This window comes from Comamonas sp. NyZ500 (genome assembly GCF_016772095.1).
Lineage (GTDB): Bacteria > Pseudomonadota > Gammaproteobacteria > Burkholderiales > Burkholderiaceae_C > Comamonas > Comamonas thiooxydans.
In genome coordinates this window covers 1-112706 of record NZ_JAEIJE010000007.1, presented here as the reverse complement: position 1 = coordinate 112706, position 112706 = coordinate 1, and the positions used below count along the sequence as shown (strand labels likewise).

Here is a 112706-nt window from a genome sequence, read left to right as displayed (position 1 = left end):
CTTGCGCTCTGCCGCATACAGGGTCTCCAGCGTCTTGGAGCCGCGTGGCTCGGTCTTGACGGCCTTGAGTTCGACCTTGAGTTCGGGCGGAAAGCGCTTGGCGTAATCGTCGTAGGCCGTCTGCGCCCAGTCGGGCACATGCAGACCTACAGCCACGATGGTCAGCTTCATTTAGGCCTTGGCGCGGGGGGCACGCTTGGCTGCGGGTTTGGCCGCAATCGGCTTGGCCGTACGGGGCGTGCTGGGCTTGACGACCACGGTCTTGACCGTCTTCGCGGCGGCGGACTTGGCAGCAGGCTTCTTGGCGGCAGGCTTGGCGGCGGGCTTCTTGGCCGCAGCCTTCTTGGCAGCAGGCTTTTTCTCGACCACAGTGTTTTCCGCCGCTGCCTTTTCCACGGCCAGCTTGGCAGCCAGTTTCTTGGCGGCCACTTCTGCGGGCTTGGGCTTGGCGGCACCGATCTTCATACGCACCGGAGTCTCGCCCCAGATTTCTTCCAGGCGGTAGTACTGGCGGATGGCCGGCTGCATGATGTGGCAGACAACCGAGCCGCAGTCCACGATGATCCATTCGCCGTTTTGCTCACCTTCCTGGCGGGGCACGGGAAAACCTGCTTCCTTGACGGCTTCGCGCACGCTGGAGGCAAGTGCCTTGGTCTGGCGGTTGGAAGTACCCGAAGCCACGATCACGCGCTCGAACAGCGGGGACAGTGCTTCGGTGTTGAACACCTGGATGTCGTGGGCCTTGACGTCTTCGAGGCCGTCAACAATGGCTCGCTGGAGTTTGGTGACGTCGCGCTTGGCTGCGGAATCCGATTTGGTGGAGGTGGTCATCAGGCGATGGAATCAGTAAATGATGGGATCAATATAGCGTGTGCTGCGCCACACCCGTATCAGGGTTGGGTTAGCGTCTGCGTTCAGGCCTCTAAGACCTGCGCTCTTCACGCATTGAAAAAGGTTGACGCGCCAGTCGATAGCGCGCATCCAGCTATGGAAATTATAGTTTTCTAAAAATTTCCCTGCTGACAGGGCTTTATGCCCGATCAGCAGGGGAATCCGGCCTGTTGGACAAAGGCCTGTGCCTCAGAGCCAGTCACGGCGAATCAGGAATTTCTCGAGCAGATCGCGCTCGGGTGTACCGGGCGCATCCTCACGCTGATAGCTCCAGTCCGCATGAGGCGGCATGGACAGCAGAATGGATTCGGTGCGGCCGCCGGACTGCAGGCCGAAATGCGTGCCGCGGTCCCAGACCAGGTTGAATTCCACATAGCGGCCACGGCGGTAGCGCTGGAAATCCACCTGCTGCTGCGTGTACTGCGCATTCCGGCGGCGTTCCACGATGGGCAGATAGGCCTTCAGAAAGGCATCGCCAACCGAGCGCAGCATGGCAAAGCTCTGCTGCTGGCCCAGTTCGCTGAAATCATCGAAGAAGATGCCGCCAATGCCGCGCTGCTCGTTGCGATGCTTGAGGAAGAAGTACTCGTCGCACCATTGCTTGAAACGCGGATAGAGCTGATCACCAAATGGCGCCAGCGCATCACGGCAGATCTGATGGAAATGCACGGCGTCTTCCTCGAAGCCGTAGACCGGCGTCAAATCCATGCCGCCGCCAAACCAGCAGGTCTTGGGCTGCCCCTCATGGCCGGCCGAAATCATGCGCACATTCATGTGCACCGTTGGCACCAGGGGGTTGCGCGGATGAAATACCAGCGACACGCCCATGGCCTCGAACGGCGCACCGGCCAGTTCGGGCCGATGCTGTGTGGCCGAGGGCGGCAGTTGCGGCCCGCGCACATGCGAGAAACCGCAGCCTGCGCGCTCGAACACGCGCCCGCCCTCCATGATCTTGGTGACACCGTTGCCTTGCAGCTTTTCGCCCGGCTCCTTGTGCCAGGCGTCGGCCAGGAAACGCGCACCACCCTCGCCTTCGATGGCTTCCAGCGCCTCGGTGATGCGGGTCTGCAGACCCATGAGGTACTCACGCACCTCGGCCACAGGCAGCTGATCAGCCACAGAAGATGAGGATGTCTGGCTCATCAGTCGGCCTTCTTGACGGCTCGGAAGCCGATGTCGCGACGATACTGGGCACCATCGAAATGGATGCCACGTGCCACGTCATACACCTTCTGCTGCGCCTGCTTGACACTGTCGGCCAACACGGTCACGCAGAGCACACGACCACCGCTGGTCACAGGCTGGCCGTCATCGCCCAGCTGGGTGCCGGCATGGAAGACCATGGCATCGTCGGCTGCGGCGGGCAGACCGGTGATGACATCGCCCTTGCGCGGGTCTTCGGGGTAGCCGGCAGCAGCCATGACCACGCCCAATGCGGTACGGCGGTCCCACTGCAGCTCCAGCTGGTCGAGCTTGCCTTCGCAGGCTGCCAGCATCACATCCACCAGATCGCTCTTGAGACGCATCATGATGGGCTGGGTTTCCGGATCGCCCATGCGGCAGTTGAACTCCAGCGTCTTGGGGTGGCCTGCCTTGTCGATCATCAGACCTGCATACAGGAAGCCGGTGTAGGGCACACCGTCTTTTTCCATGCCACGGATGGTGGGCAGAATGATTTCGCGCATGGCGCGGGCGTGCACATCGGCGGTCACCACGGGCGCTGGCGAATAAGCGCCCATGCCGCCGGTGTTGGGGCCCTGGTCGCCATCCTTGAGACGCTTGTGGTCCTGGCTGGTCGCCAGTGCCAGCACGTTCTTGCCGTCGCACAGCACGATGAAGCTGGCTTCCTCGCCGTCGAGGAATTCCTCGATCACGACGCGTGCACCGCCTTCGTTGTGCTGCACACCGTATTTGTTGTCCACCAGCATGAAGTCCACGGCGTCGTGGGCTTCCTGCAGCGACATGGCTACCACCACGCCCTTGCCTGCCGCCAGGCCGTCGGCCTTGATGACAATGGGCGCACCGAGGCGATCCACATAGGCATGGGCAGCAACCGGGTCGGTGAAGGTTTCATATTGCGCCGTGGGGATGCTGTGGCGCGCCATGAAGTCCTTGGAGAAAGCCTTGGACGACTCCAGCTGGGCTGCAGTCTTGGTCGGGCCGAAGACCTTGAGTCCGTGGGCACGGAACTCATCGACCACGCCAGCCGCCAGCGGAGCCTCGGGCCCCACGACGGTCACGGCAATCTTTTCGGCCTGGGCCCATTCGCGCAGAGCCTTCACATCGGTGATGTCGAGGTTCTCCAGCTTGCCGCCAGCCAGGGCAGTGCCACCGTTACCGGGAGCCACATAGACCTTGGTCGCCTTGGGCGATTCGGCCAACTTCCACGCCAGAGCGTGCTCACGGCCACCGCCGCCAATCACAAGAATTTTCATAGTTCTGCGTTGTGGTAGACGTCCTGAACGTCATCCAAGTCTTCAATCATGTCCAGCAGCTTCTGCATGCGAGCTGCATCATCGCCTTCGAGGGCGATTGTATTTTCGGGGCGCATGGTCACCTCGGCCATGTCGGCGGTAAAGCCGGCGGCCTGCAGTGCGTCACGCACGGCTTCAAAGTCGCCGGGGGCCGTCAGCACCTCGATGCCACCTTCGTCATCGGTGATCACATCGTCGGCACCGGCTTCCAGCGCGATCTCCATGACTTTTTCTTCGTCCGTGCCGGGGGCGAACATGATCTGACCCACATGCTTGAACTGGAAGGCCACCGAGCCTTCGGTGCCCATATTGCCACCGTACTTGCTGAATGCATGGCGAACATCGGCCACCGTACGTACGCGATTGTCCGTCATTGTGTCCACAATGATGGCCGCGCCGCCGATGCCATAGCCTTCGTAACGGATTTCCTCGTAGGTCACGCCGTCGAGGTTGCCCGTGGCCTTGTCGATATTGCGCTTGATATTGTCGGCCGGCATATTGGCGGCCTTGGCCTTGTCCACCGCCAGACGCAGACGCGGGTTGGCGCTCAGGTCGCCGCCGCCTTGGCGGGCTGCGACCATGATTTCACGAATGATGCGCGTCCAGATGCGGCCACGTTTTTCATCCTGGCGACCCTTGCGGTGCTGGATGTTGGCCCATTTGCTGTGTCCTGCCACAGGGAATCCTTTGATATTTGATTTAACCTAGCGGGAGCGATTTTACTTTTGACTGCATGCCCCCCCAGAGGAAACCCGAAATGGCTTCACCCCTTTTGATTGCCCAGCACTCTGCCACAGAATGTGTACTGCTGCCCGGACTGGCGAATCGGCATGGCCTGATCACCGGCGCAACAGGCACCGGCAAGACCGTCACGCTGCAAAAACTGGCCGAAAGCTTCTCACAGATCGGCGTGCCGGTTTTCATGGCCGACGTCAAAGGAGACCTGAGCGGTATCAGCCAGGCCGGCAAGATAGGCGACAAGCTGGCCGCCTCGCTCAAGGAGCGTGGCCTGGCCCTGCCCCAGCCCCTGGCCTGCCCCGCCACGCTGTGGGATGTGTTCGGCGAGCAGGGCCATCCCGTGCGCGCCACCATCTCGGACATGGGCCCTCTGCTCATAGGCCGCATGCTGAATCTGAACGAGACCCAGATGGGCGTGCTCAATCTGGTGTTCAAGATCGCCGACGACAACGGCATGCTGCTGCTGGACCTCAAGGATCTGCGCGCCATGCTGAACTTCGTGGGCGACAACGCCAAGCAGTTCACCACCCAGTACGGCAATATCAGCTCGGCCAGTGTGGGCGCCATACAGCGCGGACTGCTGGGCATTGAAAGCCAGGGCGGCGACAAGTTCTTTGGCGAGCCCATGCTCGACATCAACGATCTGATGCAGACCGACGCCAACGGCATGGGCGTGGTCAATGTGCTGGCGGCGGACAAGCTGATGAACGCGCCGCGCCTGTACTCGACTTTTTTGCTCTGGCTTCTGTCCGAGCTGTTCGAGCAGTTGCCGGAAATCGGCGACCCCGAGAAGCCCAAACTGGTGTTTTTCTTTGACGAGGCCCACCTGCTGTTCAACGATGCGCCCAAGGTGCTGATCGAGCGCATCGAGCTGGTCGTGCGCCTGGTGCGCTCCAAGGGCGTGGGCGTGTACTTCGTCACCCAGAACCCGCTGGACGTTCCCGACAGCGTGCTTGGGCAGCTGGGCAACCGCGTGCAACATGCCTTGCGCGCCTTCACCCCGCGCGACCAGAAGGCCGTGGCCTCGGCCGCCTCCACCATGCGCCCCAATCCCGGCCTCGATATTGCCGCCGCCATCACCGAGCTGGCCGTGGGCGAGGCCCTGGTCAGCTTCCTCGACGAAAAAGGCCGCCCCAGCGTGACCGAGCGCGTGTTCGTGATCCCGCCCGGCAGCCAGCTCGGTCCCATCACGGCCGAGCAGCGCAAGGCGCTGATCGATGGCTCCCTGGTCGCCGGCGTCTACGAGAAGGCCGTAGACCGCGAATCCGCCTTCGAGATATTGCGCGACCGCACTGCGAGCGCCACACCTGCCAAGCCCGGTGACGGCCCTGCCGCTGCCACAGCGGCAGGCTCGACCCAGCAAGCCAGCGCCACAGACTCCATGATGGACGGACTCAAGGAGCTGCTGTTCGGTCGCACCGGCCCGCGCGGCGGCCAGCATGACGGCCTGGTGCAGACCATGGCCAAGTCCACGGTGCGCACCGTGGGCAACAGCCTGGGCAAGGAAATCCTGCGCGGCGTGCTGGGCGGCATTCTGGGCAACAAGAAGCGCTGAGCCCGACGCTCTTCCTTCACTTCCAAGGCCTGCGTCAGCAGGCCTTTTTTGTGGCGGTCATCCAGAAAATGCTCAAGGTGGAGTTCATTATGTCGATACATAATAAATCCAGCTCCAGGTGCCTGCCGCCAGTCTCCTGGAACGGTGCTGTGCCTGCACAGCCGCTTCTTTCTCTACGCTAACCACGCTGCCCGGTCTTGCCGCAGACCACCAGTTCGCTCCGGCCAGGCAGTGCTTTTGCAATATTTTCAGCCAATGCAATTCAATCAATGGCGTGTCTCCACCAAGCTGTGGTGCACTTTGGGCGGGCTTCTGACCATGATGCTGGCCGTCTCGCTCTGGAACCAGCACTCGTCCACCCAGGCCCTGCAGGCCGGCATGCAGACTCTGGCCGACTATGACAATCGCATCAACCTCGCCCTGCAGTGGAAAGGTGCGACCGAGACCACGGGCGAGCGCGTGCTCACCAGCAATATGACCACCGACGAGGCGCTGACCCAGCGCATGGACGAGCGTGTCAGCGAAGGCGTGGCCGTCAATGGGGCACTGCAGGCACAGGTCATCAAACTGGCTCAAAGCGACGCCGACAAGGCCGCCCTGCAAAAGATCGCAGCCGTGCGTGCCGAGGTTCTGGCGCTGAACAAGCAGGCACGCGAGATCAAACTGACCGGTGATATCGACGCCATGCGCGACTTCATCCGCCAGCAATATCTGGGTGCCATTGGCCGCTACGCCGATTCGCTGCAGGACTTTGTGAAGCTGCAGGAGCAGCAGCGCGACGCCGCCAGCCTTCAGCTGCAGCAAGACCAGCAAAAAGCGATCTGGCTGTCCTGGGCGGTACAGGCTCTTGTGCTGACGGCCGCTCTGGGCCTGGCGCTTGCCCTCACCCGCTCCATCACCCAGCCTCTGAACGAAGCCGTGGAGCTGACCCAGGCCATTGCACAGGGCGACCTCACGGTCACCGCCGGCAACGACCGCCATGACGAGTTCGGCCGCCTGCTGAGCTCCGTCTCGACCATGGCAGCCCAACTGCGCAGCCTGGTGGCCGATGTACGCACCAGCGTGCACTCCATCAGCACCGCCTCGGCCGAAATCGCCACCGGCAACCACGACCTGTCCGCACGCACCGAGCAGACTGCCGCCAATCTCGAGGAAACCGCGGCCAGCATGGAGCAGCTGACCGCCACCGTCGCCCAGGCCTCGGACACCGCGCGCCAGGCCAACCATCTGGCAGGCAATGCCGCGCAGGTGGCCCAGCGTGGCGGCCATGTGGTGCAGTCCGTGGTCAGCAGCATGGGACGCATCAGCGACAGCGCGCACCGCATCTCCGACATCATCGGCGTGATCGACTCCATCGCCTTCCAGACCAATATCCTGGCCCTCAACGCGGCTGTCGAGGCTGCCCGTGCCGGCGAGCAAGGCCGGGGCTTTGCCGTGGTCGCCGGCGAGGTGCGCGCCCTGGCCCACCGCAGTGCCGAGGCCGCCAAGGAGATCAAGGCCCTCATCACTACTTCCGTGGACGCCGCCCAGGAAGGCGCCGACCAGGTCTCCCAGGCAGGCCGCGTGATGGAAGAGATCGTCAGCAGCGTCGGCAAGGTCTCGGACATGATTGGCGAGATCAGTGCCTCGGCCATGGAGCAGCATGACGGCATCAGCCAGGTCAACCAGGCCGTGACCAATCTGGATCAGATGACGCAGCAGAATGCCGCCCTGGTCGAGGAATCCACGGCTGCCGCTGTCTCTCTGAGCGACCAGGCCCAGCGCCTCACCGGCATGGTGGCCGTATTCAAGGTCCAGGCCGCGGACAGAGCGCCGGCCCTGACTGCCTGAACCTGGTTGAAGTTGCTGGAACACAGCATCCGTCTCTTCACCAGCTTCTCCGCCGTTCCCTCCATTGCACCCAGGAGGGAACGGCTGACACCGCAGGTTTGACCCAGACCGGTTTTTCTGTCTGCAGTCGCAAGTGTGACTGGCGCGGCCTACGCAGCAAGACACCATGCCGGCATGCCCCATACCTCTGACGACACCTTGCTGACCGCGGGTCTGAGCAGCTTTCGCCTGGACCTGGTCGACCATATTGCCCATCTGGTGCTCAACCGCCCCGATGCCTTCAACACCCTGAATCCCAGGTTCTGGCAGGAGCTGGACCTGGTGCTGGATACGCTGCAGCGCAGCGGCCAGTCGCGCGCGCTGGTGATCAGCAGCACAGGCAAGCATTTCTGCGCCGGCATGGCACTCGAGACCTTTGCCGACCCCGACTTTGCGCCCAATGACCGCACGCCAGAGGGCCGCGCCGCCATCATCGACACCCTGGCCCAGTTGCAGTCCACCTTCAACAAGATCGAAGCCCTGCGCATGCCCGTGATCTGCGCCATCCAGGGCGCCTGCGTGGGTGGCGGACTGGATCTGGTGGCCACCGCATGCATACGCTATGCCAGCGCCGAGTCCTTTTTCTGCGTGCAGGAGATCAATATCGGCATGACCGCCGACCTGGGCAGCCTGCAGCGCCTGCCCAAGCTGATGCCGCTGGGCATCGTCAAGGAGCTGGCCTACACCGGCCGCCGCATGACTGCGCAGGAGGCCGCCAGCCACGGTCTGGTCAACGCCGTCTACGACACGCCCGAAGCCACCGTCACGGCAGCTCTCGCCTGCGCGCGCGAAATTGCGGCCAAGCCGCCCGTGGCCATCTGGGGCAGCAAGCAGGTGATCAATTACGCGCGCGACCACAGCGTGAGCGACTCGCTGCAGCAAATGGGCTGGGTGCAGAGCGGCATCTGGAGCAACCGGCATGTCATGGAGGCCGTGAGTGCCATGCAGGCCAAGCGCGCCGGCGACTTCCCCCCGCTGGAGCCGCTGCAGGCGTTTGCACCGGCACTGCCTCAAGCGGGCGATCGCTCCTGATTGAATAGCTATCAGCACTTACCAATAAAGGCCTGCATGCCTTTCCCGCTCGTATTTCTCTATCTTCTCGATGGCCCGCTGGGCGCCATCGACAGGTAGCCGAGCCGCAACGCAGCAAATCGGCTTGAAGTGGGCGAGGCGCCGTTATCATGGATTCAGTACCACCCCAGCCTGTCTTGCCATGAGCACAAACACCGCCCCCCTGCCCACTTATGACGACGTCGTGGCCGCTGCCCAGCGCCTGCAGGGCGTAGCCCACCGCACACCGGTGCTGACCAGCCGCACCATGGACGAACAACTGGGCGCGCGCCTGTTCTTCAAGTGCGAAAACCTGCAGCGCATAGGTGCCTTCAAGTTTCGCGGCGCCTACAACGCTCTGGCCCAGTTCACGCCCGAGCAGCGCAAGGGCGGTGCCCTGGCCTTTTCCTCAGGCAACCATGCCCAGGCCATTGCCCAGGCAGCGCAGCTGCTGGACATGCCTGCCCTGATCGTCATGCCCGAGGATGCACCGGCCTCCAAGATGGCGGCCACGCGCGGCTATGGCGCCCAGGTCGTCACCTACAACCGCTTCACCGAAGACCGCGAATCCATCGCCCACAAACTGGCAACCGAGCGCGGCATGACGCTGATCCCGCCCTACAACCACCGCGACGTGATTGCCGGCCAGGGCACGGCCGTCAAGGAACTGCTGGAGGAAGTACCGGATCTGGACTATCTGTTTGTCTGCCTGGGCGGCGGCGGTCTGCTCTCCGGCAGTCTGCTGGCCGCCAACGCCCTGGCTCCGCAATGCAAGGTGATCGGCGTCGAGCCCGAAGCGGGCAACGATGTGCAGCAGTCGCTGCGCGCCGGCCATATCGTCAAGATAGCTACGCCGCGCACCATTGCCGACGGTGCCCAGACCCAGGCGCCGGGCGATCTGACCTTTGCCATCATCCAGCAGCGAGTGAACGAGGTTCTTACCGTCAACGACGAGCAATTGGTCCAGGCCATGCGCTTTTATGCCGAGCGCATGAAAATCGTGGTCGAGCCCACGGGATCGCTGTCTCTGGCAGCCGCCATCCACGGCGGTTTGCCGCTCAAGGGCAAGCGCGTGGGCATTGTGATCAGCGGCGGCAATGTGGATTTAGAGCGTTTTGCCAGCCTGCTGTCCGAGTGACAGCGAAAATAGCGTCCGTTGCGGCCCGGCCCGCATCCAACTGATCCCAATTTTGCAAGCACGAGCCCGCCACAAGCGGGCCTGCCTGCCTTCACCACAAAGACCAAGAACATGAGCACTCTGCATTTGATCGACCACCCCCTGGTCCAGCACAAACTGACACTGATGCGCCGCAAGGAAGCATCGACCAACAGCTTTCGCCGCATGCTGGGCGAGCTGTCCACGCTGATGGCCTATGAACTGACGCGCGACTTCCCGCTGCAGGATGTCGAGATCGAAACCCCCATGGAAAAGACCATGGGCAAGGTCATTGACGGCAAGAAGCTGGCGCTGGTTTCCATTCTGCGTGCCGGCAACGGCTTCCTGGACGGCATGCTCAACGTGGTGCCCGGCGCGCGCATCGGTCACATCGGCCTGTTCCGCGACCCCGAGACCCTCCAGCCCGTCGAGTACTACTACAAGATGCCCGAAAACATGGGCGAGCGCGACGTGATCGTGGTCGACCCCATGCTGGCCACCGGCAACTCGGCCGTGGCGGCCGTGCAGCAACTCAAGGACAAGAGCGCGCCCAAGTCCATCAAGTTCATGTGCCTGCTGGCTGCCCCCGAAGGCGTGAAGACCATGCAGGCCGCCCACCCCGATGTGGACATCTACACCGCCGCCGTGGACCGCGAGCTGGACAGCCATGGCTACATCCTGCCCGGCCTGGGTGATGCGGGCGACCGTATCTTCGGCACCAAGTAAGCACGGCTGCTTGCCAACAAAAAGCCCCAGGCGCAAGGTCCTGGGGCTTTTTTCATGCTCAAAACAGTCTGTAGCTCTTATCCATCAAGCGCTGGCAGCTATCAATTTCAGATTCAGCTCAGACCTGATTCAGCGCCATATTGTTGAGCTTGTCCAGCCGTGCAGGCCAGCTGTCCTGCCGGGCCGACTGCAGCAAGATACGCGTCCAGGCAATCCAGGCATCCCACTGCACGCGCTTGTCCCAGGCATTGCCCCAGGTGCAAAAGCACTGCAGCGCGCTCTCGGCGGCTCTAGCAGCATCGGCGCTGCGGCCCGCGCTCAGATAGAGCTGGGCCAGCACCATCTGCGGCTCGCCCACCCAGGGGTTGAGGGTCACAGCCTGCTCCAGCGTGGCGGTGGCAGCGTCCAGATCGACCAGCGGCTGATCGAGCTGAATCACCGACCAGTACAGCGCCACGGCCGCAGCCTCGTTGCCTGCGCTCAACAGCTGGCTGCAGTTCGCAAACACGGGCGGCAGCGGCAGCTGGGTCTTGAGCGCAGGATGCTGCAGCGCCTGGCCCAGGCCGCTGATCTGGCTGAGCATTCGGCTGCTGGGGCGCATGGGGCCGGGCCACAGCGACGCCGCCCAGTGCACGGCCTGCTGACGACTGTGGTCCACGGAAGGGAAGCGCGAGTAGATGTCTTCCTGCCAGCTGAACCACTGCTCCATGCTGTCGGCCATGCTGACAATCGCGAACACAGCCACTTCATAGGCGGTGAGTCTGATGGTCTCGCGCGGCTCGGGGCCGTTGCGCTCGATCTGCAGGCTGCCGTCGGCTCCCAGCTCGCCAGCCAGCAGCTTTTGCACGAACTGGGTACGGCTCATGGTGCAAAACAGATAGACCAGATGCTCGGCCTGTTCCCCGACCAGGCGCTTGAGCTGATCGCGCTCGTTGCCGGCATCGAACTTGACCAGATCGACAAAGGCGTTGCCGTAGACACTGTGCAGCAGACCCAGCTGGCGCACCTCCCTGGGTTGCTGCCATAGCGCCAGAGAGCGCGCCACGCCTGCCAGATGGTGGCGAAAAGTGCCGGCCTTGTGCCAATCCTGGCCCACGCCACGCTCCAGCACCACAGGCAGCAGCGGCGCCAGATCGGCGTCACGGCTCAGCCATTCCTCGTCCAGCAAGGTCTTGGCGCGCTCGAACAGCGCCGCATCCAGTTGATTCCAGGGCTGATTCATGCGCTCACCATGCAGTTGTGTAAGCACCCTTGAAGGTCTTTTCCACAAAGGCCTTGACCTCGGGTGACTGGTAGGCCTTCACAAAGGCCTGCAAACCTTTGCTGTTTTCATGACCGGCGCGCGTGACGATGAGCACGGTCACATAAGGCGTGTTCACATCTTCCAGCGCCAGCGAGTCGCCCTGGGGGGACAGGCCGGCAGCCACGGCATAGCTGCTGTTGACAGCCGCGGCATCCAGATCATCGAGGGCGCGGGCCAGTTGGGCGGCTTCGAGCTCGACAAACCTGAGCTTTCTGGGGTTGGCCGTGATGTCCAGCACCGAAGCGCGCGCACCAGCATCGGCCTTGAGCGTGATCAAGCCCTGCTTGGCCAGCACCATCAGAGCACGCGAGCCATTGGTGGGATCGTTGGGAATACCCACCCGCGCGCCGCTCTTGAGATCGGCCAGCTTTCTGAGCTTCCTGGAGTACACGCCCATTTGCTGGTTCACGGCCTTGGCCACGGGCACCAGCTTGTAGCCACGGTCCTTGTTCTGGGCATCGAGGAAGGGTTGATGCTGGTAGATGTTGGCATCGAGATCGCCGGTGGACAGCGCCGCATTGGGCTGGATGAAGTCGCCAAATTCCACCAGCCTGACCTTCAGGCCCTGCCTGGCTGCAACCTGCTTGGCCACTTCTGCAATCTGGGCGTGGGGCCCGGCCGTCACACCAACGGTCACGGCCAGATCCTGGGCCTGGGCCAGCAATGCGGCAGGTACCAGGGCGGCAACCGCCAGGGCTTTTACGAGAGAACGCTTGTGCAGCATGGGCACCTTTCAAGACAAATCCGGGAAATTCAGGTCCGCCGAGCATGTGCACACTCAGGGACAGCAGCTTGAAACTTAACGCATAAAGCCAGCCACAGCAGCCCGGCTGGGGCCCGCCCCCATCACAAAGCGGGATGGCTGGCAGCGCGGCTCGGAAAATATCAATAAAACAGCCAAATCTCTTACTCATAAAGCGATGAAAGCTATCAAAACAGGAGTACCTCAAGCACATCGCATGCTTGACATTGAACTGCACTTCAAGCTTAAGTTGGGAGCCACAGGAGACGCCCCATGCCTCGTCGCATTCTTCACGTCGTCAGCAACGTCGCCCATTACGATGACCCTGCCGAGCCCACCGGACTGTGGCTGTCGGAGCTCAGCCATGCCTGGGAAGTCTTTGCCCGGCGGGGCTATGCGCAGCAACTGCTCAGCCCGCTGGGTGGCCACTCGCCGCTGGAGCCGCGCTCGCTGAGATGGCCGAACCGGGATGCCACGGCCAAGTCATGGCTGCTGGATGCAGCGCGCATGGCCCTGCTCTCCAACACGGCTGCGCCTGATGCCGTGGATGCGCGAGACTTTGATGCCATTTATTTCACTGGCGGCCATGCCGTGATGTGGGACTTTCCATCCTCTCTGGGACTGCAGCGCATCACGCGCGACATCCATGAGCGCGGTGGCGTCGTTGCCTCGGTCTGCCACGGTTATTGCGGCCTGCTCGATACCCGTCTGTCCGATGGCTCGCTGCTGGTCGCCGGACGCAGGCTGACAGGCTTTTCCTGGCTGGAAGAAAGGCTGGCCGGCGTGGCCGGCCAAGTGCCATACAACGCCGAAGCGTTGATGCGCCAACGCGGTGCCCGGTATGAGAAAGCCTGGCTGCCCTTTGTCTCCAAGGTCGTGACGGACGGCAGGCTGGTGACGGGGCAGAACCCGCAGTCGGCCCGGGCCACTGCCCTGCAGGTGGCTCAGTTGCTGGACTGAGCGGGCTGGCCCGCCGCTTCCCCATCCCCCTCCCGCCCCAGCAAGCGCATCTGCGACAGCACACGCCGAGCGTTGCCGGCGCAGTCCATGTCTTCAGGTCTGGCCTCGATCTGGGCGATCAGCTCGCCCAGTTCGGCTCGATTTTGCGTCAGCTGTGCCAGCATCAGGTCGATGCTCTGCAGCTTGCGATGCAGTGTGGCCAGCAACTCGTCATGCTGCCACTGCTCGAGATCGCCCGGCAGCAACTGGCGCAGCTCCTGCAGGCTGAAGCCGGCCCGCTGCGCCGTGGCAATCAGCCTGAGCGCCAGTACCGCCTCCTCGGGATAGCTGCGATAGCCGTTGACCTGGCGCTGGGCAGCGCTCAGCAAACCGATGCGTTCGTAAAAGCGAATGCGCGATGCGGCAAGACCTGTGCGCCTGGCGAGTTCTCCGATCTTCATGTCCGCCATTCTCGCGCAATCCGCGCTTGACCTTGAACCAAGCTTCAAGCTTACGCTTGCGTCATTCCCGGTTATCAAGGCTGGTGAAGCTATTCATCAAGGAGCAGGAATGCAGACCATATTGGGCGCCAACGGGCAGATCGCCACCGAGCTGGCGCGCGAACTCAAGCGCAACTACAGCGATAAGCTCAAGCTGGTGAGCCGCAACCCGCGCAAGGTACATGACACCGACCTGCTCGAAGCCGCCGACCTGCTCGATGCCGAGCAGACTGCCAGGGCCGTTCAGGGCAGCAGCGTGGTGTATTTCACCGCAGGTCTGCCTCCCGATACACAACTCTGGGAGCAGCAGTTTCCGACCATGCTGCACAACGCTCTGGCGGCCAGCCGCGCTGCAGGCGCTCCATTTGTCTACTTCGACAACACCTATATGTACCCGCAGAACGCGCAACTGCAGACCGAGCAGACGGCGTTTTCCCCTGTGGGGCGCAAAGGCCGGGTGCGCGCCGCCATGGCCGAGATGGTGCTGTCCGAGATGGCGCGCGGTGAGATTCCCGTGCTGATTGCCCGCGCCCCCGAGTTCTACGGCCCGGCCCTGACGCAGAGCATTACCAACACCTTGGTGATTGACAGGCTCAAGGCCGGCAAGACCCCGCTGGCCCCAGTGCGAGACGACCGTCTGCGCACCCTGATCTGGACGCCCGATGCCAGCCGCTCGCTGGCCTTGCTGGGCAACACGCCCGATGCTTACGGCCAGACCTGGCATCTGCCATGCGACGATGAGCGTCCCAGCTACAAACTGCTGATCGACTGGGCCAGCCAGAGCTTTGGTCGCCCTCTCCGGTCTTCCCGCCATCACCGGCTGCCCCGCTGGGCACTGAACATAGCCGGCCTGATCTCCAAACCCGTGGCCGAGCTGCAAGAGCTGCTGCCCCGCTATGCCCACGACAATCTGTTTGACTCCAGCAAGTTCAAGCAGGCATTTCCAACGTTTGCCGTCACCAGCTACCGGCAGGGGCTGGCGCTGATTGCCGATGAATTTCAGCAAAATCAGCAGCAATCCCTTACCTAGCTTGCGCATGCAGCTATCAAATAAGCATTAATAGCTAAAAGACTACCAGCTCAGCGCCTGGGCCAGCTGCTCGGCCCGGGTTTGCTCGCGCGGACTCGCCACCGAGGCGCGCAGGATGGCGCGGCTTGCGCCCTGGTCAACCATCCAGAAGACGACGCGCTTGACGGGAGCCGCGCCCGGCCGGCTCTCCTGCGGGCTCACTTCAAACGTCCATTCGCGGCCTTCAGGCCGGCGGTCCCTGGAACGCGTCTGCGCAGTAAAGCTGCGCTTCTTCAAGCTCCCCGCCTTCAGGCGGAACTGCTTTTCCAGCGCGATGCGCAGCAGCTTTTCCTGTGCTTCGTCGGACTCGGGGATCTTCAGCCCCGTGGTCAGGCCCAGTTGCTGCCCGGTCATCAGATCGCGGTACATCATGCGCTGCGAGTCCCGTGGCTCCTGCAGATGAAAGCCCGCCGCGCGCATGGGCAGCACCATGCCGGTGCGCCGATTTTCCAGATCGGCCAACTGCGGGTCACTGGCCTGCACCCAGATGTTCTGCAGCCCGCCAGCATTGCGCAGGTACTGGCGCATCAGTCGCGCGGCATCGCCGTCGCGACCCTGCTGCGCTGCCAGCTCGGCCCCATATTGCTGGGCCAGGTCCACCAGCTCGGACTCCAGCCTGAACAGGCTGACATAGGGCCAGGCCTGCAGTGCCTGATCCAGATAGCGGCCAGCCTCGGCTTGCTGACCGGCCTTGAAGGCCGAGATGCCCGCCACCGTATTCAGGCGTGCCAGCTCGGCGGGAAACTGGGCATCGGCCAAGGCCGCGCGGGCCAGTTGACCGGCCCTGGGCCAGTCGTCATCGACCCGCCAGGCACGGCTCACCTCGCGCTCCTGGCGCGGCAGCTCAGGCGGCAGCTCGGGCGCTTTGTGCCATTGCATGGCCTGCCACAGCAGGGGCAATTGCTGCAGCGCGCTATCACGCTCGCTGTCCATTTGCTCGGCATGCAGGTTCAGATTCCAGTTGCCGCGCACCAGACCCCAGTCCAGGTGCAGGATGTCGGGCCTCCCCTCTTCTCTTTTCTCGCGGCTGGCCTGCTGGCTTTGCACAGCGTCGCCGAACGGCAGGGCCGGCAACCTGAGCCCAGGCTCGGGCGTCTGCTCGCCGGCAAAAATGGTGCGCTTCTGCTGCAACAATTTCTCCCTGCCTGCAGCATCCATGTCTTTCAGACCATCGTCATAACCGAGCCGCATGCGGACCCGCAGGCGCCTGCCATCGGGCTTCAGATAGACGTACTCCAGGCTCGCGACATCCTTGCGATCCCGGGCCGGCTCCAGCTGGACCAGTACCCAGCGCCCCTGCACCAGCGGCACGCTGAGCTGCGCGGCCTGGTAGTGCAGCTGCTGGTCTGCCGTATTCCACTGCCACAGCGGCGCAAAAGCCTTGGACTCCTGCTTGAGCGCCTGCAGATAGCGAGTCAGTGCGCCCTGATCGCCAGCCATCATGGCGGCCGTCAGACCGCGCTGTATCAGCGCCTGCATCTGACCGCTGACCGGGTCGTAGCCCTCGGCCGCGGCCAGAGCCATCATCCGGTCGGTCTGCAACACGGCCTGCGCATACTGTTCCTGCTGATAAAGCAAGGCGTAGAGCAAACCGGAGGCATCGAGCTGCTCGTAAGGATTGCCGCGCGGCAGCGTCATGTCCAGCAGCTTGCGCGCCTGGGCAACGGCATCGTCCCAACGCTTGCCCTGTGCGGCCTCGACCACGGCACGGCGCTGCCTGAAAAAAGGCGAATCCTGTTCGGCAGGCGAATCCGCCTGTCGCGCAACCCCCGTCTGCCTTTCAGGCTCGGCCGCCTGCGGCGCAGGGCCCGCCAGCAACAAGGCCACCGCCATCGCGGTCAGGGAAACAGGCGCGGGAATGCGAGGTAAGAAAACCATGAAGTCGATCCACAAGACAGTTCAGCAGGCTTGCAGTATAGAAAGCGGCTGCCGGGCCGCTGGCCCGGGACGACTCGGGGCAAAAAAAAGAGCGGCCCCGGGCCGCTCGTTTTGCCATGCTGCGATGACTTCAGTCCACCAGACCTGCGTAGACATGCTGCACGTCGTCGTCGTTTTCCAGACCGGCCAGGAATTCCTGCACTTCTTCCTGCTGCTCGGCAGACAGGCTGCTCATGCTGATGGGGTTCTTGGCCTTGTAGCCCAGCTTGACCGACAGCACCTTGATGCCTTGCGCGGGCAGAGCCTTGCTCACGGCGTCCAGATCGGCAATATCGGTAATGAACAGGGTGGTGCCTTCTTCTTCACCAGCTTCGAAGTCCTGCGCGCCGGCTTCGATGGCGGCCATTTCAACGTCGGCACCGTTTTCAGGCTCGCCTTCGATCATGCCCACATGGTCAAAATCCCAGGCCACGGCGCTCATCTGGCCCTTGCGGAAGCAGACACGCATATTGGGAGCCGTGCGATTGGGATTGTCGGTCAGACATTCCACCATCACGGGCACGCGATGAGGGGCATAGCCTTCAAACAGCACGCTGGAATAGTTCACGGCGTCGGCACCAACACCGGCGCCCTTCTTGATGGCGCGATCCAGCGTGTCCTTGGGCATGGAAGCCTTGCGGGCCGCTTCCACCGCCATGCGCAGGCGCGAATTGGCTGCAGGATCACCGCCGCCCAGACGGGCAGCAACCATGATTTCCTTGACCAGCTTGCCAAACAGCTTACCCTTGGCATCGGCGACCAGCGCCTTGCCCTTTGCTTTCCATTGCGCGCCCATGGCTGCGTTCCTTGTTGAATATGGTCCAAGCCTGCGTTGTGCACACACAAGCCGCCCGCCAAAACTGCGGCGAGCAAAAGCCGGATTTATACACCCGCGCGCAATCTTTTGTCGGCAAACTGCATCAAGCCCAGGTCATAAACACAGGCAAACAGCGCGCAGTCGCCCAGCACCGAAGAGGAGAAAACATGTACCGCATCACCGTTCAAGCCCTGAGCTGCAGCGTGCTGGCCCTGCTCGGCTCGCAAGCCCTGGCGGCCGCCGAGCTGGGCACGCAAACCGTGGCAACGGGGCTGGAGCACCCCTGGGCACTGGCCTTTTTGCCGGACGGACGCTACCTGGTCACGGAGCGCCCTGGCCGCATGCGCATTGTGGAGGCCGGGGGCAGGCTCAACACCCCTCTCAAAGGCCTTCCCGCCATCGCCGCAGCCGGGCAAGGCGGCCTGCTGGACGTGGTGCTGGACAGCGACTTTGCCAGCAACCGCCAGCTCTATTTCTGCTTCTCGGAACCGGGTCAGGGACCAGACCGAGGCAAGAACAGCACGGCCATGGCCAAAGCGCGGCTTTCAGCCGACGCCAGCGCCCTGGAAAACGTGCAGATTCTATTCAGCCAGCGCCCCAAGATCGACTCGGCCCTGCACTTCGGCTGCCGCATCGTGGAGCGCAAGGTGAACGGCAAGCCCGACGGCTCGCTGTTTCTGAGCCTGGGCGAGCGCTACAAGGCCATGCAGGAGGCCCAGAGCCTGCAGACCCATCTGGGCAAGATCGTGCGCATCAACAAGGATGGCAGCGTGCCTCGCGACAACCCCTTTGCGGGCAGGCCCGATGCGCTGGCCGAGATCTGGAGCTATGGCCACCGCAACAGCCAGGGCGCCGCACTGGGGCCGGATGACGAACTCTGGATGACAGAGCATGGCCCGCAGGGCGGCGATGAACTCAACCGCATCGAGCCGGGCAAGAATTACGGCTGGCCCGTCATCACCTATGGCGAAAATTATGGCGGCGGCAAGATCGGTGCCGGCATCACCGAAAAGACGGGCATGGAACAACCCCGGCATTACTGGGTACCGTCGATTGCCACCTCGGGGCTCGCCTATCTGAGCAGCGAGCGCTATGGCATGGCCTGGAAAGGCTCCTTCATCACGGGTGCGCTCAAGGCCATGCAGCTGCAGCGCCTGCAGATTGCCGATGGCAGGGTCACCGCCACTGAAGTGCTGCTGCCACGCCTGGGCCAGCGCGTACGCGATGTGCGCCAAGGACCGGACGGCCTGCTGTACCTGCTCACCGATTCATCCAATGGGCAATTGATGCGCGTGCTGGCAACGCCTTGAGCTCGGATCAGCGCAGCACGCCGCGGCTTTTGAGCCAGTAGAGATAGCCCACTATGCAGAGCCAGAAGATGGCCTCTCCCAGCCACAAGCCCAGCGACAGCATATCGACCTGGCTGCCAAGCCTGCTGACATACCAGAACATGCCAGCCTGGCTGACCACGCCGAGCGCCACGTAAAGAGCGCCCAGCAGCAAAGCCGCGCGATTGCGCGTCCACAGCAGCCACACCAGCGTGAAGCACATGGCCGAGTTCAGCGCCAGCATGGCCTGCAACACCAGCGCCCACTGAATCCTGGCGCCAGTACGCCAGCCGTCGGAAAAGTCGGCCTCCAGCAACATCCATCCGCTCATCAGGCCAAGAAAACCGAACAGACACATCAACAGGGCTAACCCCTTGCCATAGGGCTGCGCCCAGAGAACTTGCTTTGCTGTCATCCGTCCACTGTCCCTGTCTGATTCAAAACATCTGAGGGCCCGCCATGCTCACCCGGGCAACCAAGGAGCCACAGTGTGCCATTGCAGCCCCGGTTTCGCGCCACAATCGGCAGCAGTACAGAACAGGCGCTTATATGCTCAATGCCTTGTGGCTCGGTTTTTTTCTCGTGGCAGCGGCTGCTGCGCTCGCGCAGTGGCTGCTGGGCGGTCAGGCAGATGTGTTCTCATCCATGGTGCAGGCTCTGTTTGCCATGGCCAGGCTGTCGGTCGAAGTAATGGTGCTGCTGTTTGGCACGCTCACGCTGTGGCTGGGCTTTCTGCGCATCGCAGAAAAGGCGGGCGTGGTCGAATGGCTGGCAAAAATGCTGGGCCCGCTGTTTGCCAAGCTCATGCCCGAGGTGCCGCGCGGTCACCCAGCACTGGGCCTGATCACATTGAACTTTGCTGCCAACGGGCTGGGGCTGGACAACGCTGCCACGCCCATGGGCCTCAAGGCCATGCGTGCTCTGCAGGAGCTGAACCCGCAGCCCGACACCGCGACCAATGCGCAGATTCTGTTTCTCGTGCTCAATGCCTCGTCGCTGACGCTGCTGCCGGTCACCATCTTCATGTACCGCATGCAACAGGGTGCGGCCGATCCGACGCTGGTCTTCCTGCCGATTCTGCTGGCCACTTCCGCCTCTACGCTGGTGGGCCTGTTCAGCGTCGCACTCATGCAGCGGCTGCCCCTGTTCAGTCCCGTGGTGCTGGCCTACCTGCTGCCCGTGGGGCTGGCGCTGGCAGCCTTTATGGCCTTTCTGGCCACGCTCAGCGCGGCGGCGCTGGCCCAGCTTTCCTCGCTCATGGGCAACCTCACTCTGTTTGCGCTGATCGTGCTGTTCGTGGGCCTGGGCGCGCTGCGCAAGGTGGCCGTGTACGACAGCTTTATCGAGGGGGCCAAGGAGGGCTTCGATGTGGCCAGGAACCTGCTGCCCTATCTGGTCGCCATGCTTTGCGCCGTGGGCGTGTTTCGCGCCTCGGGGGCACTGGAATATGCGCTGTCGGCCATCCGCTGGACGGTGGACGTCCTGGGCGTGGACGCCCGCTTTGTCGATGCCCTGCCCACAGCGCTGGTCAAACCCTTTTCGGGTAGTGCGGCCCGCGCCATGCTGATTGAGACCATGCAAAGCCAGGGCGTGGACAGTTTTGCGGCTCTGGCCGCAGCCACGATTCAGGGCAGCACCGAAACCACGTTCTACGTGCTGGCCGTGTACTTTGGTGCCGTGGGCATTCAGCGCGCGCGCCATGCCGTGCCCTGCGCGCTGGTGGCCGAGCTGGCCGGCGTGGTGGCGGCCATCGTGGTTTGCTATCGCTTTTTTGGTTGATGTCCGGGAAACCGCATGACAGCTTCAGACCCCCTCTTAGAGCGCTCCTGGCGGCGAGCCTGGCAGGCGCTTCACGCCACGCCGCCCCAAGGCCTGCAACAGGCCATTCTGGCCTCCTACGCCGAGCCGCAGCGCCACTATCACACGCTGCAGCATCTGAGCGAATGCCTGGCGCATTTCGAAACCGTGGCGTACCAGGCCCGGCACCCTGGCGAAGTGGAGATCGCGCTCTGGTTCCATGACGCCGTCTACGACGTCAAGGGCAAGGACAATGAACTGCGCAGCGCACGCTGGGCTGTCCAGGTCCTGGACGACAACGGCGTGGGCGAGGCCACCTGCCGGCGCGTGCACGCCCTCATCATGGCCACCTGTCATGAATCCACGCCCGAAGACGATGAGGCCCGGTTGCTCGTGGACATCGACCTGGCCATCCTCGGCGCCGCCCCCAGCCGGTTTGCCGAGTACGACACCCAGGTGCGGGCCGAATACGCCTGGGTGCCGCGCCCCATCTATGCGCTCAAGCGAAGGCAGGTGCTCAAGGGCTTTCTTCAGCGCAAGACCATCTACGCCACCTCGCACTTCCACGCCCTGCTGGAGCAGCAGGCCCGCAGCAATCTGCAGCGGGCCGTGGCCTAGACGGGCGGGCGTCGTCATTCGCGCCATGGCCTGACGCTATTGCGTGCGGCCCACCACGAGGCGCACCGCCACATAGTCCTCCAGCGGCTTGTCGCTGGGAGCGGCCCAGGCAGCGCGCGTCGCCTCCGATGCCGGCAGATTGATGGCCACTCCCGTCGGTGGCACGGGCTTCATGAACCACTTGTCGTAGAGCGCGGCCACTTCGCCGCTGGATGCCATCTCGCGGATCTGGGCGTCGAACAGCTTCTTGAATTCAGGCGACTTCCTGTCCAGCATGATGGCAATGGGCTCCACGCTGAAGGACTCGCCCACGATGGCGTACTGCCCCGGATCACGCAGCCGCGACAGCCCCGACGCCAGGATCTGGCCGTCCGCCACGCAGGCATCCGCGCGCCCCGTCTCCAGCAGGACGAAGCATTCGGCATTGTCCTTGGCCATCAGCACATTGAAGTCCACGCCCTTTTCCTTGCTAAAGCGCCTGAGCAGGGTCACGGCCGTGGCGCCCGTGGTCGCGGCCACCTTGCGCCCCTTGAGCTGCGCCACCTCGGTGATGCCCGAGCTCTTGCGCACTGCCGTGCGCACCTCCTCCATGTAGACCGTGGGCGCGAACGCCACCTCCTTCTGGCGCGCAGCATTGTTGGTGGTAGTGCCGCATTCCACATCCACCGTGCCGTTGACGACCAGGGGCACGCGGTTTTGCGCCGTCACCATCTGGTAGCGGATCTCCAGTCGCGGCAGCTTCAACTGCTGCTGCATGCGTGCCAGCGCCTTCTCGCACAGCTCCACATGGAAGCCCGCGTACTTGCCGTTGCCCAGGGTGTAGGACATGGTGCCCGAGGCCTCGCGCACGCCCATGGTCACCACACCCGTATCCCTGATCCTGTCCAGCGTCTCGGCCTGCGCTGCGCCGGCCAGGCAGGCTGCCGCACCCATGACGATATGGCTCAATGTGACTTTCATCGTTCAATCCTTTTTGTTCTTGCCTGGAGAAAAACACCGTTTTGCGGGCGCTGCGGGAACAGGCCCGGACGCATCTCGCCGCCTACTTGGCGAACAGCTGGCTCATGTCCTTGAAAGCCTTGAACTCCAGCGCATTGCCGCAGGGGTCGAGCAGGAACATGGTGGCCTGCTCGCCCACCTGGCCCTTGAAGCGGATATAGGGCTCGATGACGAATTCGGTGCCAAAGGACTTGAGGCGCTCGGCCAGGGCTTCCCATTGCGGCCATCCGAGCACGATGCCGAAGTGCGGCACCGGGACGTCATGGCCATCGACCGGATTGGTGTGGGCGCTGTCCTGGGAGACAGTCTTGGGATGCTCGTGAATCACCAGCTGGTGGCCGTAGAAGTCGAAGTCCACCCACTGCGTGCTGGAGCGCCCTTCGGGCAGGCCGAACACTTCGCCATAGAAACGGCGCGCCGCGGACAGGTCATACACGGGAATGGCCAAGTGAAAGGGAGACAGGCTCATGGGGAAACTCCGGAAATCGTTATGGGGTCGGGGGAAAAGCCTGCAGGCAAGGCCTGGCTGCGTCGGACCTCGATGTCCGGCGTCGCTACGGGCCGGCGCATGCCTGAGACTGCAGCTATCGTAAAAATCCTTGATAAAAAACAAAATCAATATATTTTTCTCAAATTCACAAATAAAATTTATGAATGTTGAAAGAGCTGAACACCTTCATCGCCGTGGCCCGCGAAGGCACCTTCGCCGCGGCGGGCGACCGGATCGGTTTGACGCAGGCCGCCGTCAGCGCGCAAATGCAGCGCCTGGAAAGTGAATTGGGGTTCGCCTTGTTCGACCGCATCGGCCGCACGGCCCGCCTGAACAAGATGGGGCAGCAGGTGCTGCTGCAGGCGCAGGAGCTGCTGCGGCTGTACGCCAACCTGGGTTCTTCGGGACAGGGTCAGCCCGCCAGCATTTCCGTGCAGCTGGGCTCCATCGCATCGCTGCAGCGCTCCCTGCTGCCCGATGCGCTGGCCAGACTCCACCGGCAGTTCCCCCAATGCCGAACACGCATCATTCCCGGCGTGTCGCTGCAACTCATGAATCTGGTGGATGCGGGCGAGCTGGACATGGCCGCGCTGATACGCCCGCCCTTTGCGCTGCAAAGCGATCTGCGCTGGACGGCGCTGGCGCACGAGCCTTTCCGGCTGCTGGTGCCGCGCGCCACCCGGGGCGACGACTGGGCCGAGCTGCTGGCCAGCCAGCCCTTCATACGTTACGACCGGGCCTCGTTCGGCGGCCGTCAGGTGGACCGTTTCCTCCGCAGCATGCACTTCACGCTGAAGGAGGTGTGCGAAGCCGACGAGCTGGAGGCCATCGTCAGGCTGGTGTCCAACGGCGTGGGCGTGGCCCTGGTTCCCCAGACCGCGGCGCAGCGCCGCTGGCCTGCGGCCGTGCGTGCCATCGACCTGGGGGCGCACACCTTCCACCGCGACGTGGGCCTGGTGCATCGCGCCGAGCGGCACCTGAGCGAGCCGGCGCGGGTGCTCATCGCCCTGCTCGCCGAGCTTGCCAGGCGCAGCCTGCCGCAGGAGCGCTGATGCGCGGCTACGCTCAGCTTTCGGGAACCAGATTGCTGCCGTAGTCGTAGAGATCGCCCAGAATCTCCTCGCCGCGCTCGTCCACGGATTCCGACAGCGCATCGATCATGGTGAACATCTGCTCCGCCGTGCGCGCCCCACCCTGTCCTTCGATCAGGCAGGCGGCGCGGTGCTGCTCCCAGCGCTGCAGCTCCCCGGCATCGAGCGTCTGAGGGAAATTGCGCGCACGGTAGCGCCAGGCCAGCTCTGTCAGGCGTGCATCGTCAAAGCCGGTCTTGTCCAGCGCCAGCTCCTGGGGCGAGAGGCGCTTGATGCGCTCCAGACGGCGACGGTCCTCATTGCCCACAAAGCCGCCATACAGATCCTGGTCGGCATCCAGCGGCTCGCCAGCCTCGCGCGTGAAGACGGCCTTCCACTGCGCGCTCATATCGGGCAGGTCGCGGGCAATCGCCGCATGCTGCATCGCCAGCTCCATGTCCACGCCCCATTTTTCGGCCATCGCGGGACTCAGGGTCTTGAGGCTTCCCACCACCATGGGCGACTTGTTGACGTGGATGCTCTTGATGGGCAGGCGGGTCACGCCCTCGGGCAGCTCGGCCTGACGCGTGAACAGGCGCAGGCGCAGCTCTTCGATGCTGATGCCCGAAAGCTCGGCCGGGTCGGCCGCCAGATCCCAGCAAATGACTTCGTTCTTGTTGGTGGGATGGGTGGCCAGCGGCCACATCACGCCCAGACAGCCACGCGCGGGGCTGATCATGCCGGTCACATGCAGAAACGGGCGCGCGTGCTCCTGCGTGGCGGGCAGGCCCATCTCGCGCAGAGCGCCGTCCTTTTTATGCAGTCCAAAGGCAAAGTCAAACAGGCGCGGCTGCTTTTCGCGAATCAGTCGGGCCAGAGCAATCGTGGCGCGCACATCACTCAGCGCATCGTGGGCCTGCTCGTGCAGCAGTCCATTGGCGCGGGCCAGGTCTTCCAACCTGAAGCTGGGCGTACCGTCTTCCTTGGTCGGCCACTGAATGCCTTCGGGACGCAGCGCATAGACCATGCGCACCACGTCGAGCAAATCCCAGCGGCCGCAGCCGTTCTGCCATTCGCGCGCATAAGGGTCGATGAGATTGCGCCAGAACATGAAGCGCGTGATCTCGTCGTCGAAACGAATGGTGTTGTAGCCCACGCCCACCGTGCCGGCCTGCGCCAGCTCGGCCTCGATCAGCGCTGCAAACTCATGCTCGGCAACCCCTTCCTCCAGCGCCCGCTGGGGCGTGATCCCCGTGATCAGACAGGATTGCGGGTCTGGCAGATAGTCATTGGCCGGCTGGCAGTACCACATCACGGGCTCGCCGATTTCGTTGAGCTGGTCATCCGTGCGTATGCCCGCAAACTGCGCGGGACGGTCGTAGCGCGGCTGGGCGCCAAAGGTTTCGTAGTCGTGCCAGAAGAAGGTATGAGCCATGGGCTCGAAGTATGCCTGCGAACCGGCACAGCTTGCGGCTCAGTCCATCAACTTAAAGCCCTTTTTGGCCTTTAACGCTTATGGATAAAACGCAAGCAGCTATCAATATGATTGTTTGAGCTATTCCCAATTCAAACCCAATTTATGCAGAAATTTGCGCAGCCGGCCTGCATCGTTGACCAGGTTTTTTTTGCTGGCGCACCTGGTCAAACAACTTGCGGCCTGCATCGGACAGCGTGGTCGATGCGCGGCAGACGGTGATGACGGGCTGCAGCTGCAAGCGGTCAAACAGAAAGTGATGACGGCCAACCTGATACCACCGCACGCCAGGTGCCTGCCAGGCCATGCGCAAGCCATGAACTGCCACCACAACGATGTGCAGAAGGAGCGTCGCCTTTGGCGAGGATGTATTCATCACCCGCAAGGGTGCAGTGAGCGCCAGGCGCGGCGATACGGGCGTCATCCCCGGCAGCATGGGCGCGTGCATCTACATCGTGCACGGCCTGGACACCCCCGAGAGCTTTGAAGGCTGCAGCCACGGCGCGGGCCGCGTGAGGCGCCGCACCAAGGCCAAGAAGCTGCACTCGGTGGCCGATCGGATCAAGGCCAAGAAAGGTATGATCGACGGGATCCCGATGACCTACAAGGACATCGATGCCGTCATGGCCGCCCAGAAGGACCTGGTGGAAGTGCACCATACCCTCAGCGTCAAGGGTTGAATGAGGCGGGAACATGGACTCACGCCTCATTGCCAGAAAGTAGGTCCATCGTGCAAGCCATTGAACAGAAAGCCATTCCGGGTGCGCACCTGCTATTGGAAGTCATGCGCGCCGCCGCACTCCAACAAAGGCACGATATGACGGTGCTGCTTGCCGGAGAGTCGGGCAAGCCAGGCTGGGGCTTCACCTCGCCCAATAGCAACCAAGACTTGCTCATTTAGCAGGTTGTGCGATAGCGAGCAGAGGATGCAGGCTCTGAAAACGAGTAGGCACAAGAGTTAAGCTCAGCGCCCGAGAAGTGCATATGCTCAAGCTTGGAGCAAGGTGCAAGCAGCGATTCGGTTTTGTTGGAGAGTTGAATGAATGGTTCCGCAATAGCGGCACTACTACCGGTGATTGCGTTGATCGGTACGGGGTTTGGCTTGGCGCGTGTCGGGCTGGTGCGGCAGGCAGCAGTCAAGGACATGTCCAACCTTGTGTTCCTATTGCTTCTGCCTGCACTGCTGTTTCGCACCATGGCTCAGGTCCATGTCGGCGAACTGGATTACCGTCCGATTGGCGTGTATTTCCTATCAGCCATCATCGTGTTCGTGACAACGATGCTGGTCTACGGCTTCAACACGCTGGCTGCAGCGCGCGGATTGGCCAGCATGTTCAGCAATGCAGCCATGATAGGCGTACCGCTCGTGGGCCTGGCCTTTGGCGAGCAGGGACTGGTGACGCTGTTCACCCTGATCTCGGTGCATGCCCTGGTATTGCTGACGGCCGCGACCATGGTGTTCGAGCTGGCATCCTCCCGTGAACAACATGCGGACGACACCCACAACAAACGGTCCATGGGGCGCACTGTCTGGCAGGCAGTGCGCAATAGCATCATCCACCCTGTGCCTTTGCCGATTCTGGCTGGCCTGTTGTGGTCATTGACCGGCTGGCCTCTGCCTGACGTGCTTGATACCTCACTCAAGATGCTGGGCTCGGCCATGGGCCCCATGGCGTTGCTGCTCGTCGGCATCACGCTGGCCTACACCAGGATCGGAGCTTACTGGCGACCCGCGATGCGCATCACGCTGGTCAAATCGCTGGTGCACCCACTTGTGTTTCTCGTCTGCGCCTGGACACTTCAGCTGCGCGGCCCGGCCATGGGCGTGATGCTGATCTGCTCGGCCTTGCCTGTGGGTGCCAACGCACTGCTCTTCACCCAGCGCTACCGGGTTGCCGAGGATGAGGTGGTGGCCAGCATTGCCCTTTCCACACTACTGGCCCTGGTGACCATGCCGCTGCTGCTGATGCTGCTGCACGTCTTGCATGGGACATAGTCATCAAGGTAGTCCTCGGCGCATATCCACCCTGACTCGATCGGAGCTCGGTCTTGCTCTGCCGGCGCATGGCACTCCGGCATTGGCTGAAACATGGCAGTGATCCGGTCAGGAGCCGGCCAGCGAAAGTTGGAGCAGATCTCGACCTGCCCTGAAGAAAAGCTTGGCTTTGGCGTCCGGGCGGCTACGCCAAAGTGCAGGACGGGATGACGCAAATCTGTAGACAGGAAACAGCGCTCATACGGTTCGGCAAGGAGGAAGAAGGCAAGGACTCGGGCTCTGTCGCTCAGAAACCGCAATCACTCATAAAAAGGTGCCTCTGGAACTTGCAAAAAGTTACAATTTGAGTGCATGGACACAAACTGACACGAGCTCTCAAACCGAAGGCATTGGCTGCTAAAGGAGGCGCGCGAAATGGATCGTTTGAAAATTTCCACCCGGCTGACTTTCTCGTTCATGACATTGATGGTGCTGATACTAGTGCTGGGAGGGGTTGCACTTTGGGGGTCGTCGACTCAGCGCTCAGCCCTCACCGACATCACCCAGAAACAAATCCCGATCATTCGCACTCTGAACACCATCACGGATGGCGCCAATGAACAGGCGATTCAGTTCCGCAACCTCGCGATCTTTTCCACGGAGACGCTCCAGACCTCGGCACGTGCCATGATTCAGAAGACCCGCACGGAGCTGGCTGCAGAAATGGACTCCCTGGGCAAGCACACTCACTCGGGCCTGGGCCAATCGCTGCTGGAGGAACTGAAGCTGCGCCGTCTGGCCTTCCTCAAATCCGGTGATGAATATCTTGGACTGATCGATCAGGGCCAAAGAGATGAAGCGCTGAGGTTGCTGGAAACCCAGCTGCGCCCCAACCAGCTCGAATATCAGCGGGTCATCCGCAGCATGCTGGATCACCAGACCCAAAGCTCCGACGTGGCCAGCCAGAAGGCAGAAACTGCTGCCGACAACCTGTTCCAGGAAGTGTTGGCGACAAGTGCAATCGCCATTCTTCTAGCGGTGACCCTTGCCATCACGATCACTCGCTCCATCACCCGCCCCCTGTCCCAGGCCATGGCAGCAGCCGACCGAGTGGCCAGAGGTGATCTCAGCGGCCAGATCACGGTGAAGTCTCAGGATGAAACCGGTCAACTGCTGAGTGCGTTGCAACGCATGCAACACAGCCTCGTGAGCACGGTGTCGGCGGTGCGCGGCAATGCTCAGGGAGTTGCTTCGGGCAGCGCTCAGATCGCCATGGGCAATAACGACCTATCCAGCCGCACAGAAGAGCAAGCAAGTGCTCTTGAGCAAACTGCTGCGTCCATGGAGCAGTTGAGTGCTACGGTCAAACAGAATGCCGACAACGCACGCCAGGCCAATCAGATGGCAGTGAATGCATCCTCTGTGGCTACACAGGGCGGTGAAGTGGTCGCAGAGGTAGTGGAGACCATGAAGAGCATCAATGAAAGCAGCCACAAGATTTCCGACATCATCGCTGTCATTGATGGCATCGCTTTCCAGACCAATATTCTGGCTTTGAATGCCGCCGTCGAAGCTGCCCGCGCCGGCGAGCAAGGACGAGGCTTTGCAGTGGTGGCAAGCGAAGTCCGGGCTCTGGCTGGACGCTCGGCTGAGGCCGCCAAGGAGATCAAGCAGCTCATTACCACCAGTGTCCAGCGTGTGGAGCAGGGTTCCTTGCTCGTGGACAAAGCTGGCGAGACCATGACCGGTGTGGTCACAGCCATTCGGCGCGTCACCGATATCATGGGTGAAATCAGCGCTGCCAGCCATGAGCAAAGCTCGGGCATGGCCCAGATTGGGGAAGCCGTCACCCAAATGGATCAAACCACGCAGCAGAACGCAGCCTTGGTCGAGGAAATGGCCGCCGCAGCCAGCAGCTTGCACAACCAAGCACAGTCGCTGGTCGAAGCGGTGGCAGTCTTCACGTTGTCAGAGCACGAGCAACATGCCTCTGCCGCAATGCAGGCAGCGTCGGTCAACCCGACAAAAACGGCCACAGTGGCAAAGGTATCGGAGTCGCCTCCAAAGCCCCTCATGGCCACCAAATCCCCTGTGCTGCGTCGCCCGGTTGCTATCGCTGGAACACAGCAGGCCACGAATAAGAATGGCGATGACTGGGAAACTTTTTGAAGGGGCTTCCGAGCGGATCCGTGAGCAAAGGCGGTGAGGCGTCAAGCCTGCCGCTTTTTGAACCTATCGGTGTCGTTGCATAACTCAGTACTTGGCGCAGATATGCGTAGACGATGAGCAACTCCACACACCAGGACCTGCTGCCAGTGGCTCCTTGGGAACATTACAACGGCCAGCCCTACGGGATGCCCGCCAGTCATCACCTCTGACAGCAACTCTGTTTTTATTCGAGACGATGATAGATCGGGATTCTGGGGGAACCGCCTCCCCGCACTAGAGCAGACATCCAAGTACTCGCATATCCCGCCGGCTGCGGCGGTACTTCGCAGTTCACAGATTGCCATCATGGCCGTTGGCTCGGGGTCCCGCTGGTCGCTCCACGCAAGGTGCAAGTTACGCGTTTCACGGAACGTGCACAGACGTTTTACAGTTCCACCCGAGCTTCGCGCCGTACGGCCTGTGGCGGCATGCCGAAGCCACGCAGGAAGGCTTCGCGCATATGGCGCCGGTCACGAAAACCTGTCTCCCGAGCAATCACCTCCAGCGGATGCCGACTGCCCTCAATCATCAGCCGCGCGGCTTCTAGCCGAAGGCCCTCCACGGCTTTGGCAGGGGACTGGCCCGTCTCGGCCGTGAACACCCGGCTGAACTGGCGCGGACTCAAGCTGGCAGCCTCGGCCAGCTCTTCCACACTCAGTGCTTGAGAAAGATTGCGCCGTGCATGCTCCAACGCCTGCTGGATACGGTCTGACTTGGGTGCCAGCTTGAGCATCTCCGAATGCTGTGACTGTCCTCCCGAGCGGCGCTGGTGCATGACCAAGCGATGTGCAACCGACCGTGCAACCTTCGCGCCCAGATCTTTTTCCACCAGCGCTAACGCCAGGTCGATCTCCGCTGTCATACCGGCAGAGGTCCAGATCGGTCCGTCGGCGATGTATATGCGGTCGGCCTCAATCTGCGCCTGTGGGTGGCGCTGCTGCAAGGCCTCGGCCCAATACCAGTGCGTGGTGGCGCGGCGCCCGTCAAGCAGGCCCGCGTCGCCCAGCAGAAAAGCGCCCGTGCACAGACCGGCCACGCGCCGCGCGGATACCGCCACCTTGCTCAGCAGCCGGATCAGTTCCGGTGCCGTAGCGACGTCCCTTGGAGTGAGGTTGCCCGCAACCAGCCAGGTGTCTGCCCTGCTGTGTGCGGTGAGGGGCTTTGCCTGCAATGCAAGTCCTGCCGAAGCTCGGGCCGTACCACTCATCGCATAGGTCTCCACCTCATAAAAGGGCTTCTCCACCATCAGGTTGGCGAGTTCGAACACAGCCTGGGTGGCCAGCGCCATGACTTGGAAGCCTTCCGGCAGCATGTAACCGATGCGGTGCATAAGAAACGTCCTTTCCAATGTCCTTTTTCATGACTATATACGTCATTTACGACAAACCCCGCACATCGCACCATTCAGGCCATGGACAACATCCATCAACCTCAAGGAGTTTCACCATGGCACAAACCCATCTCGGTACCGCCCTCATTACCGGGGCATCCAGCGGCATCGGTGCGCTATATGCAGAAAAGCTCGCTCAGCGTGGCTATGACCTGATCCTGGTCGCCCGCAACCGCGAACAGCTGAACGCGCTGGCGAGCAGCATCAGCACTCGCACCGGCCGTGCGGTAGAAGTCCTGCCAACCGACCTGAACGACCGCAATGAACTGGCACGCGTGGAAGAGCAATTGCGCACGGACGCCAGCATCACCTTGCTGGTCAACAACGCGGGCATGGGCACACATACCCCCTTGCTGCACAGCGACGTTGAAAAGATGACCCGCATGGTCGACCTGAATGCCACGGTGCCCATGCGGCTGGCCTATGCGGCGGCTCCTGGCTTCGTGGCTCGTGGACGCGGAGCGATCATCAACATTGCGTCCATCGTCGCCATCTCCCCTGAGACCCTGAATGGCGTCTACGGTGCCAGCAAGGCTTTTGTGCTGGCGTTCAGTCAGTCTCTTCAGCATGAGTTGACCGACAAAGGTGTTCGGGTGCAGGCAGTGTTGCCTGGTGCTACGGCCACGGACTTCTGGGCCATCGGTGGATTGCCGGTAGAGAACCTGGATGCAAGCATCGTGATGAGCGCCGAAGACCTCGTCGATGCAGCACTGCTGGGGTTTGAGCGAGGAGAAAAGGTCTCCATCCCCTCGCTGCATGCTGGCGAGAAGTGGGATGCCTATGAGGCCGCACGCCGAGCTATGGCAGGCCAGCTGTCCAGCAACATCGTCGCCCAGCGCTACGCCGCCGCGCACTGACCATCGCAAGGAGCCCAAGTCATGAAAGCCGTTATTGCAGCTTATGCACGCTCGCCATTCCAATTCGCCCGCAAAGGCCGCCTCGCCGAGGTCCGGCCGGACACGCTGGCCGCCCAGGTTGTGCAGGCTTTGCTGAAGCGCTCCGACCTGGATCCTGCACTATTGGAGGATGTGATCCTCGGCTGTGCCTACCCCGAGGCCGCACAAGGCAACAATCTGGCGCGCATCGTCGGCCTGCTGGCCGGCCTGCCCGAAACCGTGGGCGGCATGACCGTGAACCGCTTTTGCGGCTCGTCGATGCAGGCCGTGCATATTGCCGCAGCGCAGATCGAGGCCGGTATGGGCGACGCCTTCCTCTGTGTGGGCGTGGAGTCCATGACGATGGTTCCGCAGGGCGGCTTCAACTTCTCCCCGAACCCCTTGTTGCAGGCAAATACCGACGCCTATATTTCAATGGGCGAAACGGCGGAAAACGTAGCGCAGAGATGGAAGGTAAACCGCGCCGACCAGGAGTTGCTGGCGCTGCAATCCCATCTGAAAGCCGCCGCTGCCCGCGACCAGGGTCTGCTGGTCGACGAAATCGTGCCCATTCTTTTACCGGACGGAGAGCTGCTGGATGCCGACGGCTGCATACGCCCTGCCACCACACTGGAGGCCCTGGCCGGGCTCAAGCCCGCCTTCAGGCCTGATGGCGCGGTCACGGCGGGCACATCGTCGCCGTTGACCGATGGCGCTGCGGCCGTGCTGGTCACCCGAGACGATTTTGCCGAACGCCATGGTCTGCAGGCACTGGCGCGCATCCGCAGCTTCGCGACCGTGGGAGTGGACCCAGCGATCATGGGAATAGGCCCGATCCCTGCCACGCGCAAGGCGCTGGCCCGTGCCGGTCTCACTGTGGCCGATCTGGACGTGGTTGAGATCAACGAGGCTTTTTCGTCACAGGCGCTGGCCTGCATCCGAGACCTCGGCCTGGATATGGCGACCGTGAATATTGACGGCGGCGGACTGGCCATCGGTCATCCACTTGGCGCCACTGGTGCGCGCATCACGGGCAAGGCAGCTGCCTTGCTTTCACGACGGCAGGGACGATATGCCCTGGCCACCCAATGCATCGGCGGTGGGCAAGGTATTGCTACGGTGCTGGAGAGACTGTGAGCTCGTATCGACAGAGACCAGGACTTCAACTCCACTCAAGGAAACCATGATGCTCCGTAGCACCGAAACCCTGGACAGTCTGCTTGAACGCCAGCGCGGCACACTGCCCGATACCTTTGGCGCGCGGCCGCTGGCACTTGCCGAAGGCCGCATGACCATGGAGCTGACTATTGCGCCGTGGATGATGGCTCCCAATGGCTTTCTACATGCCGCCACGCAGGTGATGCTGGCCGACACCTGCGCCGGCTATGCGACCCTGGCGCATCTACCGGAGGGCGCGAAAGGATTCACGACACTGGAGCTGAAATCCAACTTCCTTGGTACTGCGAAGCAAGGAATCTTGCACGTGGAGGCCGTGGCCGAACATCTGGGGAGGACAACGCAGGTGTGGTCGGCCACCTTGTTCGATGACAAGGGGCGTAGGCTATCGCTATTCCGCTGTTCGCAGATCGTGCTCTGGTGACTAGGTCCTTGCCGCGTTTGAGTCGGCAGCCTAAAACATCCGACAGAAATCGATGGCTCCCAGGGTGAAAACGGAAGTGCGAAAGTCAACTGAGCCGACGCGCAAGACGCGCTCCCCGAACTCGCAGAAACCAGAATACCTGCACCGTACATTCCGGCAGCTATGCGCTCAACGCGAGCTCCGCCATGAGTTTCACGCTGGGGCTGCGGCTCTATGGCGGCACACAAAATCTCTTGGCACTCCCCGCCGCTTCATGAAGCGCAGCCATGCGCCGCTGCTGTGCCACGATTTCCACCAGACCGGTGGCGCCGAACTCGAGACCGTGATCGGCGACACCAGAGGCATGCCACCATCCTTTACTTCAACGAGGCGCGGGGGGAGTGAGCTAGCTTGCCTCGATCAGGCCCATCAGGACCTGACCCACATCGGCCTCTACCTTGAAAGCCAGCAATGCATCGGCCCTTGTCACGCCTTGATTGATGGCCACGATGGACTTGCCCTGCTCATGTGCAGCCAGCGCAAAACGGTAACCCGAATAGACCATCAATGAAGAGCCTGCGATCAGCACGGCGTCGGCCCTGGCCACTGCCGCCATGCAGGTCTGCACGCGTTCACGCGGCACGGTCTCGCCAAAGAACACCACATCGGGCTTGATCAGGCCTGTTCCGCAATGTGGGCAGGCCGGCACGACAAAGCGGCTGAAGTCCTGGTTTTCCAGATCGGCGTCGCCATCGGGCGCCGGTGCTGCATACCGTTCAACCCAGGCCGGGTTCAGCGCCAGCAGCCGCTGCTGCAGATCGGCACGAGCAGAGCGCTTGTCGCAGTCCATGCAGCGCACGGTGTCGATGCGCCCGTGCAGGTCCACGATGTTCAGGCTGCCGGCCGCATCATGCAGGCCATCGACATTCTGGGTGATCAGCAACTCCAGCCGGCCTTGCTGCTCCAGTCGCGCCAGTGCCTGATGGGCGGAACCGGGCCGCGCCTGACCCATTACGCGCCAGCCCAGCATGGAACGCGCCCAGTAGCGCTGACGCACCAGCACATCGCCCATGAAGGCCTGATAGGTCACGGGCTGGGGGCGCTTCCACTGTCCGTTGCGGTCCCGGTAGTCAGGGATGCCGACTTCGGTGCTGCAGCCGGCACCACCAATGACTACCACACGCGGGTGCGCATGCAGCCAGTCTTGCAGGCGCCACAGCGCCAGAGCATCCACACAATGGTTCAAGGTTTCACTCATTACAGCAGCGGCGATGTCAATCGGGCCACGGAACCGACCAGCCGTCGCCGCAGACCTTTTTCGCTGCGATATTGCACCATTCGAGCCTGGCCCAGGTCAGCCTCGAACTGCGCAGCGATGGCCTGATTCAGCTCTGGCCCGTAGCCAATCACACAGACCTCGTAGTTGAGGAAAAAGCTGCGATAGTCAAAATTGGCCGTGCCGATCATCGCCATATTGTCATCGACCACCAAGGTCTTGGAGTGCAGCATGCTGGCCGCATATTCATAGATATGCACTCCACAGCGAATCAGCTCGTCAAAATAGGAGCGCGCAGCGGCCGTCACCAACAGCGAATCAGACTTCTTCGGCACCAGAATGCGGACCTCCACACCGCGCAGTGCAGCATTGGTGAGAGCCGTCAGCGCGCCTTCGGTCGGCACAAAGTAAGGCGTGGTCAGCAAGATGCGTTGCTGTGCCGCGTTGATGGCCGCCAGATAGGAGCGATAGATGGCGTCCAGCTGGTCGTCAGGCCCCGAGGTCACGACCTGCATGGGGATGGGGCCGTCTTCGCAATCTGGCAGCAGATCATCAAGATCGTTGGGCAGCCGGTGCGGATCGTCGCTGCGGGTGTAGGCCCAGTCCTCGAGAAACACTGTCTGCAGCCAGTTGACGACGGAGCCTTCGACCCGGATATGCACGTCATGATAAGCATCGTCACAAATGCGCTCGTTCTCTTCATCGGTGACGTTCACACCGCCCGTAAAGCCCACTTTTCCATCGCAGACCAGAATCTTGCGGTGGGTACGGAAGTTGACCACGGGTCGCAGCCGCCGCCCTATCTTGGCATCGTGAAAGCGCAGTACTTCAGCCCCGGCCTGCTGCAGCGGCTCCAGAAACTTTCGCCCCAGCTTCTTGGAGCCCAGAGCATCCACCAGCAAACGCACCTGCACGCCTGCACGTGCTTTCTCGATCAGCAGATCACGCAAGGCCGTGCCGGTCTGATCGGGCTCGTAGATGTAGTACTCCAGATGCACGTGGTGGCGTGCTGCGCTCACGGCCTCGGCAATCGCATCAAAGGTCGCCGCGCCCCCCACCAGCAACTGCATGGAAGTGGCCGTGCTGACCGGGAAATCGCTGGTCATGCCAACCAGCCGTGCCACCTGACGCAGGCGCTCCTGCTGGGCCGGAATGCGTTCCCTGAGTTTTTGCATGCTGTTGCGCACACGCGAACGCTTGCGCGAGCGCAGCCGCTTGATACGCTGGCGCTTCATGCGTTGCGGACCGAAGTAGTAATAGACCAGCAGACCCACCACAGGTAACGCAGCCATGGACAACAGCCAGCTCAGTGTGGCAATCGGCTGACTGCGCTGCAGCAGAATCCAGATGCCTACCACGACGACATACAGCGACCAGCCCACGGACAGCCAGAGCTTGACGCTCTCGTGGCTCAGCTGCATTGCTATCCAGTCCAATTGCACACTCCTGTTGTTCGATGAACCATCGCCACCATGCCCTCGCAGTATGGCAGCGGCATGGCAGACTGCGGCGACCCGCCTGCCCGGGGGAAACACCCTCCAGCAGGCGCCATGCTTTTGTACCGCGCTACAAAGAGTATATTGATACGCATGATTTCCGAACTCATCACGACTCTGGCCCAGGCCCGCAAGGCCGCCCGCATCACCCAGGCCGATCTGGCCGAACGTGCCGGCCTGTCACGCATGGCCGTACAACGCACTGAAACCGGCGATGTAGACCCGCGCTTTTCCACTCTGCAGGAAATGGCCCGTGTGCTGAATATGGAGCTGATCGCCGTGCCGGCCGAGCTGCACGCCCAGGTGCTGGCACTGATTCAGCCCCAGACCGGCCAGACGGCTGTAGCCGACCGCATCGCCAGTCCTGTGACCGACCAGGATTCGCTATGAGGTCTTACGTATTGTTAACTTGAGAACCCTGTTTGCTCGGCCACAATGGCCCGAGGTTTTTTTGCGCGACATTCAGAGATTTGAGAGATGGCGATTCACAACTGGGATTACGCACCGGAGGCACTGGAGGTACAGGTCAGTGAATTGTTGCTGGCCACGGCAGATCGAAGTGACGAACTGGTCGATGAAAACGTGCGCCTGGTCCTGCAGGAGCTGCGCCAGCACCTCAATATGGAGGTGATTTTTGTCTCCGAGATCCGCAACGGCCAGCGCATGTTCCAGCATGTCGATACCGCCCCCGGCAAGGAATTGATTGCCACTGGCGGCGGCGGTCCCCTGGAAGAGTCGTTTTGCCAGTGCGTGCTCGACGGCATTCTGCCCGGCCTGGTCCAGGATGCGACCAGCCACCCTGCCTTTGCCAAGCTGCCTGCAACTCCTTTTCGCGTGGGCGCCCATCTGAGCACGCCCATCGTGCTGGCCAGCGGCAAGGTCTACGGCACGCTGTGCTGCTTCAGCCAGGCGGCCGATGAAAGCCTGACGGCCAAGGACCTGCAAAAACTCGAATGCGTGGCCAGGATCACGGCCAGGCGAATCGATATCAAGCAGGCCCAGTAGCTCCAGCCAGCCGAAGAAAAGCGCACGCCTTCCGGCCCGGCTTCTCCCGGAAAGCTCTAAAAACCAGCTCTCCGGGAAAAAGCTGCGTCAGTTCACTGCCACGCAGACCTGGCGCTGCTCGCCCAGCCCATCGGCACCCAGCCGCACCACATCGCCGGGCTTGAGAAAGACGGGCTGCGGCTTTTGTCCCAGGCCCACGCCCGCAGGCGTTCCGGTAAGAATCACATCGCCGGCCTCCAGCGTCATGAACTGGCTGATATACGAAATGAGCGTGGGCAGGCTGAAAATGAAGTTGGCCGTACTGCCGTTCTGCATGCGCTTGCCGTTGACTTCCAGCCACAGGCCCACGCGATGCGGATCGGTAATTTCGTCGGCCGTCACCAGCCAGGGGCCCAGCGGCGCAAAGGTGTCATGGCTCTTGCCCTTGGTCCAGGTGCCGCCACGCTCCAATTGCCAGCCGCGCTCGGACACATCGTTGGCCAACAGATAGCCGGCCACATGGGACAGAGCCTGCGCCTCGGTCACGCGCCGCGCGCGGCTGCCGATGACAACGCCCAGCTCCACCTCCCAGTCGACCTTGTCCGCGCCCTGCGGAATCTGCACCGCATCGCCCGGACCGCAGATCGCCGTCACGGCCTTCATGAACAGCACGGGTTCGGCCGGCGCTGGCAGTCCGGCCTCGGCCGCGTGGTCAGCATAGTTGAGGCCCGCACAGACCAGCTTGCCCACCTGTGCCACGGGGCAACCCAGACGTGGCGTTCCGTCAACCCTGGGCAAACGGCTCCAGTCCGTATGCCGTATGCGCTCCAGCGCATCGGGACCTAGCTGGCCCGGGCCCCAATCGGGCACCAGGGCCGATGCATCACGCAGCACGCCGTCGGCGTCCAGCACGCCCGGGCGCTCCGCACCCGCGCTGCCATAGCGAAGCAGTTTCACGATGGTTGTCTCCTTATGAATCGGTCAGTGTCGCCCTCTAAGGCCTTCATCATGCAATATCGAACAGGTGGCCCCAGCCTTTGACGGCGGAAGGATCACGCCCGGCCGCGCGCAGCATGCCCCAGACCGTGGTACTCACGGTATCGAGCAGCGGCACGCCCCAACGGCGCTCCACCTCTTCGGCCAGGTGCGCAGCGCGCAAATTGGTGCAGTAAGTCACGACGGCGTCAGGTTTGCCTTCTTCGATCACGTTGCCGATGAGTTGCAGCAGTTGCTCGGGCTCCACCAGCGCAAAGCTGTGGTTGACCGAGATGTCCAGATGGCGCTCTGCCGTGGTCTCGACGCCTGCGGCGCGGTAGTTGTTGACGATGCATTGCTGCACGTCCGCCGTGTACGGGCTGACGATGGCCAGCTTCTTCACGGAGAGCTTTTCCATCAGCTCATTGAGTGCCAGGATGGCCGTCGTGGCCTTGATGCCGGTGCGCTCGGTAATACGCTCGCACAGCCGCATGTCGGTCTCAAAGCCGCGCCATCCTGCGGCCGTGCCGCTCCAGCCGATCACGTCCACCTTGGCATCGGCCAGCAGCTCGGCGGCGGCCAGGATCTTGCTGTCGTCAAACTGGTTCAGTGCCCCCTCGGCCAGCGAAATCTCAGTCACCGTGAAGCGCGAAAAATGGGCCGAGCAGTTGCCAGCACTGGCAGCCAGCGCGCTGGTCAGAGGCTCCAGCGCGGTGTTGGAAGAAGGCGTGAGCACGCCCAGGCATGTCGTAGTTGCAGTCATCTTGCTTGTCTCCGTTGTATGGCCAACCGGCAAACCGGTTGGCCGGCATTGTTCACCTCACCCAAACAAACGTCAACAGTATTGTTGACAATAAATCAAAATCCAATCGCTCAAAGTTATTTGTCAAGAAAATCTTCACTTCGTCACCGCCTTTCGCCTCAGAGCATATTTCAGAGAAAAATTCCCAAATAGGTGTTTACGATATTGTTGACAATATTGTCGACATTTAGATTTCAACCTCACATCGAACAATCAACCAACCGATGGAGCGAGACCCGAGATGCAAAACCCCACCACACTTGCCGCGCCACAGGCGGCGGCAGCGCCGACCAAGGTGCGCTGGAAGATCTTCCTGATGATGCTTTTCCTGATCGCGGTCAATTACATTGACCGCGCATCGCTGTCCGTGGCCATGCCCATGATCGCCAAGGAGTTCGATCTCAGCCCTGCCGTTCAGGGCCTGCTGATGAGTTCCTTCTTCTGGACCTATGCCTTCATGCAGATTCCCGGCGGCATGCTGGCCGACCGTTTCGGCCCACGCGTGGTCATCGTCTGCTCCACCCTGGGTTGGGGCTTCTTCCAGGCCATCGCCGCAGCTTGCACCGGCTGGGTGTCGCTGCTGATCACCCGTCTGGGTCTGGGCGCTTCCGAGGCCCCCATCTACCCCGCAGGCGGCAAGCTCAACGGCATCTGGATGACCCAGAACGAACGCGGCCGCGGCGCCACACTGCTGGACGGTGGCGCACCTCTGGGTGCCGCCCTGGGTGCGCTGATCATCGCCGGCCTGCTGACCCACTTCGACTCCTGGCGCGTGTCCTTCGTCGTCGCGGGCGTTGGCACCATGATCGCGGGTGTCTTTGCCTGGTGGTATATCCGCAACCATCCCCGTGAGCACGCCGGCGTCAATGAAGCCGAAGCTGCCTTCATCGAGGAAGCACATGCCGCCGACCTCGCCGCCGAGCCCGCCCATGCCAGCGGCAAGGTGATGGACTTCTTCAAGTACCGCTCGGTATGGGGCATGTTCTTCGGCTGGATGTGCTTCAACGCGCTGTTCTACGGCCTGCTGACCTGGATGCCCACCTACCTGTCCAAGGTGCATGGCATGGACATCAAGCAGATGGGCGGCGCCGTGTTCATCATGTTCTTCTCCGGCTTCGTCGGTGAGATGGTCGGCGGCTGGATTGCCGACAAGTGGAAGGCTGCGGGCGCTTCGCAAGCCAAGGTGCTGCGCACGCTGTTCGGTATCGCCTCAATCATCGCCACCGTCGCCATCTACAACGTGGCCCGCTTCAAGGACCCCGTGACCATCGTGATCCTGCTGTCGGTAACGCTGTTCTTCCTGCGCTGGTGCGGTCTGTTCTGGTGCGTTCCTTCCATTCTGGGCACTCGCAAGCGCGTCGGCTTCCTGGGTGGCGTCATGAACCTGGGCGGCAACTTCGCCGGCATCGGCGTACCCATTCTGGTGGGCGTGATCGTGCAGGCCACCGGCTCCTACGACATGGCCATGATGCTCTTCGCTGCTGCGGGCGCAGGCCTCTTCGTCTGCTCGTCGATCGTGATCGACTACAGCAAGAAGATCCCGGTCTAAGTACCGCCCCGCCTCGCCTGGACACTTTGATGGAGAACCCCATGCCCTTGCCCACACGCCAAGCCGTGGCCCTGACCTGCGCCACGGCCATCGCCTCTACCCTGAGCGCATATGCCGCCACGCCAGCCAGCCGCAACTCCGTCGCCGTCCAGGCGAGTCCCGATTTCCCTGCTGCCGCCCCCGAGTCCGTAGGCGTGGATTCGCGCCCTCTGGTGCAGTTGTCCGAGATGATCCGCAAGGAAAACCTCGACGTGCGCAGCTTTCTCGTCGTCAAGGACGGCAAGCTGATCTATGAGCGCTACAGCCAGGGCCTGACGCGCAACCACAACTACGAGCTGTACTCCATCACCAAGAATGTGACGGCCCTGGCCGCCGGCGTTCTGGTGGACGAGGGCCGCAGCAAGCTCGACGAGAAAGTGGCGCCCATCCTGGCCAAGGCCCGCCCCGACCTCCAGGACGCCTTCTCCGACAAGCAATCCATCGAACTGCGGCATGTGCTGTCCATGTCCACGGGCCTGGTCTATAACTTCAAGCCCACCGACGACCCCATCTACTACGGCGCCCCCGACCGTCTCAAGCTGGCGGCCGAAACCACGCCCAAGGTAGCGCCCGGCACGAGCTTCGACTACACCGACGTCAACCCCATCCTGGCCAGCGCCACGCTGGGGGCCGACGCCGGTATGCCACTGCAGGACTTTGCGAAGGAGAGACTCTTCAAGCCCATGGGCATGAGCCATTACACCTGGGAGCGGGCTGACGACAAAGGCCTGGTCTCCTCCGGCTGGGGGCTGCGCCTGCGCGCCGTGGACATGGCCAAGCTAGGCCAGTTGGTGCTGACCGGCGGCCGCTGGGACGGCAAGCAGATCGTCTCCCAGGCCTGGGTCCGGACCATGACCGCGCCCGCCTCGGCGCCATGGTATGGCTATTGCTGGTGGATCAACGACATCGTCGCCACCGAGCCCGAAACCCACGCCATGGGCTTCAAGGGCCAGTTCATTGTGGTATTGCCCGAGCGCAATGCCGTGGTGGTCATGACCAGCATGCTGCCCATCGAAGGCGGCCTGCGCGAATCCCGGAACGTGCTGGCCATCCGCCGCATGGTCAATGACTACGTGCTGCCCGCGCTGAGCAACCAGGCCCATGCCAAACCCACGCCCGCCCGCCACAAGGCGTTGGCGCGCGAACTCGAACTCGCATCACAACACCAGGGCAAGTCCGGAGCACCGGCAGACCCTACCGACACCCCGAAACTCTGATATTCAGCATGAAATCCAGCGAATTTGATCTCGTAGTGCGCAATGCGCGCGTTGCCACCGCCAGCGACATCTTTGAATCCGATATAGCCATTCGCGACGGCAAGATAGTCCAGCTGGGCGCCAACCTGCCCGCCGGCGCCCGCGAATATGACGCTGCCGGCCGCGTGGTCACGCCCGGCGGCATCGACGCCCACTGCCACCTGGACCAGCCCATGGAACCGCCGGTGCGCATGGCCGACAACTTCGACAGCGGCACGCGCGCCGCAGCCTGCGGCGGCACCACCACCGTGATTCCGTTCGCGGCCCAGGCCAAGGGCCAGTCGCTGCGCGCGGCCGTGGAGGACTACCACCGTCGCGCCGACGGCAGAGCCCACGTGGACTACGGTTTCCACATGATCGTCAGCGACCCCACCCCCGAAGTTCTGGAGAAGGAACTGCCCCAGTTGATCCGCGAAGGCTATACCTCCTTCAAGATCTACATGACCTATGACGATCTGAAGCTCAACGACGGCCAGATCCTCGACGTGCTGGACGTGGCGCGCAAGTACGACGCCACCGCCATGATCCATGCCGAGAACGCCGACTGCATCCAGTGGCTGACCAAGCGCCTGGAAGCCAGCGGCCGCTCCGCTCCGCGCTACCACGCGGTCTCTCGTCCCATGCTGGTGGAGCGCGAAGCCACCCACCGCGCCATCGCGCTCTCGGAGCTTGCCGATGTGCCCATTCTCATCGTCCATGTCTCGGGCCGCGAGGCCGTCGAGCAGATCCGCTGGGCCCGCTCCCACGGCATGAACATCATGGCCGAGACCTGCCCGCAATACCTGTTCCTCAGCGCCGAGGATCTGGGCATAGATGACAGTTACCAGGGCGCCAAGTGCGTGTGCAGCCCACCGCCGCGCGATCAGGCCAACCAGGAAGTGATCTGGAACGGGCTGAACGACGGCCTGTTCACCGTGTTCTCATCGGACCATGCGCCGTTCAACTACGATTCACCCGAAGGCAAGAAGCCCAATGGCGAGGAGGTGTCCTTTGGTCACATTCCCAACGGTATTCCTGGCATCGAGACCCGCCTGTCGCTGCTCTACACGCATGGTGTGCTGACGGGCCGCATGACACTCAACCGCTTCGTGGAGCTGACCTCCACCAACCCGGCCAAGGTCTACGGCCTGCATCCGCGCAAGGGCAGCATTGCCATCGGCGCCGATGCCGACCTCGTGGTCTGGCAGGAAGGCGAACGCGCCATCAGCAACCGCGATCTGCACCACAACGTGGACTACACGCCCTATGAAGGCCAGCAGCTCAAGGCCTGGCCCTGCCTCACCCTGTCTGCGGGACAGGTAGTCTGGGACGGCGAGCAATTCCACGCCCGCGCCGGCAGCGGCCGCTTCCTGCAGCGCGGCGCGCCCACACTGCTGCCCAAGCGCCACCAGGCCCGCTTCTGAAACTTCAGCACGAACACACCATGAAACTGCTCATCATCAACCCCAATATCTCCGAGAGCGTCACCGCGCTCATCGAGAAAGAGGCCAGGCTGGCCGCCGCGCCAGACACGGAAATCACCATGCTGACCGCTCCCATGGGGGTGGCCTATATCGAGACGCGCTTCGAGGCCATGATTGCCGCCTACGCCGTGGCCGAGCTGGCCGCCGAACATGCGCACCAACATGACGCCGTCATCCTGGCGGCCTTTGGCGATCCGGGCCTCGAAGGCCTGCGCGAGGCTCTGGACATTCCCGTGCTGGGCATGACCGAGTCCGCACTCATGAGCGCCTGCATGCTGGGCAAACGCTTCTCGATCATTGCCATCTCCAGGCGCATTACCGCCTGGTACCGAGATATGGTCGAGCGCAACGGACTCATAGACCGACTGGCCAGCATTCGCTGCCTGGACGAGCCTCTGCGAGATATCGGAAGTGTGCAGGATGACCATGCAGCACGCCTGCAGGCCTTGTGCGAAGCAGCGGTCAGCGAAGATGGCGCCGATGTACTGATCATTGCCGGCGCCCCGCTGGCGGGCCTGGCACGCTCCATCAAGCAGAGTTTGCCGGTGCCAGCCGTCGATGGCGTCTCCAGCGCCGTCAATCATGCGCAGAGCCTGGTCTCGCTGGCTCCCGCTGCGGCACGCGCAGGCAGTTTTGCCAAACCACCGCGCAAGGACTTCAAGAACCTCCCCCCGGGGCTCACCCAGCTATTGAGCCAGCTGCCCTGAACAGGCTGCGGGATAACCTCAATCGGGATGTTCGAATCCGACATGCCGCGTGACACTAGAATTCACCGGCATGTCGACAAAACACACTACAAAAGTGAACAATCGAAGCAACACATCTCGATCTGAAATTACCGTGGATGAAATGGCAGCCCGCATTGCCACAGCCATCCATGAGCACCGCCTGCTGCCGGGAACCAAGCTCGGCGAAGACAGGCTGGCCAATATCTTCAACACCAGCCGGGCTCGCGTGCGCGAGGTCCTTGCCCGCATGGCCCGCGACCAGATGGTGGAGCTATTCCCGCAGCGCGGAGCCTTTGTTGCCAAGCCCAGCATCGAGCAGGCGCTGGACGTCTTCGAAGCGCGCCGGCTGATAGAGCCAGGCATTGTGCGGCGCCTCGTTCTGAACATGGACAACAGCAAGATCCGTCGCCTGCAGACCCATCTGAAGCAGGAGCGCGATGCTCGCGCCAACTCCGACAAGCGAGCCACGGTTCGCCTGTCCGGCGAATTTCATGTACTGCTTGCCGAACTGGCCGGCAACTCCGCGCTGCTGCGCAGCATGCGTGAACTGTCCACGCTGACCTGCCTGACGATCTCGCTGTATGAATCGGCGGTCAACACCTGCTGTCTGGTGGACGAGCACGAGGCCGTGGTCGATGCCATTGTCGCGGGCAATGGCGAGCTGGCAGAACAGCTGATGCTCAGCCATCTGGATCACATACAGGGCAGCCTGCGCCTGGAGGCCGATGCCGACGACGCAGATCTGGAACAGATACTGGGCGACCTCTGATCACAGCCGGCGTCGCGATCCGGCAACGGGAGCCATCAAAGTGATCGATACGCCCTTCTCTACTGAAGATGGCTGGCAGCTATCCGGGCAGGGGCGTCCGCATTAGCATCCACGGCTGATCGCCATCACTTTCTCCAGAGGCCCAGAGGCCCTTTCAATGAGCTCACCCGCCCCTTCGTCACTGCCGCAAGCCGAGCGGCCACGCCCGCGCCATCTGAGCGAACTTTTCTGGTCGCTGACCTTTCTGGCCTTGCAGGGCTTTGGCGGTGTGCTGGCCGTGGTGCAGCGCGAACTGGTCGAAAAACGCCAATGGCTGAGCAATGAGGAGTTCATGGAGGATTGGGCCGTGGCACAGATCATGCCCGGCCCCAATGTGGTGAATCTTTCCATCATGCTGGGCGAACGCTACTTCGGCTGGCGCGGCGCCATCGTGGGGTTGTGCGGAATGCTGACGTTTCCTATGCTGGTGGTCATCAGCCTCACCCTGATCTATACCCAGTTTGCGGCCAACCCGGCCGTGGCCGGAGCCCTGCGCGGCATGGGCGCCGTGGCGGCAGGGCTGGTGGCGGGCATGGGCCTGAAGCTGGCTGGCACGCTGCGCAAGCACCCGCTGGGCAAGTGGTATTGCGCAGGGCTGGCCATCGCCGCCTTTGTGCTGGTGGCCGTGCTGCGCCTGCCGCTGTTCTGGGCCTTGCTGCTGGTGGGCGCAACAGGCTGCGTGCTGACCTACCGGAGGCTGGCATGAGCACGCTGACGATCGAGCTGCAGACCGTGGACTGGCTGCATCTGTTTGCCTATTTCCTGACGCTGTCGCTGATGGCCGTGGGTGGAGCCATCACCGCTGCGCCCGATATGCACCGCTATCTGGTCGACGGCAATCGCTGGCTGTCGGAAACCCAGTTCACCAGTTCCATCGCCATTGCCCAGGCCGCCCCCGGCCCCAATGTGTTGTTCATCGCCCTGCTGGGCTGGAACGTGGGTCTGAATGCAGGAGGCGGCACCGGCCCGGCGGCCTGGGGACTAGGAGCACTCGGAGTTGCCGTATGCATGGTGGGCATTTTGCTGCCCAGCTCGCTGCTGACCTGGCAGGCCTCGCGCTGGGGTCAGCGCAACCGGGACAAACGCGGCGTGCGCGCCTTCAAGCAAGGCATGGCTCCGCTGGTGATTGGTCTGCTGCTGGCGACAGGCTGGCTGCTGGGCAGCGCCAGCGGCAACCCTGGCAGGGACTGGAAGCTATGGCTGCTGAGCCTTGCATGCACATTGCTGGTATGGCGCACACGCATTCATCTGCTGTGGCTGCTGGCTGCCGGCGCGGCGCTGGGTGCGCTGGGCTGGGTGTAAACGCAGTACCGCCCCCCGGGGTCGGAAGATCGGCGTCAACTGCCAAAGCAGTCTCCTCACCGAGACAGCCGCTAGCAATCCCCTCCTGGCCTACTCGGGACTTGCCAGCAGCAAGGGCAGCACCTGTGCCGATGGCATGGCGATCATCTGGTCGGCCACCGAGTCCAGCTCGCTGGCATGGGGGTTGATGATGACCACGCGCGCCCGGTTGCGCCGTGCGATCTTGGCCAGACCTGCTGCCGGGTAGACTGCGCCCGACGTGCCGATCACCAGCATCAGCTGACATTGCTCTGCCGCCTGCTCTGCCCTGGCCCAGGTCTGGCTCGGCAGAGACTCGCCAAACCACACGACGGCAGGCCGCAGCAAATTGCCGCAGGCGGCGCAATGAGGCGGCTCGCCCGGGACAGCCTGCTCCATGTCGCAGGACGCACAACGGCGATTCAGCCAGCGATTCCTGCTCAGCTCCCCATGCAGGCTCAGCACACCTTCACTGCCCGCCTGCTGGTGCAGACCATCCACATTCTGCGTGATGAGTGTCATTCGACCCGGATGCTGTCGCGCCCAACGCGCCAGCGCCAGGTGCCCCTCATTGGGAGTCACCTTGGCAACCAGCGCACGTCGGTGCTCGTACCAGCGCCAGACATGAGCCGGATCGCGGCGATACCCCAACTCGCTGGCCATTTCCTCGGGCTTGAACTGGGACCAATACCCGTTTGCATCCTCTCTGAAAGTGGGCACTCCCGACTCGGCGCTGACACCGGCCCCGGTCAGCACGGCCAGTCGCTGCGCCTCCCCCAGCCAGCGACGCACGCAGGCAATCGCACCCAAGGACGTCGAAGAATTGTCAATAAGTGCTTGAACCAAGGCTATAACCTCATAAATCGAGTTGCAACGTGGAATACTTGAATTTCTCTGCGGAGCTTCTTCTTTGCCTGATATTGCACCACACCAGCATATGAACGAATCGGGCCAATTGTTCGCACTTCAGCAAGCCATGACGCCTGCAGCATTGGCATGGGGTCTTGTTGATGTCCAGACATTGGAACTGCGCTTTGCCAATCCTGCATTGCAGCGCCTTCTGCAGCCCAGTCACCAGGCACCCGGCATTCCCGCGCGCGAGATTCTGGAAACAGCCAGGCTGGCTATCAGGCAGTGCGTGGAGACAGGCCTGGAAGCGACTGCAAACTTGCCCGATCACCCCGGACTCTGGCATTTTTCGCCGATTCAGGGCAATGGCGCGGCAGAAGCGGTGCAATGCTATGTATTGCCGACCGAAACCTCGTTTCGTGAACCCGATGACGAGCTCGGGCTAGGGCATGTCAACCGCTTTGAGGACTTTCTGGACCACCTGCCCTACCAGGTCTGGATTGCAACACCCCATGGAGAGGTGACCTGGCTCAACCGGGCCCTGCATGAATACGCCTACCGGGAAGTACGCCCCCTGAGCCTGCGCGAAGGCATATGGATTGATATCGTGCATCCCGACGATCTGGCGACCGTCAACACCGGGCTGTCGCGCGCCCTGATCACCGAAAAGCCGACGGGATACCGGCTGCGCATCAAGCGCCATGACGGACAGTTCCACTGGTTTTTCTCGTCGCTGTCTCCCGTCAAGAATGCGCAGGGCAGAATTCTCTACTGGGTCGGCGCCAACCTGGGCATAGACAGCGTCCGGCAATCCGAGAATCAGTTGCGCGACCAGATCACCACGCTGAGCCACCAGCTGAGACTCAAGCAGCAGGCGCTGGATCAGGCCGAAACCTACCTCGCCCAAGCCCAGAAAATGGGCATGGTGAACCAGTTGTCTGCCGGTGTCGCGCATGACATGAAGAACCTGCTTTTCATCACCGGCCTGCATGCCGGCATGCTGGAGAAGCAGCTGGGTGAGCCCGAGCAGCTCGAACATGTGGATGTGATACTCAACACCATTCAGAAAGCAGGCAGCCTGGCATCGCATCTGACGGGATTCAGCAGTCGCAAATCCATGCAGCTGGCTGCCGCCGACCCCCGCGCACTGGTGCAGGATCTGGAGCCTCTGCTGAGCAAGGCCGTCGGCCAGAACGCTGAACTGCAGCTGCATATGGCGTCCAGCATCTGGCCCATCAGCGTGGACAAGCTGTATTTCGAGAACTCGCTGATCAATCTCTGCATCAATGCTCGTGATGCCACCGAAGAGCAGGGCCAGATCACGCTGACAGCGGAGAACGTGCTGCTCAAGCGTGCCAGCCATGCGGGCGACTACGTGATGATCAGCGTAGCCGACAACGGCATGGGCATGAGTGAGGAGATCAAGGCCCGCATCTTCGACATGTTCTTCACCACCAAGCCCGAAGGCAAGGGCGCGGGCCTGGGCCTGCCCATGGTCAAGAACTTCATGGACCATGTCCAGGGCCTGATCGAAGTGGAAAGCACTCCAGGCCTGGGAACCATCGTGAGCCTGTACTTTCCGCGCGCACAACCGGTCGTGCCGCAGAGCCCGCAAGCCTCGGCCCCAGTGGGCCGGCAGGAAACGATTTTGCTCATCGAGCCCGATCTGGCCACGCGCAATGCCATGGCCCAGGTACTCTACGGACTTGGTTATCAGGTCGTGACCGCATATTTACCCGAAGTCGCGCTGCGCTATATCAACAGCGGCATGAAGGTGGATCTCATCATTGCCGCCGATGAGTTTTCCGGTGCCTTGAGCATCGCAAAAATGCAGGAAAAGCTGGCCCGGGAGCATGTTCTCATTCCGCTCATCCTCATGACCAGCAGCGAAGAGGCCGAAGTGCCGCATGCCCAGGAATGCCGCTACGTGGTGCTGAGCAAGCCCATGGAGATTGGCGAGCTGGCACGCACCGTGCAGCGCATGCTGCATCCGGACTTCACGACGCCAGCCGATCTGCCGGCCGTCTGAGAACGATTCAGCCGCCCGCAAAAAAGGCGCCACTGCTCTCGCAGTCGCGCCTTGTTTTCGCTTTCAGCGGCCGGGCCAGCCGGCTCAGGCCTTGATCGCAACGGCTGCGGCCAGGCGCTGGCGCAAAGCCTCATAAAGACACACACCGCTGGCCACGGACACATTCAGACTCTCCACCGCGCCCTGCATGGGAATACTGACCAGCGCATCGCAGGTCTTGCGGGTCAGCTGGCGCATGCCATCGCCCTCGGCCCCCAGCACCAGTGCCGTCGGTCCGGTCAGATCCATCTGGTAGAGATGTTTGTCGGCATCGCCGCTGGTACCGATGATCCAGATGCCGCGCTCCTTGAGTTCCTTGAGCGTGCGCGCCAGATTGGTGACCATGAAGTAAGGCACGGTCTCGGCCGCGCCGCTGGCCACCTTGGCCACGGTGGCGTTGATGCCGGCCGCGTGGTCCTTGGGAGCGATCACGGCATGCACACCGGCGCCGTCGGCTACACGCAGGCAGGCCCCCAGGTTGTGCGGATCGGTCACACCATCGAGCACCAACAGCAGCGGGGCCTTCACCCCCTCCTCCTCCAGATCGTCGAGCAGCTCGTCGAGCGTGCGCGTGTCCTTGACTTCTTCCACGCGTGCAGCCACGCCCTGATGGCCGTGAGAGCCGGCGAGCTTGGCAAGGCGCAGGGCATCGGCCTCGATCAGACGCACCCCGGCTTCCTTGGCGCGTTCCAGAAACTGGCGCATGCGCGCATCGCGGCGCGAAGCCTCGAAATAGACTTCGATGATGGATTGGGGGGCGGTCTTCAGACGCACGCCTACGGCGTGAAAGCCGAAAAGAACTTTGGGGGACGACATGGGGCCACATTATCCCGGCGTTTACGGCAGACCTGAGACTCGCAGGGCCATGTCTGGGCTGAGAGCTGAGGTTTTCCATTGCCGCTACACTGCGCCCCCAACGGGCAAGGCACCGGTTCATCAAGCAGCACCAGCATGGTTTTTTCCGAGTGCGAGTCTTCACATGAAGCTCCACTGCCACCCAGAACGACTGGCAACAGGCTTGTGCCTGCTGCCCCTGCATTCATACATATAGCCTCTTCATGTCCGGCATGAGGAGGCTTACGTGTTTGTATCTCCCTCCCATCCCATAACGAATACCCAGCATGCTCAACGCCTTGCTCGATTGGTTCAACCGCAGCAGCCTGGTGCTGCAGATTCTGATTGCCCTGATTCTGGGCGGCCTGGTGGCCTGGCTATGGCCGGCCGCCGCCCAGTCGGTCTCCCTGTTGGGCAGCTTGTTCATTGCCGCGCTCAAGGCTGTCGCTCCGGTTCTGGTGCTGCTGCTGGTCATGGCGGCCGTCAGCAGCCACCGCCCCGGCCAGGAAACGCAAATCAAGCCCGTGCTCTGGCTGTACGTCATCGGCACGCTGGCGGCGGCCTGCGTGGCCGTTGCAGCCAGCGCGCTCTTTCCCTCGGTGATTCACTTTCGTGAAGCGCCCAAAGTCCAGAGCGTGCCCGGCGAGATCAGCCAGGTGCTGAGCACCGTCGTCCAAAGCCTGTTCGACAACCCCGTCAATGCATTGCTGAACGCCAACTACATCGGCATTCTGGCCTGGGCTATCGCGCTGGGCTTGGCACTACGCCACGCCACGCCCACCACCCGCACCATGGTGGAGGACTTTGGCCATGCCATCACCCGCGTGATTCAAGGCGTGATTCGCCTGGCCCCCTTCGGCATCTTCGGCCTGGTGGTCGCCACCTTCTCCTCCGGCGGGCTGGAAGCACTCAAGGACTACGCTCATCTGCTGGCCGTGCTGGTCGGCTGCATGGTGTTTGTGGCATTGGTGATCAACCCAGTCATTGTCTGGACACAGACTCGCCGCAACCCCTACCCGCTGGTGCTGACCTGCCTGCGCGAAAGCGCAGTGACCGCCTTCTTCACGCGCAGCTCGGGAGCCAACATTCCCGTCAATCTGGCCTTGGCCCAGAAGCTCAGGCTCGACGAGAACACCTACAGCATCTCCATCCCGCTGGGCGCCACCATCAATATGGCCGGCGCTGCCGTCACCATCAGCGTGCTGACACTGGCCGCTGCCCATACGCTCAATATCTCGGTGGACATTCCCACGGCCATACTGCTGTGCGTGGTCTCTGCGGTCTGTGCCTGCGGTGCCTCGGGCGTACCCGGTGGCTCGCTGCTGCTGATTCCGCTGGCCTGCAGCCTGTTCAACATTCCCAACGATGTGGCCATGCAGGTGGTGGGTGTCGGCTATGTGATCGGCGTGATTCAGGATTCGACCGAGACAGCCCTCAATTCCTCGACCGACGTGCTGTTTACCGCGGCAGCCTGCCGCGCCGCAGAGCGCAGGGCCGGGCTGGAAGTCGCGCGCATCTGAGGCTTGAACTCAGAATCTACTGATTTGATAGCTGCAAGCGCTTATTTGATAAGCGCCAGATCCCCAAAAAGGCCTGTGATCACACAGGCCTTTTGGTTTTTCAGACAGAGCGCCCGGCTTCTATGGTGATGCTTCGATCACATTGCGCCGCAATCTCGCGGTCATGCGTCACCAGAATCAGAGTCGTGCCGCGCTCGCGGTTGAGCGCAAACATCAGCTCCATGATGGTCTGGCCCGTGGCGAAGTCCAGGCTGCCGGTGGGCTCGTCGGCCAGCAGCACGGCCGGCTCAACCACAAAAGCACGCGCCAGGGCCACGCGCTGCTGCTCGCCGCCCGACATCAGCCTGGGATAGTGATTGAGACGCTGGCCCAGGCCCACGCGCTCCAGCATCTGCGAAGCTCGCGCTCTCGCATCGCGCTGACCTGCCAGCTCCAGCGGCAGCATGACGTTTTCCAGCGCCGTGAGATTGCCCAGCAACTGAAAGCTCTGGAAGACAAAGCCCATCTTCTGTGCCCGCACCGCCGCCCTGTCGTCCTCGCTGAGTGCAAACAGATCCTGGCCCAGCAAGCGGACCGTGCCGCGACTGGGGGTATCGAGGCCGGCCAGAATCGACAGCAAAGTGCTTTTACCCGAGCCGGAGGCCCCCACAATGGCAACGGTTTCGCCGGCCGTGAAACTCAGATTGATATCCCGCAAAATATCCAGCACGCCTGTGGAATCGCTCACCGATTTGGACAGTTGCTCAACGGCAATCAAAGGAATGGCAAGAGTTGTGGACATGAATCAATTGGATAGCAAAAACGTCAAGAGTCGCAACCAGCACTTTGCACTGCAGCGCCGTCACTGTATCGCTGTTGCTCTGTCGCTCGCCATTTCAGGGGCTTGCGGTGCGGCAGTGGCCTCATCGCCCGCCAGGAACAAGGAGCCGGCCAAGGCCGCTCCCGGCGCGAAACCCGGCCCGGTGCTGGTGCTTGGCGATTCTCTGAGCGCCGAATACGGCCTGACGCGCGGCAAGGGCTGGGTGCAGTTGCTGCAGCAGCGCATGAATGACGAAAAGAATCCGCGCAAGGTGGTCAATGCCAGCATCAGCGGCGAGACCACGGCCGGCGGCAGAGCGCGCCTGGCGTCGCTGCTCAGGCAGCATGAGCCGGGCATCCTGATTCTGGAGCTGGGCGGCAACGACGCATTGCGCGGCCTGGCGCTGCAGAGCACTCAGCAGAATCTGGAAGTCATGATCAAGGCCGCCAGGGAGGCCGGGGCCCAGGTGCTGCTGGTGGGCATGCAGGTACCGCCCAACTATGGAGCGACATATACCGAGCAATTTGCCGAGATGTTCAGGAGCATTGCCGACGCGCAAAAACTGCCGCTGGTGCCGTTTCTGCTGTCGGGCATCGGCGATGCTGCGAACGCCGAGCAGTGGTTTCAGAGCGACCGCATTCACCCCAATGCCCAGGCCCAGCCCCAGATGCTGGCCAATGTCTGGCCCAAGCTCAGGCCATTGCTGAAATAAGTGACGGCCGCGCGGCCTCAGTCGCCGCTGCCTCCGCCATCACCGCCAGAGTCGCCGCCGTCCGGACTGCAGGCACTCTCGTTGCTGCCCGAGCCGCAAAAATAGCTGTCGTTGAAGACGTCGCGGCCGTCCTCGCGGCTGCTCGCCGAAGTCCAGGTCAGCTGCGAATCGGTGCTGTGGCCCGAAGCGCCTGGCTGGGGCGTGAAGACTTTTTTCAACCAGTTCCAGAACTCCATGACATCCCCCCTCATTGCACCTTAAGCAGGGTTCTCCTTGCTTTCGGCGCGGACGCTGGCTTTATAGGCATGCCAGCTGGTGCAACCCAGCAGCGGCCCGATGACGATCAGACCTGCACTGTAGAAGAGCAGCGAGACCGCGATCAACACGGTGATGATCAGCCCCCACAGCAGCATCACACCCGTATTGGCCCCTACCACGCGCATGCTGGTGATGCAGGCCGTCAAGGCATCGGTATCCAGATCGAGAATGGCGGGCAGTGAAACCACCATGCTGGCAAACACCAAGGCAGCAAATATCCCGCCAACCGCGGCGTAGCCCAGCAGGAACTCCCAGTTCTCGGGCCGCAGCAGGGTCTGCAGCAGGGTTGCCGTACTGGGCATGCCGGTATCGAACGAAATGGCGAACACCACCATGGCGGCGCGCCCCCAGAGCATCTCCAGCACCATCAGCACCATGACCAGCATGCCCATGCTGGCCAGATGCTTGTCCCAGCAGGTCAACGACTCCGACAGCAGCACGGGCTTGCCCTGCTCCAGTTGCTTGCTGACGTAGTACAGGCCCATGGCCAGGAAGGGGCCTACCAGCAGACAGCCGCTGGCCATGGACATCAGATATTCGGGGCTGGAGCGAAACACCCAGGCCATCAGACGCGCCATGCCCCAGAAACACAGGCCGTAGAACAGCGCAATCATTGGAGCGCGCCGCACATCGCTAAGGCCCAGCAGCAGCCATTGCCAAGGCTCGCTCCAGCGCAGTTGCAGAATCTGCAGATTGCCGGACTCGGCCTTGACCTCGGAAACAGGGGAAGCTTGCATGCGAGACCCTCCTTGTCGCCCGTACCGCGCCTCGGTGGCGGCAGCTGACAGGAACAAGTTACCCGCTCAACCTCGAATCTGCATTGCGGAAAGCCCGCATGCCGGCCTCCGCGTTTTCACTATGAAAACAAGAGCTTATAGCGCCCAGCCTTTATTGACTTCAGTCAATAAAAACATTGAAATCGCTTCTCAACAAGCGCTGCCAGCTCCTATTTAAATAGCTTCAACCAAAGGCCCTGAGCAGGGCCTGGGCCAGGTCGGCCTGCAGATCGCTAGTATCCTCAAGGCCGATGGCAAAGCGCACCACGGTGCCCGCCTTGATATGGGGTGTGGCACGGCTGCGCATCTCGGGCAGCTCATAGGGCACGACCAGACTCACAGGCCCACCCCAGCTGTAGCCCAGCTTGAACAGGCGCAGGCTGTCGCAGAAGCGATCGACGGCCGCCTGGTCGAAGCGCTCGTCGATGACCACGCTGAACAGACCGGCGGCCACGCCATCCCGGCCCAGCCCTTGTCCGCACAGCTGCTTCCAGCAAGCATGGCCCGGGGCATCAGGCATGGCGGGGTGCAGCACCTGCGCCACGGCACTCTGGGCAGCCAGCCACTGCGCCAGCTGGCGTGCCGAGCGATCCTGCGCGTGATAGCGCAGGCCGATGCTGGGCAGGCTGCGCAGCACGGCTTCGGCGTCGTTGCCGCTCACGCCCAGACCCAGGCGCATGTGCGCGAGCTTGATGCGCATATGCAGGGGCTGGTTGCGCGTGATGATGCTGCCCATCAGCACATCACCGCCGCCGCTGGGGTATTTGGTCAGGGCATGGACCGTGACATCGACGCCCAGGCTGCCATCGCCCAGCAGGTCGAAGGGACGGAAAGCCAGACCCGCGCCCCAGGTGTTGTCCAGCACCATGGTCACGCCCCTGGCCCGGCACAGGCGCACCTGCTCGACGAGATTCGGGAACTCCATGGTTACCGAGCCCGGAGCTTCCAGCCAGACCAGCTTGGTGGCCGGCGTGATCTTGGCTGCCAGGTCTTCGACGCACATGGGGTCGTAGTACTGATGGCGAATGCCGAAATGAGCCAGCTCGCCCTCGGTCAGCGTCTTGTTGGGACCGTATACGTTGTCGGGCACCAGCACCTCGTCGCCCGTCCTGAGCAGCGCCAGCGACACCGTGGCAATCGCGGCCAGGCCGCTGGGTACCAGCAGGCATTGCAGACCACCTTCCAGCGATGCCAGACGTTCTTCCAGGGCATAGGTCGTTGGCGTGCCATGCAGACCGTAGGTGTAGCTGCTCTTGTCCAGCCAGCGGCGCTCGCGCATGGCCTGCACATTCTCGAAGTACACGGTCGAGGCCTTGTGCACGGCAAGCTGAGGGCCTTCGAAGTCCGCCGGTGGCTTGTAGGGATGATGGATCAGATGGGTGGATAGCTTGTGGTCGGCTTGGGTCATGCCCTGATCTTAGTGCCATGCAGCCACAAAAAAGCCAGAGGGCTTGCGCGCTCTGGCTTCATGCGAGGTGGCGACCTAGGGGGATCAGCCAGCCTTCACGGTCAGATTGTTGTTGACCGAGGTCACGCCCTTGGCAGCCTTGGCGATCTCGCCGGCCTGGGTCTTGACGGCTTCGCTGGGCACGGTGCCAGTCAGGGTCACTGCGCCGCCCTTGGTGTCCACATTGATCTGCAGAGCGCTGATTTCCGGGGCCTTGATCAAATCGGTCTTGACGGCAGCGGTAATGCCGGCGTCATCGAGGGCAGCACCCGCCTTGGCAGCGCCTTCTTCCATCTTGTTGCCAGCCTTTTCCATGGCGGCACCGGTAGCTTCACCAGCCTTGGCCAATGCATCGGCAGCTGCATCGCCGGCCTTGGCCGTACCTTCTTCAATCTTGCTGCCAGCATTTTCCGCAGCCTTCTCGGTCTGGGAAATGGCGGAATCGAGCTTCTGGCCAGCGGTCTTGTTGTCGTCGGACTTGCCGCAGGCAGCCAAGCCAAAGGCCAAGGCGGTAATGGCCAGAACTTGAGCGGAACGCTTGAACATAGTGGTCATATCGATTTCTCCCTTAATGCTTGCAAAAACATGACGGTCAACTGTAACGAACCACCATTTTGGCTCGGATACGAACTTTTCCCGCATCCCTGTAGGACAAATTTGTCCGAATTTGTGACATTTGATTAATAAGTGTTTTCTTCTGTGATTTACAGAAACTCTATGCAAGCCATGCGCTAATCCGCAACCTCTTGCATGCGCGGATGGCGCACAAATGCCAAGCCCAGCAGGGTAGCCAACAGCATGACAAAGCAGGCAAACAGGCTCACGGCCAGCTTGATGCTCCAGTGGTCGGCAATCCAGCCCACTGCCATCATGGGCAGCATGGAGCCAAGCAAACCGATGGTCTGATAGGTAGACAACATGCCTGCCCGGTTGTCGGGTCTGGCAAGACGGCCCACCATGGTCATGCCGGCCAGCATGCACATGCCATGCCCCAGTGCCGTCAAACACACGCCCAAGATGAACAGCAGCGTCGAGCGCATCTGCAGATTCAGCAACAGCATGCCGTTGCTGAGCACCAGCAGCGCCATGCCGGCAAAACCGCAGCGGTGCAGCGGCAGGCTGGCAGCCACCAGTTGAATGCCTGCAGAGACAAGCAAAATCACCGCAATGGCCGTACCGCTGACCACCGGGCCGCTCCAGGGAATCATCTGCTGTAGAAACAGCGGCGCCATGCAGGCATACAGCCCGAATACGCCAAACGCCACGAACGGGTAGCCACAGGTCAGTGCAAAGGCCAGGGAATCCTCGTGCACAGGCCAGGTCAGCCGCGGCAGACAGTCCCGCCAGTGCAGGCGACCCGGGGCCTGCCCCAGTTGGCCCGCACCCCGCTGCACCGACTCCGGCAACTTGAGCGTGACAACGCCCGCCACACCGATGCAGCCCAGCACCAGCGGCACCAGATAGGCCGTCGTCAAGGGCTGAGGCAGCCACTGCCCCGCCACGCCACCGATCAAGGGCCCCAGACCAAAGCCCAGCACATTGAGAAAGCTGGCCACCATGGCCACGCGCTGCGGCTGCAGACCGGTGCTTGCGCTGGAAGCCAGCAGTGTCAGCCCCGTGGTGGCGCTGATGGTGATGAGGCTTGATGACACCCCCACCATGAAGCGCCCGACGATCAGGCTGGGCAGATTCCAGGCCAGCATGGAGATCAGGGTGCCTGCCAGCGTCAGGCACAGGAAACACAGCATCACGCGCTGAAAGCCGATGCGGTCGGGCAGACGCCCCAGAAACAGCAGGGCGCACAGGCCACCGCACATATAGAGCACATAGATCAGCGAGATATCGCTGGGCCGCAACTGCCAGGCTTGCTGATAGAGCGCATACAAGGGACTGATCAGCGCCGCCCCCAGCACACCCACCACCAGGCCGAAGCCCACCCACCAGACCGAGGCCTGTGCCGTTATGGCGCCGGCCTGCCATGTATTGCTTTGCGACATTTGCTGCCTCTTGATCGGGCCGGGCCTGCGACAGGGACAGAGCGGACAGTCGTTGGTCCTGCCGCGCCGCCCGAGCGGGCCAGCCACTTGCTTGTGATGAGAACATTGTCTGCAAAGCCGCATCGGCACGCATAGGCCAAACAAAGGATACATGTCCCAAACTATTTGCTATCAAGCACAGGAAGCTCTGCTTTTTGACGATCAAAACCAGTACGTCAACGGTTCAAACACCCGTCGCTATACTTTGCGCCCTAATGACAGCAGGATTTCCCGGCATGTGCCTGAATGCTTTTTTGCGCCCCTTGGTCTGTTTGAGTCTGCTTGGCCTTGCCGCCTGCGGCAGCAATCCCCCCAGCCCCGCTGCGACTCCTGAGGCCCCCTCGACCACCGCATCAGCCCCTCCGATCAAGATCGGCCTGGCGCTGGGCGGCGGTGCGGCCAAGGGCTTTGCCCATATCGGCGTCATCAAGATGCTCGAGGCCAATGGCTTCACGCCCTCGTTCGTGGCAGGCACCAGCGCCGGCAGCGTGGTGGGTGCGCTCTATGCAAGCGGCATGAACGCATTTGAGCTGCAGGAAAAAGCCGTGGCGCTGGACGAAGCCAAGATCCGCGACCTGCAGCTGTCTGCGGGCGGCTTGGTGCTGGGCCAGAAGCTTGAGGACTATGTGAATGAACAAGTCCGCCGCAAACCGCTGGAGCAGATGGCCAAGCCTTTTGTTGCGGTTTCCACGCGCCTGGAAGACGGTGAACGCACCGTGTTCGCACGTGGCAATGTAGGCCAGGCCGTGCGTGCCTCCAGCAGCGTGCCGGGCGTGTTCCAGCCCGTCACCATCGGCAGGCACCACTATGTGGACGGCGGCATTGTCAGCCCCGTGCCGGTGGATGCCGTGCGCAATCTGGGGGCCGACATCGTGATCGCCGTGGACATCTCCAACAAGGCCAGCGGCAAGACCCCTGCCAATATGCTGGGAGCGCTCAATCAGTCGATTGCCATCATGGGTCAGAAGCTGGGCCAGGCCGAGTTGGCGCGTGCCGACATCATCATTCGTCCCAAAGTGCTGGACATCGGCCCGGCCGACTTCGCACAGCGCAGCCACGCGATTGTGGAAGGCGAGAAGGCCGCCACTGCACTGATGCCGCAGATTCGCGAACGCATCGCCCAGCTGCGCGCCGAACGCACCAAAGCCACTCAAATAGCGCAGCAGAAAGCCGCCGAAGCCAGCTATCAGGACTGCCTGAAACAGCGCTCCAGCCTTCAAAAGCTGTCCGGTATGGTGGGTATGAGCGGCAACTGCGAAAAGCCCTGAGCTGAACCTGCTCCATGAAAAAGGCCCGCTGATGCGGGCCTTTTTATTGCGCTGCGAGGCTCAGAACGCCTCCTCCTCCATCCCTGCACAGGTCATGTCGCGCGCCTTGACCACCTGTAGCCAGGCGCCGATGCGCGGCAGCTCGTAATGGAAGAAGTAGCGCTGCGCCGCCATGCTGCCGCGATGAGCAGCAATCGCCAGATCCTTGTCCATGGCCAGTACGGCCAGCGCCACATCCAGCCAGATCCAGGCCAGCACCAGGTGACCGAAAGCCTGCATATAGGGCACGGCATTGGCCAGTGCCTCCTGCGGGTTGCCCGTGGCCCAGGCTGCCTTGGTGGTTGATCCAACATCGGCCAGCGCACGCGCCAGTTGATTGGCATAGCTGCCCAGCTTCTCATGCTGCATGGCCCGCTGAATGGTGGCATTGATGCGTGCAGCCAGCAGTTGCAGGCCCTTGCCGCCATCCATGACGACCTTGCGGCCCAGCAGATCCATGGCCTGTATGCCGTGCGTGCCCTCGTGAATCATGTTCAGGCGGTTGTCGCGCCAGTACTGCTCGACCGCGAAATCGCGCGTATAGCCATAGCCGCCATGGATCTGGATGGCCAGCGAATTGGCCTCCAGGCAGAACTCGCTGGGCCAGCTCTTGGCCACCGGCGTCAGCACCTCCAGCAGCAGCCTGGCTTCTGCCGCCTGCTGTGCTTCGCCCGTGTACTGCTCGTCCACCAATCTGGCGCACAGCAGGTTCAAGGCCAGCGCACCTTCGCAATAGGCCTTCTGCGCCAGCAGCATGCGCTTGACGTCGGCATGTTCGATGATGCGCGACTGCGGCCGGCTCGCATCCTTGCCGCCCTCGCCTATGGGCCTGCCCTGTGGACGGCTTTGCGCATATTCGAGACTGGCGTGATAGCCGGCCATGCCCAGCATGGAGGCCGCCATGCCGATGGAAATGCGCGCCTCGTTCATCATGTGGAACATGCATTTGAGGCCCTCGCCGGGCTTGCCGACCAGATAGCCGATCGCACCCGCGCCGCGGCCGTCCAGACCGCCACCATGCTGACCGCGCACAGGGTATTTGCCTTCGCCGAAATTGAGCAGGGTATTGGTCGTTCCGCGCCAGCCCAGCTTGTGGTTGAGGCCTGCCAGGGCCACATCGTTGCGCTCGCCGGTCAGCCGGCCCTCGGCATCGACCAGCTTCTTGGGCACGATGAACAGCGAAATGCCCTTCACGCCGGGAATGGTCTTGCCATCGGCGCCCGGAATCTTGGCCAGCACCAGATGCACGATGTTCTCGGTCATTTCGTGGTCGCCCGAGCTGATCCACATCTTGTTGCCCTTGAGGCGATAGCGCGGCCCCAGCGCGTCACTCTCATGCTCGATGCCATCGGGTTCCGCGCGCGTGGCGATGTCCGACAGCGACGAGCCCGCCTGCGGCTCGGACAAGGCCATGGTGCCGGCCCAGCGGCCGTTGAACTCATTGGCGGCAAAGACTTTTTTCTGCCGCTCGCTGCCATGGGCCATGATGGCATTGGCATTGCCCGAGGTCAGCATGTTCGAGCCAATGCTGATCGAGGCCGCCGCGAAGAAGCAGTTGGCCGCCGCCTCCACGGTATAGGGCAGCTGCATGCCGCCCATCTCGTAGTCCTGGGCGGCGCTGAGCATGCCCGATTCGGCATAGGCCTCGCGGGCTTCGTAGGTGCATTGAGGCAGGATGACCTTCTCGCCATCGAACTGCGGCTCCTGCAAGTCCACCGTGCGGTTGAAGGGTGCGTATTTCTCGCGCGCAATGCGCTCGCAGGTATCCATCACCGCATCGAAAGTATCACGCGAATGATCGGCAAAGCGGGGGCGGCTGGTCAGGCCTTCGGCCTGCAGCCAGTCGTAGAGCAGAAAGTCAATGGTGGAACGCAGGCGCATAGATTACCTATCAAAGCAGGCTTCATCGCTTATGGACAAAGCGCTTGAAGCTATCAATTTCATATATACAGAGGAGAAAAAAGCCGCCTCCAGCCCCTACCCCAAGGTGACCAGAAGGCGGCTTGGCCCAAGCCCTGCTTACAGCACTTCAAACACGCCCGCTGCGCCCATGCCGCCGCCGATGCACATGGTCACGCAGACGCGCTTGGCACCGCGGCGCTTGCCTTCGATCAGTGCATGGCCCGTCAGGCGCTGGCCCGAGACGCCATAGGGGTGACCCACGGCAATCGCGCCGCCGTTGACATTGAGGCGGTCGGCCGGAATGCCCAGCTTGTCGCGGCAGTAGATGACCTGCACGGCAAAGGCTTCATTGAGCTCCCAGAGGTCGATGTCATTGATCGACAGACCCAGCTTCTTGAGCACCTTGGGAATGGCATAGATGGGGCCGATGCCCATTTCGTCGGGCTCGCAGCCGGCCACGGCAAAGCCCAGGAAGCGACCCAGGGGCTGCAGACCCTTGCGCGATGCATAGGCTTCGCTGACTATGGCGCAGGCTCCGGCGCCGTCGGAGAACTGGCTGGCATTGCCGGCTGTGACTACGCCGCCGGGCAGCGCGCTGCGCAGGCCGCTGATGCCTTCCTTGGTCGTTCCCTCGCGAATACCCTCATCCTTGCTGACGGTCACCTCCTTGGTGATCAGTCCGCGCACCTTGTCGGCCACGCCCATGACGGTCTTCATGGGGGCAATCTCGGCTTCGAACAGGCCGGCCGCCTGTGCCGCAGCGGCTTTCTGCTGGCTGGAGGCGCCGTACTCATCCTGGGCATCGCGGCTGATGTTGTAGCGCTTGGCCACCTGCTCGGCAGTCTGCAGCATATTCCAGTAGATCTCGGGCTTCATGGCCGTCAGTTCGGGATCGAAGGCCATATGCGGATTCAGGTGGGGCTGCACACAGGAGATGCTCTCCAGGCCGCCCGCCACCAGCACATCGTTCTCGCCCGCGATGATGCGCTGGGAGGCCAGCGCGATCGCCTGCAGTCCCGAGGAACAGAAGCGGTTGATGGTCAGCCCCGATGTCGTGACCGGCAGGCCTGCACGGATGGCAATCAGACGGGCGACGTTGCCGCCTGTCGTGCCTTCGGGCAGGGACATGCCCATGATCACATCCTCGACCTCGGCGCCCTCAATGCCTGCGCGCTCCACTGCGGCCTTGACCGCGTGGGCGCCCATGGTGGGGCCGTAAGTCATGTTGAAAGCGCCCTTCCAGCTCTTGGCCAGCGGAGTGCGCGCGGTAGAAACAATCACTGCGGATGTCATGTTCTGTCCTTTGATTCTGGGTGTTTCGTGGCAAATCGTCCGCGCCTAGCTGAACTGCTTGCCTTCGGCGGCCAGCTTGGCCAGCAACGGCGCGGGCTGCCAGAACTTGGCATCGTCATTCGGGTTCTGGGCAAAGCGGCCCATAGCCTGAACCACGTTGAACAGGCCGACCTCGCCCGCATAGTGCATGGGGCCGCCGCGCCACAGCGGAAAGCCATAACCGGTCAGATACACCATGTCGATATCGCCGGACTTGCTGGCAATACCGTCTTCCAGAATCTGAGCGCCTTCGTTGACCAGCGCATAGACCAGGCGCTGCACGATTTCCTCGTCGGAGATCTTGCGCGGCGTGATACCCAGGCTCTTGCGATGCTCGTCGATCATCTTGGCCACCACCTCCGAAGGGATGGCGTCGCGCTTGCCGGGCACATAGTCATACCAGCCCGCACCGGTCTTCTGGCCGAAGCGACCCAGCTCGCACAGACGGTCCGCACTGGCGCTGTACTTCATATCGGGCTTCTCGACATAGCGACGCTTGCGGATGGCCCAGCCAATATCGTTACCCGCCAGGTCGCCCATGCGGAACGGGCCCATGGCAAAGCCGAACTTCTCGATGGCCTTGTCCACCTGCTGTGGCGATGCACCTTCGTCCAACAGGAAGCCAGCCTGGCGCGAGTACTGCTCGATCATGCGATTGCCGATGAAGCCGTCGCAGACGCCGGAGACCACGGCCGTCTTCTTGATCTTCTTGCCTACCTTCATCACCGTGGCCAGCACATCCTTGGCCGTGGCCTTGCCGCGCACCACTTCCAGCAGCTTCATCACATTGGCGGGACTGAAGAAATGCATGCCCACCACATCCTGCGGACGCTTGGTGAAGGCGGCGATCTTGTCCACATCGAGCGTGGAAGTGTTGGATGCCAGAACCGCGCCGGGCTTGGCCACTTCATCGAGCTGCTTGAAGACCTGCTCCTTCACGCCCAGCTCCTCGAACACGGCCTCGATGATGAGGTCGGCATTCTTCAGATCGCCATAGTTGAGCGTGGTGCTGAGCAACGCCATGCGCTGCTCGTACTTCTGCTCGGAGAGCTTGCCCTTTTTGACCTGGGCCTCGTAGTTCTTGCGGATGGTCGCCACGCCGCGATCCAGGGCTTCCTGCTTGGTCTCCAGAATCGTGACGGGAATGCCCGCATTGAGGAAGTTCATGGAAATGCCGCCGCCCATGGTGCCGGCACCGATCACACCCACTGTCCGAATTTCGCGCACAGGCGTATCGCCGGGCACGTCGGGGATCTTGGAGGCGGCACGCTCGGCCATGAACAGATGACGCAGCGAACGCGACTCGGGCGTCATCATCAGCTGCATGAAGGCCTCGCGCTCGGCCACCATGCCGTCGTCGAATTTCTTGGTCGTGGCATTCTTGACGGCTTCCAGGCAGCGCAGGGGCGCAGGGAAGTTCTTGGACATGCCCTGCACCATGGTGGCGGCGAACTCGAAATAGGCCTCGCCCTGGGGATGCTTGCAGGACAGGTCGCGCACACGCGGCAGCGGGCGGACATCGGCGACTTCCAGCGCCAAGGCCTTGGCCTCGGCCAGCAGCGTCTCGGCCGAAGCAGACATCTTGCTGAACAGCTTCTGGCCGGGCAGCATGGCCAGCATTTCGCTCATCACGGTCTCGCCGCTGACAATCATATTGAGTGCGGCTTCCACACCCAGTACGCGAGGCAGGCGCTGGGTGCCGCCGGCGCCTGGCAGCAGGCCCAGCTTGACCTCGGGCAGCGCCACGGCCGTGCCGGGGGCGGCAATGCGGTAATGGCATCCCAGCGCCAGCTCCAGCCCGCCCCCCATGCAGACGCTGTGAATCGCGGCGATCACAGGCTTGGTCGACAGGTCCAGTTGCTGGATGACCGAAATCAGATGCGGCTCGCGGTAGGCATCTTCCTTGCCGAACTCTGTGATATCGGCTCCGCCCGAGAAGGCCTTGCCGGCGCCGGTAATGACGATGGCCTTGACGGCGTCATCCGCCAGAGCCTGGCGCAAACCCTCAACCACACCTCGTCTGGTGGCCAGACCCAGGCCGTTGACCGGCGGGTTGTTCAAGGTAATGACGGCGATGGCTCCGTCCACTTTGTATTCAGCAGTCATGCTGTTGTCCCCTGTTCAATAAATAGAAAAGAACGGTCGTGCGTTTTTTATTTTCCGAATTTTGCTGCGTTGCGCAACTGATGCTTGTCCTGAGCGAGACAGCTCACAGAATGAGCACACCTCATATCAGAGACATCAAGCAAGGGCCTGGGCGGCCCCACCGCCCCGCAGCCAGGATGTTGTCCCTCTCCCGCAAAGCGGCAAAGCCGCTCAAGGGGTGTGTCAGCTCAAACCTCCAGCCACTCCTTGCGAACCTTTTCGTTCGCTCTGAGGGTTTCGGGAGTTCCGTCAAAAACAATATGCCCATGGCCCATGACCAGCGCCCGGTCCGAGATATTCATGGCGATGGTCAGCTTTTGCTCGATCAGCAGCACGGACACGCCACGATCCTTGATCTTCTTGAGGTACTCTCCCACCAGTTCCACGATCTTGGGCGCCAGCCCTTCCGTGGGTTCGTCGATGATGATGAGATCCGGGTCACCCATCAGCGTGCGGCAGAGCGTGAGCATCTGCTGCTCGCCGCCCGACATCACGCCGGCCTCGGTGTGCTGACGTTCCTTGAGGCGGGGAAACATGGCATACATATCGTCAAAGCCCCAGCGACTGCCTTTGCCCTTGCCTTTCTGCCCCAGCATCAGGTTCTGATGCACGGTCAGATTGGGGAATACGTCACGACTTTCGGGCACATAGCCGATACCCAGATGGGCCACCTCGTAGGCTTTCTTGCCATGCAGGTTCTTGCCTTTCCAGTCCAGTGCCCCCTCCCAGTGCACCAGTCCCATGATGGCCTTGGCTGTGGTGGAGCGGCCCGAGCCGTTACGCCCCAGCAAGGCAACGATCTCGCCGGCATGAACCTCGAAGTCCACGCCATGCAGCACATGGCTTTTGCCGTAATAGGCGTGCAAATCATTGATCTTTAGCATGGGGACTCCTTCAGTGCGCAGAGGCCTGTTGATCGGCGACGGAGGAGCCCAGGTAGGCCTCCTGCACCCGCGCATTGGCACGCACGGCTTCGGGAGTGTCATAGGCGATGACCTCGCCATAGACCACCACGGCAATCTTGTCCGCCAGCCCGAAGACCACGCCCATGTCGTGCTCCACGGTCAGCAGCGTCTTGCCTTCGGTGACTTTCTTGATCAACTGAATGAAATGCGCGGTTTCGCTATTGCTCATGCCTGCCGTGGGTTCGTCGAGCAGGATGACGCTGGCACCGCCGCCGATGGTGATGCCGATCTCCAGAGCACGCTGCTCGGCATAGGTCAGGTTCACCGCGAGCGTGTCGCGCTTGCGATGCAGGCCGATCATCTCCATCAGCTCGTTGGCACGTTCGTTGGCATCGTGCAGATTGGAGAGAAAACGCCAGAAGCTGTAGCGGTAGCCCAGGCTCCAGAGCACGCTGCAGCGCAGGTTTTCAAACACCGAAAGCTTGGGAAAGATATTCGTGATCTGAAAGCTGCGCGACAACCCCATGCGATTGATCTCGAAAGGCTTTTTGCCGTCAATGCGCTGGCCGTGCAGCAGCACCTCGCCACTGCTGGGCTCGAAGCGGCCGCTGATCAGATTGAACAACGTGCTCTTGCCCGCACCATTGGGGCCGATGATGGCGACGCGCTCGCCCGCATTGACCGCCAGATTGGCGCCGCGAATGATTTCTGTCTTGCCGAAGCTTTTGCGCAGATCGCGCAGCTCCAGCGCATGAGCAGACTGCTGCACAGCTTGCGCAGCTGGTTGATGGATGGCGATGCTGGACATGGTTCAACCCTCCCCTTTCTTGATGCTTTCTTCGATCGCTTCCTGTATGCGGCCCCAGCGACGGGCCGTCAGTCGGCGCACGCCCTCCAGCAGGCCCAGGCCCACCACGAACACCACAATTGCCACTGTCCAGGTGGCAGCCGCACTAGTGTCCAGTTCGGTTCCCATGAACGGCACCTTGGGGCCCAGAGCCGCATTGAGCTGCATGTGATAGATCATCTCGATCAGCGAGGCGGCACCGATCACCGTCACGATGCCCGCAGCCAGAATGCCCAGATAGGGCATCAGCAGGCGCTTGAAATGGCCGAACTTGGCCACACGCAGATTCATCATGATCAGGCTGGCCACACCGCCGGGGGCATACATGACCATGAGCAGGAACACCAGGCCCAGATACAGCAGCCAGGCCTTGGTCAGCTCGGACAGCAGCACCGATGCCAGCACTAGCAGTACGGCACCGATGATGGGACCGAAGAAGAAGGTGGCACCGCCCAGAAAGGTGAACAGCAGATAGCCTCCCGAGCGCACCACGCTGACGCTGTCCATGGCCGTGATGATCTCGAAATTGATGGCCGTCAACCCGCCACCAATGCCGGCAAAAAAGCCTGCAATGATGAAAGCGAAGTAGCGCACGCGTTGGGTGTTGTAGCCCACGAACTCGACACGCTCGGGGTTGTCGCGCACGGCGTTCAGCATGCGACCCAGCGGCGTGCCGGTGAAGGCAAACATGGCAGCCGTGCAGACAAAGCAATACACGGCAATCAGGTAGTACACCTGCAGGCCCGAGCCGAAATCCAGCCCGAAGAACTTGCTGTAGACCCGGTCCGTGGTGATGCCGCCCTCGCCGCCGAAGAACTCGGGAAACATCAGCGCCATGGATGCCACCAGCTCACCTAGACCCATGGTGATCATGGCAAAGGTGGTGCCGGATTTCTTGGTCGTCACATAGCCGAAAAGCGCAGCGAAGAACATGCCCGCCAGGCCACCCACCACGGGAATCAGCACCAGCGGAATTGCCATCTCGCCTGCAGCAGCCTTGTTCATGGCATGAATGGCCAGAAACGACCCCAGGCCGGTATAGACCGCATGACCGAAACTCAGCATGCCGCCCTGCCCCAGCAGGATGTTGTAGGACAGGCAGATGATGATCAGATAGCCGATCTGGCTGAGCATGGTCAGCGCCAGCGAGCTGGTGAAGATCAGCGGTGCCACGATCAATGCCAGCGCAAACAGGCCCCATATCAGAATTCGCCCTATGTTCAAGGGCTTGAAGCGGTAATGTCCCTGGGACCGAGCTTTGTCGGCAGCAGAAGAATTCATGGATGTTTTTGCAATCGAAGACATGGCTCAATCCCCTCTGGTACCCAGCAAGCCCTTGGGGCGGAAGATCAGAATCAGCACCAGGAACAGGTAAGGCAGGATGGGCGCGACCTGCGACAGCGTCAGTCGCAGCACGGGCCAGCCGAAGGTGGACTCATTGACCTGATGGCCCATGGAGGTGAACAGGCCGGCCAGAGACCAGTCCAGCGCCACGGCAAAGGTCTGCACCACACCGATCAGCAGCGAGGCCACGAAAGCCCCGGCCAGCGAGCCCATGCCGCCGACCACCACCACCACGAAAATGATGGAACCCACGGAGGCCGCCATGGCTGGCTCGGTCACATAGGTGTTGCCGCCGATCACGCCGGCCAGGCCGGCCAGCGCGCAGCCACCGCCAAACACCAGCATGAAGACACGCGGCACGTTGTGGCCCAGCGCCTCCACCATTTCGGGGTTCTTGAGCGCGGCCTGAATCACAAGGCCAATGCGTGTGCGCGTCAGCAGCAGCCAGACGGCCACCAGCATCAGCAGCGCCACCAGCATCACAAAGGAGCGCGACTTGGGGAACTGTGTGCCATACAGGGTAAACAGCGGCCCCTGCAGCGCCGACGGCAGCGCATAAGGCACGGTGCCCCGCCCCCATACCAGCTGCACCACCTCGAGAATCAGATAGGACAGACCAAAAGTCACCAGCAACTCGGGCACATGGCCATATTTGTGCACGCGGCGCAGGCTGTAGCGCTCGAACAGCGCCCCCAGCACGCCCACCAGCACGGGGCAGAGAAAGAGCGCGGGCCAGAACCCGATGATGCCGCTGAGCGTGTATGCGAAGTACGCCCCCAGCATGTAGAAACTGGTGTGAGCGAAATTAAGCACGCCCATCATGCTGAAGATCAGCGTCAGGCCTGAGCTGAGCATGAAGAGCAGCAGCCCGTAGCTCACACCGTTGAGCATCGATATGGTGAAAAATTCAGGCGTCATCGACTTGCCTTGTTCTCATGAGCAAAAAGACTGCTGCAGCACTGCACCTGTTATGCGTTCTTGTGGGTACGGATGCTGCAGCACGAGGGAGAGTGAGCCTGACTCAGGACGGACGCTTCATCTGGCAACTGGTGGGCGTGCTGGCCACATAGGGCTCGTAGTACTTCACGGGAGCGAAGGTGTAGCCTGTGTTTTCCGCGTCATAAGGGAACTTGCCGCCAGCCTTCTGCCACTTGGAGATATACAGGCCTTGCTGCAACTGGTGGTCGCTCTTGCGCATCTCGACATCGCCGTTGAAGCTTTTCAGCTTCATACCCTCGAGTGCCGCCGCAACCTTGACCGGGTCGGTGGAGCCTGTCTTGACAAAAGCTGCATCCAGCAAGGCGAACACATGGTAGATGGAGCTTTGCGTCAGGTCATCGTTGAACTTCTTCTTGAAGCTTTCCATGCTGGCCTGAATCGGCGCACCCATGTTGTAGTGCCCGTAAGTCACGGTATAGACCTTACCCTCGGACGCTGCGCCCATGGCAGTAGGCCCCCCAGGACCGAAGGCATAGTAGGTATAGAACTTGACGTTGTTCATCCCCGCATCATTGGCGGCCTTGAGCAGCAGCGACAGATCCGCTCCCCAGTTGCCGGTGATCACCGTATCGGCCCCCGACTGCTTGATCTTGGCCACATAGGGTGCAAAGTCGCGCACCTGAGCCAGAGGAGAGAAGTCATCACCCACGATCTGCACATCGGGGCGCTTTTTCTTGAGCAGGTCCTTGGCGTATTTGGACACCTGCTGACCATGGCCGTAGTTCTGGTTGATCAGATAGACCTTCTTGACCTCGGCATCGTCCTTCATGAATGTGGTCAATGCCTCCATCTTCATGGAGGTATCGGCATCGAGACGGAAATGCCAGTAGCTGCATTTGCTGTTGGTGAGGTCGGGATCCACCGCAGCGTAGTTCAGATAGAGCAGCTCCTTGCCCTTGTTGCGATTGTTGTGCTTTTCCAGCGCATCCATGATGGCCAGCGCCGGCCCCGAGCCATTGCCCTGCGTCACATAGCGCACGCCCTGATCCATGGCCGAGCGCAGCGCAGCCGTGGTCTCCTGCGGGCTGAGCTTGTTGTCCAGCGCCACGACCTCGAACTTCACGCCCGAGGCATTTTTCTTGTTGAACTCTTCCGCCAGCAGCTGAAAAGTCTTGAGCTGATTCGTTCCCACGGCAGCCATCAGACCCGACAAGGGATCAATCCAGGCGACCTTGACGGTTTCACCCTTCTGAGCCCATGCACCACCTGCACTCACAGCCATAGCCGAGAGGGCCACCGCACGTATAACCCATTTCATACTTGTCTCCTTTCATTGTTTTTGCTAGCGACTGCCGCCAATCTACCGGTCGGTAGACTTTTTCCCGCTGGGGAAAGCCTTAGTAACTATCACGCATGCGACTTCCAAGGCCGATTCGCGGCAGTTGGCGACACTTGTGCGACAGCTGCTCGCACTTGCAGGCGAATGAAACCCGGGAATAAAAAAGGACGCCACCAGGGCGCCCCGAATATCGATCCCGCCTCCCCCGCTCAGGAGGGGCGTTTCATCTGGCAACTGGTGGGGGTGCTGGCCACATAGGGCTCGAAGTACTTCACGGGAGCAAAGGTATATCCCGTGTTCTCCGAGTCCATGGGGTATTTGCCGCCGGCCTTCTCCCATCGCGCGATGTACAGGCCCTGCTGCAGCTGGTGATCGGTCTTGCGCATCTCGACCTCGCCGTTGTAGTTCTGGAACTTCATGCCCTCCATGGTCGCGGCGACCTTGACCGGATCGGTGGTCTTGGCTTTTGCAAAAGCCTGGTCGAGCATGTTCAGGCCCGTGTACACGGTACCGGTGTACATATCCTCGTTGACCTTGGCCTTGAAGCCCTTGACGATCTTGTCCATGGTGCCGGGCATGTTCAGGTGGCCGTAGCCCACCATATAGACCTTGCCCGCCGCCGCCGCCCCCATGGCCGTGGGCGCGCCCGTGGCAATGCCGTAATAGGTGTAGAACTTGACGTTGTTCAGACCTGCATCGTTGGCGGCCTTGATGAGCAGCGCCAGGTCCGAGCCCCAGTTGCCGGTGATCACCGTATCGGCGCCCGACTGCTTGATCTTGGCCACATAGGGCGCGAAGTCTCGCACCTGGGCCAGAGGAGAGAAGTCATCACCCACGATTTCCACATCGGGGCGCTTGCGCTTGAGCATCTCCTTGGCAAACTTGGACACCTGCTGGCCATGCGAGTAGTTCTGGTTGATCAGATAGACCTTCTTGACCTCAGGCACGTCCTTCATATATGTGGTCAAGGCCTCCATCTTCATGGAGGTATCGGCATCGAGGCGGAAATGCCAGTAGCTGCACTTGCTGTTGGTCAGGTCCGGGTCCACCGCCGCATAGTTGAGGAACACGACCTCCTTGCCCTTGTTGCGCGCATTGTGCTTTTCCAGCGCATCCATGATGGCCAGCGCCGGGCCCGAGCCATTGCCCTGGAACACATAGCGCACGCCCTGATCCATGGCCGAGCGCAGCGCGGCCGTGGTCTCCTGCGGGCTGAGCTTGTTGTCGATGCCGATGATTTCGAACTTCACCCCCGAAGCACTGCTCTTGTTGATTTCCTCGGCCACGTACTGCAGGCTTTTGAGCTGATTGGATCCCAGCGCTGCCATCAGGCCCGAGAGCGGGTCAATCCAGGCGACCTTGACGGTCTCGCCCTTCTGCGCCATCGCACTCCCCGCGCACGCCAGGATCACCGATGCTGTCAAAGCCTTGATTGCAAACTTCATAGAGCGTCTCCGTTGGTGGTTATGAGCGACGCCCAGACTAAAGGGCAAGCCAGCGCCTGCGGCCTGGGGGTTGCCCTAGCGCATATCACTTTGGCGACTGCAGGGTTTACCTCAGGCCGAAGCTCCCAAAACAATAGCTGCTGGCGCCCGCCTATAAAAGTGCAGAGACTTATCTGATTCAGCGACCTAGAGCGGCAACTGGCTTTCCGTCAGCGGCAGGCCGCTGGAGCTGGTCAGCACCTGCGGCTCCGGCAGTTCCCTGTCCTCCAGATGCGGTCCTATATCGCGCATCAACTCGTCGAAACTCAGCCTGCCGGCCTTGACCTTGGCCAGCAGTTCGACCACTCCGGGCAATTGATCAAAGCGTGCTCCTGCAATCAGCGCCAGACACAGATAGTTGAGCAGGTCGCGCGTACCAGCAAGCCCATGGCGGCGCGCAAACTCCAGTTGCTGACGCGCAAACCAATGCATTGCCAGCGGCGGCAATCTGTCGCGCAGATGGACCTGGTTCAGATTCAGGTAATAGATCAGCAGATCGGGCACATTGCCCTTTACCAACGCATCGACCTGAGCGGTGCCGAGCTGAAGCGGCAGGGGCGCCGCAGGCCCGGCAAAATCAGCCACCGCATATTCATGCAACCGGCCCGATCGGCTCCAGCACCACCAGCGTGCAACCGGACCCAGCAAGGCCTGGCACTGGGCGGGGCGCAGCACGGGTTCGATGCCGGTTTGCGTGTCCGGATCGCTTTGCCCAAGCAAGGCCGCCAGCACGGCAGGGTCCCAGAAGGCAAGATAGCTGCCGTCGCCGCCAGGCAATCTTGGGTCCATGGCCAGGCGCAGATGGGCCAGCAGCACCGGCATCTCGCACTCGCTTGCCAGCAAGCTGGCACAAGGGCTGGCCTGCACCACATCGAGCACGGCATCGAGAAAATTCTGCTGTGGCGTTTTCAAGGCCTGAGCAGTGCTGCCAAGGTGTACCAACCAGGGACTGAGCTGGCCCTCCTTGCTCGCGCGCGTGAAAGCAAACAAGGCCTCGGCACCGCTTTGCGGCACCTGTGCCAACAAGTCCTGGTTCTGCGCCGCATCCAGCAACAGATACAGCTGCAAGGGCTTGCCTGTTGCCTTGCCGGTCGAATTGAGCTGCGACCAGCGCAAAGGCCAGCTCTTGCGTGCAGGCCTTGTTTGCGGCCACAGCGGCCCGGCGCTCACGGCAACTCCTTGTTCACAAAGGCCGAGCGCTGCTGTGCCCGGCGTGCCAGACATTCCAGACACACATTGCGCGGCGCAGCCGGGGCGACCGTCTCTGGCCCGCAGGCTGCTGCAGGCAGACTCCATGCACCCAGCCCGCCCAGCAAGGCGGCTCCGAGAAGCTGGCGTCGCGGCAAATCGTGGGCACGACCACCATCCGATATCAAGGGTGGCGAGCAGTCGCAAAAACCGGGAGCTGAAGGCATGGATGTCAACCAATGGCGCCAGAAAAGGCACAGGCAAAAAAGCCATCATCTCACGATGATGGCTTTGCTCCGGCCAGGCCGGGGAACGTTCAGACCGCCGTGGGCAGTTGGTAGTCCTTGAGTTCCTCGCGCAGACGGGTCTTGAGCATCTTGCCTGTGGCACCGATTGGAATCGCGTCCACAAACACCACATCATCGGGAATCTGCCACTTGGCCGTCTTGCCCTCATAGAACTTCAGCAACTCCTCGCGCGTGATTTCCGCGCCGGGCTTCTTGACCACGGCCACGATGGGGCGCTCGTCCCACTTGGGATGCGGCATGCCTATGCAGGCCGCCATGGCCACGGCCGGGTTGGCCATGGCGATGTTTTCAATATCGATGGAGCTGATCCATTCGCCGCCGGACTTGATCACATCCTTGCTGCGGTCGGTGATCTGCATATAGCCGTCGGGGTCTATCGTCGCCACATCCCCCGTCGGGAACCAACCGTGGCCGTCAGCCCCGCGCACCAGGGGGTTGCCGCTGCCTTTGTAATAGCTGTCGATGATCCAGGGGCCGCGCACCAGCAGGTCGCCATAGCTCTTGCCATCCCAGGGCTGTTCGTCACCGGCGTCGTTGACGATCTTCATCTCCACACCATAGATCGCGCGCCCCTGCTTCTGCCGGATCTTCATCTGCTCTTCCTTGGGCAGTTCCAGATGCTTGTTCTTGAGCGTGCACAGCGTGCCCAGCGGGCTCATCTCCGTCATGCCCCATGCATGCAGCACCTCCACGCCGTAGTCGTCCTGGAAGGCGGTAATCATGGCGGGCGGGCAGGCGGAGCCGCCGATCACCGTGCGATTGAGCTTGGAAAAACGCAGGCCGCCCGGCTTCATATAGCCGAGCAGCATCTGCCAGACGGTGGGCACGCCAGCAGCAAAGGTCACGCCTTCCGATTCGATCAGCTCGTAGACCGACTTCCCGTCGAGCGCCGGGCCCGGAAAGACCATCTTGCAGCCCGTGAGCGCCGCCGAATATGGCAAGCCCCAGGCATTGACGTGGAACATGGGGACCACGGGCAGCACCGAATCACGGGCCGACAGGCACATCACATCGGGCAGCGCTGCGGCATAGGCGTGCAGCGTGCTGGAGCGGTGGCTATAGAGCACGGCCTTGGGGTTGCCCGTGGTCCCGCTGGTATAGCACATGCTGGATGCGGTGTTCTCGTCGAACTGCGGCCAGCGGTATTGATCGGACTGGCCCGCAATCCAGCTCTCGTAGCTGACGAGGCCTGGAATGCCGCTGTCTGCCGGCAGCCGGTCTGTATCGCAGAGCACCACCCATTGCTGCACCTGCGGGCATTTGGCATGCACGGCCTGGATGATGGGCAAAAAGGTCAGGTCAAAGCACAGCACCTTGTCTTCGGCGTGATTGACGATCCATGCGACCTGCTCGGGATGCAGGCGCGGGTTGATGGTGTGCAACACCCGGCCCGAGCCGCTGACGCCAAAATACATCTCCATGTGGCGATAGCCATTCCAGGCCAGGCTGGCCACGCGCTCGCCCGGCACCAGGCCCATGGCATCGAGCTTGTTGGCAAGCTGACGCGAGCGCGCCGCCAGATCCTTGTAGGTGTAGCGGTGGATATCGCCTTCCACACGGCGGGAGACTATCTCTCCATCGGCATGGTTGCGCGCGGCAAACTCGATCAGGGAAGAAATCAACAGCGGCTGGCTTTGCATCAGACCCAACATTGGCAGTCTCCTGGATATCGTTGTGATGATCGGGAAGCATCCTAGCGCGGGCTTCCAGGCCGTCATCTGAGGACTGTCACCAATGCGTAACCTTGGCGACCTTTGTCTGCATCCTCCCTCTGAACGATGTGCGCGCACTCAGGGAAAAACCTAGGCTGCTCTCCAACGGAAACCGGCTCAACAACCCTGCAAACCCTGTCCTTGATGCTGCTCAAGCACAATGATTGCATGAGCGAATCCCCTGCCCCGCAATGGCGCAAGCCCGGCCGCTTCGAAGCTCTGGGCCCGGCTTTTTTCACCTATCTCCAACCCACGCCCGTGCCAGAGCCGCACTGGATTGCCGCCAGCGTCAGCACGGCCCGCTGGATGGGTCTGAACACCGAGTGGCTGCACAGCGCCGAAGCGCTGCAAATCCTCAGCGGCAATGTCGTCTCCGGCCATGGCAAAGGCGGCAGCAAGCCGCTGGCCACTGTCTATAGCGGTCACCAGTTCGGCGTCTGGGCCGGCCAGCTTGGCGATGGCCGTGCCATCCTGTTGGGTGAGACTGAGCAGGGCTTTGAAGTCCAGCTCAAGGGCGCTGGCCGCACCCCCTATTCACGCATGGGCGACGGCCGGGCCGTTCTGCGCTCGTCGATTCGCGAATTTCTCTGCAGCGAAGCCATGGCAGCCCTGGGCATTCCCACCACGCGAGCGCTGGCGCTGACGGGCTCGCCCCTGCCCGTGGCGCGCGAGACCATGGAAACTGCCGCCGTCGTGACCCGTGTGGCCGAAAGCTTCATCCGCTTCGGCCATTTCGAGCATTTCGCCGCGCGCGACATGCAGACCGAACTTAAAGCCCTGGCCGATCTGGTCATAGACCAGCATTACCCGGAATGCCGCACGGCCGTTGCACTGAACGGCAATCCCTATGCCAATTTTCTGCAGGCCGTGAGCGAGCGCACTGCCCGACTGATGGCCCAGTGGCAAGGCGTGGGCTTTTGCCATGGTGTGATGAATACCGACAATATGAGCATTCTGGGCCTGACCATCGACTACGGCCCCTTCCAGTTTCTCGATGCCTTCGACCCAGGCCATATCTGCAACCACAGCGACAGCCAGGGCCGCTATGCCTTTAACCGCCAGCCCCAGGTGGCCTACTGGAATCTCTACTGCCTGGGCCAGGCCTTGCTGCCGCTGATCGGCGACGAAGAGCTGACGATTGCTGCGCTGGAGTCCTACAAGACCGTCTTCCCCGCCGCCTATGCGCGCCAGATGCTGGCCAAGCTGGGCCTGCCCGAAAACGAGGCCGGCACGCCTGCCACCGAAGGCCGCTTTGCGCAGTTGGTCAACCCGCTGCTGCAGATCCTGGCCGACAGCAAGGTGGACTACACCATCTTTTTCAGCCGCCTGACCGATGCTGTTGCACAAAGGCAGGAAACGAAAATCGACTTTGAGCCACTGCGTGACATCATTCTTGACCGGGCCAGCTTTGATGCCTGGTCGCTCACTTATTCAGAGCAGCTGGCGCAAGTGGAAAAAGCACAGACCGTCGATTTGATGCAAAAATCCAATCCGCGCTTTGTGCTGCGCAACCATCTGGGCGAGACCGTGATTCGCGCCGCCCAGGCCGGTGACTTCGCCCCGGTGCAGCAGATGCTGGCCGTGTTGCAGACGCCTTATGACTCGCACCCGGACCACGCCGACTGGGCCGGCTTCCCGCCCGACTGGGCTTCCTCGATTGAAATCAGCTGTTCATCATGAGCTTTCCTGTCCAGAAATCCGACCAAGAATGGCAAACCCTGTTGCAGGACAAGGGCGCCGAAGCTGCGGCCTTCCAGGTCACACGCCACGCAGCCACCGAGCGACCTTTCACCGGCAAATACGAGCAGTTCTGGGCCGATGGCAGCTACCACTGCATCTGCTGCGGCAACAAGCTGTTCGACTCCCATACCAAGTTTGACGCCGGCTGCGGCTGGCCCAGCTTTGACCAGGCCCTGCCCGGTGCCATCACCAATATCGTGGACCGCAGCCATGGCATGGTGCGCACCGAGACGGTATGCAGCAACTGCGGGGCCCATCTGGGCCATGTCTTTCCCGACGGCCCCACCGACACCGGCCTGCGCTACTGCATGAACTCGGCCTCGCTGGATTTCCAGAACGAGCCCCCAAAATAAGAGCTGGCAAGGCTTGAGCAGCAAGGGCTACGCTTCCAATCAGGCTTTCTGCGCTGGCGTTGCGTATCAGCTTTGATAGCTGATTCCGTCCGGCGCACAAGGCTTTGCCTACGGTATGACCTGGGCTTTGGTGCATGATGCGGCTTTGCTCGCAGCGCCGGGAACCTTGTCGGTGCTACGCAGTCTGAATTTCAGAACGACTACCATTTCGCGCATGAAGCTGCTGATTGATTTCTTCCCCATCATCCTGTTTTTCGTGGCCTTCAAGGTCTGGGGCATCTACACCGCCACGGCCGTGGCCATTGCCGCCACCGTGGCGCAGATCGCCTATCTGCGCTTCAAGACCGGCAAGATCGAACCCATGCAATGGATGAGCCTCGGCGTCATCGTGCTGTTTGGCGGCGCCACTTTGCTGGCCCATGACGACAACTTCATCAAATGGAAGCCCACGGTGCTTTACTGGCTCATGGGCGGCGCGCTGCTGATCGGTCAGTTGGTGTTCAAAAAGAACCTGCTGCGCTCCGTCATGGGCGCGCAGCTGCAACTGCCCGACGCCATCTGGCTCAAGCTCAACTGGGCCTGGACCGCTTTCTTCGCCGCCATGGGCGGACTCAACATCTGGGTAGCCTATAACTTCGACACCGATACCTGGGTCAACTTCAAGCTGTTTGGCGGCATGGGACTGATGGTGGTGTTTGTGATTGCACAAGCCATCTACATGAGCCGCTACCTGCCCCAGGACGGCGTGCCCAACGCAGCCAAGGACAAGCAGCCATGAGCGTGACCATCAGTGCCCAGGCCATGGACGCCGCCCTGCGCCAGCGTCTGGCCCCGACCCGACTCGAAGTCATCGACGAGAGCTATCAGCATGCCGGTCATGCCGGCGCCAACGACAGCGGTGTGGGCACGCATTTTCGCGTGCGCATCGCCGGCCCTGCCTTTGATGGAAAAACCCGCGTGGCACGCCACCGCCTTGTGTATGATGCACTGCAAGACTTCATTGACCAGGGTGTTCATGCCATCGCCATTGAAGTACTTTGAGAACGCACTGTTCTGACCACAGGCTCCTTGACGGGAGCCTGTTGCGTATGGACTGAACTTCACTCACTTTTCTCAATCACAACTCGAATGAGCATGAAACAAAAGCAACTGGCCCGCATCGTGGCCGCCGCTGTTCTGGGCGCAGCCGCCCTGTCCGCCTCGGCCCAGAATGTGGCCATCGTCAATGGCAAGGCCGTTCCCATGGCCCGCGTCAATGCCTTGAAGACCCAGATCGAAGCCAGCGGCCAGCCCGTTGTGCCCGAGATGGAAAAGATGATCAAGGATGAAGTCATCGCGCGTGAAATTTTCATGCAGGAAGCCAACCGCCGCGGCCTGGCCGGCTCCGAAGCCTACAAGCAGCAGATGGAAATGGCACGCCAGACCGTGCTGATCCGCGCGCTGTTTGACGACTTCCGCAAGAAAAACCCCGTGACCGATGCCGAAGCCAAGGCCGAGTACGACAAATTCGTCGCTGCCAATGGCGGCAAGGAATACAAGGCCAGCCACATCCTGGTGGAGTCCGAAGACCGCGCCAAGGCCATCATTGCCGAGGTGAAGGCCGGCAAGAAGTTTGAAGACATCGCCAAAAAGGAATCCAAGGATCCCGGATCGGGTGCCCGTGGCGGTGATCTGGACTGGGCCAACCCCAACAATTACGTACCCGAGTTCACCGAAGCCCTGATCAAGCTCAAGAAGGGCGAGATGACCGACGCGCCCGTCAAGAGCCAGTTCGGCTGGCACATCATCCGCATGGATGACGAGCGCCAGGCCGAAATGCCCAAGTTCGAAGATGTCAAACCCCAGATCACGCAACAGCTGCAGCAGCAAAAAGAGCAGCAGTTCCAAGATCAGCTGCGCAAAAGCGCAAAAATCCAGTAACATGATCTAACGTCAGTACCCAAAAGTACTGGCCAGACCATCACCCAAGCCCGCGTCAAGCGGGCTTTTTTTGTCTCACTGCGGCGGATATGCTATATATTTAGAAGCATCCTGCCCAGATTTGGCGTCATCTGGCTGCGTTTCCCCATGCTTTCGCGGGCGGCAATCCAGCGGCTTGCCTGCGATGCCTGAGGCTTTGTCCGCCTCCTCTTTTGCAGCTTGCGTGTTGCCATGCACCTCGGCCGTCAAGGGGCATAGCGGCAATTGCGCGCTTGACCTGGAGATCTGCGGCGCCATGGCCTCCGCCGTGGCAGCAGGTTCTGTGGTCTCATCGCTGCGGGATGGCGCTTTGGCAGCCGGCTTTGCGGAGCGCGCCGCCGCACCCGGGGCCGGAGCAGCCTCTGGCCGCAGCACAGGGACTGATGCAGCTATAGATGCTTCCATATCCATAGCTTCTGGTGTTTTCTCTGCCTGGATTCGAGTCTTTTTTTCCGTGGATTTCTGCGCCAGCGCCGCCGCGCCCGGAGCCGATTCCACCACGGCGGCGCGATCAGCACCCTCAACTGCCGGAGCCGGCTGCGATTCAGCTGGCTGGGCCACTGCTTCGGCCCTGGAATCTCGCTCGCTCTCCTTGTCCGGCCCACTCCACCAGGCGGCGTGCTGCAGCATCAGCCAGCCCACCAGCCCGACGGCCGCCAGTCCGCCCAGCGCATGACGCAGCCAGAAGCGGTCATTGGCGGCAGGCTTGTCCATAGACTCCGTGGGCTCCTGCCCCACAGCTGCCGCGCGCTGGCGTGCGCGCTTGAGGATGGCTGCGCTGCTTTGTGCACTGGGGCCACGATCCTCTGCCACGGCCTCGTGGTAGAGCTCGCGCAGCGCATCGGGCTTGTCGTCGCCAGACGGGTTTTCGGGGTGCATATTCATGCCAGTTCCTCCAGCGCGGCGCGCAGTTTGGCACGCGCATAGCGCAAGCGGCTTTTGGCCGTTTCCTCGGCAACGCCGGTGGCCTGGGCAATTTCGGCCAGCGTCAGATCAGCCTCGACCTGCAGCAGAAAACACTCGCGCTGCTCGGCCGGGAGCCGGGCCAGCGCTGCCAGGATGGCCTGGGCCATGAGTTGACGATCGAGTTGCTGCTCGGGCTCGAAGCCCGAGGCCGCAAACAGGCTTTCGGCCAGCCGCATGGACTCTTGCGTGTCTGCCGACAGGCTGATGCCCGGCCGCTGCCTGCGCCAGTGATCGACCAGGCGGTTGTGCGCCATGGTGAACAGCCAAGTCGTGAACCTGCTGCGCACCTCATAGCGGCAGGCGCAGTCCACCACGGTAAGCCAGAGGTCTTGCGCCAGATCGTCGGCCAGCGCCGCATCGCCCGTGTTGCGATAGAAATAGCGCCATATGCGCAGGCTGTGCCGGGCATAAAGCGTCTCGAACGCCGTGGCCTGCCCTGCGGCATAGCTGCGCATCAGGGCTTCATCGGCGAGTTGGGCTTGGGCAAGCGGCGGTGCAAGCATGCCCGCGATTATGCAAACTCCGACGACAGCGCAATCAACTCAGTTGCGGGGTGGATCCGGCACAAAGCCGTTGTCCCCGGGAAAAGGATTGGGCGCGCGCGGCTGGGACGGCCGTGGACGGGGCTCGCGAATCACGCCTCTGGCGACCAGGTTGGCATAGCTGTCGTAGCGGATGCGCACCATCTGCCGGGGCTGGTCTGTATCGGCCTCGAAGTCCACCTGGGTGACTTGCGAGCGCTCCACCGCGCCATGGCCCGTGCCTAGCGAGGGGGTCGGCGAGGCCTGTGGCGCACGGCGCTCGGCGCTGCGGCTCTTGCTGGCGGCCTGAGGCACGGCGACATCCGCCGCTGCAGATTCAGCCGCCGAGGCACTGGCCTGCGCTTGCGGCTCATGGAGCGGCCCCTGGTAGGCAGCAGGCTCGGGCAGCTTTTCGCGGTACAGCGCAACTCCGATCACGCCCACATCCTGCGGCCTGCCGGTTCTGGCGGCATAGGACATATCGCTTTCGGAGAAATAGAACGCAGCCACGTTGTCATTGCTCTTGCGCCAGCCCCGCACGTCGTAGCTGTCGCCCGCATCCAGCACATAGCCGCCTTCGGCGCGGGAGCTCGCCGTGCGGCCGTTGATGGCATTGACCCCGTCGACGCTGATGACGCCCATGATGCGGCGGCTCTCGAAGTTGCGGATGCGCACCGCGTAATTGGCACCGGGGCGGCCCACCACCCACAGCTCGCCCTCGTGGCTGTACTGGGGCAGTACCCGGCCCGTGGCGCGTTCGACGATGCTGATCTGGGCCAGCTTTGGGTTGCCGCGCATCCAGGCCGAAGCCGGCGTGGCGGCCATCATCGCGGCAGCGCAGAGCAGCGAAGCGCGCAGCAAACGGCCGCGCGACAGCAAGAAACCAGGAACCGGGGGTTCGATAGGGACAGACAACATGGACAAGGCCTCCTCAAGATACAGCCACAGCGGCTGAAACAAACTTGTCGGAGGCTGAAACGCAGCAGCAGACGCAACGGGGTCAAGACAGGCACTCTGATTTGCAAGCATTTGCAACACAGCTTTGCGCTGCAGTTCTGCCCCGACGCGGCATGTCTGGCACAATCGCGCTCGCTGCGGCCCAAGGCAGGCAGCAATGCTGGGGGTGTCCTGACCATGACCGGTCAGGGCTGAGAGAGTCCCTTTGAACCTGATTGCGCAAGCGGTGTCTTGACGACCGCTTGCCCGAGATCATCCTCGCGCAGGGAAGCTGTCCAAGGTGTCAGACCGCGACTGGCCATGTCTTTGCTGGCTCGCCGCGCAAACCATGCGGCCCCTGCTTCGTTTTTCTGGCGGAGCATTCATGAATTCATCTTCTTCCACATCGGCCAATCGGGCCCTGGCCCCGGTGACGGCTAAGGAGCGCGTCTTTGCCTGGCGCGACCATGCCTCGCTGTGGTTCAGTCTGGGCGTGGGCCTGCTGGTCATGCAGATGGGGGCCTATCTGCTGCCCGCGCTCAGCCCGCTGCATGCGCTGATCGCAATCGGCATAGGCTCGCTGATCGGCGCCGGCCTGCTGGGCTGGGTGGGCAAGCTGGGCTGCGACAGCGGCCTGTCCAGCGCCGGGCTGATGCACAGCGTCTACGGCCGCCGCTTCGCACGACTGCCTATCGTGCTCAACATCATCCAGCTGCTGGGCTGGGGCAGTTTCGAGCTGGTGGTGATGCGCGACGCCACCGTGGCGCTGGGCAAACAAAGCGGCATCATGGGCGCTGCCTATTGGCCCTGGCTGGCCACGCTGCTCTGGGGTGGCGTGATCCTGCTGCTGATGAGCGGCTCCATGACCACCCTGGTGCGCCGCATCATTTCGCGCGTGGCCTTGCCGCTGGTGATTGCCTCGCTGCTGTGGCTGAGCTGGCAATTCCTCAAAATGGCCGGCGCCACCGGCCTGGGCAACTTGATGGCCCGCGAAGGTGCAGGCGGCATGAGCATGCTCGGCGCCGTCGATCTGGTGATCGCCATGCCCATCAGTTGGCTGCCGCTGGTGGCCGACTATGCGCGCCACGGCAAAAGCGGCAAGTCCGCGCTGACGGGTGCCTGGACCGGCTTTGCCCTGGCCAATATCTGGTGCTACTCCCTGGGCGTGCTGGTGGCCCTGACCCTGCCCAGCGAAGACCTGGTCACGGCCCTGCTGCTGGCCCAGGGCGGGCTGATTGCGCTGTCGCTGATTCTGATCGACGAGGTGGACAATGCCTATGGCGATGCCTACTCGGGCGCCATGTCGGCCCACAGCCTGCAACCGCGCTGGAGCATTCGCCGTTGGGGCCTGCTGATCGCGGCCCTGTGCACGGCGCTGGCCATGGTACTGCCCATGCACAGTCTGGAGCCGTTTTTGCTGTTGCTCAGCTCCTGCTTTGTGCCGCTGTTCGGCGTAATGCTGGGTCGCCTGGCATTTGGCACCGATGCCGTACAACTGATGCAAAAAGCGCCCGCCGTGCGCTGGGATGCCGTGACCATCTGGGTGCTGGGGATTGCCTTCTATCACCTGCTGCCCTATGTCAGCACGGCCCTGGGCTCGGCCCTGCCCACGCTGGCGCTGACCTTTGTGGTGGCAGTCGCCACACGCCAGCTGCAGCCGCGCTCCGTTGCTGCCTGACTGAAACTCAAAGGCAATAGCATCACACGCGCGGTAGAAAGGCTCTGCAGCCATCTCCTCTGTTCTTACTTGGCGCCCGCCGCCTGCAGCATATGAACCACGGCCTTCTGCCCGCGCTGGCGTGCATGGGCCAGGGCCGTCACCCCATCCTTGTCGGGCAGATTCAGATCCGCCTTCGCGTCGATCAAGGCCTGGATGATGGCCTGATGGCGCGGCCCGCCGTCGCTGAGCACCACGGCTTCCATCAGGCAGGTCCAGCCCAGCCGGTTGACATGGTTCACATTCACGCCGGCGGCGATCAGCGCCTGGGCTGTTTCCAGATGGCCGCGCTCGCAGGCCGGAATCAGGGCCGTGCCGCCATAGCGGTTGGTGCTCTTGAGATCGGCGCCATAGGAAATCGTCATGCGCACAATCTCCAGCCGGCCCTGCGCGCCGGCCAGCAGATAGGCGCTGTCCTGCATCTGGTTCTGGATATTGGGGCTGGCACCGTGCATCAGCAGCGATCGCGCCACTTCGATATGGTTGGCCGCCGTGGCCAGCAGCAACGGGGTATTGCCCCGGGCGTCCTGCACGTCGACAGGCGCGTTGCCGGCCAGCAGATTGCGCACCGCCACGACATCGCCCTGCGCGGCAGCGGCCAGCAATTGCTGGCCCGGCATCTGCGGGTCCCCGGCTTTTGGCGCCGCAGCGGCGGCAGGTGTTACAGCCGGAGCATTCGCCGACGCCCTGCTCTGGCAGGCCGTGAGCAGGGTCGCGGCGGCCAGAGCCGTCATCGCAAGCGTCAATCGAGTGGTCAACGAGGCGCTCCCATGGGCGCGAACTGGCTGGTTCATGGCATTCCTTTATGACTGTCGGGTGTTCAGCCCCTGTCAGCTTTCTACAGGAACTATAGCTAGCCACGCAAGTCCGATGAGGGTTACAGCCTGTTTTTAATCGTTCGAAGGAGAATCTGCCCCGTGCCTTGCAACCGCTGGATCCGCACCGCCGCCACTTCAAGCCTGATCGCGCTGGGTGCGCTCACCGCCGGCCTGCTGCCGGCCCTCGCACAAGCCCAGGAATTTGTCAGCATCAAGGGCACGACCGTGAATGTGCGCGAGCAGCCCAACACCCGCTCCGCAACCCTCTGGGAACTGAGCAAGGGCTATCCGCTGCAAGTCACCCAGCGCAAGGGCCAGTGGCTGCGCGTCAAGGACTATGAGTCCACGCTGGGCTGGGTCCACGCCCCGCTGACCAGCAAGAGCCCGCATATGGTGGTGACGGCGCGCACGGCCAATCTGCGCTCCGGCCCCGGCCAGAAGCACAAGCGCGTGGGCAAGCTGGAGCAGCATGAGGTGCTGCAGACTCTGAAAAAGCAAGGCAGCTGGGCCCAGGTCCAGCGCAGCAACGGCCAGAGCGGCTGGGTGGCCAAGAATCTGGTCTGGGGCTGGTAAGCCCTGCAACACGAACACCCAAAGAAAAGGCCTGCAGCAGCAGGCCTTTTCTGCGGGTGCCGGCAATCAGCCTTCGACGATCATCTGCGCGCGCGGCGCATAGCCGTGATTGAGGGGGCCGTGACCCTGGCCGGTATAGACCTCGGCGCCGGCCTCGATGGCGCCCAGAATATAGCTGCGCGCCTCGGTCACCGCGGCCTCCAGCGCCAGCCCCTGGGCCAGGAAGGAGGCAATCGCCGACGACAGCGTGCAGCCCGTGCCATGGCCGTTATGGGTGACGATGCGCTGTGACTGCAGGCGCAGATAGTCGCCGGCCTGCCGGCCTTGTCGGCCCAGCACATCCATGACCAGATCGCCGCTCAGATGCCCGCCCTTGAGCAATACGGCCGGCGCGCCCATGGCCAGCAGATCGGCCACGGCCGCATCCAGCGCTGCAATGCCGTCGATGTTGCGACCCAGCAGCAAAGCTGCTTCATCCAGATTGGGTGTAATCACCGTTGCCAGCGGGAACAGCTCCTGGACCAGCGCCTGTGCCGTCTCGGGAACGATCAGGCGATCGCCGCTGGTGGCCACCATCACGGGGTCCAGCACCACGTTCCTGATCCCGTGGCGACGGATCGCATCCGCCACCACGCTCACCACATCGGGGGTTGCCAGCATGCCGATCTTGACGGCATCGACGCCTATGTCCTGCACAACGGCATCGATCTGGCCGCGCACGGTATCGAGCGGAATGCCGTGAATACCCGTCACGCCCAGCGTGTTCTGCACGGTGATGGCCGTGATCGCCGTCATGCCGTAGCAGCCCAGTGCCGCACAGGTCTTGAGGTCGGCCTGGATGCCGGCACCACCGCCGCTGTCCGAGCCGGCGATGGAGAGCACGCGTGCATAGCGCTTTTTTGCGGCGCCGGAGATGAAGGAAGAAGCAATCACTGTCATGGCAAAAATTATCGCCCATGCGCATGGTCAATGCGTGCTGTTTGCGGTTGTGCTGTAATGTCCAACGGACGAAACAGGGGTGTCCCGCAGGCAAGCAGCCTGTGCGGACTGAGAAACACCCTGGGGCTGCGCCAGCCACGGGCTGCGCACCAGAGCACCATCCGTGCCCTGTGCCCCCTGCACCCGATCCAGGTCATGCTGGCGTGGGGAGTTTCACAAGCCGCAAGGCATGCCGCGTTTTGTCCTGCACATGGCCCTGTTCCTGTGTCCGGATGGAAAACGATTTGCACATGTCATTGCTACAAGCTTCTTCAAAGATCGCAATTCTCGGCGGCGGCCTCATGGGCCGTCTGCTGGCTCTGGCCCTGGCCCAGCGCGGTCACGCCATCGACCTCTATGACGCCCATGGCCCGCAAGGCGATGGTGCTGCGGCGCGCGTGGCGGCTGCCATGCTGGCGCCGCTGGCCGAGTCGGCCATTACCGAGCCCGGCGTGGTGCGCATGGGCCAGCATGGGCTCAAGCGCTGGCCCGAGCTCATAGCTCAGCTCGAGCAGCATGTGTTTCTGCAGCAAAACGGCACGCTGATTCTCTGGCACCGCCAGGATCAGGGCGATGCGGCGCGCTTTTTCGGTCTGCTGGAGAAAAACCGGCGCATCAACCCCAGCCTGCCGGCCATGCAGGAGAAGACCGGCGCGGCGCTGCAGGACTGCGAGCCCGCGCTGCAGGGACGCTTCAACCAGGCCGTCTATCTGCCCGGCGAAGGCCAGCTCGACAACCGTCAGCTGCTGACGGCGCTGGTCGACAAGCTCAGCGCCCTGGGCGTGCAGCTGCACTGGGACAGCCCGCGCGAGGTCGGCGACTTCCGTCCCGGCGAGGCCGGCCAGCCCGACTTCGTGTTCGACTGCCGGGGCCTGGGGGCCCGCAGCCAGTGGAAGCAGCTGCGCGGCATTCGCGGCGAGGTGGTGCGCATCCATGCGCCCGAAGTCACGCTGCAGCGCCCCACACGCCTGATCCATCCACGCTACCCCATCTATATCGCGCCCAAGGAAGACCATCTGTTCGTGATTGGCGCGACCGAGATCGAATCCGACGATATGTCGCCGGCCAGCGTGCGCTCCACGCTGGAGCTGCTGAGCGCGGCCTATACCGTGCACTCGGGCTTTGCCGAAGGCCGGATTGTGGAGATCGCCACCCAGTGCCGCCCCACCCTGCCCGATAATCTGCCCGCCGTGCGCCTGCTGACGCCGCGCGTCATGGAAGTCAACGGCCTCTACCGCCACGGCTTCATGATCTCGCCCGCCATGCTCGACGTGGTGCTGGAGCTGGTGGACCGCAACGACTCGCCGCTGGCGCGCGAGTTCGATGTCGCCGTGCATCGCGGCTGAGCCGCGAGCCCGAACTTTGGCGCACAGCACTTGCACCTCCTGCGCACGCAAGCGCCGCCGTGCAGAGGTTTAACTTAGCACCCGCTTTATTTTCTGTTTCATGCCATGAAGATCACCCTCAACCAGCAAGCCACCGAGCTGCAAGCCCATGCCACCGTGGCCGATGCGCTGGCGCAGATGCAGGCCAAGCCCCCGTTTGCCGTGGCGGTCAACACGGTGTTTGTGCCCAAGACGCAGTACGCCGACCATGCGCTCAACGAGGGCGACAGGATGGAAGTCATCTCTCCAGTGACAGGCGGCTAGGAATGACCTCCCTGAGTCGCTTCGCGCCTTCCCCCTGGGGGCGACACCCTCGCGGCGAGGCGGCTCTTGCTCGGTGTCACTGACTGGGCACATGCCTGTTTGAGGCTCACTGGGCTTCACACGCATTGCGGTACAAAGACAAGAGATATAGATAAATCATGAATACAAAAACCACCGACGACACCCTGGTTCTCTACGGCCAACGTTTTGAAAGCCGCTTGCTGCTGGGCACCTCGCGCTATCCCTCGCCCGCCATTCTCGAAGCGGCTGTGGAGCGTTCCAGGCCCGCCATGGTCACGGCCTCGCTGCGCCGCCAGGGCAGCAATGCGGCCGAGACCGGCGCCAGCTTCTGGGAACTGCTGCGCAAGCTCAACGTGCCCGTGCTGCCCAACACGGCAGGCTGCATGACCATCCAGGAAGCCGTGACCACGGCCCAGATGGCGCGTGAAGTCTTCGACACACCCTGGATCAAGCTGGAGCTGATCGGCGACGACTACACGCTGCAGCCCGACACGCTCAACCTGGTGGAGGCTGCCTCCATCCTCATCAAGGACGGTTTCCAGGTCCTGCCCTACACCACCTACGACCTGGTGCTGTGCCAGAAACTGGTCGACGTGGGTTGCCAGGCCGTCATGCCCTGGGCTGCGCCCATAGGCACCGGCCGCGGCCCCATCAACCCCTATGCCATGCAGATGCTGCGCGAGCGCCTGAAGGTGCCGCTGATCGTCGATGCCGGCCTGGGCCGCCCCTCCCATGCCTGCACCGTGATGGAATGGGGTTATGACGCCGTGCTGCTGAACACCGCCGTGGCCTTGTCCGAAGACCCTGTGGCCATGGCCGGCGCATTCTCCGATGCCGTCAATGCCGGTCACGCCGCCTGGCGCGCTGGCGCCATGGCGGAGCAGAACGCCGCCCAACCCAGCACGCCCGTGCTGGGCACCCCTTTCTGGCATCAGGAATAAAGGCCGGCCCATGGACTCCGCAGAAATCAAGGCCCTGGCACAAGCCATCATCCACCAGCACAGTGCCAATTTTGGCGCCCAGTTGCACCACGATGCCAATTCGGTCGAGCTGACGCCCCAGCCCGTGCCGCCCGCGCTGCGCCAGGAGCCCGCCTATCTGGCTGCGCTGGAAGCCTGCAGCCAGCTGGGCTTTATCGCCGTGGATGCACAAACACTGGCCCAGGCCTGGCAGTGCCAGAGCGAACGCACCAACCAGTTCGATGTCACCCACTGGCCCGACGACCCACGCGACTTCGGTCTCGGCAAGGCCGACCCGGCACTGGCTTTTGCCCATTGCCCGAGCGAGCTGGGCCTGTATGGCGTGCTGCCCACGGCCGAATGGGTGGGTCGCATGGCCCGCGCGGGCGTGCCCACGGTGCAACTGCGCTTCAAATCCGGCGACCAGGCCTCCGTGGCCCGTGAAGTCAAGGCCGCTGTTGAAGCCGTCAAGGGCACGCAGGCACGCCTGTTCATCAACGACCACTGGCAGGCCGCGCTGGACGCAGGCGCCTACGGCATCCATGTGGGCCAGGAAGATCTGGACGTGATCGGCCAGCGCGATCTGGAGACCATCCGCAGCTCGGGCACACGCTTGGGCGTCTCCACCCATGGCTACGCCGAGATGGTGCGCGCCCATGCGGTCCAGCCCAGCTATATCGCCCTGGGCGCCGTATTCCCGACCACGCTCAAGAAGATGGCGACTGCCCCGCAAGGTCTGGCGCGTCTGGCGGCCTATGTGCGACTGATGCAGCAATACCCGCTGGTGGCGATTGGCGGCATTTCCGAGGACCTGTTCCCCGCCGTGCGCGCCACGGGCGTGGGCTCGGTAGCCGTGGTGCGCGCTCTGGTCAACGCCCCCGATCCGGAAGCTGCGGCCCAGCATCTGCTGCAGCGCATGCAGGCCGCAGCCTGAGCGCATCTACCTCCGACTCAATAGCTGCCAGCGCTTGATATAGGTGCCGGCAGCTTTTTTACTGCATGCTCAACGACTGCAGCCATGCCGTACATGCCTGGTGCACGAAACTCCGGAAATGACAAGATTGAATGCCCGCAGCCAGCGGGCATTTTTGCTGGCAGCCGCTGTGCAGACCGCATATCTGCTGGGTTTTCTTGATCGGCGCAAGCCCTGTTCGCGGTAAAAGCGGACGCACAGGTGACAACCCTGAGTCCCCCAGTTGCGGCACAGCCGGTCCCACACGCGACAATGGGGCGGTTACCAGTCACGCATAAGACAGAACATGGACGAGCCAATTCTTAGTATGGAAGAACGTGAGGCGATCAACTCTGGTCGCTGGTTTTCATCCCTTTCGCCCTCTTTGCGGCACGACATTCTTCGATGCGCTTACGTCAAACGATACAAAGATGGCATGCTCATCTGCGCTCGCGGCGAACCGCCCGAGGAGTGGATTGCCTGTGCACGTGGAGCGGTGCGGGTCAGCTCCACCTCCATCACGGGCAAGCAGATCACGCTGACCTATGTGGAGCCGGGCATCTGGTTCGGGGATGTCGCGATTCTGGATGGCGACAAGCGCACGCACGACGCCTATGCGCATGGCGAGACCACGCTGCTGTGCGTCTCCAAGGCGGACTTCAAGCGCATTCTGGCAGAGCATGTGGAGTTTTCCGAAGCGATCCTGCGCCTCAACGCACGCCGAGTGCGCCAGCTCTACGGTCTGGTGGAAGACCTCAACACCTTGCCGCTGCGCGCGCGCCTGGCCAAGCAGCTGCTGCACCTGACGCGCAGCTATGGCGTGATGAGCCTGTCGGACAGCAACGAGATCCGCATCGGCCTGCATCTGGCACAGGAAGAGTTGGCGCAGTTGCTGGGCGCCTCGCGCCAGCGCGTGAACCAGGAGCTCAAGTCCATGGAGCGCGAGGAAGTGATTCGCATCGAGCCGGGCGGCCTCATCGTGCGCGACCGGGTGACGCTGCTGCGTATTGCAGACACGGATCATTAACCCCCCCTGAGCCGCTTTGCGGCTTCCCCCCACGGGGGACGACATCTTCGCTGCGGGGCGGCCCTTGCTTGATGTCTCACTCTTGGGCTGCGCCTGTTTTCGGGGCAGCTATCTTTGGCCGTCCTCAGCGTTCACGCTTTCTTGCATCTTCGCCGCGCGTTCTGCGGCAGCACTCCCATTTCACGCATTCGCTCGCCGCACTTTTGTGCGGCGTGGCGGGCTGCGCCTTGCCCATCACAAATCGAACAAAGGACTGAGACAGCATGAGCACTTATGAGCATTTCGTCGGCACCCGCGCGGTTTCCGATCAGCATGCGTTTGATACCAATGCCATGACCGACTGGATGAGCCGGCATGTCCAGGGCTTTGAAGGTCCGCTGCAGGTGGAGATGTTCAAGGGCGGCCAGTCCAACCCCACCTACAAGCTGATCACGCCCGGCAAAAGCTATGTGATGCGCGCCAAGCCCGGTCCCGTCGCCAAGCTACTGCCTTCGGCCCATGCGATCGAGCGCGAATACCGCGTCATGAAGGGCCTGGCCGGCACCGATGTTCCCGTGCCGCATATGTATGCGCTGTGCGAGGATGAATCCGTCATCGGCCGCGCCTTCTACATCATGGAGTTCATGGAAGGCCGCGTGCTCTGGGACCAGTCCCTGCCCGGCATGACGCCTGCGCAACGCGCCGAGATCTACGACGAGATGAACCGCGTGATCGCGGCCCTGCACAGCGTGAAGTTTGCCGAGCGCGGCCTGGCCGACTACGGCAAGAGCGGCAATTACTTCGAGCGCCAGATCGGTCGCTGGAGCAAGCAGTATGTGGCTTCCGTGACCCAGCCCATCCCCGAGATGGACAAGCTGATGGAGTGGCTGCCCGCCCATATGCCGGCCAGCGCGCGCGACGAGGGACGTGTCTCCATCGTGCATGGCGACTACCGCCTGGACAACCTGATGTTCCACCCCACCGAGCCACGCGTGATCGCCGTGCTGGACTGGGAGCTGTCCACGCTGGGCCACCCGCTGGCCGACTTCAGCTACCACTGCATGAGCTGGCATATACCGGCCGAGCTGGGCCGCGGCATCGCGGGGCTGGACATCGCGGGCCTGGGCATCCCTGCCGAGCACGATTACATCCAGCGCTACTGCCAGCGCACCGGCATTGCCGATGTGGCCACGCTGCAGCGCGACTGGAACTTCTACCTGGCCTACAACATGTTCCGCATCGCGGCCATCCTGCAAGGCATTGCCAAGCGCGTCGAGGCCGGCACGGCCTCCAGCGCCCAGGCCAAGGCCTCGGGCGACACCGCCCGCCCCATGGCGGAGCTGGCCTGGTCCTTTGCTCAGCGCGCCTGACTTTTTATCCACCACCACGCAACTTGACCGTCCCACAATAAAAGGAGCACTCATGGACTTCGACTACTCGCCCAAAACCAAGGACTTGCAGCAACGCCTGCTCAAGTTCATGGACGACTACATCTACCCGGCGGAAAAGGAATATGCCGAGGAGATGCAGGCCAACACGGCCGCCGGCAAGCGCTGGACGCCACTGCAAACCATTGAAAAGCTCAAGCCCAAGGCCCAGGCTGCGGGCCTGTGGAATCTGTTTCTGCCCGTGGACAGCGCCGAAGCCTCGGGCTACCACGGCGCGGGCCTGACCAACCAGGAATACGCACCGCTGGCCGAAATCATGGGCCGCGTGCCATGGGCTTCCGAAGTCTTCAACTGCTCCGCGCCGGACACCGGCAATATGGAGACCATTGCACGCTACGGCAGTGCCGAGCTCAAGGAGCGCTGGCTCAAGCCCTTGCTGGAAGGCAAGATCCGCTCGGCCTTCGCCATGACCGAGCCCGAAGTCGCCTCCTCCGACGCCACCAATATCTGCACGCGCATCGAGCGCCAGGGCGACGAATACGTGATCAACGGCCACAAGTGGTGGATCTCGGGTGCCGGCGATCCTCGCTGCCAGGTCTTCATCACCATGGGCAAGACCGACCCCGAAGCGGCCAAGCATTCGCAGCAGAGCATGATCATCATCCCGGCCGATGCCAAGGGTATCCGCATCGAGCGCCCGCTGAACGTGATGGGCTATGACGATGCGCCCCACGGCCACATGGAGATGTATTTCGAGAACGTGCGCGTTCCCGTCGGCAATATTCTGCTGGGCGAAGGGCGCGGCTTCGAGATCGCCCAGGGCCGCCTGGGCCCGGGCCGCATTCACCACTGCATGCGACTGATCGGCCTGGCCGAGCGCGCGCTGGAGCTGATGTGCAAGCGCGCCAGCAGCCGCGTGGCCTTCGGCAAGAGCGTGGCCCAGCAGACCGTGACGCAGGAGCGCATTGCCGAAGCGCGCTGCAAGATCGACATGGCGCGCCTGCTCACGCTCAAGGCCGCCTGGCTGATGGACGTGGCCGGCAACAAGGTGGCCAGGACCGAGATCGCCATGATCAAGGTCGTCGCCCCCAGCATGGCCTGCCAGGTCATAGACTGGGCCATGCAGGTCCACGGTGGAGGCGGCATGTGCGACGACTTCCCGCTGGCCTATGCCTATGCCGCAGCACGCACGCTGCGCTTTGCCGACGGCCCCGACGAGGTGCACCGCAACGCGATCGCCAAATGGGAGCTGGGCAAATACGGCAGCTACGGCAAGAACGCCGAAGTGCCCATCACACGCGGCGGCTGATGCGAGGCGGCAGGAGCGGATCACGCCGCTCCTGCTCCTCGGAAACAAAAACACCCCGTCAGCCACGGCTGCGGGGTGTTTTTGTTTCGAAGGCAGGCTTGTTACTCGCTATCAACAAAGAAGCTTATACCGCCTTATATCAAAGGATTTCAGATGCAAAACATATTGAAATTCAATGAATACATACGATAAAAGCTCCTTAATCAATAGCAACATAGCTAACAGCACCAGGCCCGGCACCGCACGCCCGTACCGTGCTTAGAAGCTCTCCCACTCGCCATCGTCTGCCGTTGCTGCCTTTTGCGGCTGGGGCGCTGCTGCGCTTTTCGCGGGGCTCAGGACCGGCGGCTTGCTCCCCGCCGACATCGCCGGGCGCTTGAGCGCAGCCGACGGGGCCTTGAGCGGGGCCGGAACCTTGATCGCAGCCCTGGCAGGCGCGGACTTGAGCGCCGCAGGCGCCAGGGCTGGCGTGGCTTGCAGACCGGACTGGGCGCCGAGCTTGAAGAAGCTCACCGTCTCGGCCAGCGCGGCGGCCTGGCTACGCAGCGCGTCGGTCGCGGCTGCGGCCTCCTCCACCAGGGCAGCGTTCTGCTGGGTCATCTGATCCATCTGCGTCACGGCCTGGGTGACCTGCTCGATGCCCGAGGTCTGCTGGTGGCTGGCCACCGAGATCTCGCCCATGATGTCAGTGACACGGCGCACGCTCATCACGATCTCGTCCATGGTCCTGCCGGCCTCGTCGACCTGGGTGCTGCCTTCCTGCACCTTGCTCACGGAGTCGTCGATCAGCTGCTTGATCTGCTTGGCCGCCTCGGCCGAGCGCTGGGCCAGGGTGCGCACTTCGGAGGCCACCACGGCAAAGCCACGGCCCTGGTCACCCGCACGGGCCGCTTCCACCGCCGCGTTCAGCGCCAGGATATTGGTCTGGAAGGCGATGGAGTCGATCACGCCGATGATGTCCACGATCTTGCGCGAGGAATCGTTGATGGCCGACATGGTCTGCACCACCTGGGCCACGGTGGCACCACCGCGTACGGCCACCTGGGACGCTGCAGACGCCATCTGATTGGCCTGCTGGGCATTGCCGGCGTTCTGCTGCACGGTGGCGGTCAGCTCTTCCATCGAGGCCGCCGTCTGCTCCAGCGAGCTGGCCTGCTCTTCGGTGCGCGAAGACAGATCCTGGTTGCCACTGGCAATCTGGCTGCTGGCCGAGGCAATCGAGTCCGTGCCCTGGCGCACCTGACCCACGATGCGCTGCAGGCTGGTGTTCATGTCCTTGAGCGCCTGCAGCAGCTGGCCCACTTCATCCTGGCTTTGCACGGTGATGCTGGCGCTCAGATCGCCCGCAGCCACGGACTGGGCCAGCTGAACGGCCGACTGCAAAGGACGCGAGATGGAGCGTGCGATCAGCACCGCCAGCGCCACACCGATGACGATGGAGCCCAGCAGCAGCGCCATCACCCACCAGCGAGCAGCGGCATACAGGTCATCGCCGGCCTGATTGGTTTCCTCGGTCGCCTGATGGTTGATCTCGCTGAGAGCATCCAGACGTGTATTGATGCCGCGGCTGATCTTGAGCGACTCGCCGCGCAAGATTTCGCTGGCCTCATCGTTGAGCAGCTGATGCGACAGATCCACCACCTTGGCCGTCTGCACGGCATAGGCCTTGAGCTCCTCGCCGATTTCGGCCAGCAGGGCTCGCTCCTTCTCGGTTCTCACGTACTTGGCATACGACTGCTGGTTCTGGACCAGCTCGTCCCAGAGCTTGGGCATGCTCTTGTCATAGACCGCCATTTCCTCGGACGACTGCGCCATCACATGCTGCATGGTCTGCGAGCGATAGCGCTGAAGCTGATAACGCATGTCCTGCAGGTTGCGGGCCGCCGGCAGCCACTGGCGCGCCAGATCGGTGGCCGTGGCATTGACACGCTCCATCTGGACCAGGCCATACAGACCCGATACCGCACTGATCAGCAGGATCAGCACAAAAGACACCAGCAGCTTGTTGGCCAGCTTGAGGTTGCGAAAGAAGTTCATGGGGGAATTGGGCGCCTGGGCGACCTGCAAGGTCTGGCACCTGCGAGATGGGGAATGGGGAAAACTGCCTGAAAGCGCGTACACACTGCGCGCGCCTGCGAATTCTATTCAGAATTTGTTACTTCGAGTAACGACATCCATGAATAAAACCGATGGTGGCATCAGGGGCATAGCTGGGTTCAAAAAGACACCCCGATGAAGCACTCAAAAACCCTGTCGAAGGCCATTGCATCCTTACAGCCGTCCGGCATGAGAAAATCAGCCCTTATTTATCAGCAAGAACAACGGATTCACCATGGAAGCAGAACGCGTCAACTCTATCGGCAACACCCTCCAAGATCTGGCCGAGCGCACGGCAGATCTCCGGAGGTATCTTTGACTACGATGCCAAGTACGAACGCCTGCGCACGGTAAACGCCTCGCTGGAAGACCCTGCCGTCTGGAACGACCCCAAGAAGGCACAGGAGCTGGGCAAGGAAAAGAAGTCGCTCGACTCCGTCGTGCTGACCCTGGAGAAGCTCACCACCGAACTGGCCGACAATTCCGAGCTGTTCGAGATGAGCAAGGAAGAAGGCGATGATGCCGGCCTTGAAACCATCGAAGCCGAAACCGCCAAGCTCAAGCCGCTGATCGAGGAGCTCGAGTTCCGCCGCATGTTCGGCGGCGAAGCCGATCCGCTCAACTGCTTCATCGACATCCAGGCCGGCGCCGGCGGCACCGAAGCCTGCGACTGGGCCAGCATGCTGCTGCGCCAGTACCTGAAGTACGCCGAACGCAAGGGCTTCAAGGCCACGGTCGAAGAAGAGACTCCGGGCGACGTAGCCGGCATCAAGAGTGCCACCATCAAGGTCGAAGGCGAGTATGCCTACGGCCTGCTGCGTACCGAAACCGGCGTGCACCGCCTGGTGCGCAAGTCGCCCTTCGACAGCTCGGGCGGCCGTCACACCAGCTTTTCATCGCTGTTCGTCTACCCCGAGATCGATGACTCCATCGAGATCAACATCAATCCGTCGGATGTGCGCACCGACACCTACCGCGCCTCGGGCGCCGGCGGTCAGCACATCAACAAGACCGACTCGGCCGTGCGCCTGACCCACATTCCCACGGGCATCGTGGTGCAGTGCCAGGACGGTCGTTCGCAGCACAGCAACCGTGACGTGGCATGGCAGCGCCTGCGCTCCAGGCTGTACGACTTCGAGATGCGCAAGCGCATGGAAGAGCAGCAAAAGCTCGAGGACACCAAGACCGATGTGGGCTGGGGTCACCAGATCCGCTCCTATGTGCTGGACAACAGCCGCATCAAGGACTTGCGCACCAACGTTGAAGTCTCGGCCACCCAGAAGGTGCTGGACGGCGACCTGGATGTGTTTATCGAAGCCTCGCTCAAGCAAGGCCTCTGATCCTAGAAAGGAATCGATATGCTGCAACTGCGTGACGGGCAAGCCCCGGCCACCGCGATTTACCGTGCCGACTACGAGGCCCCGGCCTGGTGGATAGACACGGTGGACCTGACTTTTGACCTGGACCCGGCCAAGACGCGCGTGCTCAGCAAGATGCGCGTGCGCCGCAACCCCGAGGTGCCGGCACAGGCGCTGCGCCTGGACGGCGACGAGCTGAATCTGGCGCGAGTGATGGTCAACGGCGGTGGTACCTCCTTCAAGATGGATGGCGACCAGCTGGTGCTGGAGAACCTGCCCGAGGGCAACGAGCCCGTGGAGCTGGAGATCTTCACCACCTGTGCCCCCATCAAGAACACCAAGCTCATGGGCTTGTATGTGAGCGAGGACACGTTCTTCACGCAGTGCGAGGCAGAAGGCTTCCGCCGCATCACCTACTTCCTGGACCGCCCCGACGTGATGGCCATGTACACCGTCACGCTGCGCGCCAGCAAGGCCCAGTACCCGGTGCTGCTGTCCAACGGCAATCTGGTGGAGTCCGGCGACCTGGAGGATGGCCGCCACTTTGCCAAGTGGGTCGATCCGCATAAAAAGCCCAGCTATCTGTTTGCGCTGGTGGCCGGCAATCTGGTGGCCCGCGAGCAGAAGATCAAGAGCCGTGCCGGCCGCGATCACCTGCTGCAGGTCTATGTGCGCCCCGGCGACCTCGAAAAGACCGAGCACGCCATGAACTCCCTCATGCACTCCGTGGCCTGGGACGAGGCGCGCTTTGGCCTGAGCCTGGATCTGGACCGCTTCATGATCGTCGCCACCAGCGACTTCAACATGGGCGCCATGGAGAACAAGGGCCTGAACATCTTCAACACCAAGTATGTTCTGGCCAGCCAGGCCACGGCCACCGACACCGATTACGCCAATATCGAATCCGTCGTCGGTCACGAATACTTCCATAACTGGACGGGTGACCGCGTCACCTGCCGCGACTGGTTCCAGCTGAGCCTCAAGGAAGGCCTGACGGTCTTCCGCGATCAGGAGTTCAGCATGGACATGGCGGGCACGGCCTCGGCACGTGCCGTCAAGCGCATCGACGATGTACGCGTGCTGCGCACCGTGCAGTTCCCTGAAGATGCAGGCCCCATGGCCCACCCCGTGCGCCCCGACAGCTATATCGAGATCAACAACTTCTACACGGTCACGATCTACGAAAAAGGTGCGGAAGTCGTACGCATGCAGCACAACCTGGTCGGCCGCGAAGGCTTTGCCAAGGGCATGAAGCTGTACTTCGAGCGTCATGATGGCCAGGCCGTGACCTGTGATGACTTCTCGCAAGCCATTGCCGACGCCAACCCTGACTCTGCTCTGGCCCAGCATCTGCAGCAATTTCGCCGCTGGTACAGCCAGGCCGGCACGCCTGTGCTCAAGGCCGTGGGCCAGTACGATGCCGACGCCCGGACCTATACGCTGACGCTGTCGCAAAGCTGCGCGCCCACCGTGGGTCAGGCCGAGAAACTGCCTTTCGTCATTCCCGTGCAAATGGGTTTGCTCACGGCCAGCGGCCAGCCCATCGCCCTGCAACTGCAAGGCGAGGATGCGGCCCAGGCAGTCACCAGCCGCATGCTGGTGCTGACCGAAGCCGAGCAAAGCTTTGTCTTCAGCAATGTGAGCGAAGCCCCCGTGCCCTCGCTACTGCGCAGCTTCAGCGCCCCCGTGGTGCTGGAGCATGAATTCAGCGATGCCGATCTGCTGACCCTGCTGGCCCATGACAGCGACCCGTTCAATCAATGGGAAGCCAGCCAGCGCTTGGGCCTGCGCTATGCCCTCAAGGCGATCGCTGCCAGCGGCGAAGTCAGTGCCGAGATCCTGCCGGCAGACTTCATCGAAGCCATGCGCCGCGTGCTGCGTGATGACAAGCTGGATGCGGCTTTCAAGGACCTGGTGCTCACGCTGCCGTCCGAGAGCTATATCGCCGAACAGTTGGCCGAGGTCGATCCGCAGCGCGTTCATGCGGTGCGCGAAGCCATGATCTTGCAACTGGCGACCGCGCTGCAGCCCGAGTGGGAAGCCGCCTGGGAGGCCAACCGCGACACCGGAGCCTACCGCCCCGACCATGTCAGCGCCGGCCGCCGTGCACTGGCAGGCCGCGCCCTGTCCATGCTGTGCCTGCAGGCCGCCCGGACTGGCGACACGGTCTGGCCCGGCAAGGCCTACCAGCGCTGCAAGGACGCCGGCAATATGACGGACCGTATGGCCGCCCTCTCCGCTCTGGTCTACAGCGCCAGCCCTCTGGCCGAGCAGGCACTGCAGCGCTTCCATGCTCTGTTCAAGCAGGATGCACTGGTGCTGGACAAATGGTTTGCCCTGCAAGGTGCAGCCAGCGACCGCGGCGGCGATGTGCTTCCGGCAGTCAAGGCGCTGATGAAGCATGCCGACTTCCAGATCAAGAACCCCAACCGCGCACGCAGCCTGATCTTCAGCTACTGCAACAATGCCGGCGCCTTCCACCGCGCCGATGCGGCGGGCTATGTGTTCTGGGCCGATCGCGTGATCGAGATCGACGGCATCAACCCCCAGGTGGCCTCCCGCCTGGCCCGGGTGATGGACCGCTGGAAGAAACTGGCTGAGCCTTACCGCTCTGCGGCCCGCGAAGCCATCGCCCGTGTGGCTGCCAAGCCCGATCTGTCCAACGATGTGCGCGAGGTCATCACCCGCGCCCTGGCGGACTGATGGGTCTGAACATGCTTGCTCGACACGCGGCTCGGGGCATGAAGGCCCTTGCCGTCGCTGCGGCGAGCATGTCGCTGAGCACTCAGGCAGCAAAGCCTGATGCGGGATTCGAAGCCCGTTTTGCGCCCCTCTATGCCACTGTCTTCAGCGAAGGCGGCAGCTTCAGCGGGCGAGCCATGAGTGCCGATCTGCAGGCGCTGGAGCCGCTGTTGAAAAAGCCGGGGTTCGCTGCACGCGATATCTTCCGGCTCTACTACACACAGGCCAGCGTCTACGCTCGCCGCGGCATGCCCAAAGAGGCAGCCGAAGCAGCGCAGACGGCACTGACGGCTTTGTCCGGCACTCAGGATCCTGAGCTGTCATACGCTCATTTTTTCCTGCGCTACTCAAGCATCCGCTGGCTGGCAGATGACGGGCAGCATGAAGCGGCGCTCAAGTGGGTCAAAGCCTTTCAGGCTCAATATCCGCTGCAGCAGATTGCCGTGCTACCCGCCGAAATGCGCTGGGACGAGAGCGTGAGGCCTGCACGGGCTCTGGATTTTCCGAGCCAGATGCAGATTCTCGGCGTCTATGAGGACGAAGGATATCTGCTGCATGAACTGGGGCGGTTTCGCGCGGCCAGGCAAGCCAACGAGCGACTGCTTCCTGTCGCGCGTGAACGCCTCAAAGCCATGGGCAAGCTGCAGCAAATACGCGGTGTACTCACCAATGTTGCGCAAAATTGCTATGAGCTGGGCGATCTGAAGCAAGCTGCCATCTATCTTCAGGAGCGTCTGCAGATTGCGCAGGCGGCGCAAGACCATGCCACCGTCTACGACAGCTATTTCCAGCTCATGGTCCTTGCCCATGAGCAAAAGCAAGAACCGCAGGCCCGCCAATGGCTGGCCCGCTATGAACAATACGCGCTGAACCAGAAAGACAGCAAGCAGCAAACCCGCGCCAAGGAGCTGCTGGCAGAACTGGAGCAGCGCAATGCAGGGCGTCCAGGCAAGTGATCGGGCCCCCTGCCCTCAGTCCATTTCAGATTTGCATCGAATATCAAGGAGTTGAAGCATGAAGAAAAACATCAGCCTGACCCGCTATCTGGTCGAGCAACAACGTGTTGACGGGCTCATCCCCGGCCAGTTGCGCCTGCTGCTGGAAGTGGTGGCCCGCGCCTGCAAGCGCATCAGCTTTGCCGTGAACAAAGGTGAGCTCGGCGACGTCATGGGTACGGCCGGCAGCGAAAACGTGCAGGGCGAAGTGCAGAAAAAGCTGGACATCATCGCCAACGAGACCCTGATTGAAGCCAATGAATGGGGCGGCCACCTGGCCGCGATGGCGTCGGAGGAAATGGAAGGCATCTATGTGGTGCCCAACCGCTACCCTCAGGGCGAATACCTGCTGATGTTCGACCCCCTGGACGGTTCGTCCAATATCGACATCAACATGTCCATCGGCACCATCTTCAGCGTGCTCAAGAAGCCTGAAGGCCACCCTGGCGTGCACGACAGCGACTTCATGCAGCCCGGCACCCAGCAGGTGGCTGCCGGCTACTGCATCTACGGTCCCCAGACCACACTGGTGCTGACCGTGGGCGACGGTGTCTCCATGTTCACGCTGGACCGCGAGCAAGGTTCGTTCGTGCTCATCGAGGAAAACGTCAAGATCCCCGAAGACACCAAGGAATTTGCCATCAACATGTCCAATATGCGCCACTGGGACGCCCCGGTGAAGCGCTACGTGGACGAATGCCTGGCAGGTGCAGACGGCCCGCGCGGCAAGAACTTCAACATGCGCTGGGTTGCTGCCATGGTGGCCGACGTCCACCGCATTCTCTGCCGCGGCGGCATCTTCATGTACCCCTGGGACAAGCGCGAGCCGCAAAAGGCCGGCAAGCTGCGCCTGATGTACGAAGCCAATCCCATGAGCTGGCTTGTCGAGCAGGCCGGCGGCATGGCCACCAACGGCCGCCAGCGCATCCTGGACATCCAGCCAACGCAGTTGCACGAGCGCGTGAGCGTCGTCCTCGGCTCCAAGAACGAAGTGGAACGCGTGACCAGCTACCACCTCGAGGCCGATGAAAAAGCGCTATAATCTATAGCTTATCGCCGGTGTAGCTCAGTCGGTAGAGCAGCTCATTCGTAATGAGAAGGTCGGGTGTTCGATTCATCTCTCCGGCACCAAATAGAAGCCCTAGGTTCGCAAGAGCCTGGGGCTTTTTCTTTTGCGGCTCCTCGGTTTCATCACGATTTGCGCATAAAAGAACAATGCTTTATAATCTGCGGATTGCTGCGTGGCACTTGCCCTGCGCAGTATCTCTCAGGCAGTTCTCACGTTGCCCACGCTTGACTCCATACAGTCATAGCACTCCATGGCAAGAAGCTTAAGCCACCCGCAAGCGGCTGGCTTATTTGATCCCGGCTCATCAGAGCTGGACTCCTTCATTTTTCATTGGTCGGCATGCCCTGCCCTGGGTTTGTGCCGCCCGTTGACTCGATATGCATACAGAACAAATCACAGAGCGTGTCGGCAACTACATTGTGACTGCCCTCACCCAAATGACTCACTCCGGCAAGGTTGCTGCAGCGGTTTCCATCCGACGCGGAACCTATGACCGGATTTTCAGGTTTATCCGCCAGTTCGACACCCCGGATATGGCCAGCAAATATGCCCTCGCCGAGGGGCGCAGCATGGTGCTGGACAACCAGTTGAACTGACCTCTTTGTAGAAAGGAAATATTTTGGCCAAAGAAGAATTGATTGAAATGCAAGGCAGAGTGGACGAGGTTTTGCCGGACGCCCGCTTTCGTGTGACGCTGGACAACGGCCACCAGCTGATTGCCTATTCCGGCGGCAAGATGCGCAAGCACCGTATTCGCGTGCTGGCAGGCGACAAGGTAACGCTGGAGATGTCTCCCTATGATCTGAACAAGGGTCGCCTGACCTTCCGTCATATCGAGCGTTCCAACAACAGCAACCCTGCGCCGCAGCAGCGCCGCCACTAAGCCTCGGCGGTTGATCTGGTGCGCTACGGCGACCAGTTCGACATGCTTGTGTCAGCTGCAGGATCACGGGGCCGCGCAAGCACCCGGCCTGCAGCTCAATTGCAAGCTCTGCCTGCTCCAGATGCAGATCGCAGAGGTCAGCTCTGGCTCTTCGATGCTCGCACTGCCTTCAGCGCGTGTCGATATGGATCGCTGAGGCACACTCACGCCATTTGTTTGAGATTCCCACCGCCTGCACATCCAGCCTGACCAGCCGGGAATCAGGCATGCACAAAGTCCGCCACCAGTCATCGGTGGCATTGCTATCGCCGGCCTCATCCCAGCTCCTGCCCCTCGCTGCAAGTGTTGAATTTCCTTGTAGATCTGCGACCTTCCTGCACGTAGCGCTGGCCTCGATGCAGCTCATAACTATCAGAGCCAGCATCAACATGATGCCCTGACGTAAATCATGCGATAGGCCAACCTCCCTGCGTTCGCGGGCACCAGTGTTCAGGCCAGATATTCGCAGGAATACGCCAACCGGCTTCGGTGCTTTTGCTGCGTCCTGCGCCAACCTCCTGGCCATGGATCGACAAATACCTCCAGGCAGCGTTCCCCTTTGGCAAGACTACGGATTTGAAATGATGGCTCGCGCCCTCAGATTGCTTGAATGTCGTCCAAGGACCCGAGAGATCAGTTCCGACAGTTCAGCACTCGGCACGATTGCGCCCAGCCGCCTTGGCCCGATACAGGGCTTGATCGGCCGCTTCAACCAGATCCAGCGGACTCGCCAGTCCATGCCTGCCCTGCATGCTTGCCGCTCCTATGCTCACAGTGACATGGCCGAATTGGCTGGACTCATGGGCAATGTCGAGTCCTCGTATGCACTTCAGCAACTCCTCGGCAACGCGCATGGCCCCCTCCAGCGCGGTATTGGGAAGAATGATGGCAAGTTCCTCTCCGCCGTAACGTGCTGCCAGATCCCCTGAGCGCTTGGCCGACAGCTCCAGCTGCCGCGACACCGCTTTCAGGCATTCGTCGCCGGCGACATGACCATAGCGGTCATTGAAGCCCTTGAAATGGTCAAGATCGATGAGCAAAAGCGAGAGCACCGTCCCGTCACGCGCGGCACGCCGGACCTCCAGTTGCAGTACCTCGTCGAAGCGTCGCCGGTTCGCCAGCCCTGTCAACGAATCCTGGGTGGCCAACCGCTCCAGTTCGAGGTTGGCATCCAGCAACTTCTCACGCACTGCCATCAAGGATGTTTCTGCCTGCGCACGCTGTCGGATGAGCAGGATCAGACGCCAGCCTATCAGTGTGACAACTGCCAGCAGGCCTAGCACCACACCAGCCGTCAGCAGCGCCTGGCTTCGCCAGGCTTGCAGTGCCTCATACCGCCCCCGGGCCACCACCGTGAAAACGGGATAACGATCATTGCTCCTGAAGGCATATAGCCTTTCCGTTCCATCTATGCCGGACTCAAAGGACGCCGTGCCGGATTTCAGGTTTGAGTAATAGCGCAGAAAGTTAGGGGAGCGAGAGAAATCACGCCCCAGATCCTGTTCACGAAATGGATAACGCACCAACAACTGTCCGCTGGTCGTTGCGAATCCGATAGACCCTTGCTCGCCGACATCGATCTTGCCAAACAAGTGCAGAAAGTTCTCTATTCCCAGCACGACAACGATGACCCCGGCAAAGTCCCCCTCTTGGTTCTCAAATCGCCGGCTGATGGTAAGCACCCATTCCCCTGTAGAGCGGCTACGTATGGGCGCACCGATGAAGATTTCGTGCGACGGGTTATCGCGGTGGTATGAAAAAAAGCGACGGTCAGCACTGTTGCTTCCCTCGAGAAATCCCCCTCTCGATGACATGAGCCATTTACCGCTCGCATCGATGACAAGCAATTCATTGAGCTGGGAAAGCAGATGTTCCTGGCGGCCGACCAGTTGCTGCATGCGCGCAAGATGCTCAGGCGTGGTGCCCTCCACCTCCAGCCGCTCAAGCATGCCGAGCAGCAGCATGGAGCTCTGGGTGAAGACCCCCTCGGCATAGGTGTTCAGCGTCTGTGCAAGATTGCGATTGTTGGTATCAATCTCGCTCAGAGTGCGTTGATGCGCCGACCAGATTTGCCAGCTGGTGGCTACCAGTACAGAGACCCAGATTACCAACAGCAGACTGGTCGCCAGCTGTGCATCGCGCTTGGCAGCCAGAACTTTGCACCCGCCACCACGACTGGTGACGCTGGCCTCCCTCTTCTTTTTTCGACACCACACCTCGACACTCCTCTCATCGTCAACCTGGCAAGAGCGGCACTTTTGCATTGCCTGTAGTTCCCCTGCTTAGATTGGACAGGGTCGGACGGATTTTCCACCATCTCGTGAAACGACACGGGGCAGAGCAGCAGACGAGGCCGAACCTGAAGCTACGGTTCAATCACTGCCAACGGGGCCGCAGCGATCATTCCTGCTCAAGGAAACTGCGGCACAGCTCCCAGGGCGGCCAGGGCTGCGGCAGCATCTGGCAGACTGTGCCTGGTGCCCATCGACATAGGACATTCTGGTTCGCCTGCCCGGCTTGCCGACGGGAACGGCTGGCAGACGGGTGATCCATCCAGTGAGCAGGACATGGGATCACCCCTCTGTGGCGCCATCGATCCGGAGATAGACAGCGCCAGAGCCGATCCATCTCTTGACCGAACGCGCCAGCCGAGCGACCAAGGCAACACCATCAGAAAAGGTCTGCCCGGAAAGCAGCGGCCACGGTCCAGACATGCAATCCAGCAATCGAAGCCTCTTCGGGCGCAGACATGCCTCGATAGGAAACCAGCGAGCCGGCCCAGCCCAAAGCGGTCTTCCGAGGCTCAGCCAATCCCGGCTCCGGTTTGCGAAATCAATGTCCGTCTCCTGAAGCCATGACATTCGAGTAGCTGTGTCTACTACCACGGTCCAGATCAAAGCAGTTATCCATTGAAAAGCTATCTTTTGAATAGCTTGTTCCGCTTCAATTTACTTGATTTCAGATAGAAATCATGTCAAAGCTAATGTATTTAAAGCACAAGCCGCTCTCTTTTGTATAAGTACCAGCACCTCACGCACGTCCAGTGCATAGCCACAGCACAAATCTCGCTCATGAATTGATACAGTCTCTTCGGTGCATTGCGCTTATGCTCGCAGCGTTCTAAAACCGATGCGGCCATGGCTTGGGCCATGGACTGCCCCACCCACAATGAAGAAAATCCTTGCTCTTGTTTCCATCTGCCTGCCTGTGGTGCTGATTGCCACGCCACTGAGCAGCCAGGCACACGATCGTCATCACCATCACAAGCGCGAGCACAAGGAAGAGTACTGGGACGGCCACTGCAAAGTGGAGCGCAAGTGGAAGAGCAATGGCGAGTACAAGGAAAAGCGCAAGTGCAGAGATCGTCCAGATGCCTACTATGCGCCACAACCGGTTTATGTAGCCCCGCCCCAGCCGGTATATGTCGCGCCGCACCCGCAAGGGCTGGTGATTGATTCACGCATCGTGCTCAGGCCCTGAGCCGCTATTCGCCCAGCAGGCCGACAGCCTCCGCTGCAATCAGATCCCAGACCAAGTGCGCGACGGGCGACAGCTCACGCTGCTGGCGCTTGACCAGCATGATGCTGCGCTGCACCTTGGGCACCAGGGGACGGCTGACCAAAGCGGCACTGCCAGCTGCCGCAGTCGTAGCAGTCTGAGCTGCCCAGGCCGAGGGAATGGCGAGACGCGGCACCACGCTCAAACCCAGACCTTGCTGCACCATGCTGTAGATGGTGGCCGTATGTCCCACCTCCTGCACCACCGATGCAGCCGCGCCATGCGCCTGCAGTGCGGCATCGATCAGGCGTCGGCTGCCCGACGCATGATCGAGCAGCACCAACGATTCACCAGCCAGCTGTTCCCAGTGCACCTCTTTCTTGCGCGCCAGGCTATGCGAGGAAAGGCAGACCAGACAAAAAGGCTCGGTCAGGATGGTCTGTGCATGCAGGTCCTGTTTCTCGGATGGGTCGATCACCACCCCAAAATCCACCTCCCCGCTGCGCACGCTGAGCAGCACATCGCTTTGAATACGATCGAGCAGCTGGATATTGACGCCCGGTGACTGTTGTCTGCCACGCGCAATGCATTGCGGCAGCAGGTTGGCGGAAAGCGTGGGACTGCTGGCCACCTTCACGCGGCCCTTGCGCTGAGTCGCCAGGCCTTGCACTTCGAGCAGGCAGGCATCGAGATCCTCAAGCACGCGCGAGAGATTGCCCAGCAGCAGACGGCCTGCCTCGGTCAGTTCCACCTCACGCGTGGTGCGATGCAGCAGCAGCAAGCCCAAGGCCTGCTCCAGATCCGTCACATTGCGGCTGACGGCAGGCTGGGTCAATGCCAGGGCATCGGCAGCACGACTGAAACTGCTGCTTTGGGCCACTGCCACAAAGGCACGCAGTTGACGCAGACTGATATTCATATCAAAAAATTATATGTCTATCGAATAAATCCATTTCTCTTTTAAATGGATTGCGTGTCCAATACGCAGCCATCGCGCACCGGTCCGGTGCTTTGCATGGATGGCTTCAGTTCAAGAATATGTCTCGCCCCCGCTTTGTCCCCGATAACTTCACACTGGCACTGATTGCCACCGTCATCTTCGCCAGCTTTCTGCCCGCCTCGGGCCAGGTCGCCAAATATGTGGAACTGACCACCACCGGCATCGTCAGCCTGCTGTTCTTTCTGCACGGCGCCAAGCTCTCGCGCCAGGCCATCCTGGCGGGCATAGGTCACTGGCGCCTGCATATCTGGATCTTCATCGCCACCTTTGTGCTGTTCCCCGTGCTGGGGCTGGCACTGCGCCCGGTGCTTTCGCCCCTGGTCACCACCGAGATGTATATCGGCGTGCTGTTTCTCTGCACCCTGCCCGCCACGGTGCAATCGGCGATTGCCTTCACCTCCATGGCGCGCGGCAATGTGCCCGCCGCCGTGTGCAGCGCGTCCGCCTCTACCCTGCTGGGCATTCTGGTCACGCCGATTCTGGTGAGCCTGATACTGCACAAAAATGCAGAGGGTGGCGATGCACTGCATGCCATTGGCAAGATTGCCATGACGCTGCTGCTGCCCTTTGTCATCGGTCATCTGATGCGCCCTGTGATCGGCGGCTTTTTGCAGCGTCGTGCCTCCATCATCAAGCTGGTGGACCAGGGCTCCATCCTGTTTGTGGTCTATGCCGCCTTCAGCGCGGCCGTCATCAGCGGCCTGTGGAAGCAGACACCCCTGCCCTCGCTGCTGGGCTTGATCGTGTTGTGCTGCATTTTGCTGGCCGTCGTGCTCCTCATCACCACCTGGGGTGCACGCCGCCTGGGCTTCAGCAAGGAGGACGAGATCACTCTCGTGTTCTGCGGCTCCAAGAAAAGCATGGTCAGTGGTATTCCCATGGCCAATGTGCTCTTTCCCGCCGCCTCCGTGGGTGCAATCGTGCTGCCGCTGATGCTGTTCCATCAGATCCAGCTCATGGTCTGCGCCGTACTGGCGCAGCGCTATGCCAAGCGTGTGCAGATCGCCGATCAGAGCGAAGCTCATTAAGAGCACAAGACCCATAAAAAGGGGCGCTTCATGCGCCCCTTGTTCTTTTCACGGAAGATCCATCATTTCAAGTAAGCAGCGTCAGCGCGTTTTGCTGACGCAGCAGCTTCGCAGCCTCCGTATTGACGACATCGGTCACCACCACTTGAATTCCAAGCCCGGTCGCAGTCTCGACGATGGCCTGCAGCAGATGCAAGGCACCAGGGCTTTGCGCAGTCTGCTCCGAGAATTCACCCCCCAGTTTCACATAGCGCAGCGGCAAGGTGTGGAGCTTGGTCAGGCCCATGGGCTGCTGATCCAGACGGCGCAGTCCCACGCCGACACCGGCCAATGCCATGGCCCGACAGAACTCGGCCACTTCCTCGGGATAAGCCGTCAGTCCATGCGCATCCAGCTCCAGACAGAGCAGGGACAGGCGATGCTCCCACTTCTGTGCACTCAGCTCTTCACGCAGCCGGCCCAGGAAGTCGGGCTGGGCCAGCGAGGGCAAGGAGATTCGAATGACCAGCTCGCAATCGTTCTGCTCAAGCCATGCAGCCCCGAGGGCCACCGCTCGCAAATCGAATTCTGCCGACAAGCCCAGGCGCACGGCGACCGGCAAGAACAGCGACCCCATCAAGGTCTCGCCGGAAGCAGTGCGCAGCGAGAGCGACGCTTCGCCGCGCTCCTGCATCCCGTTTCGGCCCTTGAATTGCAGTAGTTGAACGGACAGGGAAAGCGCATCCTGTGCCTCCAGGGCGGCAATCAGCATTTGACGCCACAAGGTTTCTCCGGCCAGATCGGAAACCACCTCATCATCGCCGTAGGCTACATATTCCACCTCGGCCTGGCCCGAACTCTCGGCTCGCATCAGACCGTAGTCCAGCCGCGCAAGCACACCTGTTACCGAACTCGATGCCGAGTAATCGGTCAGGGCAAAGCTCCAGCGGCACCATTGGCCGCTGCTCAAGGTCACACGCATGGACAGCAGCACCTGTCGGATCTGCTGCACCAAAGACATGGCCTGGGGCCCGGCCAGGGCCGGCATGAGAACCACAAAGTCCGAGCCATTGAGGCGCGCCAGTTGGGCCTTGCACTCGGCATGACTCTTCAACACCTGATTGACCTGTTCACCCATCGCAGCCAACCATGCATCGGCACTGGCCCGGGACATCTGCGCATTCAGAGCCAGCAGATCACGCTGCCTGAACAGCATCACATGGCCATGTGCCGCAACGCCATCAGTTTCGCTGAGCGCGCGACGCAACTCATTGACAAAGTACTTGCGATTCGGCAGCTGAGTAACTGGATCAAGATTGACCTCCAGCTCCAGTGATTCGATACGCTCCATTTGCTCCTGCGCCGTAGCCTGCACCCGCTCTCGGGTGTCTGCAATGGCGCTGAGTACGGGCACCAGCTCGGCAACCGCGGCCTTGGCGGGCTTCGCCGCTATCTCACTTCCTGCCTGACGTCCAATCGCCTGAACCTGTGCCGAGATTTCCTGCTGCAAGACCTTGCGAAACCATCTGAACAGCAAGACTACAAAGAAAGCCCAGGCCAACCCGGCCAGCACCACCACACCCGTCAAGCGCACGCTGCTGCCCCACAGTGCCTGGCTCGCATAGCTGTCGTCCACAACCAGCGTCAATTGCCCAACCTGCTTCCAGCCATCGCTGATCACACGCTCTGCCTTTGGCGAACGCAGCGGCAGCACCTCCACAAACCACGGCGGAGCAGCACCGTCCTTGAGCTTGGCAGAACTATCGGTAATGCCGTTGTCGCGTCTGCGCTCGAACAAGGTCTCGCCCTGCGGGGACGCCAGGCGGATCAGCTTGAACTGCCCGCCATCGAACAAGGCCATCATCAGCAGCTCCTGCGTGACCGGATCCTGGTTGGCCGGCTGCGACAGCGACAAGGCCAGCGAAGATGCGGCGTTCTCACTCTCGGACTGCAACTGCCCGTCCAGATACTGGCGTGCAGCACCAATGCTGAAAGCCAGGGTGCCGATCAGGATGGCCACGATGGCCACCGTCACGCTGATCAAAAGTTGTTTCAACAACGACATCTTGCTGCCTTATCTGTGTCGACCATTCAATAGGGCTTCGCTGCCTGCAGCGCGAAACATGGCATTCATGGCAAAAAACCCTCCTGTTTCATGCGCGCCAGCAGATCGCGCCAGCGCGTGATCCTGTCCACCGAAGCAGGCTGTGCACCCGCGACATATACACCCTGGGCATTGAAGCTGAACACAGGAGTCAAGTCCTTGCGCTGGCTGGCCGGCATGATGTTGTCCAGCAGGCTGTCGAGCACCAGCGGCTCGGCTGCAGGGGTCTCGTAATAGCCCAGCACCATATGCGCAATGCTCTGCGTACTACCCACGCCCCCCAAGCGGGCACGCACATAGATCAGGCGCAGTTTCTCTACCGCCACGCCTAGGCGCAGCAGCGAAAAATACTTGCCAATCACGTAATCCTCGCAGTCTCCAGCACCCCTACCCAGGGTTTCAAGAGGCGTTGCCCAATAGTCCGACTGGGACCAGAGGACGCTGTCCTCCGACTGCAGCACTGCGCGATTCCAGAACGTGTTGACGGCCGGCAACTGCTGCTGTAGCGACCTGTCTTTCTGGGCTTGCAGCATCGTCAGCCACTGACCCAGCCTCTGGACACCTGCGGCACCATAACGAGACTGCATGCTGCTCTGCAGCCGCTCGCCGTCGAAATCCAGCGCGACGGCTTCAAACCCGTTCTGCAGCGCCCAGGTTCCGAGAATCGCCGAGCCATACAAAAGCATGCCTCTGCGCGACAGACGCTGCATTTTTTCCACGGGCTGTGGAAACAGGAGGCTAGGCAAAGTACTCAAGCGAGTTGCAAAAAGAGCAGGCGCGCAAGACATAAATTGCTTGAGACGCCTGTAAATATTGTGATGACCGCTATGAATCTTGAAAGGTCGATGAGAACGCAGTCAGGATTCAATGCTCACAAATGTAACCAATCAAGCAAGCTCTTGAAACAACCTGCCGATCACAGCCTAGCGAAGAGGCAGAAGACTTGATATTTCAAGACTTCTACCTGACCTCGCCGGGAGCTGCTTATCAGCTGTGGTCGATCTTGAGCTTGCCTTGATCGATCAGCTCCTTGATCAAGGCGTTCTGATCCGCCGTGCTGGTCAACGAGTGCCCAGCGGTGAGATCCACTCCCTTGAACGTGATCAGTTGATCGTAGTTGGAGCCTGTAGCACCCAAATTTCCATCGGTGGAGACCTTGAGCACGGTATCTGCACCACTCTTGGAGAAATTCAGGAACTTGGACAGATCCGTGCTGCCCTCCTCCCCTTGCAGCAGATCGTGCAGGTCCAGCACATCATTGCCGTTGGCATCGGAGCCGCCCTTGCCGAAGTCGTTGATCACATCCTTGGCAGGAGCCGCAGTGGTTCCCTGATCGCCCTTGAGCCACAGGAAAATATCATCTCCTTCGCCGCCAATCAGGGTGTCATCGCCCTTGCCGCCGACCAGCACGTCATTGCCCTTGCCGCCGTCCAGCGTGTCGTTGCCGGTGCCGCCATACAACGTGTCATTGCCTGCATCGCCGTACAGGGTGTCATCGCCGCCCTGGCCGTAGATGATGTCGTTGCCGTTGCCGCCGTACAATTCGTCATTGCCGCCGCGCGTATCGCCCTGCACGTCGAAGATCGAGTGATTGTCCAGGATGAACTTGTGCAGGTCCGCGTCCGTGGGCTGCACGCCGTTCTTCAGCAGCAGGAACTGCTTCAGACCGTCCAGTCCAGCGCCGTCGCCCAGGTCGGCCGGCTTGGCGGGATTGCCGTTCACGCCCCAAGGCAACTGATCGGTATTGATCGTGTCGCCGAACAGGATGTCATTGCCATCGCCGCCGAAGATCTTGTCGTTGCCGACAGGCGCCAGTACGTTGCTCGAGCTGCCGCTGATCAGCGCCGATTCGAGATCCGACGGGTTCAATACGACCTGAGAGTTGTCGGTACGACCTGTGGTGTACGTGCGGATATTGTCGATATCCACGCGGAACTGCCCGCTGCCCGAGCTCTTGTCATTGACGATGAACTGGTACAAGTAGTCGCCCGGCCCATAGATACCGGTTGTCTTGGTATTGGCCTCGCTACCCGATTCGACCTCCTTCCATGCCGTGCCGTTCCACTTCAGCAGAACCCATTTGAACGTATCGCCCGTTCCCTTATTGCCCAAGCTTGCATCGAAGCCAAACGAGGCCCCAGCGGGATTGGTCACCACGATCTTGTTCGCGGCATTCATGGTCACGGTGTAAGCCTGACCGTCCGACGTGGTGTCGGTGATGCGCATGGTATTGCCGTTCTTTGCGGCGGTACCGGTTCCATCTTTATCCCAGTTGGCGGGATTGTTGGCGCCCGAAGTACCACTGAAGTCCACGTGGATCTGACCACCCGAGGTAAACCGGCCGCCCGTATTGTCGTACTGGTTGAGCGTCGAAGTGGAGACGCCAGAGCCAATCCCGATCCCGTGCACTTCGCTGACGTTGGACAGGCGGGAGAACTCGGTGTCGCGGTTGTAGTTCGACTCGTAAGTGGGTTCACCGTCCGTCAGGAAGAAGGTCAGGTTCTTGTATGGGTTGCCGTAGGCGTCCGTCGTGGGCTGACCGTCGAGCCAGTCCTTGGCTTCGCGGAATGCCGAGCCGTACGGCGTGCCTCCACCGGTCTTCAGACCCATAAGGATGTCGACCATTTCGTCAACATTGCCAAGCGTAAGACCCGAGATTTCCTTTTGCAGCTTGCTCCCGCTACCTTCGAACGTGATAAGCGATATGTTGATGGTGCCGTCGTGGGTCGCCAGCTGATTCTCCAGCAGGGCCTTGAGAGCCTTCTTGGCGGTGTCCAGGCGCGACTCGCGGCTAGCGCCAGAGCCCCATTTGTCCGCCATCGAACCGGACAGATCCAACACCAACGCAATGTTGTAGCTGGCGCCCGGCGTCACGTTCTTCATCATGCCGCCCTGGTCGCCCAACAATACGTCGTCGCCGGATCCGCCCTTCACGGTTTCGTCGCCGTTATTGCCAGTGGTGAACTGGTCGACGTGCAGCGTGAACGTCTGATCGCTGGACGTGTCCTGGCCGCCGTTGGCAGTGCCGCCGGTGTCCTTGACCTGGAACTGGAAGGACGCGCCCGCGCTCTCGCCAACGTTCGAGGCGTTGGGCGTATATACCAGCTTGCCGCTGGCGAGATCCGCCGCGCTGATCTCCTGGCCTTGCGTCACAGCCTGGCCATTGAGGTACAGCGTGCCGCCGGAAGGCAGTGAATCGATGACTACCGACTTCATCGAATGGCCTTCCACCGGATCCGAGAACGCGAAGTCCTTCGCGCCGAACACGTAGTCCTTGCCCTCGGTCACGTGACCGAAACCATCCTTGGACACAGGCGCGTCGTTCACCGGCAGGACATCGATGTCCAGCGAGGAAGACACCCGGCCCGTGCCGTCCGTCACGGTATAGGTGATTTGCGGCACCACACCGTTCCAGTTGGCGTTGGGCGTGAAGACATAGCTGCCATCGGCATTGATGAAGATCGAGCCGACACCCACGATGTTGGCCGTGGCGCCAGCGGCATACTTCGTGCCATTGATGGTGAATTCGGCGACGCTCAGTGCATCGTTGTCGGTGTCACTGGAGCCCGTCAGCACGTTACCGGACACCGTCTGGTCTTCCAGGCCGTGGTTGGTCTGGGCCTGGATCACCGGCAGGTCATTGGTGCCGTTGATGGTGATGGTGATGGTGCTGGTGCCCGTGCCGTCAGCGGAGGCGACCGTGTAGGTCTCGA

At 61.9% G+C, this 112706-nt stretch carries 102 protein-coding genes, 1 tRNA gene, 1 pseudogene and 1 riboswitch (1 of these 105 running past the window's edge); of the genes and pseudogenes, 54 read left to right on the top strand and 50 right to left on the bottom strand.

The features are described from left to right. From rlmH to JAO85_RS12845, 5 genes are all read right to left on the bottom strand, one after another. On the bottom strand, positions 1-171 hold the 5' portion of the coding sequence (gene rlmH, locus JAO85_RS12865) for a 23S rRNA (pseudouridine(1915)-N(3))-methyltransferase RlmH (protein ID WP_003053899.1). Its footprint begins 297 nt before the window's first position; the window shows 171 of its 468 coding nt (coding positions 1-171); the start codon lies at positions 169-171; the stop codon falls past the left edge of the window. Further along, positions 172-831, bottom strand: a complete 660-nt coding sequence (gene rsfS, locus JAO85_RS12860) for a ribosome silencing factor (protein WP_202788204.1) — start codon at positions 829-831, stop codon at positions 172-174. Between the two features lie 249 nt (positions 832-1080). Next, positions 1081-2034 carry an oxygen-dependent coproporphyrinogen oxidase gene (gene hemF, locus JAO85_RS12855; protein ID WP_202788203.1) on the bottom strand — a complete coding sequence of 318 codons (954 nt, stop codon included), beginning with the start codon at positions 2032-2034 and terminating at the stop codon, positions 1081-1083. Further along, positions 2034-3326: a phosphoribosylamine--glycine ligase gene (gene purD / locus JAO85_RS12850; protein WP_003062772.1), complete on the bottom strand. Its 1293-nt coding sequence runs from the start codon at positions 3324-3326 to the stop codon at positions 2034-2036. The genes hemF and purD overlap by 1 nt, the downstream gene beginning before the upstream one ends. Next, positions 3323-4042 carry a YebC/PmpR family DNA-binding transcriptional regulator gene (locus JAO85_RS12845; RefSeq protein ID WP_003053891.1) on the bottom strand — a complete coding sequence of 240 codons (720 nt, stop codon included), beginning with the start codon at positions 4040-4042 and terminating at the stop codon, positions 3323-3325. The genes purD and JAO85_RS12845 overlap by 4 nt, the downstream gene beginning before the upstream one ends. A gap of 80 nt (positions 4043-4122) precedes the next feature. Between JAO85_RS12845 and JAO85_RS12840 the strand changes: the two genes are divergently transcribed. From JAO85_RS12840 to upp, 5 genes are all read left to right on the top strand, one after another. Then, positions 4123-5658 carry a helicase HerA-like C-terminal domain-containing protein gene (locus JAO85_RS12840; RefSeq protein WP_202788202.1) on the top strand — a complete coding sequence of 512 codons (1536 nt, stop codon included), beginning with the start codon at positions 4123-4125 and terminating at the stop codon, positions 5656-5658. 255 nt (positions 5659-5913) lie between these two features. Next, the gene (locus JAO85_RS12835) at positions 5914-7488 is read left to right on the top strand and encodes a methyl-accepting chemotaxis protein (protein WP_039050594.1); all 1575 of its coding nucleotides are present in this window, start codon (positions 5914-5916) and stop codon (positions 7486-7488) included. Positions 7489-7662: 174 nt separating this feature from the next. Continuing rightward, complete coding sequence (locus JAO85_RS12830) at positions 7663-8559, top strand: enoyl-CoA hydratase-related protein (RefSeq protein ID WP_202788201.1); 897 nt, start codon at positions 7663-7665, stop codon at positions 8557-8559. A gap of 181 nt (positions 8560-8740) precedes the next feature. Next, the gene (locus tag JAO85_RS12825; protein WP_034390694.1) at positions 8741-9715 is read left to right on the top strand and encodes a threo-3-hydroxy-L-aspartate ammonia-lyase; all 975 of its coding nucleotides are present in this window, start codon (positions 8741-8743) and stop codon (positions 9713-9715) included. Between the two features lie 111 nt (positions 9716-9826). Further along, on the top strand, positions 9827-10459 hold the full coding sequence (upp, locus tag JAO85_RS12820; protein WP_039050633.1) for a uracil phosphoribosyltransferase: 633 nt from the start codon (positions 9827-9829) through the stop codon (positions 10457-10459). A 118-nt stretch (positions 10460-10577) separates the two neighbouring features. On the opposite strand, the gene JAO85_RS12815 is transcribed toward upp, so the two are convergent. Then, positions 10578-11681 (bottom strand): DUF6817 domain-containing protein, encoded by a 1104-nt coding sequence (locus JAO85_RS12815; RefSeq protein ID WP_202788200.1) that lies wholly within the window; start codon positions 11679-11681, stop codon positions 10578-10580. 4 nt (positions 11682-11685) lie between these two features. After that, a complete protein-coding gene (locus JAO85_RS12810) occupies positions 11686-12486 on the bottom strand; it encodes a MetQ/NlpA family ABC transporter substrate-binding protein (RefSeq protein WP_034390697.1) in 801 nt (266 codons plus the stop codon). Between the two features lie 291 nt (positions 12487-12777). Between JAO85_RS12810 and JAO85_RS12805 the strand changes: the two genes are divergently transcribed. Then, positions 12778-13464, top strand: coding sequence for a type 1 glutamine amidotransferase domain-containing protein (locus JAO85_RS12805; RefSeq protein ID WP_202788199.1), 687 nt, complete (start codon positions 12778-12780; stop codon positions 13462-13464). Here the strand turns inward: JAO85_RS12805 and JAO85_RS12800 are convergent. Next, positions 13449-13904, bottom strand: coding sequence for a MerR family transcriptional regulator (locus JAO85_RS12800; protein ID WP_202788198.1), 456 nt, complete (start codon positions 13902-13904; stop codon positions 13449-13451). The two genes, JAO85_RS12805 and JAO85_RS12800, sit on opposite strands and share 16 nt — an antisense overlap. A gap of 109 nt (positions 13905-14013) precedes the next feature. On the opposite strand from JAO85_RS12800, the gene JAO85_RS12795 reads away from it, so the two are divergent. Then, positions 14014-14973 carry an NAD-dependent epimerase/dehydratase family protein gene (locus JAO85_RS12795; RefSeq protein WP_202788197.1) on the top strand — a complete coding sequence of 320 codons (960 nt, stop codon included), beginning with the start codon at positions 14014-14016 and terminating at the stop codon, positions 14971-14973. A 42-nt stretch (positions 14974-15015) separates the two neighbouring features. On the opposite strand, the gene JAO85_RS12790 is transcribed toward JAO85_RS12795, so the two are convergent. Together JAO85_RS12790 and JAO85_RS12785 are read right to left on the bottom strand one after the other, a co-directional pair. Then, positions 15016-16890 carry a hypothetical protein gene (locus JAO85_RS12790; protein ID WP_237734826.1) on the bottom strand — a complete coding sequence of 625 codons (1875 nt, stop codon included), beginning with the start codon at positions 16888-16890 and terminating at the stop codon, positions 15016-15018. Positions 16891-17020: 130 nt separating this feature from the next. After that, positions 17021-17725, bottom strand: a complete 705-nt coding sequence (locus JAO85_RS12785; protein WP_003053809.1) for a YebC/PmpR family DNA-binding transcriptional regulator — start codon at positions 17723-17725, stop codon at positions 17021-17023. A 188-nt stretch (positions 17726-17913) separates the two neighbouring features. On the opposite strand from JAO85_RS12785, the gene JAO85_RS12780 reads away from it, so the two are divergent. Beyond that, complete coding sequence (locus tag JAO85_RS12780; protein ID WP_202788196.1) at positions 17914-19056, top strand: PQQ-dependent sugar dehydrogenase; 1143 nt, start codon at positions 17914-17916, stop codon at positions 19054-19056. Positions 19057-19063: 7 nt separating this feature from the next. Here the strand turns inward: JAO85_RS12780 and JAO85_RS12775 are convergent, their stop codons facing one another. Continuing rightward, positions 19064-19489 carry a hypothetical protein gene (locus tag JAO85_RS12775; RefSeq protein ID WP_039050587.1) on the bottom strand — a complete coding sequence of 142 codons (426 nt, stop codon included), beginning with the start codon at positions 19487-19489 and terminating at the stop codon, positions 19064-19066. A 134-nt stretch (positions 19490-19623) separates the two neighbouring features. On the opposite strand from JAO85_RS12775, the gene JAO85_RS12770 reads away from it, so the two are divergent. Continuing rightward, positions 19624-20853: a nucleoside recognition domain-containing protein gene (locus JAO85_RS12770; RefSeq protein ID WP_012838880.1), complete on the top strand. Its 1230-nt coding sequence runs from the start codon at positions 19624-19626 to the stop codon at positions 20851-20853. A gap of 15 nt (positions 20854-20868) precedes the next feature. Beyond that, positions 20869-21489: an N-methyl-D-aspartate receptor NMDAR2C subunit gene (locus tag JAO85_RS12765; protein WP_012838881.1), complete on the top strand. Its 621-nt coding sequence runs from the start codon at positions 20869-20871 to the stop codon at positions 21487-21489. A gap of 36 nt (positions 21490-21525) precedes the next feature. Here JAO85_RS12765 and JAO85_RS12760 read toward each other — a convergent pair whose 3' ends face one another. Then, positions 21526-22449 carry an amino acid ABC transporter substrate-binding protein gene (locus JAO85_RS12760; protein WP_202788195.1) on the bottom strand — a complete coding sequence of 308 codons (924 nt, stop codon included), beginning with the start codon at positions 22447-22449 and terminating at the stop codon, positions 21526-21528. Between the two features lie 82 nt (positions 22450-22531). Then, positions 22532-22957 (bottom strand): VOC family protein, encoded by a 426-nt coding sequence (locus JAO85_RS12755; protein WP_034390710.1) that lies wholly within the window; start codon positions 22955-22957, stop codon positions 22532-22534. 185 nt (positions 22958-23142) lie between these two features. Here JAO85_RS12755 and JAO85_RS12750 point away from each other — a divergent pair, with 185 nt between their 5' ends. After that, complete coding sequence (locus tag JAO85_RS12750) at positions 23143-24030, top strand: LysR substrate-binding domain-containing protein (protein ID WP_034390711.1); 888 nt, start codon at positions 23143-23145, stop codon at positions 24028-24030. Between the two features lie 13 nt (positions 24031-24043). Here the strand turns inward: JAO85_RS12750 and sbcB are convergent, their stop codons facing one another. Further along, the gene (sbcB, locus tag JAO85_RS12745) at positions 24044-25483 is read right to left on the bottom strand and encodes an exodeoxyribonuclease I (protein ID WP_054075064.1); all 1440 of its coding nucleotides are present in this window, start codon (positions 25481-25483) and stop codon (positions 24044-24046) included. A gap of 289 nt (positions 25484-25772) precedes the next feature. On the opposite strand from sbcB, the pseudogene JAO85_RS12735 reads away from it, so the two are divergent. From JAO85_RS12735 to JAO85_RS12720, 4 genes and pseudogenes are all read left to right on the top strand, one after another. Next, positions 25773-26202, top strand: a pseudogene (locus JAO85_RS12735) (RtcB family protein); the annotation flags it as partial. A 50-nt stretch (positions 26203-26252) separates the two neighbouring features. Next, entirely contained in the window at positions 26253-26423 is a 171-nt protein-coding gene (locus JAO85_RS12730) for a nucleotidyltransferase domain-containing protein (protein ID WP_164091450.1), read from the top strand. 138 nt (positions 26424-26561) lie between these two features. After that, positions 26562-27518, top strand: a complete 957-nt coding sequence (locus tag JAO85_RS12725) for an AEC family transporter (protein ID WP_012838887.1) — start codon at positions 26562-26564, stop codon at positions 27516-27518. Positions 27519-27932: 414 nt separating this feature from the next. Further along, positions 27933-29666: a methyl-accepting chemotaxis protein gene (locus JAO85_RS12720; protein WP_202788194.1), complete on the top strand. Its 1734-nt coding sequence runs from the start codon at positions 27933-27935 to the stop codon at positions 29664-29666. 424 nt (positions 29667-30090) lie between these two features. Here JAO85_RS12720 and JAO85_RS12715 read toward each other — a convergent pair whose 3' ends face one another. Continuing rightward, positions 30091-31035, bottom strand: a complete 945-nt coding sequence (locus JAO85_RS12715; protein ID WP_003062738.1) for a GlxA family transcriptional regulator — start codon at positions 31033-31035, stop codon at positions 30091-30093. A gap of 116 nt (positions 31036-31151) precedes the next feature. On the opposite strand from JAO85_RS12715, the gene JAO85_RS12710 reads away from it, so the two are divergent. Genes JAO85_RS12710 through JAO85_RS12700 form a run of 3 tightly spaced genes read left to right on the top strand, consistent with a single transcriptional unit; the run spans position 31152 to position 33570 of the window. Continuing rightward, the gene (locus JAO85_RS12710) at positions 31152-31952 is read left to right on the top strand and encodes an SDR family oxidoreductase (protein ID WP_179626413.1); all 801 of its coding nucleotides are present in this window, start codon (positions 31152-31154) and stop codon (positions 31950-31952) included. 21 nt (positions 31953-31973) lie between these two features. Further along, entirely contained in the window at positions 31974-33107 is a 1134-nt protein-coding gene (locus JAO85_RS12705) for a thiolase family protein (protein ID WP_012838891.1), read from the top strand. Between the two features lie 46 nt (positions 33108-33153). Beyond that, positions 33154-33570, top strand: a complete 417-nt coding sequence (locus JAO85_RS12700; protein ID WP_039050580.1) for a PaaI family thioesterase — start codon at positions 33154-33156, stop codon at positions 33568-33570. A gap of 385 nt (positions 33571-33955) precedes the next feature. Here the strand turns inward: JAO85_RS12700 and JAO85_RS12695 are convergent, their stop codons facing one another. Together JAO85_RS12695 and cls are read right to left on the bottom strand one after the other, a co-directional pair. Further along, positions 33956-34807: an NAD-dependent protein deacetylase gene (locus JAO85_RS12695; protein WP_202788193.1), complete on the bottom strand. Its 852-nt coding sequence runs from the start codon at positions 34805-34807 to the stop codon at positions 33956-33958. Further along, positions 34807-36246 carry a cardiolipin synthase gene (gene cls / locus JAO85_RS12690; protein WP_003062731.1) on the bottom strand — a complete coding sequence of 480 codons (1440 nt, stop codon included), beginning with the start codon at positions 36244-36246 and terminating at the stop codon, positions 34807-34809. Before cls ends, JAO85_RS12695 begins: the two co-directional genes overlap by 1 nt. A 168-nt stretch (positions 36247-36414) precedes the next feature. Here cls and JAO85_RS12685 point away from each other — a divergent pair, with 168 nt between their 5' ends. Both JAO85_RS12685 and JAO85_RS12680 read left to right on the top strand, forming a co-directional pair. Next, complete coding sequence (locus JAO85_RS12685; protein WP_012838895.1) at positions 36415-36711, top strand: helix-turn-helix transcriptional regulator; 297 nt, start codon at positions 36415-36417, stop codon at positions 36709-36711. Positions 36712-36798: 87 nt separating this feature from the next. Then, positions 36799-37326: a GAF domain-containing protein gene (locus JAO85_RS12680; RefSeq protein WP_034390724.1), complete on the top strand. Its 528-nt coding sequence runs from the start codon at positions 36799-36801 to the stop codon at positions 37324-37326. Between the two features lie 87 nt (positions 37327-37413). Here JAO85_RS12680 and JAO85_RS12675 read toward each other — a convergent pair whose 3' ends face one another. Together JAO85_RS12675 and JAO85_RS12670 are read right to left on the bottom strand one after the other, a co-directional pair. Continuing rightward, positions 37414-38262, bottom strand: coding sequence for a fumarylacetoacetate hydrolase family protein (locus JAO85_RS12675; protein WP_003062724.1), 849 nt, complete (start codon positions 38260-38262; stop codon positions 37414-37416). Between the two features lie 49 nt (positions 38263-38311). After that, positions 38312-39043, bottom strand: coding sequence for an aspartate/glutamate racemase family protein (locus JAO85_RS12670; RefSeq protein WP_012838897.1), 732 nt, complete (start codon positions 39041-39043; stop codon positions 38312-38314). Positions 39044-39323: 280 nt separating this feature from the next. On the opposite strand from JAO85_RS12670, the gene JAO85_RS12665 reads away from it, so the two are divergent. From JAO85_RS12665 to JAO85_RS12635, 7 genes are all read left to right on the top strand, one after another. Then, positions 39324-40631, top strand: a complete 1308-nt coding sequence (locus JAO85_RS12665; RefSeq protein WP_202788192.1) for an MFS transporter — start codon at positions 39324-39326, stop codon at positions 40629-40631. A 29-nt stretch (positions 40632-40660) separates the two neighbouring features. Continuing rightward, positions 40661-41887, top strand: a complete 1227-nt coding sequence (locus JAO85_RS12660) for a serine hydrolase (protein ID WP_202788191.1) — start codon at positions 40661-40663, stop codon at positions 41885-41887. Between the two features lie 8 nt (positions 41888-41895). After that, complete coding sequence (gene hydA, locus JAO85_RS12655; RefSeq protein ID WP_202788190.1) at positions 41896-43329, top strand: dihydropyrimidinase; 1434 nt, start codon at positions 41896-41898, stop codon at positions 43327-43329. Positions 43330-43349: 20 nt separating this feature from the next. Then, positions 43350-44096, top strand: a complete 747-nt coding sequence (locus JAO85_RS12650; RefSeq protein ID WP_039050572.1) for an aspartate/glutamate racemase family protein — start codon at positions 43350-43352, stop codon at positions 44094-44096. Positions 44097-44238: 142 nt separating this feature from the next. Next, positions 44239-44886 carry a GntR family transcriptional regulator gene (locus JAO85_RS12645; RefSeq protein ID WP_034390730.1) on the top strand — a complete coding sequence of 216 codons (648 nt, stop codon included), beginning with the start codon at positions 44239-44241 and terminating at the stop codon, positions 44884-44886. 157 nt (positions 44887-45043) lie between these two features. Then, positions 45044-45631 (top strand): chromate transporter, encoded by a 588-nt coding sequence (locus JAO85_RS12640; protein WP_003062711.1) that lies wholly within the window; start codon positions 45044-45046, stop codon positions 45629-45631. After that, positions 45628-46227, top strand: coding sequence for a chromate transporter (locus JAO85_RS12635; protein WP_039050571.1), 600 nt, complete (start codon positions 45628-45630; stop codon positions 46225-46227). The genes JAO85_RS12640 and JAO85_RS12635 overlap by 4 nt, the downstream gene beginning before the upstream one ends. Positions 46228-46317: 90 nt before the next feature. Here JAO85_RS12635 and JAO85_RS12630 read toward each other — a convergent pair whose 3' ends face one another. Then, entirely contained in the window at positions 46318-47091 is a 774-nt protein-coding gene (locus JAO85_RS12630) for an NAD-dependent deacylase (RefSeq protein WP_012838903.1), read from the bottom strand. Positions 47092-47182: 91 nt separating this feature from the next. Here JAO85_RS12630 and JAO85_RS12625 point away from each other — a divergent pair, with 91 nt between their 5' ends. Next, positions 47183-49123, top strand: coding sequence for a hybrid sensor histidine kinase/response regulator (locus JAO85_RS12625; protein WP_202788189.1), 1941 nt, complete (start codon positions 47183-47185; stop codon positions 49121-49123). A gap of 84 nt (positions 49124-49207) precedes the next feature. Here JAO85_RS12625 and rlmB read toward each other — a convergent pair whose 3' ends face one another. Next, positions 49208-49978, bottom strand: a complete 771-nt coding sequence (gene rlmB, locus JAO85_RS12620; protein WP_003069467.1) for a 23S rRNA (guanosine(2251)-2'-O)-methyltransferase RlmB — start codon at positions 49976-49978, stop codon at positions 49208-49210. 305 nt (positions 49979-50283) lie between these two features. Between rlmB and sstT the strand changes: the two genes are divergently transcribed. Beyond that, positions 50284-51516 carry a serine/threonine transporter SstT gene (gene sstT / locus JAO85_RS12615; RefSeq protein ID WP_003069469.1) on the top strand — a complete coding sequence of 411 codons (1233 nt, stop codon included), beginning with the start codon at positions 50284-50286 and terminating at the stop codon, positions 51514-51516. Positions 51517-51616: 100 nt separating this feature from the next. Here sstT and JAO85_RS12610 read toward each other — a convergent pair whose 3' ends face one another. Further along, the gene (locus JAO85_RS12610; protein ID WP_003069470.1) at positions 51617-52297 is read right to left on the bottom strand and encodes an ABC transporter ATP-binding protein; all 681 of its coding nucleotides are present in this window, start codon (positions 52295-52297) and stop codon (positions 51617-51619) included. On the opposite strand from JAO85_RS12610, the gene JAO85_RS12605 reads away from it, so the two are divergent. Continuing rightward, positions 52296-53027, top strand: coding sequence for an arylesterase (locus tag JAO85_RS12605; RefSeq protein ID WP_034390740.1), 732 nt, complete (start codon positions 52296-52298; stop codon positions 53025-53027). The genes JAO85_RS12610 and JAO85_RS12605 overlap by 2 nt on opposite strands. Positions 53028-53044: 17 nt before the next feature. Here JAO85_RS12605 and JAO85_RS12600 read toward each other — a convergent pair whose 3' ends face one another. The 5 genes from JAO85_RS12600 to JAO85_RS12580 all read right to left on the bottom strand — a co-directional run bounded on the left by JAO85_RS12600 (position 53045) and on the right by JAO85_RS12580 (position 57565). Next, on the bottom strand, positions 53045-53263 hold the full coding sequence (locus tag JAO85_RS12600; protein ID WP_041744213.1) for a hypothetical protein: 219 nt from the start codon (positions 53261-53263) through the stop codon (positions 53045-53047). A gap of 21 nt (positions 53264-53284) precedes the next feature. Beyond that, a complete protein-coding gene (locus JAO85_RS12595) occupies positions 53285-54082 on the bottom strand; it encodes a DUF2189 domain-containing protein (protein WP_039050567.1) in 798 nt (265 codons plus the stop codon). Positions 54083-54305: 223 nt separating this feature from the next. Continuing rightward, positions 54306-55529, bottom strand: coding sequence for a PLP-dependent transferase (locus JAO85_RS12590; protein ID WP_202788188.1), 1224 nt, complete (start codon positions 55527-55529; stop codon positions 54306-54308). A gap of 84 nt (positions 55530-55613) precedes the next feature. Then, positions 55614-56123 (bottom strand): BON domain-containing protein, encoded by a 510-nt coding sequence (locus tag JAO85_RS12585; RefSeq protein ID WP_003069479.1) that lies wholly within the window; start codon positions 56121-56123, stop codon positions 55614-55616. A gap of 176 nt (positions 56124-56299) precedes the next feature. Continuing rightward, positions 56300-57565, bottom strand: a complete 1266-nt coding sequence (locus JAO85_RS12580; protein ID WP_202788187.1) for an MFS transporter — start codon at positions 57563-57565, stop codon at positions 56300-56302. A 275-nt stretch (positions 57566-57840) separates the two neighbouring features. On the opposite strand from JAO85_RS12580, the gene JAO85_RS12575 reads away from it, so the two are divergent. Next, positions 57841-58872, top strand: coding sequence for a patatin-like phospholipase family protein (locus tag JAO85_RS12575; protein WP_039050629.1), 1032 nt, complete (start codon positions 57841-57843; stop codon positions 58870-58872). 60 nt (positions 58873-58932) lie between these two features. On the opposite strand, the gene JAO85_RS12570 is transcribed toward JAO85_RS12575, so the two are convergent. The 12 genes from JAO85_RS12570 to JAO85_RS12515 all read right to left on the bottom strand — a co-directional run bounded on the left by JAO85_RS12570 (position 58933) and on the right by JAO85_RS12515 (position 74296). Then, positions 58933-60792, bottom strand: coding sequence for an acyl-CoA dehydrogenase (locus tag JAO85_RS12570; protein ID WP_034390748.1), 1860 nt, complete (start codon positions 60790-60792; stop codon positions 58933-58935). Between the two features lie 138 nt (positions 60793-60930). After that, positions 60931-62106, bottom strand: a complete 1176-nt coding sequence (locus JAO85_RS12565) for an acetyl-CoA C-acyltransferase (RefSeq protein ID WP_012838912.1) — start codon at positions 62104-62106, stop codon at positions 60931-60933. A 45-nt stretch (positions 62107-62151) separates the two neighbouring features. Next, positions 62152-64251, bottom strand: a complete 2100-nt coding sequence (locus JAO85_RS12560) for a 3-hydroxyacyl-CoA dehydrogenase NAD-binding domain-containing protein (protein ID WP_202788186.1) — start codon at positions 64249-64251, stop codon at positions 62152-62154. Positions 64252-64478: 227 nt separating this feature from the next. Beyond that, complete coding sequence (locus JAO85_RS12555) at positions 64479-65174, bottom strand: ABC transporter ATP-binding protein (protein WP_003069489.1); 696 nt, start codon at positions 65172-65174, stop codon at positions 64479-64481. Positions 65175-65184: 10 nt separating this feature from the next. After that, positions 65185-66003 carry an ABC transporter ATP-binding protein gene (locus tag JAO85_RS12550; RefSeq protein ID WP_012838914.1) on the bottom strand — a complete coding sequence of 273 codons (819 nt, stop codon included), beginning with the start codon at positions 66001-66003 and terminating at the stop codon, positions 65185-65187. Between the two features lie 3 nt (positions 66004-66006). Continuing rightward, on the bottom strand, positions 66007-67347 hold the full coding sequence (locus JAO85_RS12545; RefSeq protein WP_039050564.1) for a branched-chain amino acid ABC transporter permease: 1341 nt from the start codon (positions 67345-67347) through the stop codon (positions 66007-66009). A 3-nt stretch (positions 67348-67350) separates the two neighbouring features. After that, positions 67351-68304 (bottom strand): branched-chain amino acid ABC transporter permease, encoded by a 954-nt coding sequence (locus tag JAO85_RS12540; protein ID WP_012838916.1) that lies wholly within the window; start codon positions 68302-68304, stop codon positions 67351-67353. 103 nt (positions 68305-68407) lie between these two features. Beyond that, complete coding sequence (locus JAO85_RS12535; protein ID WP_012838917.1) at positions 68408-69643, bottom strand: branched-chain amino acid ABC transporter substrate-binding protein; 1236 nt, start codon at positions 69641-69643, stop codon at positions 68408-68410. Between the two features lie 230 nt (positions 69644-69873). After that, complete coding sequence (locus JAO85_RS12530) at positions 69874-71109, bottom strand: branched-chain amino acid ABC transporter substrate-binding protein (RefSeq protein ID WP_012838919.1); 1236 nt, start codon at positions 71107-71109, stop codon at positions 69874-69876. Between the two features lie 186 nt (positions 71110-71295). After that, positions 71296-72318 (bottom strand): DUF4123 domain-containing protein, encoded by a 1023-nt coding sequence (locus JAO85_RS12525; protein ID WP_202788185.1) that lies wholly within the window; start codon positions 72316-72318, stop codon positions 71296-71298. Continuing rightward, on the bottom strand, positions 72315-72563 hold the full coding sequence (locus JAO85_RS12520; protein ID WP_123975007.1) for a hypothetical protein: 249 nt from the start codon (positions 72561-72563) through the stop codon (positions 72315-72317). Before JAO85_RS12520 ends, JAO85_RS12525 begins: the two co-directional genes overlap by 4 nt. An 89-nt stretch (positions 72564-72652) precedes the next feature. Then, positions 72653-74296 carry a 3-(methylthio)propionyl-CoA ligase gene (locus JAO85_RS12515; protein WP_012838921.1) on the bottom strand — a complete coding sequence of 548 codons (1644 nt, stop codon included), beginning with the start codon at positions 74294-74296 and terminating at the stop codon, positions 72653-72655. A gap of 204 nt (positions 74297-74500) precedes the next feature. On the opposite strand from JAO85_RS12515, the gene JAO85_RS12510 reads away from it, so the two are divergent. The 5 genes from JAO85_RS12510 to JAO85_RS12490 all read left to right on the top strand — a co-directional run bounded on the left by JAO85_RS12510 (position 74501) and on the right by JAO85_RS12490 (position 78369). Further along, a complete protein-coding gene (locus JAO85_RS12510) occupies positions 74501-76036 on the top strand; it encodes a protein adenylyltransferase SelO (RefSeq protein ID WP_202788184.1) in 1536 nt (511 codons plus the stop codon). After that, positions 76033-76449: a peptide-methionine (R)-S-oxide reductase MsrB gene (msrB, locus tag JAO85_RS12505; protein ID WP_039050560.1), complete on the top strand. Its 417-nt coding sequence runs from the start codon at positions 76033-76035 to the stop codon at positions 76447-76449. Before JAO85_RS12510 ends, msrB begins: the two co-directional genes overlap by 4 nt. A 214-nt stretch (positions 76450-76663) precedes the next feature. Continuing rightward, a complete protein-coding gene (locus JAO85_RS12500) occupies positions 76664-77227 on the top strand; it encodes a septation protein A (protein ID WP_202788183.1) in 564 nt (187 codons plus the stop codon). Continuing rightward, a complete protein-coding gene (locus JAO85_RS12495) occupies positions 77224-77490 on the top strand; it encodes a BolA family transcriptional regulator (RefSeq protein ID WP_003061279.1) in 267 nt (88 codons plus the stop codon). The genes JAO85_RS12500 and JAO85_RS12495 overlap by 4 nt, the downstream gene beginning before the upstream one ends. 93 nt (positions 77491-77583) lie before the next feature. Then, a complete protein-coding gene (locus JAO85_RS12490; RefSeq protein WP_034358635.1) occupies positions 77584-78369 on the top strand; it encodes a peptidylprolyl isomerase in 786 nt (261 codons plus the stop codon). Positions 78370-78444: 75 nt separating this feature from the next. Here JAO85_RS12490 and JAO85_RS12485 read toward each other — a convergent pair whose 3' ends face one another. Genes JAO85_RS12485 through JAO85_RS12475 form a run of 3 tightly spaced genes read right to left on the bottom strand, consistent with a single transcriptional unit; the run spans position 78445 to position 80813 of the window. Next, positions 78445-79293 carry a hypothetical protein gene (locus JAO85_RS12485; RefSeq protein WP_202788182.1) on the bottom strand — a complete coding sequence of 283 codons (849 nt, stop codon included), beginning with the start codon at positions 79291-79293 and terminating at the stop codon, positions 78445-78447. Then, positions 79290-79877 carry a sigma-70 family RNA polymerase sigma factor gene (locus tag JAO85_RS12480; RefSeq protein ID WP_202788181.1) on the bottom strand — a complete coding sequence of 196 codons (588 nt, stop codon included), beginning with the start codon at positions 79875-79877 and terminating at the stop codon, positions 79290-79292. Before JAO85_RS12480 ends, JAO85_RS12485 begins: the two co-directional genes overlap by 4 nt. A gap of 39 nt (positions 79878-79916) precedes the next feature. Next, positions 79917-80813, bottom strand: a complete 897-nt coding sequence (locus JAO85_RS12475; protein WP_202788180.1) for a hypothetical protein — start codon at positions 80811-80813, stop codon at positions 79917-79919. A 403-nt stretch (positions 80814-81216) separates the two neighbouring features. On the opposite strand from JAO85_RS12475, the gene JAO85_RS12470 reads away from it, so the two are divergent. Then, a complete protein-coding gene (locus JAO85_RS12470) occupies positions 81217-82509 on the top strand; it encodes a cytosine permease (protein ID WP_202788179.1) in 1293 nt (430 codons plus the stop codon). 65 nt (positions 82510-82574) lie between these two features. Here JAO85_RS12470 and JAO85_RS12465 read toward each other — a convergent pair whose 3' ends face one another. Next, positions 82575-83342, bottom strand: coding sequence for an ankyrin repeat domain-containing protein (locus JAO85_RS12465; protein WP_039050556.1), 768 nt, complete (start codon positions 83340-83342; stop codon positions 82575-82577). A 123-nt stretch (positions 83343-83465) separates the two neighbouring features. Between JAO85_RS12465 and JAO85_RS12460 the strand changes: the two genes are divergently transcribed. Then, positions 83466-83939, top strand: a complete 474-nt coding sequence (locus JAO85_RS12460; RefSeq protein ID WP_012838931.1) for an SH3 domain-containing protein — start codon at positions 83466-83468, stop codon at positions 83937-83939. Between the two features lie 66 nt (positions 83940-84005). Here the strand turns inward: JAO85_RS12460 and thiD are convergent, their stop codons facing one another. After that, complete coding sequence (gene thiD / locus JAO85_RS12455) at positions 84006-84878, bottom strand: bifunctional hydroxymethylpyrimidine kinase/phosphomethylpyrimidine kinase (RefSeq protein ID WP_202788178.1); 873 nt, start codon at positions 84876-84878, stop codon at positions 84006-84008. 65 nt (positions 84879-84943) lie between these two features. After that, positions 84944-85105, top strand: a riboswitch (TPP riboswitch). 63 nt (positions 85106-85168) lie between these two features. On the opposite strand from thiD, the gene JAO85_RS12450 reads away from it, so the two are divergent. The 7 genes from JAO85_RS12450 to JAO85_RS12420 all read left to right on the top strand — a co-directional run bounded on the left by JAO85_RS12450 (position 85169) and on the right by JAO85_RS12420 (position 92201). Then, positions 85169-86263: an FAD-dependent oxidoreductase gene (locus JAO85_RS12450; protein WP_012838933.1), complete on the top strand. Its 1095-nt coding sequence runs from the start codon at positions 85169-85171 to the stop codon at positions 86261-86263. Between the two features lie 105 nt (positions 86264-86368). Beyond that, a complete protein-coding gene (gene thiS, locus JAO85_RS12445) occupies positions 86369-86566 on the top strand; it encodes a sulfur carrier protein ThiS (RefSeq protein ID WP_003061260.1) in 198 nt (65 codons plus the stop codon). A gap of 158 nt (positions 86567-86724) precedes the next feature. Beyond that, entirely contained in the window at positions 86725-87528 is an 804-nt protein-coding gene (locus JAO85_RS12440; RefSeq protein WP_003061258.1) for a thiazole synthase, read from the top strand. Between the two features lie 10 nt (positions 87529-87538). Beyond that, on the top strand, positions 87539-88480 hold the full coding sequence (gene thiE, locus JAO85_RS12435) for a thiamine phosphate synthase (RefSeq protein ID WP_039050553.1): 942 nt from the start codon (positions 87539-87541) through the stop codon (positions 88478-88480). 325 nt (positions 88481-88805) lie between these two features. Next, positions 88806-89525: a Crp/Fnr family transcriptional regulator gene (locus JAO85_RS12430; RefSeq protein ID WP_034349335.1), complete on the top strand. Its 720-nt coding sequence runs from the start codon at positions 88806-88808 to the stop codon at positions 89523-89525. Positions 89526-89788: 263 nt separating this feature from the next. Further along, positions 89789-90874 (top strand): phosphotransferase, encoded by a 1086-nt coding sequence (locus JAO85_RS12425; protein ID WP_057092614.1) that lies wholly within the window; start codon positions 89789-89791, stop codon positions 90872-90874. 52 nt (positions 90875-90926) lie between these two features. Then, positions 90927-92201, top strand: a complete 1275-nt coding sequence (locus JAO85_RS12420; RefSeq protein WP_012838936.1) for an acyl-CoA dehydrogenase family protein — start codon at positions 90927-90929, stop codon at positions 92199-92201. Positions 92202-92459: 258 nt separating this feature from the next. On the opposite strand, the gene JAO85_RS12415 is transcribed toward JAO85_RS12420, so the two are convergent. After that, positions 92460-94238, bottom strand: a complete 1779-nt coding sequence (locus JAO85_RS12415; RefSeq protein WP_202788177.1) for a methyl-accepting chemotaxis protein — start codon at positions 94236-94238, stop codon at positions 92460-92462. A 295-nt stretch (positions 94239-94533) separates the two neighbouring features. Between JAO85_RS12415 and prfB the strand changes: the two genes are divergently transcribed. The 7 genes from prfB (at position 94534) to infA (ending at position 101345) form a co-directional block, all read left to right on the top strand. Beyond that, a protein-coding gene (gene prfB, locus JAO85_RS12410; RefSeq protein WP_100086375.1) for a peptide chain release factor 2 occupies positions 94534-95638 on the top strand; the annotation gives its coding sequence in 2 pieces (ribosomal slippage) (positions 94534-94614 and positions 94616-95638; 1104 coding nt in all). Positions 95639-95656: 18 nt separating this feature from the next. Then, positions 95657-98359: an aminopeptidase N gene (pepN, locus tag JAO85_RS12405; RefSeq protein WP_202788176.1), complete on the top strand. Its 2703-nt coding sequence runs from the start codon at positions 95657-95659 to the stop codon at positions 98357-98359. A gap of 11 nt (positions 98360-98370) precedes the next feature. After that, a complete protein-coding gene (locus JAO85_RS12400; protein WP_237734822.1) occupies positions 98371-99354 on the top strand; it encodes a hypothetical protein in 984 nt (327 codons plus the stop codon). 58 nt (positions 99355-99412) lie between these two features. Then, the gene (locus JAO85_RS12395; protein ID WP_003061245.1) at positions 99413-100435 is read left to right on the top strand and encodes a class 1 fructose-bisphosphatase; all 1023 of its coding nucleotides are present in this window, start codon (positions 99413-99415) and stop codon (positions 100433-100435) included. 13 nt (positions 100436-100448) lie between these two features. Then, positions 100449-100524, top strand: a tRNA-Thr gene (locus JAO85_RS12390). Positions 100525-100839: 315 nt separating this feature from the next. Then, positions 100840-101058, top strand: coding sequence for a hypothetical protein (locus JAO85_RS12385; protein WP_003053604.1), 219 nt, complete (start codon positions 100840-100842; stop codon positions 101056-101058). Between the two features lie 23 nt (positions 101059-101081). Next, complete coding sequence (gene infA, locus JAO85_RS12380; RefSeq protein ID WP_003061434.1) at positions 101082-101345, top strand: translation initiation factor IF-1; 264 nt, start codon at positions 101082-101084, stop codon at positions 101343-101345. A 686-nt stretch (positions 101346-102031) separates the two neighbouring features. Here the strand turns inward: infA and JAO85_RS12375 are convergent. Then, positions 102032-103600, bottom strand: coding sequence for a sensor domain-containing diguanylate cyclase (locus JAO85_RS12375; RefSeq protein WP_202788174.1), 1569 nt, complete (start codon positions 103598-103600; stop codon positions 102032-102034). 952 nt (positions 103601-104552) lie between these two features. Here JAO85_RS12375 and JAO85_RS12370 point away from each other — a divergent pair. Next, positions 104553-104864, top strand: a complete 312-nt coding sequence (locus JAO85_RS12370) for a hypothetical protein (protein ID WP_202788173.1) — start codon at positions 104553-104555, stop codon at positions 104862-104864. A 4-nt stretch (positions 104865-104868) separates the two neighbouring features. On the opposite strand, the gene JAO85_RS12365 is transcribed toward JAO85_RS12370, so the two are convergent. Next, a complete protein-coding gene (locus JAO85_RS12365) occupies positions 104869-105801 on the bottom strand; it encodes a LysR family transcriptional regulator (protein ID WP_012838964.1) in 933 nt (310 codons plus the stop codon). 119 nt (positions 105802-105920) lie between these two features. Between JAO85_RS12365 and JAO85_RS12360 the strand changes: the two genes are divergently transcribed. Next, entirely contained in the window at positions 105921-106910 is a 990-nt protein-coding gene (locus tag JAO85_RS12360; RefSeq protein ID WP_012838965.1) for a bile acid:sodium symporter family protein, read from the top strand. Positions 106911-106977: 67 nt separating this feature from the next. On the opposite strand, the gene JAO85_RS12355 is transcribed toward JAO85_RS12360, so the two are convergent. From JAO85_RS12355 to JAO85_RS12345, 3 genes are all read right to left on the bottom strand, one after another. Next, the gene (locus JAO85_RS12355; protein WP_237734820.1) at positions 106978-108954 is read right to left on the bottom strand and encodes a LapD/MoxY N-terminal periplasmic domain-containing protein; all 1977 of its coding nucleotides are present in this window, start codon (positions 108952-108954) and stop codon (positions 106978-106980) included. A 65-nt stretch (positions 108955-109019) separates the two neighbouring features. After that, a complete protein-coding gene (locus JAO85_RS12350) occupies positions 109020-109703 on the bottom strand; it encodes a transglutaminase-like cysteine peptidase (RefSeq protein ID WP_052088508.1) in 684 nt (227 codons plus the stop codon). Positions 109704-109980: 277 nt separating this feature from the next. Then, positions 109981-112706 (bottom strand): Ig-like domain-containing protein (locus JAO85_RS12345; protein WP_202788172.1); only part of this gene is annotated, 2726 nt, incomplete at its 5' end.

What these genes read in the sequence shown, in the direction of transcription:
- rsfS (WP_202788204.1), bottom strand. Translation starts at nt 831, where the DNA reads ATGACCACCTCCACCAAATCGGATTCCGCAGCCAAGCGCGACGTCACC.
- hemF (WP_202788203.1), bottom strand. Translation starts at nt 2,034, where the DNA reads ATGAGCCAGACATCCTCATCTTCTGTGGCTGATCAGCTGCCTGTGGCC.
- purD (WP_003062772.1), bottom strand. Translation starts at nt 3,326, where the DNA reads ATGAAAATTCTTGTGATTGGCGGCGGTGGCCGTGAGCACGCTCTGGCG.
- JAO85_RS12840 (WP_202788202.1), top strand. Translation starts at nt 4,123, where the DNA reads ATGGCTTCACCCCTTTTGATTGCCCAGCACTCTGCCACAGAATGTGTA.
- JAO85_RS12835 (WP_039050594.1), top strand. Translation starts at nt 5,914, where the DNA reads ATGCAATTCAATCAATGGCGTGTCTCCACCAAGCTGTGGTGCACTTTG.
- JAO85_RS12830 (WP_202788201.1), top strand. Translation starts at nt 7,663, where the DNA reads ATGCCCCATACCTCTGACGACACCTTGCTGACCGCGGGTCTGAGCAGC.
- JAO85_RS12825 (WP_034390694.1), top strand. Translation starts at nt 8,741, where the DNA reads ATGAGCACAAACACCGCCCCCCTGCCCACTTATGACGACGTCGTGGCC.
- upp (WP_039050633.1), top strand. Translation starts at nt 9,827, where the DNA reads ATGAGCACTCTGCATTTGATCGACCACCCCCTGGTCCAGCACAAACTG.
- JAO85_RS12815 (WP_202788200.1), bottom strand. Translation starts at nt 11,681, where the DNA reads ATGAATCAGCCCTGGAATCAACTGGATGCGGCGCTGTTCGAGCGCGCC.
- JAO85_RS12810 (WP_034390697.1), bottom strand. Translation starts at nt 12,486, where the DNA reads ATGCTGCACAAGCGTTCTCTCGTAAAAGCCCTGGCGGTTGCCGCCCTG.
- JAO85_RS12805 (WP_202788199.1), top strand. Translation starts at nt 12,778, where the DNA reads ATGCCTCGTCGCATTCTTCACGTCGTCAGCAACGTCGCCCATTACGAT.
- JAO85_RS12800 (WP_202788198.1), bottom strand. Translation starts at nt 13,904, where the DNA reads ATGAAGATCGGAGAACTCGCCAGGCGCACAGGTCTTGCCGCATCGCGC.
- JAO85_RS12795 (WP_202788197.1), top strand. Translation starts at nt 14,014, where the DNA reads ATGCAGACCATATTGGGCGCCAACGGGCAGATCGCCACCGAGCTGGCG.
- JAO85_RS12790 (WP_237734826.1), bottom strand. Translation starts at nt 16,890, where the DNA reads ATGGTTTTCTTACCTCGCATTCCCGCGCCTGTTTCCCTGACCGCGATG.
- JAO85_RS12785 (WP_003053809.1), bottom strand. Translation starts at nt 17,725, where the DNA reads ATGGGCGCGCAATGGAAAGCAAAGGGCAAGGCGCTGGTCGCCGATGCC.
- JAO85_RS12780 (WP_202788196.1), top strand. Translation starts at nt 17,914, where the DNA reads ATGTACCGCATCACCGTTCAAGCCCTGAGCTGCAGCGTGCTGGCCCTG.
- JAO85_RS12775 (WP_039050587.1), bottom strand. Translation starts at nt 19,489, where the DNA reads ATGACAGCAAAGCAAGTTCTCTGGGCGCAGCCCTATGGCAAGGGGTTA.
- JAO85_RS12770 (WP_012838880.1), top strand. Translation starts at nt 19,624, where the DNA reads ATGCTCAATGCCTTGTGGCTCGGTTTTTTTCTCGTGGCAGCGGCTGCT.
- JAO85_RS12765 (WP_012838881.1), top strand. Translation starts at nt 20,869, where the DNA reads ATGACAGCTTCAGACCCCCTCTTAGAGCGCTCCTGGCGGCGAGCCTGG.
- JAO85_RS12760 (WP_202788195.1), bottom strand. Translation starts at nt 22,449, where the DNA reads ATGAAAGTCACATTGAGCCATATCGTCATGGGTGCGGCAGCCTGCCTG.
- JAO85_RS12755 (WP_034390710.1), bottom strand. Translation starts at nt 22,957, where the DNA reads ATGAGCCTGTCTCCCTTTCACTTGGCCATTCCCGTGTATGACCTGTCC.
- JAO85_RS12750 (WP_034390711.1), top strand. Translation starts at nt 23,143, where the DNA reads ATGTTGAAAGAGCTGAACACCTTCATCGCCGTGGCCCGCGAAGGCACC.
- sbcB (WP_054075064.1), bottom strand. Translation starts at nt 25,483, where the DNA reads ATGGCTCATACCTTCTTCTGGCACGACTACGAAACCTTTGGCGCCCAG.
- JAO85_RS12725 (WP_012838887.1), top strand. Translation starts at nt 26,562, where the DNA reads ATGAATGGTTCCGCAATAGCGGCACTACTACCGGTGATTGCGTTGATC.
- JAO85_RS12720 (WP_202788194.1), top strand. Translation starts at nt 27,933, where the DNA reads ATGGATCGTTTGAAAATTTCCACCCGGCTGACTTTCTCGTTCATGACA.
- JAO85_RS12715 (WP_003062738.1), bottom strand. Translation starts at nt 31,035, where the DNA reads ATGCACCGCATCGGTTACATGCTGCCGGAAGGCTTCCAAGTCATGGCG.
- JAO85_RS12710 (WP_179626413.1), top strand. Translation starts at nt 31,152, where the DNA reads ATGGCACAAACCCATCTCGGTACCGCCCTCATTACCGGGGCATCCAGC.
- JAO85_RS12705 (WP_012838891.1), top strand. Translation starts at nt 31,974, where the DNA reads ATGAAAGCCGTTATTGCAGCTTATGCACGCTCGCCATTCCAATTCGCC.
- JAO85_RS12700 (WP_039050580.1), top strand. Translation starts at nt 33,154, where the DNA reads ATGATGCTCCGTAGCACCGAAACCCTGGACAGTCTGCTTGAACGCCAG.
- JAO85_RS12695 (WP_202788193.1), bottom strand. Translation starts at nt 34,807, where the DNA reads ATGAGTGAAACCTTGAACCATTGTGTGGATGCTCTGGCGCTGTGGCGC.
- cls (WP_003062731.1), bottom strand. Translation starts at nt 36,246, where the DNA reads ATGCAGCTGAGCCACGAGAGCGTCAAGCTCTGGCTGTCCGTGGGCTGG.
- JAO85_RS12685 (WP_012838895.1), top strand. Translation starts at nt 36,415, where the DNA reads ATGATTTCCGAACTCATCACGACTCTGGCCCAGGCCCGCAAGGCCGCC.
- JAO85_RS12680 (WP_034390724.1), top strand. Translation starts at nt 36,799, where the DNA reads ATGGCGATTCACAACTGGGATTACGCACCGGAGGCACTGGAGGTACAG.
- JAO85_RS12670 (WP_012838897.1), bottom strand. Translation starts at nt 39,043, where the DNA reads ATGACTGCAACTACGACATGCCTGGGCGTGCTCACGCCTTCTTCCAAC.
- JAO85_RS12665 (WP_202788192.1), top strand. Translation starts at nt 39,324, where the DNA reads ATGCAAAACCCCACCACACTTGCCGCGCCACAGGCGGCGGCAGCGCCG.
- JAO85_RS12660 (WP_202788191.1), top strand. Translation starts at nt 40,661, where the DNA reads ATGGAGAACCCCATGCCCTTGCCCACACGCCAAGCCGTGGCCCTGACC.
- hydA (WP_202788190.1), top strand. Translation starts at nt 41,896, where the DNA reads ATGAAATCCAGCGAATTTGATCTCGTAGTGCGCAATGCGCGCGTTGCC.
- JAO85_RS12650 (WP_039050572.1), top strand. Translation starts at nt 43,350, where the DNA reads ATGAAACTGCTCATCATCAACCCCAATATCTCCGAGAGCGTCACCGCG.
- JAO85_RS12645 (WP_034390730.1), top strand. Translation starts at nt 44,239, where the DNA reads ATGGCAGCCCGCATTGCCACAGCCATCCATGAGCACCGCCTGCTGCCG.
- JAO85_RS12640 (WP_003062711.1), top strand. Translation starts at nt 45,044, where the DNA reads ATGAGCTCACCCGCCCCTTCGTCACTGCCGCAAGCCGAGCGGCCACGC.
- JAO85_RS12635 (WP_039050571.1), top strand. Translation starts at nt 45,628, where the DNA reads ATGAGCACGCTGACGATCGAGCTGCAGACCGTGGACTGGCTGCATCTG.
- JAO85_RS12625 (WP_202788189.1), top strand. Translation starts at nt 47,183, where the DNA reads ATGAACGAATCGGGCCAATTGTTCGCACTTCAGCAAGCCATGACGCCT.
- rlmB (WP_003069467.1), bottom strand. Translation starts at nt 49,978, where the DNA reads ATGTCGTCCCCCAAAGTTCTTTTCGGCTTTCACGCCGTAGGCGTGCGT.
- sstT (WP_003069469.1), top strand. Translation starts at nt 50,284, where the DNA reads ATGCTCAACGCCTTGCTCGATTGGTTCAACCGCAGCAGCCTGGTGCTG.
- JAO85_RS12605 (WP_034390740.1), top strand. Translation starts at nt 52,296, where the DNA reads ATGAATCAATTGGATAGCAAAAACGTCAAGAGTCGCAACCAGCACTTT.
- JAO85_RS12610 (WP_003069470.1), bottom strand. Translation starts at nt 52,297, where the DNA reads ATGTCCACAACTCTTGCCATTCCTTTGATTGCCGTTGAGCAACTGTCC.
- JAO85_RS12600 (WP_041744213.1), bottom strand. Translation starts at nt 53,263, where the DNA reads ATGGAGTTCTGGAACTGGTTGAAAAAAGTCTTCACGCCCCAGCCAGGC.
- JAO85_RS12595 (WP_039050567.1), bottom strand. Translation starts at nt 54,082, where the DNA reads ATGCAAGCTTCCCCTGTTTCCGAGGTCAAGGCCGAGTCCGGCAATCTG.
- JAO85_RS12590 (WP_202788188.1), bottom strand. Translation starts at nt 55,529, where the DNA reads ATGACCCAAGCCGACCACAAGCTATCCACCCATCTGATCCATCATCCC.
- JAO85_RS12585 (WP_003069479.1), bottom strand. Translation starts at nt 56,123, where the DNA reads ATGACCACTATGTTCAAGCGTTCCGCTCAAGTTCTGGCCATTACCGCC.
- JAO85_RS12580 (WP_202788187.1), bottom strand. Translation starts at nt 57,565, where the DNA reads ATGTCGCAAAGCAATACATGGCAGGCCGGCGCCATAACGGCACAGGCC.
- JAO85_RS12575 (WP_039050629.1), top strand. Translation starts at nt 57,841, where the DNA reads ATGTGCCTGAATGCTTTTTTGCGCCCCTTGGTCTGTTTGAGTCTGCTT.
- JAO85_RS12570 (WP_034390748.1), bottom strand. Translation starts at nt 60,792, where the DNA reads ATGCGCCTGCGTTCCACCATTGACTTTCTGCTCTACGACTGGCTGCAG.
- JAO85_RS12565 (WP_012838912.1), bottom strand. Translation starts at nt 62,106, where the DNA reads ATGACATCCGCAGTGATTGTTTCTACCGCGCGCACTCCGCTGGCCAAG.
- JAO85_RS12560 (WP_202788186.1), bottom strand. Translation starts at nt 64,251, where the DNA reads ATGACTGCTGAATACAAAGTGGACGGAGCCATCGCCGTCATTACCTTG.
- JAO85_RS12555 (WP_003069489.1), bottom strand. Translation starts at nt 65,174, where the DNA reads ATGCTAAAGATCAATGATTTGCACGCCTATTACGGCAAAAGCCATGTG.
- JAO85_RS12550 (WP_012838914.1), bottom strand. Translation starts at nt 66,003, where the DNA reads ATGTCCAGCATCGCCATCCATCAACCAGCTGCGCAAGCTGTGCAGCAG.
- JAO85_RS12545 (WP_039050564.1), bottom strand. Translation starts at nt 67,347, where the DNA reads ATGTCTTCGATTGCAAAAACATCCATGAATTCTTCTGCTGCCGACAAA.
- JAO85_RS12540 (WP_012838916.1), bottom strand. Translation starts at nt 68,304, where the DNA reads ATGACGCCTGAATTTTTCACCATATCGATGCTCAACGGTGTGAGCTAC.
- JAO85_RS12535 (WP_012838917.1), bottom strand. Translation starts at nt 69,643, where the DNA reads ATGAAATGGGTTATACGTGCGGTGGCCCTCTCGGCTATGGCTGTGAGT.
- JAO85_RS12530 (WP_012838919.1), bottom strand. Translation starts at nt 71,109, where the DNA reads ATGAAGTTTGCAATCAAGGCTTTGACAGCATCGGTGATCCTGGCGTGC.
- JAO85_RS12520 (WP_123975007.1), bottom strand. Translation starts at nt 72,563, where the DNA reads ATGCCTTCAGCTCCCGGTTTTTGCGACTGCTCGCCACCCTTGATATCG.
- JAO85_RS12515 (WP_012838921.1), bottom strand. Translation starts at nt 74,296, where the DNA reads ATGTTGGGTCTGATGCAAAGCCAGCCGCTGTTGATTTCTTCCCTGATC.
- JAO85_RS12510 (WP_202788184.1), top strand. Translation starts at nt 74,501, where the DNA reads ATGCTGCTCAAGCACAATGATTGCATGAGCGAATCCCCTGCCCCGCAA.
- msrB (WP_039050560.1), top strand. Translation starts at nt 76,033, where the DNA reads ATGAGCTTTCCTGTCCAGAAATCCGACCAAGAATGGCAAACCCTGTTG.
- JAO85_RS12500 (WP_202788183.1), top strand. Translation starts at nt 76,664, where the DNA reads ATGAAGCTGCTGATTGATTTCTTCCCCATCATCCTGTTTTTCGTGGCC.
- JAO85_RS12495 (WP_003061279.1), top strand. Translation starts at nt 77,224, where the DNA reads ATGAGCGTGACCATCAGTGCCCAGGCCATGGACGCCGCCCTGCGCCAG.
- JAO85_RS12490 (WP_034358635.1), top strand. Translation starts at nt 77,584, where the DNA reads ATGAAACAAAAGCAACTGGCCCGCATCGTGGCCGCCGCTGTTCTGGGC.
- JAO85_RS12485 (WP_202788182.1), bottom strand. Translation starts at nt 79,293, where the DNA reads ATGAATATGCACCCCGAAAACCCGTCTGGCGACGACAAGCCCGATGCG.
- JAO85_RS12480 (WP_202788181.1), bottom strand. Translation starts at nt 79,877, where the DNA reads ATGCTTGCACCGCCGCTTGCCCAAGCCCAACTCGCCGATGAAGCCCTG.
- JAO85_RS12475 (WP_202788180.1), bottom strand. Translation starts at nt 80,813, where the DNA reads ATGTTGTCTGTCCCTATCGAACCCCCGGTTCCTGGTTTCTTGCTGTCG.
- JAO85_RS12470 (WP_202788179.1), top strand. Translation starts at nt 81,217, where the DNA reads ATGAATTCATCTTCTTCCACATCGGCCAATCGGGCCCTGGCCCCGGTG.
- JAO85_RS12465 (WP_039050556.1), bottom strand. Translation starts at nt 83,342, where the DNA reads ATGAACCAGCCAGTTCGCGCCCATGGGAGCGCCTCGTTGACCACTCGA.
- thiD (WP_202788178.1), bottom strand. Translation starts at nt 84,878, where the DNA reads ATGACAGTGATTGCTTCTTCCTTCATCTCCGGCGCCGCAAAAAAGCGC.
- JAO85_RS12450 (WP_012838933.1), top strand. Translation starts at nt 85,169, where the DNA reads ATGTCATTGCTACAAGCTTCTTCAAAGATCGCAATTCTCGGCGGCGGC.
- thiS (WP_003061260.1), top strand. Translation starts at nt 86,369, where the DNA reads ATGAAGATCACCCTCAACCAGCAAGCCACCGAGCTGCAAGCCCATGCC.
- JAO85_RS12440 (WP_003061258.1), top strand. Translation starts at nt 86,725, where the DNA reads ATGAATACAAAAACCACCGACGACACCCTGGTTCTCTACGGCCAACGT.
- thiE (WP_039050553.1), top strand. Translation starts at nt 87,539, where the DNA reads ATGGACTCCGCAGAAATCAAGGCCCTGGCACAAGCCATCATCCACCAG.
- JAO85_RS12430 (WP_034349335.1), top strand. Translation starts at nt 88,806, where the DNA reads ATGGACGAGCCAATTCTTAGTATGGAAGAACGTGAGGCGATCAACTCT.
- JAO85_RS12425 (WP_057092614.1), top strand. Translation starts at nt 89,789, where the DNA reads ATGAGCACTTATGAGCATTTCGTCGGCACCCGCGCGGTTTCCGATCAG.
- JAO85_RS12420 (WP_012838936.1), top strand. Translation starts at nt 90,927, where the DNA reads ATGGACTTCGACTACTCGCCCAAAACCAAGGACTTGCAGCAACGCCTG.
- JAO85_RS12415 (WP_202788177.1), bottom strand. Translation starts at nt 94,238, where the DNA reads ATGAACTTCTTTCGCAACCTCAAGCTGGCCAACAAGCTGCTGGTGTCT.
- pepN (WP_202788176.1), top strand. Translation starts at nt 95,657, where the DNA reads ATGCTGCAACTGCGTGACGGGCAAGCCCCGGCCACCGCGATTTACCGT.
- JAO85_RS12400 (WP_237734822.1), top strand. Translation starts at nt 98,371, where the DNA reads ATGCTTGCTCGACACGCGGCTCGGGGCATGAAGGCCCTTGCCGTCGCT.
- JAO85_RS12395 (WP_003061245.1), top strand. Translation starts at nt 99,413, where the DNA reads ATGAAGAAAAACATCAGCCTGACCCGCTATCTGGTCGAGCAACAACGT.
- JAO85_RS12385 (WP_003053604.1), top strand. Translation starts at nt 100,840, where the DNA reads ATGCATACAGAACAAATCACAGAGCGTGTCGGCAACTACATTGTGACT.
- JAO85_RS12370 (WP_202788173.1), top strand. Translation starts at nt 104,553, where the DNA reads ATGAAGAAAATCCTTGCTCTTGTTTCCATCTGCCTGCCTGTGGTGCTG.
- JAO85_RS12365 (WP_012838964.1), bottom strand. Translation starts at nt 105,801, where the DNA reads ATGAATATCAGTCTGCGTCAACTGCGTGCCTTTGTGGCAGTGGCCCAA.
- JAO85_RS12360 (WP_012838965.1), top strand. Translation starts at nt 105,921, where the DNA reads ATGTCTCGCCCCCGCTTTGTCCCCGATAACTTCACACTGGCACTGATT.
- JAO85_RS12355 (WP_237734820.1), bottom strand. Translation starts at nt 108,954, where the DNA reads ATGTCGTTGTTGAAACAACTTTTGATCAGCGTGACGGTGGCCATCGTG.
- JAO85_RS12350 (WP_052088508.1), bottom strand. Translation starts at nt 109,703, where the DNA reads ATGCAGCGTCTGTCGCGCAGAGGCATGCTTTTGTATGGCTCGGCGATT.